The organism is Streptomyces sp. NRRL F-5123 (assembly GCF_000721495.1).
Lineage (GTDB): Bacteria > Actinomycetota > Actinomycetes > Streptomycetales > Streptomycetaceae > Actinacidiphila.
Genome location: NZ_JOHY01000014.1, coordinates 1 through 109,313, shown reverse-complemented (window position 1 = coordinate 109,313; position 109,313 = coordinate 1). Strand labels below are relative to the sequence as shown.

Here is a 109,313-nt window from a genome sequence, read left to right as displayed (position 1 = left end):
CCGTCCGACGACCCGCACGACAAGCGGCTCGCGATGCCGACCGAGGACCACCCGCTGGACTACCGCGGCTTCGAGGGCGCCATCACGGCGGGCGAGTACGGCGCGGGCACGGTCATCGTGTGGGACGAGGGCACGTACGAGAACGCCACCGAGGACCGGCGCGGCCGCCCGGTGCCCCTCGCCGAGGGCGTGGAGCGCGGCCACGTGTCCTTCCGGCTCGCGGGCCACAAGCTGCACGGCGGCTGGTCGCTGACCCGCATCCGGGGTTCCGGCGAGGACGGCGGCCGCGAGGCGTGGCTGCTCGTCAAGCGCGCGGACGCGCGGGCCGGCCGGCACGCCACTCCCGACCCGCGGCGCGCCCGGTCCGCGCTCAGCGGCCGCACGCTCGGCCAGATGCGCGCGGCGGCGGAAGCGGGCGAGGCGGACACCTGGGAGAGCGACAGGTCCGGCCACGGGCAGGGGTCGTGAGCCGGCCGCTGCTGGACCGGCTGAGCGAGCGGGAGCGCGGCATGCTGCGGCCCGCCGGTCCCGACACGGGCGCCCCGATGCTGGCCCAGCTGAGCGATGTCCGGAGCTTCGGCGAGGGCTGGATCTTCGAGCGCAAGCTGGACGGCATCCGCATGCTGGCCTCGCGCGACCGCGAGGGGCGGGTGGAACTGTGGTCCCGCACCGGGCAGCGGCTCAACGCGACCTATCCGGAGGTGGTTTCGGCGCTCGCGGAGCAGGCCTGCCCGGATTTCGTGGTGGACGGCGAGATCGTGGCGCTGCACCGCGGCCGTACCGACTTCGCCCTGCTCCAGCAGCGCAGCGGCCTCACCGACCCGGCTGCCGTGCGGGCCGCCCGCGTCACCGTCACGTACTACCTCTTCGACCTGCTGCGGCTCGGCGGCGTCGACACCACCGGGCTGCCGCAGCGGGCCCGCAAGGCGCTGCTGCGGGACGCGCTGGACTTCCGGGCGCCGCTGCGCTTCACCCCGCACCGCAACCACGGCGGGCAGGAGCTGCTGGACCGGGCGTGCGGCTGGGGCTGGGAGGGGCTGATCGCCAAGCGGGCGTCGGCGCCGTACGCGCACCGCCGCTCGCCGAGCTGGCTCAAGCTCAAATGCGCCGCCGGCCAGGAACTGGTGGTCGGCGGCTTCACCGAGCCGGCCGGCAGCCGGCTCAGCTTCGGCGCCCTGCTGGTCGGCTACCACGAGGAGGGGCGGCTGCGGTACGCGGGCAAGGTCGGCACGGGCTACGACACGCGGACGCTGCGCGCGCTGCGGGAGCGGCTGGACGCGCTGGAAACCGGCCGCTCACCCTTCGCCGACCCCGTCCGCGAGCGCACCGCGCACTGGGTGCGCCCGGAGCTGGTCGCGCAGGTGGCCTTTACCGAGTGGACCCGCGACGGCCGGCTGCGCCACCCGCGCTTCCTCGGCCTGCGCGAGGACAGGCGGCCCGCCGATGTGGTCCGCGAGCAGCCGCCGGGGAGGCGCTGACGATGGCGGGGACGCCGTACGAGACGGTACGGGCCGGCCGCCGCTCGGTGCGGATCGGCCGCCCGGACAAGGTGCTCTTCCCCGCGGACGGCCTGACGAAGGCGGATCTGGCCGCGTACTACAAGGCCGTCGCCCCGCGGATGCTGCCGCACCTGCGCGGGCGCCCGCTCATGCTGGAGCGGCACCCCGGCGGCATCGAGGACCACGGCTTCATGCAGAAGGACACGCCGGACCACGTGCCCGACTGGGTGCGGCGCGCCGAACTGCCCAAGGAGGGCGGCACGGTCACCTACACCGTGTGCGACGACACCGCCACGCTGGTCTACCTCGCCGGCCAGGCGTGCGTGACGCTGCACCGCTTCCTCTCCCGCGCGGACCGCGCCGACCGGCCCGACCGGCTGGTCTTCGACCTCGATCCGCCGGACTCGGACTTCGCTCCGGTCCGCGAGGCCGCGCGGCGGGTGCACGGCCTGCTGGACGAGCTGGAGCTGCCGTCCACGGTGATGACGACCGGTTCGCGCGGGCTGCACGTGCTCGTCGCGCTGGACGCGGGATCCCCCGTGGACGACGTGCGCGCCTTCGCTCGGGACGCGGCGGAGCTGCTGGCCGCACGCCACCCGGACAGCCTCACCGACGCACCCCGCAAGGCCGCCCGCCGCGGCCGCCTCTACCTGGACGTGCAGCGCAACGCCTACGGCCAGACCTCGGTGGCCCCGTACGCGGTCCGCGCGCTCCCCGGCGCCCCCGTCGCGGCACCGCTCGCCTGGGACGACGTGGACGACCCCGAGGTGACGGCCCGCCGCTGGACGCTCGCGGACGCCGCCGCCCTGGCCGAGGCGGACCCCTGGCGCGACGCGCCCCGCCCGCGGGCCCTGGGCCCGGCGCGCCGCCGGCTGGACGCCCTGCGCAAGGACGGTTGACTGCGCCACTGGAGTGCACCCTCAACCTCACCCTACAGTTGAGGTCGAGAGTTTTTCCCGGGCGGTCAGCCCGCCCCACGCGCCCGCCCCGAGGGCAGCAGCTCGCCCAGATCCGCCGAGAAGTCGGCGGCGACCTTGTCCATCAGCTCCGGGGACAGCGCCCCGTCCAGGACCTCCAGCACGGCGGCGCTGTCGCGTACGGCCGCGTCGTCCGGCACCCCGGCGCGGCCGGAGACCCGCCCGGCGAAGGCGGTCAGGTCGAAGCGCTCCCCCGCGGCCCGGCCGCGCCCGTCGCGCCCGGCGTCCTGGGCGGCGGCCCGCAGGTGCGCTCCCAGGTCCGGCGGCAGTTGCGCGGCCATGTGCTCGGCGAGCCCCGGGGCGACGCGCTCGCCGAGGGTGCGCAGCACCGCGCCGGTGGCGCGCTCCGCCGAGCCTCGGTCGGGCAGGCCGGCCAGTTCCTGGACCTTTCCGATCATCTCGTTGTGCTGCATGGCTCACTCCCCGCGCCGCCCGTTCCGTCGTCAGCCGCGGGGCGCGGCTCAGGGCGGCGCACCGGAGCGGGTACCCGTTCGGGCGGGGATTACCGCCCGCGCCGGGCGATCGGCTCGGGGCGGATGGGGCCGCCGCGCGCCGCGCGGGCCGGGAAGCCCGTTCAGGCTTCCCGGCCCGCGCGGCGGCAGGTCCAGGCGGTCAGCGCGTGACCGCGTCCCGGACCCGGTCCACCATGGCCGCGAAGGGGCCGGTCAGGGCCAGCGCGCCCGGTCGGCCCGCGACCGCGGAATGGGGGTGCGTGGGCGCCAGGCGCTCGATCATGAGCAGCCTTTCGCCCATGGCCCGGCGGCGGTCCTCGGTGCAGTCGCGCATCAGCGCCGGGAATTCCTCGGACTCCTCGTGGTCGGCGTGGTCGCCGACCGCCTTCTCGAACTCACCGAGCATCTCGGTGAATCCGGGGCTGTCCGGATCCATCCCTTCCAGCTGTTCGAGCACTTGCGCGGCCTCGGCCTCCTCGTGATCGCGCGCCGCCGCCTCGCGCTCCCCGGCGGAGCGCTTGGCGACCGGCCGCACGACCAGTTCCTCGGCGACCTCGTGGACGGCCAGCAGCGCCCGCAGCTCGTCGAACGCCTCCTTGCGCCCTTCTCCCCTGGCCTCCCGGACGGTGCCGAACAGGTCGCGGATCCGCGCGTGCTGCGTCAGCAGCACCGCGACCACGTCGCCGTCGGGCAGCCGGGCCGCCTGGGTCCGTTCGGCTGTGGCAGAACTCATCGTCGGCTCCTTCTGCGTCGTCTTCGGTCCTTGTGTGCGCGTCCTTCTCCGTGTCGGACGGGCGGTATTCGGGTGCGGGTAACCGCTGCAGGCGCGTTCAAACCGGGCTGCCGCGCAGGCACTTCCGGACATCCTGGCGGACCGTCACGGCCCGCCCCTCGCATCCGCAGGCCGCAGCGGGGTCGCGCAGCGGCCCCTTGCCACGCCGTGCGGGCGGTCCCTCGCGTCGACGACGCCCATGTCCACCACGACCGCGGCCGCGGAGGATCGCCCGGCGCGGCCGCGGTCTGCCGCGGCCGCGGACTTTCCGTGAGGGTGGTCGGCGGTGCTCGTCCTGCGCAGACGGCGGAGCACGCGCGGCGCGCGCGGCGCCGTGCGCTCCGGTGTCACCACCCCCGACCGGTGGCTGCCGGCCAACGAGGCGGTCCGGGCCGTGGCCGGCGCTGTTCTTCGACTCCGGCCCACGCCGGATCCCGTACCCACGGCAGCTACGCACCGCTCGACGGGCTGCCGATGCCCGAGTCGTACGACTCGACGCTGCACATCGGCTTCGACGTCCGCGGCGGGCTGCTGGTCCGCCAGATGCACGCCCCCGGGCCGGGCCACCCCCGACCCGCACGGAGAGGCGGCCCGATGACGACCGAGGCGTGGCTGTCCGGCGGGGTGTCGGGGAGCGCTGCTGGGCCCGGACGGCGCGTACGTGTGGACGTGCGCGCCGCGCTGGGAGTCCGGCGCCGTCTTCTCCGCGCTTGTCGGCGGCCGCGGGCGGGTACGCCCTGACGCCGTACGGCCGGTTCGCGGGCGGCATCCCCTTCCCGGATCTCGAAGACCTGTTCGCCCCGCGCCACTGGGCTCGTCCCCTCCCGTGTGAAGCGCGCCGCCGGTGGTACCCGAGAGGTGGGACCCGGATGTCCAGGGAAGGGAGGCCGTCATGAACGGCCTGTTCACCCCGGCCGGCAAGCAGGGTCTGGCCGGGCTGTCCGCGGTGGTGACCGGCGGGTCGCGCGGGCTGGGACTGCTCGTCGCCGGGCAGCTGCTGGACCGCGGCTGCGCCGTGACGATCGCGGCGCGCGACGGGGAGGAGCTGGAACGGGCGCGCGAGCTGCTGCTGGACGACCGCCCCGGTGCGGACGTGCGGATCGTGCGCTGCGACGTCACCGACCGCGTCCAGGTCGCGGACCTGATGCGGGAGGCGGCGGACGCGCACGGCGGAGTGGACGTGGTCGTGGCCAACGCCGGGATCATCCAGGTCGCGCCGCTGGACGCGCTCGGGACCGCGGACTTCGCATCCGCCTCCGACACGATCTTCATGGGCTCGGTGCACACGGCGCTGGAGGCCCTGCCATGGCTGCGGCGCAGCCCGGCAGGCGGCAGGCTGGCGCTGATCGGCTCGGTCGGCGGGCTGGTGTCCGCCCCGCACCTGCTGCCGTACTCGTGCGCGAAGTCCGCGGTCGCGGCGCTGGCCGAGGGACTGCACGCGGAGCTGGCCGACAGCAGCGTGAGCGTCACGGCGGTGCACCCGGGGCTGATGCGGACCGGATCGCACCTGGCCGCGGAGTTCGGCGGCCAGGCGGAGCGCGAGTTCGGGTGGTTCTCGGCCCTGGCCGGCAGTCCGCTGATGTCGATGGACGCGGGGCGGGCCGCCGACCGCGTGGTCACAGCGCTGGCCCGGCGCCGGACCCGGGTCGTCCTCACCCCCGCCGCGAAGGCCGCCGACCTCGGCCACGGCCTGGCCCCGGCCCTCACAGTGAAGCTCAGCTCGCTCGCCGCCCGCGCCCTGCCCGCGGCACCGCAGGACGACGGGCCGTCGTCGCCGGTGCCCGGCCGGGAGGTCGAGGCGGCCGCGGACCGGGGCCTGCCGCCCGTACTGCGCAGGCTCCGCGCGTGGGGCAGCGCCCTCAACGACCGCGCGGCGGCCGGGCTGAACCAGCGACGCAACCCTCCGCGTCCCGCGCGGTGACGCGGACGGGGCCTGCTCCCGTAGCGGGCACGGGAGCAGGCCCGGGCTGAACAGGACGGCAGGCCCACGGCCGCGGGGCGTCCCGGCCGGGACCCTCGCCGGGCTCAGCAGCGCAGTGCCGAGCGCCCGGAGCGCCGGGCGGCCGGCAGGTCATCCGCGCCGGGGTGCCCGGGCCCGCTCCGGCACCTGCTGCCCGGAGAGCCGGTCGTCGAGCCCGGCGGCCGCGAGGACGCCGGCAGCGAAGACCCCGCCACCCGGCAGCTCGCGCACACGCGGGTCGGCGCCCCGCCCCCTGCTTGTGACCCGGCGGGGTGAAGGGAAGCCGCCCCTCGGCGTGGCAGGCCGCGAGCGCGTCGCGTACGGGTGCCTCGGAATGGTCCGTAGCGGGCAGATGCCCCGGCATGCGGGGGGTACGCGTGCCGTTCCCGGGACGGCGGAGTCCCGGGCCGCGCATGCATGGCGGGACGAGCAGCGGGCAGCCGCAGGCCACAGCGGCTTTGCGGAAGGAGCGCCGCCATGAGCGACGAGACGATGGGTGACGAGGTCTATCAGCCGACCGGCGACGAGGACGAGCAGGCCGACCCGCTGGACATGGAGGACGCGCTCGGCGAGGACGACTACGACGCCGAACTGGACAAGGGCTACTCCCCGCCCGAGCGGCCTTACGCCGTGGACGGCCCCGGTACCACGGCGGAGGAGCAGCGGGACGGCGAGTCCCTCGACCAGCGCCTGGCCCAGGAGACACCGGACGTGCAGCCGGGCGCCGGCGACGGCATCGGTGACGCCTCCGACTCGGAGGGCGAGCCGGTGGACCCGGAGGCGGGTGACGCCCGCGCCGGGCGGCTCGTCGCGGCGGACCAGGGCATGGAGCGGGCCACCCGCGATCCCGTGACGGCCGAGGACGTCGGCGTGGACGGCGCGGCGGCGGGCGCGGAGGAGGCTGCGGTGCACGTGACGGAGGACCCGGAAAGTCCGGGACGCGAGTGAAGGGGCCGAGCTGATGCACTCGGGGCGGCGGGCCGGCGGGCCGGCGCGGGGAGAGGCGGAACAGCCCGCCGGGGAGCGGGCACCCGAAGCGGAAGCGGGGCGGGCAGCCCCGGCCCGGGCCGCGGGCGCCGCACGTCCGGTACCGCACCGGCCGGGAACGGTTCGCGGGGCGACTGCAGCGCACTCGGAAGGCCAGGTATGAGCATCGTCGAACGGTCCGCCCCCGCCTCCGCACCCGACCCCACGGCCCTGGAGTCCGCACTCCGCGAGGAGGCCGGCGGCGAGGTGCGCTTCGGCGCGGGCAGCTGCGGGGCGTCCGCGCAGGCGTACGGCAGGACCGCCGACAGCGTGCGCCGTCCGGATGTCCTCACCGACGACGGGACGCGCTGCCGGGTGGGGCGGACCCCGCCGGAGGAGTTCGACGCGATCGCCGCCCAGGGCGACCGGTGTGCCGGGCTGTACGCGGGCCTGCGCGCGTTCGGCGACCGGTGTCTCCCCGGCATCCGCCGCGGCTGCCCGAAGACCGCGCGCCCGGTGCCCGGCTACGACCTCGACGACCTGCTGCCCGAGAACGGCGTCCACGTCGCCCGCGCCCTGGTCGGCAGCGAGGAGATGCTGCCGGGCCGCCGCCACCGGGCGGACCGTCCCGGAGCCGGGGACGAAGGGTGACCGCCGCCTCCGGTGCCGGTGGCGACCCGCCGCACGTCGAGTCGCTGCGGACCGCCGTCTGGACCGTGCCGGCCGAACGTCCCGAGGCCGACGGCACGCTGACCTGGGACGCCACGACGCTGGTGACGGTCCACGCCGAGGCCGCAGGCGTCACCGGCCTCGGGTGGACGTACGGCTCCCCCGCAGCCGCAACCGTGGTGGACACCCACCTCGCGCCGGCCGTCACCGGCCGTGCGGTGTGGGACGTGCCCGCCGCCAACGAGGCGATGACCCGGGCGGTGCGCAACGCCGCCCGGCCGGGCATCGCGGGGCACGCGGTCTCGGCGGTCGACATCGCCCTGTGGGACCTCAAGGCGCGACTGCTCGGCCTGCCCCTGGTGTCTGTGCTCGGAGCTGCCCGCGACGAGGTCCCGGTCTACGGCAGCGGCGGCTTCACCACCTACGGCGAAGCCGAGCAGGACCGGCAGATTCGCACCTGGACCGAGGAGTCCGATATCCCGCGGGTGAAGATCAAGATCGGCGAGTCCTGGGGCACCGCCGAGGGACGCGACCGGCAGCGGATCAGTGCGGCCCGCCGCTCCGCGGGAGCAGCGGAGCTCTACGTGGACGCCAACGGCGGCTACACCGCCAAGCAGGCCGTCCGCCTCGCCGCCCACCTCGACGCCGAGGACGTCACGTGGTTCGAGGAGCCTGTCTCCTCCGACGACCTCACAGGCCTGGCCCGGGTGCGCGACGCGGTACGTCCCGACGTCGCAGCGGGCGAGTACGGCTACACGCTCGCCTACTTCGAGCAGATGCTCGCGGCGGGCGCGGTCGACTGTCTCCAAGCCGACGTCACCCGCTGCGGGGGCGTCACCGTGTGGCTGCGGGCAGCGGCCCTCGCGGAGGCGCGCGGGCTCCAGGTGTCCGCCCACTGCGCGCCCCACCTGCACGCGCACGCCGCCGCGGCGGTGCCCAACCTCCGCCACATGGAGTGGTTCCACGACCACGTCAGGATCGAACGGGCGCTCTTCAGCGGCTGTCTCGACCCGACGGGCGGCACGGTCCGCCCGGGCGCCGACGGCTCCCCCGGTCACGGGATGGAGCTGCGCGGGCCGGATGCCGAGCCGTACCGCGACGCCTGAACCCCGTCGGGCGCGGACGGCCGGACTGCAAGGGCACGCCCGGCCCCTCTTCCCGCAGCCGGGCGGGGCGGACCCGCAAGCGCTCCCCGGCCGTCCGCGCGCCGGACGTCCGCCGCCCGGGACGCGTCCGGCGGGTGCCCCCAAAGGCGAACGACCGGCCCGCACGGCTCCCGTGCCCGGTGGTGCTCATCCGCGCCTCCGCATCGGCCGGGACCGTCGCCTCCACTCCCCGCCCGCCGAGCCCTTCCGGGACGGGCGGCGCCGCACCGGCTGCCCTCCAGTCCGCAGGGCGCCGACCGGACTTGCTGCCGCTGCTCACGCGCGGAGGCCACCGGCCGGCTCCAGGCGCCCGGCGGTGGTCGTGCCGCTGCTCGCTTCACGTGCCGTCCTGCCCCGGTCCGCCCAGCGGGCGGCCGGACCCGTGGCCCAGGCGGCCCCCGCCATGAGAGCGCCGAGCAGCAGCCAGCCAGGGGTGCCCCAGTCCAGCAGCAGGGTGGTCAGCACCAGGGGGCCCAGCGTGCGGGCGACGGTCACGCCGGTGCCGAAGAAGCCCTGGTACTCGCCCATCCGGTCCGCGGGGGCCAGGTCGAAGGACAGCTGCCAGGAACCCGCGGACTGCTGCATCTCGGCGATGACCTGCAGCACGGCCGCGGCAAGCAGGACGGCCGTCGCGGGCCCCGCGGAGCGCCCCGCCGACAGGGCGAAGACCGCGCAGCAGGCGAGCATCACCACGCCCGACAGCCGCACCGCCCGCAGGGCGCTGTCGAGTCCGGTGACGGCGCGCGCGGTGCGCACCTGGAAGAGCGTGACCGCGAGGGTGTTGAGGACGAACAGGCCGGACGCCAGCCACGCCGGTGCCCCGGTGCGCTCGGTGATCCACAGCGGCAGCGCCAGGCTGAGCAGCGGGAGCCGCAGCATCAGGACCGTGTTGAGCAGCGCCACCAGCGCGTACGGCCGGTCCCGCAGGATCCCCGGCCGCCGGGCCGGTCCCGCGGCCGGAGCCGCACCCGCGGCCCGGACCGCGGGCAGGCGCAGCAGGAGTACCGCGCAGCCGAGGAAGCACAGCGCGTCCAGTCCCAGCGCGGCCCGGTAGGCGAGTGCCGTCCCGACGCCCAGCGCGAGCCCGCCGACGGCGGCGCCCACCGCGAGGCCGCCGTTGAGCGTCGCCTGGAGCCGGGCCAGCAGCCGGGTGCGCTCACCGGCGGGCACCAGGCGGGCCAGCAGCGCCTGCCGGGAGGCCGCCAGGCCCGACTGCGCGGCCGTGTAGGCGCAGGCGACGGCGAGGAACGCGGCGAAGCCCTGCACCACCAGGAAGGAGCCCACCGCCGCCGAGGTGGTCAGCGCCAGCAGCACCGAGGTGCCGCGCGGCCCGCGCCGGTCGGCGATCCGGCCGAGCGGTACGCCGACGAGCGAGCCGGCGGCCCAGGCGAGGGTCAGACCGAGCCCGACGCGCCCGGCGGACACCCCGGCGACCCGGGTGAAGTACAGCGCCGACGTCGTGTAGAAGGCGCCGTCACCGACGGAGTTGGCGAGCTGGGCCAGCGCGAGTCCGCGCTGCGGGTGGGTCGTCACACAGGCGACGCTACGGGGCGGGCGGACCGGTGGTCAGGCCCACTCCGGGCCACTTTTCCTGGCCCACTTCCCTCTCCCCCCACGGCTCAGAGCTGCGCCGCGAGGGCCACCAGGAGCCCGGCCAGGCCCACCATCAGCCAGGCGACGTAGTCGCCGATGTGCCCGGAGTGCAGGCGGCGCAGCGGCACGACCAACCGCCTCTCGGCGGACCGCACCGCCGAACGCAGCGAACGGCCCACGGGGTGCAGCGCCAGCAGCGCGACGGCCCCCGCGGACGCGGCGGAGAGCAGGCCGAGCAGCACGCCGGACAGGGTCCACGCGGCGGCCGGGGCCGCGGGCGGCAGCGGTACGGCGGCCGCGCCACGGACTTGCGCCAGGTAGCCGGCGCGGTCGGTGAAGGCGGCAGCCGCGGTGGCGAGCGACCGCCCTGCGGCCGGCCACAGGCCGACCGCGAGCGCGCCCAGCAGCAGGGCGGCGGGCACTGCGGTCATGGTGCGCGGCACCCTGCGCCGCGGGTCGCGCACCTCGGGCTCCTCGCCCGAACCGCTGGTCTCGACATCGGAGTGGCTCGGTTCGGGCCGCGGCCCGGCGCCGCGGAAGATGCGCAGGCCCGCGCGCAGGACGGCGCCGCCGGTCAGCGCCGACACCAGGACGTAGAGGACGGGCAGCCACGCCAGGTGCTCCCCGGCGGCGTGCTCGGCGACCGCCTTTCCCAGCGCGGTGCCGAACGGCGGCAGCCCGGCGAGTGCGAGTGCCCCGGTGAGGAAGAGCGCACCGGTGTACGGCGAGCCGCGCTCCGTGCCGTACAGGCCGTGCTCGTCGACCGATCCGTGCCGGTCGAGCAGCACGCCGGTCAGGCCGAACAGCGCCGCCTTGACCCCGGCATGTCCGGCGACGTAGAGCGCGGTGCCGGCGGTCGCGGCGGCGCCGTGCAGGCTCAGGGCCAGCAGCCACAGCCCCGAGTGCGCGATGGTGGAGAAGGCCAGCATCCGCTTGAGGTGCCGCTGCTGCCAGCACATCACGGCGCCGGTGAGGGCGGTCAGCGCGCCGAGCGTGCCCAGGGTGCGGGTGACGGCTTCCGCCGGGATGCCGCCGGGGCCCGCGAAGACCGTGAGCTGGACGCGCGCGGCGCCGTACAGGCCCAGCTCGACCATCACACCGGACATCAGCATGCACACCGGCGTGGGCGCCACGGCGTGCGCGTCCGGCAGCCAGAAGTGGAAGGGCACGATCGCGGCCTTCACCAGCAGCCCCACCATGACGAGTACGAAGGCGGTGACGGTGAGCGCGTCGGTGCGGTGGCCGGACAGGGCGGCGCCGATCTGGGCCATGCCCAGCTCGCCGGTGCGGGCGTAGAGCAGCCCGATGCCGAGCAGCGAGCAGTACGCGGCCAGCGAGTTGACGACCCCGAAGGTGAGGGCGCCGTGCAGCGGGCGCGGGTCCTCGATGCGGAAGCCCGTCAGGGCGTAGGCGACGACGCCCATCAGCTCGAAGAAGACGAACGCGTCGAAGAGGTCGCCGGTGAGCGCGAAGCCGCACATGCCCGCCTCGAAGAGCAGCAGCAGCGCGGGGAAGGTGCCGCGGTGCCGGGCGGGCGGCTCGTCGAAGTAGCGCCAGGAGTAGACGAGTACGGCCACGACGAGCAGGGCGACGAGCAGCGCGAGCCCGGCGCCGAGCCGGTCGGCGACCAGGACGATGCCGACGCTGTGTCCCCCTTGCCCGCCTTGCGGAGTCCAGCCCCCGGCCCAGGACACCACGCGCCCGCCTGCGCCCCCGGTCCGCGCCCACAGCACGGCGATCTCGGCGGCGGTACCGGCGGCGAAGGCGGTGGCGAGCACGTCCGTCCCGGTACGCGGCAGTACCCGCCCGGCCAGCACCAGCACCGCGGCGCCCAGCAGCGGGAGCGCCACGGCGAGCGGCAGCAGGTCGGCGGTTCCCCCTCCGGAGGACGGCACGCGAGCGCCTCAGCCCTTCAGGTCGGTGAGCGCTTCCGGGTCCACCGTCCCGGTGCGCTTGCGGATCTGGATGACCAGGCTCAGCAGCAGCGCGGTGACGGTCGCCCCGACGACGACGTCGGTCAGGACCAGGGCCTGCACCACCGGGTCGACGACAGTCGTGCCGACGGGGACGTCCGAGAAGACCGGCGCGGTTCCGCCGCGCCGGTAGCCGATGCCGAGCAGCAGCACGTACGTCGAGGACTGCGCCACCGCCAGGCAGCCGACGGCATGCACCAGGTTGCGGCTGGTCACCATGCCGTACACCCCGACGAGGAAGATCCACCCGGCCGCGAGGAAGGGCAGCAGGTTCACAGGCCGTCACCCCCTGCGCGCCGTCCGGCGTCGCGCGCGGCACGCTCGTCGATCTCCACGGCCTGGTCGAGGAACTGCGCGACCAGCACGATCACCCCGGAGGCGACCTCCACCCCGACGGCGGCGTTCACCAGCGGTACCAGACCGCCGGAGGCCAGCTGGTTGAAGGTGCCCAGCGGCAGCACGTTCTCCAGGAAGGCGCCGCCCGCGATCAGCCCGGCGAAGCCGAGCGCGGTGAAGGCCCCCGCGCCGATCGCGTCCAGCGCGGCGAAGACCGCGAGCGGGCGCACCCGGCGCAGCACCCGGTAGTCGGCCGCGACGTACGCCAGGTGCAGCCCCGTAGCGAGCAGCACACCGCCCTGGAAGCCGCCGCCCGGACTGAGCTGGCCGTGCGCCACGACGTACCCGCCCACCAGCACCGTCACCGGCAGCAGGCCTGCCCCGAGCAGCAGCGTGGACGGCAGGACGGGGCGCGGCGCGGGCTCGGCGCGGTCCTCGTCGCGTGCCCGGCGCAGCAGCACGACGGAGCCGAGGACCGCGCCGAAGAGGATGGACTCCTCGCCGAGGGTGTCCAGGGCGCGCTGGTCGAAGTTGACGGACGAGATCACGTTCGCGGTGTGCTGCCGCACCGCTGCGGCTACTGCCCTGGTGCCGTACGGGTGGTCGGCTGTGCCGAAGTGCGGCAGGCCGGTGCAGGCGAGCGTGAAGAAGACCGCGAAAACGGCGGCGGCGGCCAGGAAGGCGACGCCGCGGGCGCGCCGGTTCACCGCCCGCTCCCCTGCTCGCGCTCCGCCGCACCGCCGCCCTCCCCGGGCCGGCCGCGCGCGCCGCGGCGGACCTTGCGGACCGTCAGCAGGACCAGCAGCGGGGTGATCGCGCTGCCCACCGCGAGCTGGGACAGGGCCACGTCGGGCGCCTGCACCAGGAGGAACAGCAGGGACAGGCACACGCCGAGCGCCGAGAGCAGCACCGACTGGCGCACCGGGTCGCGGGTGAGGGCGGCAGCGGTGGCGGCGGCCACCACCAGGACGAGCGCGGCGCCGACGAGGAAGTCGGCTGCCGCCACCGGGGTGTTCACGTCGGGGGCTCCTCCTCCGTCGCTGTCTCCGCCCGTCCCGCGGGTGCGGGCGCCGCGCCGGTGCGGATCATCGTGCGGCCGATGACGATCGTGACGACCGGCCCGGACACGGCAGTGAGCGCGCCGATGACCAGCAGCTTCGCCGCCGCCCGGCCGGCGCCCGCGTCCACCGCGAGCCCGAGGCACAGCAGCGGGATGCCGAGGCCGGTCGCGGGCGCGAGCGCGTGCAGCCTGCCGTACGCGGTGGGCAGCACCGCGAGCGCCGCGGCGGCCAGCAGCAGGGCGGCGGCGCCGCACCACAGCAGGGCCAGCGCGAGGACGTGGGCCGCGCTCATCGCGCGTCCTCCGTCTCGCCGGAAGGGCGGGCCCCGGCCGAACCGCCCGCCAGGCAGCGGGCGTACACCAGCGTGGACGTCGGCGCGAGCACGGCCGCGACGAGGGCGACGTCCACGTAGGACGTGCGGTGCACACCGCGTGCGGCCAGCAGGAAGACGGCGACCGCCATGGTGCCCGCGAGCGAGGTCGCCGTGAGGCGCTGCGCGGGCGCGCCGCGGCAGGCCCGCCACAGGCACGGGCCGACGCCCGCGGGCAGCAGCACGCAGGCGGCGAGCAGCCAGGCGTTCACGCCGGCCGCCGCACACCGAGGGCCCGCTCGACCGGTGAGGCCTTCCGGGCGGGGCCGCCGAGCAGATGGACGGCCAGCTCCGGGGCGCGGCCGGGGGCGATGTCGACGACGCAGGTGCCGGGCGTCGCGGACAGCAGTACCGCGACGACGGCGGGGTCGCCCCCCGCGGGGAGGCGTAGGACGACCGGACCGTCGTCGGCGGACCCGCCGTCGCGGCGGAACAGGGCGCGCGAGACGGCGGAGGCCAGCTCCGCCGTCTCGCGCAGCAGGGCCGCGGGCAGGGCGGCGAGCGCCGCGGCGGTGCGGCGGTCCGCGCGGACCGCGGGCCGCTCCGCGCGGCGCACGGCGTCCGCGGCGCAGCCGCCCAGGAGGGCGAGGGCGCCGCCGACGGCCCACTCCAGCGGGGTGACGGCCGAGATGAGGACGACGTAGAGGACGAGGAGGAGGGCCGTCCACGCCAGGACGGTGGCGATCGAGGCGGCGAGCGCGCGGTGGGTACTGGACACGTCCCGGCCTCCTCCCGCGCCGTCCGGGCCGACGCCCGGCGGCCACTCCTACGCATGGGCTACGCCATGGCCACCGTCTGTCCCGGGCGCCGCGCCGGAAACCCCGCGCGGGCCGCTCGTGCGGCGTAGGGGTTCCGGGCTGCCTCCCGCTGCGCGGCAGGAGAGGGGCAGGCTGCTGTCCAGGGCCCCCGCCCCGGTGGCTGCCACGTGCGGTGTCCCCTCGCCGGAGCGCGGGCCGTGACCACCCCGAGGAGATGGCTGCCGCGGACTTCCGGGGGTGGCGGGACCGACCGCGCAGTGCCCCGCCGACCCCGCTCGCCCGGCGGTGCGGCGTTTCCGGGAGCACCGCCAGCGCGGGTTCCCAAGGCCCCGAAGAGTTGGTCGCTCGCCCCCGACCCGTCGGCAGGGGCGGGACCGGCCGCGCAGTGCCCCGCCACCCCCGCTCGCCCGGCGGTGCGGCCGTCTCCGGGAGCACCCGGGCCGCGGGGAGCACGGTTGCGGGCGGGGCACCGTCGCCCGCGGGGGGGAAGCGTGCGTCGAACGCGGGGGCCGCGCGGGCAGCCCCGCCCGTGCAGAAGCCGCGACTTCAGGCGGGCGGGTCGGAGTCGTCCTGGGCCGCAGCCGCGCGGTCGAGCGCTCGGCGGTGGGCCGCGGCACGGGCGCGGTCGGCCGTGTCGGCGTCGACGATGTCGAGGAAGATCTCGGTGAAGGCCGGGCAGCGGCGGTGGAGCTCGGCCTTGATGCGCACGCTGACCTCCTCGACCTCCTCGCTGTCGATGCCCGCCCGCAGGTCGACGCGGGCGGCGAGCAACGCGGTGTCGACGCCCAGGCGCATGGTCTGCAGCGCGGTGACCGTGTCGATCTCGGGCTGCTCGGCGAGGATGCCGTACGCCTCCCGCTGCTGATGCGGGTCGGCGGCCTGGCCGACGAGCAGGTCGCGGGTGGCGCGGCCGAGGACGTACGCGACGAGCACCAGCAGGACGGCGATGGCCAGCGCGGCGGCGGCCTCCCAGCGCTGCGAGCCGGTCAGCTGGTGGCCGAGCACACCGGCGGCGGCGAGCAGCACGCCGAGGACCGCGGTGGCGTCCTCGGCGAAGACGGTGCGCACGGTCGGGTCGTCGCTCGCGGCGACCTCCCGGGCGAGGGTGCGGCCGTGGGCCCGCGCCCTCGCCCGCAGCTGGGCGGTGGCGCGCAGCAGCGACGTGCCCTCGGCGGCGAGCGCGACCCCCAGGACCGCGTAGGTGGCCACGAAGCCGGCGGTGGACTGGCGCTCGGGCGTGAACCAGGCGTGGAGGCCCTGGTAGAAGGAGAAGCAGCCGCCGGTGACGAAGATGCCGACCGCCGCGAGCAGCGCCCAGAAGTAGCGCTCCTTGCCGTAGCCGAAGGGGTGGCGGGCGTCGGGGCGGCGCCTGCTGCGGCGGACCGAGGCGAGCAGGAAGACCTCGTTGAGGGTGTCGGCGACGGAGTGCGCGGCCTCCGCGAGCAGGGCCGGGGAGGCGGTGAGCGCCCCGGTCACGGCCTTGGCGAGGGTGATCAGCACGTTGGCCAGCAGCGCGACGATCACGGTGCCGGTGGTACGGCCGTCGTCGTCCGCCCGTCGCGACGGGTGCGTGCCGCCCTCGTCGCCGGGAGTCACGGGCGGCCGGGACGGGCAGGGCGTGCCACGGAGTGGGCGGGGTCGGCGGGGTCGTCCATGGTCACGCCTCCTCGCTCGGACACGGCGGCGGGTATTCCCCTGGCCTGGCGCGTACCCGTCCTCCGCCGCCGCAACCGGCGGGCGCGCCGGACGGCGATGCATACCGGTCTCTCCGTCGGGCACGCGTGGGAGGACGACGCGCGAACACCCGGGAAGGGAGCGAGCCCATGGCCGGCAACGATCTCCAGGGACGCAAGGTCCTCGCAGTGGTCACGAACTACGGGGTCGAGCAGGACGAGCTGGTCGTCCCCGTCGACCATCTGCGCGGCAACGGCGCCGACGTCGACGTGGCGGCGGTGTCCCGGGAGCCGGTGCAGACGCTGGTCGGCGACAAGGAGCCGGGCCGCAGCGTCCCGCCGACGACGACGCTCGACGACGCCGACCCGGCGGACTACGACCTGCTGCTCGTGCCGGGCGGCGCGCTGAACGCCGACCACCTGCGGATGGACCACCGGGCCGTCGAGACGGCCCGGGGCTTCGCCGCCTCGGGGCGGCCCGTCGCGGCGATCTGCCACGGCCCGTGGGCGCTGGTGGAGGCGGACGTGGTGCGCGGCAAGACCCTCACGTCGTACCCGTCGCTGCGCACCGACATCGCCAACGCGGGCGGCCGCTGGGTGGACCGCCCGGTGGTCGCCGACGGCACGGGCGGCTGGACGCTGGTCACCTCGCGCACCCCCGACGACCTGGACGACTTCCTCCGCGAGGTGGAGGCGGCGCTGGTCACGTCGCCCTGAGGGGCGTACGCCATGGCGACCAGGGCCCAGACCCCCGCGACCGGACAGGCCGCGCCCTCCGGCGACCAGGCGCGGCAGGGCGAGGTCCACCGCTGGTGGACGCTGACGGCGGTGTGCGTCGGCACGTTCATGCTGCTGCTGGACATCACCATCGTGAACGTCGCGCTGCCGGATGTGCAGCGCGAGCTGCACAGCAGCTTCTCCGACCTCCAGTGGGTCGTGGACGCCTACGCCCTCACCCTCGCCTCGACGCTGCTGACCTGCGGCTCGCTGGCCGACCTCTTCGGGCGCAGACGCGCGTACCTGGCCGGGCTCGCCGTCTTCACGATCGCCTCGCTCCTGTGCGGGATGGCCACCGGCACGCTCTTCCTGCAGCTCGCGCGCGGGCTGCAGGGCATCGGGGGCGCCGCGATGTTCGCGGTGTCGCTGGCGATCCTCGCCGAGACCTTCCACGGCCGCGAGCGCGGGCTGGCCTTCGGGGTGTGGGGCGCGGTGACGGGCCTGGCCGTGGCGGTCGGTCCGGTCGTCGGCGGCGCGCTGACCTCGGGGATCTCCTGGCGCTGGATCTTCTACGTCAATGTGCCGGTCGGGCTGATGGCCCTGGCGGTGACATGGGCGCGGGTCCGTGAGTCGCGCGACCCGCGCCCGCGGCGGCCGGACTGGTGGGGCTTCGCGACCTTCACCGGCTCGCTCGCCTTCCTGGTCTTCGCGCTGATCAAGTCCGGTGAGCGCGGTTTCACCGACACGCTGGTGCTGGAGTGCTTCGCGGCCGCGGCGGTGCTGCTGTGCGCCTTCCTGGCGATCGAGGTCGCGGGACGGCAGCCCATGTTCGACCTGTCGCTGCTGAAGAAGCCCACCTTCTCGGGAGGGCTGATCGCCTCCTTCAGCATGGCCGCGTCGATCTTCGCGATGTTCCTGTACCTCACCCTCTACATCCAGGACGTGCTGGGCTACTCCGCCTTCGGCACGGGCCTGAGGCTGCTGGTGGCCTCGGGGCCGATCTTCGTCGTGGCCGCGGTCTCCGGGCGGCTGTCGTCGCGCGTGCCGGTGCGGCTGCTCATCGGCCCCGGCGGGATCGTCGTGGGCCTCGGCCTGCTGTGGATGCGCGGGCTGGGTGCGGGCTCCGGCTGGACACACCTGATCCCCGGCCTGCTGCTCGCGGGCGTCGGCATCGGCATGATCAACCCGCCGCTCGCCTCGACGGCGGTGGGCGTCGTGCCGGCCCGGCAGGCGGGCATGGCCTCGGGCGTCAACTCCACCTTCCGGCAGGTCGGCGTCGCGACCGGCATCGCCCTGCTGGGCGCGCTGTTCGCCACCCGGGTGCAGTCGGTGGTGACGGAGCAGCTGAGCCGGATCCCGGGCCTGTCCTCGCAGGCCTCGCAGTTCGCGTCGGCGCTCACCAACGGCCAGTCCTCCGCCGCCGTCGCCCACGTCCCGCCTGCGCAGCGCCCGGCGGCATCCGCCGCGGCCCGCGCCGCCTTCACCGCGGGCCTGGACCACATCCTGCTGGTGGCGGCGGTCATCGCCCTGGTGGGCGGCGTGCTCTCGCTGCTCCTAATCCGCAGCCGGGACTTCGTCTCCGCGACGGAAGAGGGCTGAGCCCGGCGGAAGAGTTCAAAGGGGCTCAGCCCGGCGGAAGAGCGCCGAGCGACCTCAGCCGCCCGCCGGCCGGCCTGCTGCTGCCGCGCCCCCGCCCGCGCACCGGGCCGGACGCGTAGGGTCGCTGCATGCTGGTGTGGATCAACGGGCCCTTCGGGGGTGGCAAGACCGCGACCGCGTACGAGCTGGCCCGGCGGGTCGCGGGGAGCGTGGTGTGCGATCCGGAGCATGTCGGGTTCGGGCTGCACCGGGCGATGCCGCGCGCCCTGCGGGGGGACTTCCAGGACCTGCGGGCGTGGCGGGAGGGGGTCTTCGAGGTGCTGGACATCGCGGCGACCCGGCATCCGGGGGCGGTGATCGTGCCGATGACGGTGGTCGAGCCCGGGTATTTCGCGGAGACGGTCGGGCGGCTGCGCGACCGCGGGCACGACGTACGGCACTTCGCGCTGCTCGCCGAGCGGGAGACCGTTGTGCGGCGGCTGCGGAGCCGCGCCTTCGGGTGGGCGCTCGGGGCGGTCGCCGGGAAGGACGTCCCGCTGCGGCGCGAGAGCTTCGCGCTCGGGAAGCTGGACCTGTGCCTGGAGCGGCTCCAGGGGCCGGATTTCGCCGAGCAGCTGTGGACCGACAGCATCGGCGTCCCGGAGGTGGCCGGGCGGATCGCTGCCTCCGCCGGGCTGGACGCGGCGCCGGACACCGACGGCGCGCTGCGCGGCACGCTGCGGCGGACCTGGGTGAGCGTGAAGCACATCCGCCTCGACTGAGCGGGCAGCTCCGGCGGTCGCGGGCCCGCGGGCCCGGATCCGTCAGCCGACCCGGCGGTCCAGGACCTGCCCGGGCCAGCTGCCGGACAGAAAGCTCTCCGTACGGGTGAAGCCGCAGCGCTCGTAGAAGGCGACGAGTTCGCCCCCGCCGCCCGCCCAGCAGTCGACGCGCAGCAGCGACACGCCCGCCTGCCGGGTCTGCTCGGCCGCGTGCTCCAGCAGCGCCGCGCCGATGCCCTGCCCGGCGAGCCGCCGGTCGGAGATCAGCAGCCGGACGTAGCGCTCGGGTTCGGCGGCGGGCGCGATGGGCATCTGCGGGCTGGGGCCGGTGTCGAGCACGACCGCCCCGGCGGGCACGCCGTCCACCTCGGCGATGAAGGGCATGTTGTCGGTGGTGTAGCGCCGCACCCGCTCCACCCCGCCGGGCTTCTGCGAATACGGGGTGGTCCCCCACTGCTCGGTGTTGCCGCGGCCGTTCATCCACGCCACCGCGCCGTCGAGCATGTCGAGCACGGCGGGAGCGTCGGCGGGGGCGCCGGGCCGGATGCGTATACGGGGCGCGCTGTCGTCCATGGGCGCCAAGCCTAGTGCCGCCCCGCGGGACACCGGCGGGGAATATACGGTGGCGGCGGCGCCGCGGAGGCGGGCAGGCCGGCCCGACGCTGATCAGGGAAGCCACCGACCAGGACCGGCCGGCCGTCTGGCCGTTCTTCCACCGCATCGTCACCGAGGGCGAGACGTTCACCTGCCCGCCGGATCTGACGAGCGAGCGGGCCCGCGAGTGGTGGATGCTCGCGGAGCCGTTCCGCACCGTCGTCGCCGTCGACGACGAGGGCCGGGTGGTGGGCTCGGCGAAGATGAAGAGGAACCGCATGGGCAACGGCTCGCACATCGCGAGCGCCGGCTACATGGTCGACCCGGCCCACCGGGGCAAGGGTGCGGGGCGCGCCCTGTACGCGTACTCGGTGGAGTGGGCGCGGACCGCGGGCCACCGGGCGATGCGGTTCAACGCCGTCGTGGCGTCCGACGATCCTGCCGTGGCGCTCTACCGGTCGCTCGGCTTCGAGGTCGTCGGGACACTCCGGGAGGCTTCCGGCACCCGAAGCCCGGCTACGTCGGGCTGCACATCATGCACCGCGCGCTGTGACGCGCGCCGCCGTGCGGGGCAGGGAACGTGCCCCGCACGGCGGCGGGGCGGTCAGGCCGCGGGCGCGCCCCAGCGGCCGAGCGCGGCGAAGGCCGGCTGCCACTCGGCGGCGAGCTGCGCGCGCACGGGCTCGGGCATCGTCCGCAGCGTCGCCTCGGTGTCGGCGGCGTCCGCGCCCTCCAGCAGCCAGGGCAGCACCTGCGGCGCCTTCGCCCCGAAGCCCTTGCTGTGCGCCACGCCGAACTCCTGCAGGACCTCCGGCGTCGCATGGGCGTCGACGATCGGGAGGCCCTCGTCCTCCTCGTGGGCGAGGTGGGCGGTCAGCCCCGCCGTGAGCAACCCCACGGCGGCGGCCAGCGCGCCGCCGTCCGCGCCTTCGGCGGCGACGGCGGCGTCCACGGCCTCCAGGGCCGGGTCGATGTGCGCGTGCTCGGCCTCCATCGCGTCCAGGACCGCCAGCAGTTCGGGCTTGCCCTCGACGGCGTCGCGTATGCCGGGCCACAGCGCGGCGTCCTCGGCGCTGTGGTGGACGAGCAGGACGTCCTTGAAGAGCTGCCAGCCGGGCGCGCCGCGGAAGACCTCCCGGGGATCGACGTCCGTACGGGCGGCGAGGGCATTCATGTGGCCCAGCTCCCGCCGGAGGGCGTCGTGCATCAGGTACATCATGGTGAAATCGGTCGAAAGCTCGGGATTCCGCATCGGGTCTTCCTCTCACAAGGACGCGCCCCGCGGACGTGCGCGGCGCGTGGACGGTCGTCCCTGTGACGGATCCGGCGCGGGAAATGTGACGCGCCGCGCTCCCCGCGGGGCGGGGAGCGCGGCGCGGTGGTCGGCGGCCGGCTCGGGGCCGGCGCGCCGGCCGGGGTCAGCCGGCGGTGCGGCCGTAGCGGCGGCGGAAGCGCTCGACGCGTCCCGCGGTGTCGAGCTCGCGGGCGCGGCCGGTGTAGAAGGGGTGGCTCGCCGAGGAGATCTCCACGTCGACGACGGGGTAGCTCTGCCCGTCCGTCCAGACGACGCTGCGGTCGGAGGTCGCCGTCGACCTGGTGAGGAAGGCGAGGTCGCCGGCCTTGTCGCGGAAGACCACGGGGCGGGACTCGGGGTGGATGCCGTGCTTCATGGGTGTCCTCTCGCGGTGGGATCGGGGGGCCGGGGTACGTGCTGCCGAGCGCCGGGCGGTCAGCGCTCCTCGCGGAAGAGCACGTGCGCGCGGGCGACGGGGTCGTACTTGACCAGCGTCAGCCGGTCGGGGTCGTTGCGCCGGTTCTTGCGGGTCACGTAGCTGTGCCCGGTCCCGGCGGTGGAGCGCAGGGTGACCACGGGGCGCTGTTCGCTGCGGGCCATGGGACCACTTCCTCTCCGACATGGTTGTCGTTTTCGCCTTGCGCTCGGGTCAACGCACCCGGCACCCCGGGCATTCCCGCCGCCTTCGGGCGACCCGCAGGTGACCGTACGGCGGTGCGCCCGTCCCGCGTACCCTGGGGCGGATCGGAACGGCGACCCGGCGGAGGCTTCGGTGGCGGCCACGGACACGGCGCGGACGGCGCGGGGCGCGGCGGCCCAGCGCGCGGCACGTACGGCGGGCGCGACCCGGACCGCGCGCGGCGGCGTCGACGGCCGCATCGCACGCGGCAACGAGACCCGGCGGCTGGTGCTGGACCACGCCGCCGCCGTGGCGTCCGTCGAGGGCCTGGACGGGCTGACGGTCGGGCGGCTGGCGGGCGACCTGGGGCTCAGCAAGAGCGGGGTCTTCGCACTCTTCGGCTCCAAGGAGGATCTGCAGCTCGCGACGGTGCGCACCGCGATCCGCGTCTTCCTGGAGCAGGTCGTGCACCCGGTGCACGAGCTGCCGCACGGCATCGACCGGCTGTGGCGGCTGTGCACGGGCTGGCTCGCGTACTCGCAGGCCCGGGTCTTCCCCGGCGGCTGCTTCTTCTACGCGGTCACCGCCGAGTACGGCGCCCGGCCGGGGCGGCTGCACGACACGATCGCGGCGGCGCGGCGGAACTGGTTCTCCTTCCTGGAGCAGACGCTGCGCGAGGCGCAGCAGGCGGGACAGGCGCGGGCGGACGTGGACCGGGCGCAGCTCGTCTTCGAGATCTGCGCGCTGATGGAGCTGGCCAACGGGGAGTCGGTGCTGCACGGCGACGACGGGGGCTACCGGATGGCGGCGCGCGGCATCCTCAACCGGCTGCGGGACGCGGCCACCGACCCGGCACTGCTGCCCGCGCAAGCCTGAGCCGGGACTCCGGGCCGCCCGGCGGGGCCACCGAGGCAACTTTTAGCACGACCGTTCGTGTATATTCTCCGGCACACGGGCGGAAGGCGGGGGCATGCAGCAGTGGCAGGAGCACGGGACGGGCGGTCAGGTCGCGCGTCCCAACCAGTGGGTCAAGGACCAGATCGACGCGATGATCGACGCGGCACCGATGCCGCCCGTACCGCCGCAGGGCCCGATGGGGCGCGGCTGCCGGGCACTGCGTTCGGCGCTGCGGCGCGGGCGGGCGGCCCGGGCCGCAGCTGCGGCGGCGCTGCCGGCTACTCCGACGGCTCCGGGTGCGACGAGCGCGCGAACACCGTGAACAGCCCGCCCTCCGGATCGCGGATGTCGGCCCACGGCCCCTCGCCGGTCTCACCGGCGTCGACGACGGTGGCGCCGAGCTCGCGCGCGCGCTCGACGGTGGCCGCGACGTCGTCGACGGCGAAGGCCACGGACCAGTGCGGGCGGGCGAGCGGGTCCGGCGCGGCCTCGACGGCGCCGGAGGAGATACGGGCAACGACGCTGCTGCCGGTGCGCACCACGACTTCGGCCTGGTCGAACTCGTAGCCGACCGTGCAGCAGTCCGCCTCGTCGTCGGCCCACTGGAGGACACCGCCGTAGAAGATCGCCGACTCGAAGGCGTCCCGGGTGTGCAGGCGTACGACGACGGGTCCGCGGTCGTGCCAGGACTGCCAGCCGCCGGGCAGCCGGCCGTCCCAGACGCCGAAGACCGCGCCGTCCCGGTCGGCGGCGAGCGCCGCGCGGCCGGAGGCGAAGGAGACCGGGCCCAGCGCGACGGTCGCGCTGCGCTCGCGGATCCGGGCTGTCGCCTCGTCGACCTGCGGGACGGCGAAGAAGGGCGTCCAGACCACGGCGACCTGCATGTCCCCGGCGACGGCGCCGATCGTGGCGACAGGGCAGCCGTCGCTGAGGGCGACGGCGAACCGGGAGCCGAGCGTGGTCGCGCGGAATTCCCAGCCCAGCACGGTGCCGTAGAACTTCTCCGACGCGGCGAGATCCCGCGCGGACAGGCTGACCCAGCAGGGGGCGCCGCGCGCCACGTCCGTGCCGGGCTTGCCGGCGGGGTGGGCGTGGGTGTGCGACGGCTGTCGCCGGGTCATTGCACCGACTCCGTTCCATTGCTCAGGGACCCCTGGCGCGCAGGGATGTCGGACCTGCGCCTGCCCGCTGTCGCAGCGATCATTCATACGACTTTTCGGCGGGCAGGATTCGGGGGATTCCGGGCGCGGGGCGGCGCACGGTCAGTCCCGTGCACCGCCACGCCAGCTCGTCCGCGCCGGCCTCGGGCGCCAGGTGGCCGTACCGCCCGGCGGCGACGCTCATGCAGACCACGGGCCAGGCGCGCCAGTGCGGGCCGACCCCGCGGTTGTCGGCGTAGAGCAGGCGCTCGTCGGCGTACCACTCGACGCTGCGGGCGCCGAAGACGACGCGCAGCTCGAAGGGGACGCCGGGGGTGACGGCGTCCTCGGCGTAGTGCCCGGCGCAGCGGACGTGGTTGGTCAGCTCCAGCATCCGCGGGTGGTCGGGGTGGTACTCGAACGCGTCGACCTCGCCGTGGCCGGGCTGCGGCCCGTGGCCCGTGTCGCGCCCCCATGTCCACAGCGCGGGCCAGGCGCCCTGGAGGTCGTGGACGACGCAGGTGGCGGTCAGCTCGTCCTCCGGCAGCAGCTCGAAGCCGCCGGGGGCGTACTCGGTGGAGACCAGCGCGCAGTGCCAGCCGCCGTCGGGGGCGCGGCGGGCGGTGAGGACCCCGTCGGCGGTGGGCGCGCAGCCGGGCCCGATGCGGTCGAGCTTGTTGTCGCCGGGGTTGCGCCCGTCGGCGGGGTAGGCGGAGGTGCGGCCGGCCGCCCAGGCCGTCCGGTCGGTGAAGGGCGCGTCGAAGACCACCGCGGCGGCGGTGCGGTCGGTCATCATGCGGGGCTCCCTGCTGCCAGCCTGAATTGCCCCTATTGAATCTGGTTCGACCGGGTGTCCGGCAACGGCGTGCGGAAGTGCGCCCCGGCGCGAACCGGACGGCGTACGCCCCCGGCGCTCCCCTGACCACCGCGCGGCGCACGGTCGCCGCCGGAGCAGGCCCCCGACCGCCCGCGGCACGCGGCCGCCGCCTCCGCAGCAGCCCCGGCCGCGCACGCCCCGGGCCCCGGGCCGCCCTCACCGGAGCGGGCCCACTCCACCGGGCGCTCCCCCGACCCGCCGGCGGCGCGCGGCCGCCCACGCCGGCCCGGGCCCCGGGCCCGCACGGTCCCGGGGCCCGCCCCCCGGCTACGCCGCGGCCGCCGCGCGCGCCGCCTCGACCGCCCGCCGGGTGTCGGCCTCGACGAGGTCGGCGTTGATCGCCGCGCCCGCGCGCACCCCGGCGGCAGCGGCGCCGATGACCTGCTCGACGGGGTTGGCGACGTTGCCCGCGACCCACACGCCGGGCACGGCCGTGGCGCCCGTCGGGTCGGCGGGGATGCGGGTGCCGATGACCGGCCCGCCCATCCGCATCTCCTCCGCGGCCAGGCCGAGGCCTTCCAGGACCGCCGAGTTGGCGGTGAGGCGGGTGGCGACGGCCAGTGCGTCGCATCCGACCCGGCGCCCGCCGGCCAGCTCGGCGGCGGTGAGTCTGCCGTCCTCGGCGACGAGCCGGGTGACCTCGCCGTCGACGACCGCGATGCCGCGCGCGGCCAGCCGCTCGTACGCCTCGTCGTCCGGCTCGGGCGCGGTGTGCAGGAAGAGGGTCACGCGGTCGGTCCACTGCCGCCACAGCAGGGCCTGGTGCACGGCCAGGGCCGAGGTGCCGAGGACTCCCACCGCGCGGTCGCGCACCTCCCAGCCGTGGCAGTAGGGGCAGTGCAGCACGTCGCGCCCCCACAGTTCGGCCAGGCCCGGGACCTCGGGCAGCTCGTCGGTCAGGCCGGTGGTGACCAGCAGCCGGGCGGCGGCCAGCACGGTCCCGTCGTCCAGCGTGACCCGGAAACCGCCGTCACCGGCGCGCTCGGCGGCGGTGGCGGTGCCCTGCCGGATGTCGCCGCCGTATCCGCGGACCTCGGCGCGTCCGGCGGCGAGCAGTTCGGCCGGCGGGGTGCCCTCGCGGGCGAGGTAGGTGTGGACGCCGGACGCGGGCGCGTTGCGCGGCCGGCCGGCGTCGACCACCAGGACGGAGCGGCGGGCGCGGGCGAGCGTCGCGGCCGCGGCAAGGCCCGCGGCGCCGCCGCCGATGACCAGGACCTCGTGCCCGTCGGCGGGGCGTTCGTACGGATGGCTGTTCGTCATGTCGGGTGCCTCCTCGCCGGCGATGGTCGGCGGAGGCGGGGCGGTACGGCAAACACCGGTGCCGTTCCGGCAACAAGGGAGGGTCCGCCGGAAGGGCCGGGCGGGGACCGCGGGCAGAGGCCGCGGAAGCTCTTTTGCCTGTGAGGCAAACTTTTTGCCTCTGCGGCACACGCTGCTGTTCCATGGACGCATGGCAGCCACCGACCACCGGCCCCCCGCACCGCCCGCTTCGGCCGGGCCCGGCGACGACCTGGTGCTGGCCCCGCGGCTGCGGGACCTGCGGCAGGCGGCGGGCCTGACGCTGGAGAGCGCCGCCGCCCGCGCCGGACTGTCCGCCGCGCACCTGTCGCGGCTGGAGTCCGGTCTGCGCCAGCCGTCGCTCCCGGTGCTGCTCGGGCTCGCCCGGATGTACGGCACCACCGTCTCCGACCTGCTCGGCGAGACCGCGGGCGAACCCGACCCCATCGTACGCGGCGCCACCGCCGCCGCGGTGCCCGCAGGGGGCTGGACGTACTGGCGGGCCGGCGGGAACGGGCGGGCCATGCAGGCGCTGCGGCTGCACATCCCGGCCGAGGCGGGAGCGCAGCGCGCGCTGGTGCGCGTGCACCCCGGCGAGGAGTGGCTGTACGTCACCGGCGGCACGCTGGAGCTGACGCTCGGCGAGCGCGTCCACACCCTGGCGCCCGGGGACTCCGCGCACTTCGACTCGCTCGTGCCGCACCGGCTCGCGGCGACCGGCGGGACGGGCGCCGACGTGCTGTTCGTCCACACGCTCATGCAGAGCGAGACGTCCGCGCTGTGCGTGGGCCCCCCGCCGTCCCGTACCTCCGCGGCACACCGCGGACCCACCACCCACTGAGGCACATGACGCCGGGTCACCGCCCGGCACCTTGGAGGACAAGGACATGACCACCACCGGCGGCACCCCGCACGACGTCCGGCCGCTCGCTCCCGCCGTCGTCCCCACCACCAACGGCACCGAGCGCCGCAAGCAGCGCGGCGTCGTCCTGCGCGTGCTGGTCTACGTCGTCGTCGCCCACGGCCTCGCCGCGTACCTCTACTTCCTCTTCACCATCGCCGGCAGGCACTGACCCGCTCCTCTCCCCCGGCGCGGAGCCGCCGGCACGGGGCGGCCGGGGGTGTCCGCCGTTCGGATGGTGGTGGGCGCCCAGGGGGGCGGCGTGGGGAGGGGACGGCCGCGGGGGGCGAGGATGGGCGGATGGAGATCGGTTACAAGCTCGCCGCCGAGGCCTTCGGCCCGCAGGAGCTCGTCCGGCAGGCGGTGCGTGCGGAGGCCGCGGGGTTCGACTTCGTGGAGATGAGCGACCACTTCCACCCGTGGCTCGACGTACAGGGGCACTCGCCTTTCGCGTGGACGGTGCTGGGGGCGATCGCGGTCAGGACCGAGCGGGTCGGGCTCGCGACGGGGGTGACGTGTCCGACGGTGCGCTACCACCCGGCGGTGATCGCGCAGGCGGCCGCCACGCTGGCGCTGCTGTGCGGCGACCGGTTCGTCCTCGGGGTGGGTGCGGGTGAGCGGCTCAACGAGCATGTCGTGGGGCCGGGCTTTCCGGAGTCGGCGCAGGAGCGGCACGAGCGGCTGCGGGAGGCGCTGGAGATCATCCGGCTGCTGTGGCAGGGCGGCTACCGGTCGTACCAGGGGGCTCACCTGCGGCTGGAGGACGCACGGATCTTCGACCTGCCGGACCGGCCGCCGCTGATCGCGGTGGCGGCAGGTGGCCCGGAGGCGGCCCGGCTGGCCGCCGAGCTCGGCGACGGGCTGTTCGCGACCGAGGACAGGCCCTCGCTCGTCGAGCACTACCGCGCCGGGGGCGGGTCGGGGCCGCGGTACGCCGAGGTGCCCGTCGCCTGGGCGGCCGACGAGCAGACCGCGGCGGAGGCAGCCCGGGAGTCGTCGCGGTGGGCGCTCACCGGGTGGAAGGTGATGAGCGAACTGCCCAACCCCGTCAACTTCGAGGCCGCCACCACGACGGTGCGCACCGACGACGTCCGCCAGGCGTTCACCTGCGGTTCCGACCCCGAGCGTTACGCCGGTGCCGTCCAGCGCCACCTCGACGCCGGGTTCGACCGGATCGTGCTGCAGAACGCCGGCCCCGACCCGGACGGCTTCCTCGACTTCTACGCCCGCGAACTCGACCAACCGCTGCGCCGCCTGCGCCCGGCCGGCGCCACCGGCTGACCGCGTGCGACTGGTGCTGACGTCGGACACGCACGTGCCCGCGCGGGCGCGGCAGCTTCCCGCCGCGTTGCTCGCCGCCGTCGACTCGGCCGATGTCGTCGTCCACGCCGGGGACTGGGTGGACGAGGCCACCCTCGACGTGCTGGCGGCGCGGTCGCGGCGGCTGGTGGCCGTGTACGGGAACAACGACGGGCCCGGGCTGCGGGCGCGGCTGCCCGAGGTGGCCCACGCCGAGGTGGGCGGTGTGCGGTTCGCCGTGGTGCACGAGACGGGGGCCGCCCGGGGGCGCGAGCAGCGCTGCGCCCGCCGCTTCCCGGGCGCGGACGTGCTGGTCTTCGGTCACAGCCACATCCCCTGGGACTCCCGCGCGCCCGGCGGCCTGCGGCTGCTCAACCCCGGTTCGCCGACCGACCGGCGGCGGCAGCCGCACCGTACGTACATGACCGCGGTCGCGGCGGACGGCGTGCTGGTGGAGGTGACGCTCCACCGGCTGTGAGCGGGGCCCGGTCGTGGGAATCCGGGCGGGAGGTGTCCTTGCGCAGCGGAAGTCCGCGCGCAGGGTCTCAGCGCCGGCCCGCGAAGGGCCCGTGCAGGGCCGCCCACTGCAGGAGCAGGACCGTCTTGCCGTCCACGACGCGCCCGTCGCCGGTCATGGCGAGGGCCTCGGCGAAGGGGAGTTCGAGGACCTCGATGTCCTCGCCCTCCTCCGCGACCCCGCCGCCGATGCCGGTGCGGTCCGCCGGTGTGTAGGGGGCGGCGAAGAAGTGCAGGCGTTCGGTGACGGAGCCCGGACTCATGTAGGCGTCGAGCACACGGGTGAGCGGGCCGAGGCGTACCCCCAGCTCCTCGGCGCTCTCGCGGCGTATCGCGGTCTCCGGGTCGTCCGCGTCGAGCAGCCCGGCGGCCGCCTCGACGAGCATGCCGTCGGGGTGGTCGTTGACGTAGGCCGGGTAGCGGAACTGCCGGGTGAGCAGGACGCAGCCGCGCCCCGCGTCGTAAGGCAGGACGACGGCCCCGTTGCCGCGGTCGTAGGTCTCGCGCTGCTGGGTCTCCCACCGCCCGTCGCGGCGCCGGTAGTCGAAGGTGGTGCGGCGCAGGACGTGCCAGCCGCGGGAGGTGACCTCGACGTCGCGGATCCGGACGCCGGGGTTGCGGTCGAGGTCGCGTCCGGTGAGGTGGAGGCCGGTGCGTCCGCGGTGGTCGGGCAGGTCGGCACCCGGGCCGCGCGTCACGCGGTCTCCAGCGCGGTGCGACGGGGGATGTCCCCGGCGGCGCCGGGGCCGGGGCGGTACGGGCACGCGGTCGGGACGGGCTCGGGCTTGTCGTACATGCCCGCTACGCTACATGCAGAATCGTGCAAGAACGCGAAGGAACGTGAATGCTGGCCGCTGAACGACGCGCACACCTGCTCGAACTGCTCTCCCGTACGGGAAAGGTCGTGGCCAAGGACGTCGCCGCCGACTTCGGCATCTCCGAGGACAGTGTCCGGCGCGACCTGCGGGACCTGGCCGCCGAGGGACTGTGCCAGCGCGTCTACGGCGGCGCGCTGCCCGTGTCCCCCGCGACGGCGGCCTACGCGGCCCGGCAGGCGGTGGCCCCGGACGGCAAGCGGCGGGTCGCCGCGGCGGCGGCCGGACTGGTGCGGCCGGGCGGCTCGGTCATCCTCGACGGCGGCACCACCGCACTCGCCGTGGCGCGGGCGCTCCCCGAGGGGCTCGACTGCACCGTGATCACCCACAGCCCGACGGTCGCAGCGGCCCTGATCGAACACCCGCGGGCGGAGATCTTCCTGCTCGGGGGCCGGGTCCTCAAGCACTCGGCGGTCACCTGCGGCGCCGCCGCGGTCGAGGCGGCGCAGCAGGTCTCCGCCGAACTCTGCTTGCTCGGCGTCACAGGCGTTCACCCCGAGGCGGGACTGACCACCGGGGACGCCGACGAGGCGGCCATGAAGCGCGCCCTGTCCGCGCGGGCCGCGGAGACCTACGTCCTCGCCTCCCGCGAGAAGATCGGCACGGCCTCGCCCTACCGCGTCCTGCCCTGGGCGGAGATCAGCGGACTGGTCACCGACGCGGAGCCGCGCGACCCGGTCGTCGCGCGGCTCGCCTCGCTCGGTGTGGAGATCCTCGACGCCGGCTGAAGCCCCGCGGCCCCGGCCCGTCACCCGGCCCGTGCCGCGCAGGCCTCCGGTCCGCCCGGCACGGCGAGCACGTCCGGGTGCGCTGTCCCGGAGACGTTCGCCGGGGAGACGGGTAAGGTGCCGCGAACGGGGAGGGGGAGCACGGGGCGGGACGGCAGACCGGTGCCCGAGCAGTTCGCGGTGGCCGCCGCACCTGTGCGGGTCGGTGCCGCGCGACCGGCCCCGTACGTCTTCCGTGGGCTCCCCGGCGGCTGGTGACGGCCGACCAGATCATGGAGGCGCAGACGATGAACGCCGACGACGCGGGGCGCGCGTACCCGGTCCGCTTACCGGGGGAGGGCGAGGGGCACCAGGTGCCCGGCCCCGCCGAACGCGTGGCCGTCGACTTCGAGGGGCCCGGCGCGGGCGTCGAGGAGCTGACCTGGGGGCAGTGGTCGCTGTGGGAGGCGATGACGCGGCACGGCTCGTGGATGCCGCTGGGTGGTGCCAAGCGGCTGGAGGCGGGGGTGTCCGTCCAGGACGTCGCGGAGGAGCTCCGGTACCTGGTGAGCCGGAACCCGTCGATGCGCACGCGGCTGCGCTTCGGCCCCGAGTCGGCTCCCCGCCAGGAGCTCTTCGGGGCGGGCACGGTCTTCCTCGAGGTCCACGACGTCGCCGAGGACGCGGAGCCCGACGGGACCGCCGCGGCCGTCGAGGCGCACTACCGGCACACCCCCTTCGACTTCGCCGACGACTGGCCCGTCCGCATGGGCGTGGTCCGGCGGCACGGCGAACTCACGCACATGGTCGTCGTCATGTGCCATCTGGTGACCGACGCCGCCGGCGCCCGGGTGATGCTGCGCGAGGTGGAGGCCAGGACCACCGCCCCGCCCGAGGGCATGCAGCAGCTGGAACAGGCCCGCTGGCAGCGCTCCGAGGCCGGCCGCCGCCAGGGCGGCAGGGCGCTGCGTTACCACGAGAAGCTGCTGACCGCGCTCGCGCCGCAGAACGCGCCCGGCGCGAGCGACCCGCGCAGCCCGCGGTACTGGACCGCGGAGTTCCGGTCCCGTGCGCTGCGGCCCGCCGCCGGCGCTCTCGCGCGGCGCACCGGCGCCACGGCCTCCACCGTGCTGACGGCCCTCCACGCGATATCGCTCGCACGTGTCACCGGGGCACACCCGGTCGTGATGCGGCCCCTGGTCGGCAACCGCTTCCGCCCCGGCCTGGCAGAGGTGGTGTGCATGCTCACGCAGCCCGGCCTCTGCGTGCTCGACGTGGCGGACACCACCGTGGACGACGCCGTGGGCCGCGTCCGGCGCTCCGTGCTGAGCGCGTACAAGTACGGCTACTACGACCCGCGGCAGCTCGCGGACCTGGTCGACCGGGTCGCCCGGGAACGGGGACCCGGCTTCAGCGTCTCGTGCATGTTCAACGACCGGCGCGACGAGTCCGCCGCGGCACCCGCGGCTGGACCCCTCACCCGGGAGCAGTTGCGCGCCGCGCGCGAGCGCAGCGGATTCCGCTGGGCGGACCGGACCGACAAGCCGTCCGAGCGCATGTTCCTGACCGTCGAGGACGAACCGGACGGCATCCTGCTCCGCTTCGCTGCCGACACCCACCACTTCCCCCCGGCGCTCTTCGAGGCGCTGCTGCGGGGAATCGAGAACCTCGCGGTCCGCGCCGCCCTCGACCCCGCGGCGACCACGGGGGTGACGTCCACCGGGAAGGGACGCTGACGCCGCGTCACTGCGGCCAGTCGATGGCCCGGATCGTCCGGACGACGTCCTTGCCGCGGAAGGACGGGTCGAGTTGGGCCAGGACATCGTCGTTCGTCGTGCCGAAGGTGGTGTCGGGGCGGCCGGCCGTGCCGGGTGGGTCCCGCGCCCGGCCGGGCGCCGTACGCGTCAGCCGGGCGGCCACCGTCCGGCGGCTCACCGTCCGGCGGCTCACCCCCCGGGGGCGGGAGCGGGAGGCGGCGCAGGGCGAAGCGGGCGCCGGCCTGGAAGCGGGTGGCAGCCGTCCGCGCTGACGGTGGAGGTGCCCGGGGTGACGGTGCAGGTGTCCGGGGTGTCGGTGCAGCGGTAGCCCTGCCGCATCGGCGTCTTCGGGTCGGTCTCGCAGCAGCCGGTGCCGACCGCGAGGGAGCCTTGCGCTCGCCGGGATCCGGACGCCGAAGTACCTGACGCCGGCGGGCGCGTAGCCCGAACCGTCGCGGTGCAACCAGCCGCACCACGGGCGTGGAGGCGCCGGCGGTGGCGGCCCTCGGCGGGCTGGGCGAGCGGGCCCTGTCCTGACGGCGGCTCAGCGCGGGTTGCCGGCGCGGAGCCAGTCCAGGTAGTCGGCCATCGCGCCCGCCGTGTCGTACGCAGGCGCGTAACCGGTGTCCTCGCGCAGCCGGGTGACGTCCAGCCGGACGTCGGGGCCTGCCGCCGGATCGCGCCCCGGCGGCAGGCCGAGCGGCGCTTCGGGGGCGAGCCGGGCCAGCGTGTCCAGGACCTCGGCGTAGGTGGTGATCCGGCCCGAACCGACGTTGTACGTGCGGTGGCCGAGCCGCGGCGCCCGCTGGAGCAGGGCGAGCGCGCGGCCGCAGTCCCTGGCGTAGATCAGGTCGGCGCCCTGCCCGGCGCGGGGCGGGGCGTGCAGCGCGGAGAGGTCGGGCGTACCGCCCCGGGCGGCGGCGTGCACGAGCTGCGGCAGGGCGAAGAAGGGCGACGCCGCCCGCCCGAGCGGCCCCCAGACACCGGCGATCCGCGCGCTGACGACATCGACGCCGGCGGCTTCGCCGAGGTGGCCGGCGAGCAGCTCGGCGATCTTCTTGAAGGTCGGTATGACGTGCCCGGCCCCCATCGCCAGCGGCTGGTCCTCACGGAGCGGCCCGGCGGTGCCGGTGGTGGCGCCGGTGGCTTCCGCGTAGACGCCGATCGTGCTCGCGAGGACCACCCGGGAGACCTGCCACCCGGCTGCCGCCTGGAGGACGTTGAGCAGGCCGGTGAGCGCGTCGCGGGCCGCCGCGACGGGAGCGGGGGCACCGGGGGGCCAGGGGGCGGAGGGGGCGAGGTGGATGACGCCGGTGACGCGGTGGCGGGCGCCGATCCGGCCGAGCGCCTCGGCGTCGGCGAGGTCGGCCTGCTCGACGTTGACGCGGGCGGCGCCGCGGCCGCCCGTGAGAAGGGCCGGAAGCGGGCCGGGCGGGCGGCGCTGGACCAGCACGCAGGATTCGCCGAGGTCGAGCAGGGCGCGGGCGGTGTGCGAGCCGACGAAGCCGAGCCCGCCCGTGACGAGGATCATCCGTGGCGCTCCGTTCCGGAGGGGTGGGTGGGAGGTGGTGGGGCGGGGGGCGCGCGTCACGCGCGCCGACAGCGCGCAGCATCAACTGACGATCAGAGCAGATGATCGTCAGCGCCACTGACGATCACGCTAGCTGTAAGGTTCGGGGATGTCCACCACAGCGGCCGAGCTGCACGGCAGGCTCGGCCACCTCCTGAAGCACGCTCAGGCCCGGCTCGCCGCCCTCAACGCGGAGGCGCTCGCCCCCTTCGGCATCAGCGGCCGCGAGCTGGCCGTGCTCCTGGTGCTCGCCGGCCAGGAGGCCCCCTCCTCCCAGCAGCGGGCGGCCGCCCGCCTCGGCGTCGACCGCACGACGATGGTCACCTTCCTCGACACCCTGGAGGGCAAGGGCCTGCTGGCCCGCCGCCCCGACCCGGCCGACCGGCGCCGCAACGTCGTCGTCCTGACCGAGCAGGGCACCGACACCCTGCGCCGCGCCACCGCCGCGAGCGACGAGGCCGAGCGCCGCTTCCTGGCCCCCCTCACCGCCGCGGACGCGACCGGCTTCCGCACCGCGCTCAAGGACGTCGCCCTCTACGACGGCCCCGCCTGACCGGCCCGCGGCGCCCCTCCCCGCGTCCCCGGCGGCCCGCCGGGGACGCGGGCACCGGCTCACCCCGCGCGTTCCGCCCCGGCGTCCTCCCACAGCTCGGCGGTGCGGGCCCGGACCAGGGCGGCGACACGGGCCACCGCGTCCCCGGCCGGAAGCGCGGCGGGCCGGCGGCCGTCGCGCAGCCGCAGCGCCAGGGTGCCGTCGGCGGCTTCCCGCGGGCCGAGGACGGCCTGCCACGGGACGAGGCGCCCGGCCCGCACCCGGGCGGCGAGGGTGCCCTGCGCCGGATGGGCGACCTCGGCGCGCAGCCCCTGCGCGAGGCAGCGGTCCAGCAGCCGCTCGGCGTACGGCACTTCGTCGCCGGTCAGCGGCAGCAGCACCAGCTGGACGGGGGCGAGCCAGCCGGGGAAGGCGCCGCCGTGGCGCTCGACGAGATGGGCGACGGCGCGTTCGACACTGCCGATCACGCTGCGGTGGACCATGACGGGGCGGTGCTTCCGGCCGTCCGGGCCCACGTACTCCAGGCCGAAGCGCTCCGGCTGGTGGAAGTCGATCTGGACGGTGGACAGGGTGCTCTCCCGCCCGGCGGGGTCGGCGACCTGGACGTCGATCTTCGGCCCGTAGAACGCGGCCTCGCCCCGCGCCGCCTCGTACTCCAGCCCGGCGGCGTCGAGCGCGTCGGTGAGCAGCGCCTCGGCCCGCCGCCACATACCGGCGTCGCCGACGTACTTGCCGCCGGGGCCGGCGAGCGAGAGCCGGTGGCGCACGGGCTCGATGCCCAGCACCCGGTAGGCGCGGGCGATCATCCGCAGGGCGTCGCGGGCCTCGGCGGCGGCCTGGCCGAGGGTGCAGAAGATGTGCGCGTCGTTGAGCTGGATGGCCCGCACGCGGGTCAGGCCGCCGAGGACGCCGGAGAGCTCCGAGCGGTACATGCCGCCCAGTTCGGCGATGCGCAGCGGGAGTTCGCGGTGGCTGCGGGCTCGGTGGCGGTAGATCAGCGCGTGGTGCGGGCACAGGCTGGGGCGCAGCACGAACTGCTCGCCGCCGAGGTCCATGGGCGGGAACATGTCGTCGCTGTAGTGCGACCAGTGCCCGGACACCTCGTACAGCTCGCGCTTGCCGAGCACGGGCGAGTAGACGTGCCGGTAGCCCGCGCGGCGCTCCTCCTCGCGGACGTAGGTCTCCAGCTCGTGCCGGACGGCGGCGCCGGCCGGCAGCCAGTACGGCAGTCCGGCGCCGACGAGCGGATCGGTGTCGAACAGGGCGAGTTCGCGGCCGAGCTTGCGGTGGTCGTGCATCGCGGGTCTCCTCGCGGACGGCGAGGCGGGTGACGGCGCGGCGAAGCCCCGGGGCACCCGCCCCGGGGCTTCGCTTTTCGGACAACGGTCAGCGCGCCGGGACGTACTCCGGCGTCGTCGTGCGACCGTGGCTTCTCATACGGCGGACGCTAGCGCGTACGCACCGGCGGCCGCATCCGGTTTTTCCCCGCCGCTCCCCCGCCCCGGGATCAGTCCTCCTCGGGGCTGTAGTAGCTCAGGGTCGCGTTGAACTGCACGATCCAGGCCTCCAGCTCGGCGGGCCTGCGGGTGGTGACCGCGCACGAGAAGACGGTGCCGTCGCGCAGCGACACCCCCACCAGGAGGGTGTGGCCGCGCCCGGCGGCGCGCTCGCACCACGCGAAGTCGACGGCGTGCCAGGGCACTTCGGCGACCTGTCCGTCGGTGCCCAGCGACACGCCCGCGTGGTCGAGGACGACGGCGTTCTTGCGGTCCATGGCCAGGAATTCCGGCATCCCCTGCCCCGCGGCCGCGCCCGGCGGCGGTATCGGCGCCCCGGGGCCGTACGGCGACGGCGGCAGCGCGCCACCGCCCGGCCCCGCACCCGGTGCGTACGGCGGCCCGGCGGCGTACGGCGGCGCCGGCGCGGCGGACACGGATCCGGCCCCGTACGCCGACGGCGGGTACGCGGGCGGCGGCGGAACGGGCACCGGGACCTGCGGCGCAAGGCCCGGCGCCCCCTGCGGCGGTACGTCCCCCGCTCCCGGCGGCCCGGGCGTGTCGCGCTCCCCCGTCCCCGGCGGCACCGGCGTGTCGCGCTCCCGCGGCGGAGCGAGCGCGTACGACGTCGGTGCGGCGGACGCCGCGGGCGGGCCGTCCAGCGGACTGAGCCGGTCCAGCAGCTCCTCCGTGGTGGGCCGCCACTCCGGCGCCTTCGCCAGGCACGCGGCGACCAGCGCGCGCAGCGCGTCCGGCACCGCGGACAGGTCGGGATCGCCGTGCACGGAGCGGTAGATCTGCGCGACCGGGGTGCCGCCGCCGAAGGCGCTGCCGCCCGCGGCAGCGACGAGCACCGCGCCGAAGGCGAAGACGTCGGCGGCCGGGCCGACGTCGTGGCCCTCGGCCTGCTCGGGCGCGAGGAAGCCGGGCGTGCCGAAGGCCGTGCCGGTCGTGGTGAGGCGCGCGTCGTCCATCGCGCGGGCGATGCCGAAGTCCAGCACGCGGGGTCCGTCGCCGGCCATGACGATGTTCCCGGGCTTCAGGTCCCGGTGCACCAGCCCGCAGCGGTGGATCGCCTGCAGCGCCTCGGCGAGCGCGGCGCCCAGCTCGCGCAGCCGGGGCTCGTCCATCGGCCCTTCGGCGGCGAGGAGTTGACTCAGCGTCGGCCCGGGGACGTAGGCGGTGGCGAGCCAGGGCTCGGCGGCCTCCGGGTCGGCGTCGACGACCGGCGCGGTGTGGAAGCCGCCGACGCTGCGGGCGGCGGCCACCTCGGCGCGGAAGCGGGCCCGGAAGGCGGGGTCGCCGGCCAGTTCGGGCCGGACGAGTTTCACCGCCACCAGCCGCCCGCCGCGGGACTTCGCCAGCCACACCGTGCCCATGCCGCCTTCGCCGAGCTTGCGCACGACCCCGTATGTGCCGATCCGTTCCACGCACCCCTCCCGCGTCGGCCCCAGACTACGGGTCGGCGGGCGGGCGTACGGCGTTCGCACAGTGGTGCGCCCGCGCCCGGGGCGGGATCATGCGGTTCTGCCGTGCCGCGTCCTGCGCTGCGTGCCCGGCCGGAATCGGCACGCGGCGCGTGCCGGGCCCGAACCGCGGCTGCTTTCCGGGTAGTCCCGGGCAGTCACCGCCTCAGCCGAGGTGGAACGCCGACCAGAGAGGACCCAGTGTGAGTCAGCAAGGTCAACGAGTGGGCGTCGTGTCCGAAGCGCGCGACGGGGAGACACGGGTGGCGGCCACCGCGCTGACGGTCGCGCAACTGCGGGGCCTCGGCTACGAGGTGGTGGTGGAGTCCGGCGCGGGGCTCGCCGCCAGCATCGGCGACGAGGCGTACCGGGAGGCCGGGGCCTCGATCGGGAGCCGTACGGAAGTGTGGGGCGCCGACGTCGTCCTGGCGGTCGACGCGCCGGTGGAGGAGGAGATCGCCCTGCTGCGGGAGGGCGCGGTGCTCGTCTCGCTGCTCGCCCCCGGGCAGCGTCCGGAGCTGCTGGAGGCGCTGGCACGGGCCTCGGTGACGGCGCTCGCGATGGACGCGGTGCCGCGCATCTCGCGCGCCCAGTCGATGGACGTGCTCAGCTCCATGGCCAACATCGCGGGTTACCGCGCGGTGGTCGAGGCCGCTCACGCCTTCGGGCGATTCTTCACCGGCCAGGTCACCGCAGCCGGCAAGGTGCCGCCCGCGAAGGTGCTGGTGGCCGGAGCGGGCGTGGCGGGCCTCGCGGCGATCGGCGCGGCGGGCAGCCTGGGCGCGGTGGTGCGGGCCACCGACCCGCGCCCGGAGGTCGCCGACCAGGTCAGGTCGCTGGGCGGCGAGTACCTCGCGGTGGAGTCGGCGGACGTCGAGGTCAGCGCGACCGGTTATGCCAAGGAGATGTCGGACGACTACAACTCCCGTGCCGCCGCGCTCTACGCGAAGACCCTGCCGGACACCGACATCCTCATCACCACCGCCCTCGTCCCGGGCCGCCCGGCGCCGCGGCTGGTCACCGCGGAGATGGTGGCGGCCATGCGGCCCGGCAGCGTGATCGTGGACATGGCCGCGGCCCAGGGCGGCAACGTCGCCGGGTCGGTCGCGGGCGAGACGGTCGTCACCGACAACCAGGTCACCGTCATCGGGTTCACCGACCTGGCCGCGCGGCTGCCCGCGCAGGCCTCGCAGCTGTACGGCACCAACCTGGTCAACCTGCTGAAGCTGCTGACGCCCGGCAAGGACGGGCAGCTGGTGCTGGACTTCGACGACGTCGTGCAGCGCTCGGTCACCGTGACGCGCGAGGGCACGACGACCTGGCCGCCACCGCCCGTGCAGGTCTCAGCCGCACCGCAGCCCGCGGCCGCGCCGCCCCCCGCACCACCCGCCGCGCCGGTGCGCAGCCGCGCCGCGACGACCGCGCGCCGGTACGCCGTGGTGGGCCTGGGGGCGGCGCTGCTGTTCCTCGCCACGGCCTTCGCCCCGCAGCAGCTGATCGGCAACCTCACGGTCTTCGTGCTGGCCATCGTGATCGGCTACTACGTCATCGGGCACGTGCACCACGCGCTGCACACCCCGCTGATGTCGGTGACGAACGCGATCTCCGGGATCATCGTGGTCGGCGCGATGCTGCAGATCGGGCACGCGCACACCGCGGTCACCGTGCTCGCCTTCGCGGCGGTCCTCCTGGCGTCGATCAACATCTTCGGCGGCTTCGCGGTGACGCGGCGCATGCTGTCGATGTTCGCGAAGGACTGATGCGCCGTGACCGCATCGACCGCCGCGCAGGCTGCCTACGTCGTCGCCGCGCTGCTCTTCATCCTCTCCCTCGCCGGGCTGTCCCGGCACGAGACGTCCCGCTCCGGCGTGGTCTACGGCATCGCCGGCATGGCCATCGCGCTGGCCGCGACCATCGGGCTGGCCTCGCGCAGCATCGCGGCCACCGGCATGGGGCTGCTCGTCGCGGCCATGGTCGTCGGCGCGGGCATCGGCCTGTGGCGGGCGCGCCGGGTCGAGATGACCGGCATGCCGGAACTCATCGCGATACTGCACAGCTTCGTCGGCCTCGCCGCCGTGCTGGTCGGCTGGAACGGCTACCTGGACGTCGAGGCCAAGGGCGCCGGGCAGCACGAGATCGCGTCCGACCTGCTGCGCATCCACCACGCCGAGGTCTTCGTCGGCGTCTTCATCGGCGCGGTGACCTTCACCGGCTCGATCATCGCCTTCCTCAAGCTGTCGGCGCGCATCAGGTCCAGCCCGCTGATGCTGCCCGGCCGCAACCTGCTCAACCTGGGCGCGCTCGCGGCCTTCGCGGGACTCACGGTGGCCTTCGTGGTCTCGCCGAACGTGGGCCTGCTGGTCGCCGTGACCGCGGTGGCGCTGGCGCTCGGCCTGCACCTGGTGGCGTCGATCGGCGGCGGCGACATGCCGGTCGTCGTGTCGATGCTGAACAGCTACTCGGGCTGGGCGGCCGCCGCGTCCGGATTCCTGCTCGACAACAACCTGCTGATCGTGACGGGCGCGCTGGTCGGCTCGTCCGGTGCGTACCTGTCGTACATCATGTGCACGGCGATGAACCGCTCGTTCCTCTCGGTCATCGCGGGCGGTTTCGGCGTCGAGACGGGCCCGGCCGACACCACCGACTACGGCGAGCACCGCGAGATCGACGCATCCGGCACGGCGAAGCTGCTCAAGGACGCCCGGTCGGTCGTCATCACCCCCGGCTACGGCATGGCGGTGGCACAGGCGCAGTACCCGGTGGCCGATCTGACGCGCAGGCTGCGGGACATGGGCGTCGAGGTGCGGTTCGGCATCCACCCGGTCGCCGGCCGGCTGCCGGGGCACATGAACGTGCTGCTGGCCGAGGCGAAGGTGCCGTACGACATCGTGCTGGAGATGGACGAGATCAACGACGACCTGGCCGCGACCACGGTGGTCCTGGTCATCGGCGCGAACGACACCGTCAACCCCGCGGCGGTCGACGACCCCGGCAGCCCGATCGCCGGCATGCCCGTGCTGCGGGTGTGGGAGGCGGAGAACGTCGTCGTCTTCAAGCGGTCGATGAACCCCGGCTACGCGGGGGTGCAGAACCCGCTGTTCTTCCGGGACAACAGCCAGATGCTGTTCGGCGACGCGAAGGAGCGGGTCGAGGACATCCTGCGGGCGCTGTGAGCCTGCCGCGGCGGGGGCGGGGGGCGGCGGACCGGTGCGGCCCGCCGCCCCGCGTGCTACTGCAGCGGGCCGAGGTCGCCGTGCAGGACCTCGTCGGTGATCTGCGGGCGGCCCGACAGCGCGAGCAGCTCGTTGGAGAGCGCGACCGTCTCCCCCAGCTCGCAGCCGTACGCGACGATCGCGGCCGCAGCCAGGCCGCACGGCACCGCGCCGGCGTCCAGCAGCACCCGCCACTCCTCCGGCCCCAGCTCCAGGAACTCCAGGCCCTTCAGCCCGGATATCTCCAGCGGGTCCGCGAGCGTGCCCGGATACGCCGTCAGCGTCCGCAGCTTCGGCAGCCCGACGGCGGGGGCGAGGCTCAGCGGCGGGCCCTCCAGCACGCCGATGCTCAGCACTTCCAGGTCGGGGTGGGCGGCGGCCGCGACATCGGGCAGGTCCACGCGGTTGACACGGGCGACGGCCGGCGTCCGGTCCGCGCGCACCCGCGCGGCGGTGTGCGCGCTGGGGCGCCGGTGCACGACGAAGTCGGTGAGCGAGTCCGCGACGAGGTCCGCGCCGGTACTCTCCTCGTGGCCGATGAAGACGATCTGCCCGGTGCGGCCGCGGGGCCCGGGGGTGAGGTCGACGGCGTAGACGTCGCCGCCGCCGTTGCCGCCGAAGGCGATCCAGCCGGGCGAGCCCACGAGGCCCTGCACGGCCGCGTCCGGCGCGGTCACGACCGCCTGGGTCGCCGCGTGCTGCCACTGCCAGTGCCGCGACGCGGCGTCGGCGACGTACAGCTCCTCCGGCGGCAGCAGTTCGACGCCGACCGCCTCGTAGACCCGCTCGGCGGCGTCGTGGTCGGGGAAGTCCGTCCACCGGCCGCGCACCACCCGGTAGACCGCGCGCAGTTCGGCGGGCAGCGTGACGCCGAGCCGCCGCTCCGCCCCGACGATCTCCTCCTCGGTGGCGGGCACGGCGTCCGGCAGCCGCTCCCGCAGCGTGCGCTCGACCAGTTCCGCGTCCGCGGAGGCGGCTGGCCGCGCGTCGGGCGCCGGTTCCGGCAGCCGCCGCCACGGCTCGGGGACCGCCCCCTCGACGAACAGCAGCGCGCCCGGCGCAGCGGTGCCCGTCCCCGCCGTGGCGGCCGGGCTCGGCGCGAAGACCCGTATCGACGCGGGTCCGGCGAGCGTCAGTTCCGCGGTGAGGGCGACGTGCTGCCACCCCTCCTCGCGCAGCGCCTGCTGAATGCGCTCCACGGCGGAGAACGCGTCCGCCATGTCCTCTACCTGGGCGGCGCGTCCCGGCGTCGGCCTGGCCATGCGCACCGGCAGGCTCCAGCCCCTGGGGCCGATCTGGCCGCTCACCACCCCTGCGGAGCCGCCCCACTGCTCGTGGCAGTCGGTCCGCAGGACCCGCAGCAGCGGCTCCCAGGTGGCGAATTCGTGCAGTGAGGGCATCCCCGGCCTCCGCGATGTGCAGGAACGGCAGGCGGCCCGCCACCGTTCACCTGGTCCGGCCGGACGTGGCGACCGGCTGTCCGCCATTGTCACAGCCGCCACTGACACTCCCCCGCCGGTCCCGGCCCGGCCTGGTGCTGTGACCGGGAGGGTTTGCCGGTCACGTCACTAGGCTGGCCCGCATGACGGACCACCCTGAATCCCGGCTCCTGCGGGAGCGGCTGCTGTCGGCCGGATTCGACGTCGAGGAGGTGCGCGCCGCGCCGGGCGGGGCCGTCGCGCAGGCCGGTGTCGCCACGCTCGCCGGGGGCGGACAGGTCTTCGCGAAGACGGTGACCGAGGCGATACCCGACCTCTTCCGGATCGAGGCGGCGGGCCTGCGCGTGTTGCGCGAGGCGGGCCTGCGCACGCCCGACGTGCTGCTGGCGTCGTCCGAGCTGCTGGTGCTCGCCCTCTTCCCGGCCTTCCCGGACACCGGCGAGGCGTGGGAGGAACTGGGCCGGGCGGTCGCGCGGCTGCACGCCTCGACGGTCCACGACCGGTTCGGCTGGCACCGCGACGGCCGGCTGGGGCGGCTGCCGCAGATCAACACCTGGACGGCCGACGGCCACGCGTTCTTCGCCGAGCACCGCGTCCTGCACTGGCTGGCGTTCGTCGACGGCCGGCTGGACGCGGACGACCGGCGGGCCCTGGAGCGGCTCTGCGAGCGGCTGCCCGAGCTGGTCCCCGAGCAGCCGGCCTGCCTCAACCACGGTGACCTGTGGTCGGGCAACGTCCTGGGCGCGCCGGACGTCGGCGTCGCGGTCGTCGACCCCGCCGTGTCGTACACCTGGGCCGAGTCCGAGCTGAGCATGCTGTGGTGCTCGCCGCGGCCGCCCGCCTCGGAGCGCTTCTTCTCGGCTTACGCCGAGGTGGCGCCGCTCGCGAGCGGGTGGCGGGAGCGCATGCCCGTACTGCACCTGCGCGAGGTCCTGAGCGCACTGGCGCACGGCGTCGACGACTGGGACGCCGTCGGCTACGTGCGCGACGTCGTCGCGCCCTTCCGCGCCCGACGCCCGGCCGGCACCGGGTCGCCGTCCGCCGGGGGGCGGACGGCGACCCGGCCCTGAGGGCCGCGCGGCGTCAGGCGGACGCCTCGGTCAGCGCCTCGACCTCCGCGGCGGTCAGCCGCAGCTCCGGGAAGGCGACCAGCGGGGGCAGCTGGCCGGGGACGCGGGCGCTGGCAATGGGCGCGACGACGCCGGGCTGGGCGGCGAGCCAGGCGAGCGCCACGGAGGCCACGTGCGCGCCGTGCGCGGCGGCGGTGCGCTCCAGCGCGGCCAGCACACGGTTGCCGCGCTCGCTGCCGACGTAGCCCTCGACACGCTGCGACCGGGCGCTGTCCACGGTCTCCCCGGCGCGGTGCTTGCCGGTCAGGAAGCCCGCGGCCAGCGCGAAGTACGGCACGACCGCGAGGCCGTGGCGAACGGCGACGTCCTGGAGCGGGCCCTCGTAGGTGTCGCGGGACATCAGGTTGTAGTGCGGCTGGAGGGCCACGTAAGCCGCCTTGCCCTCGCGCGCGGAGAACTCCAGCGACTCCGTCAGCCGCTCGGCGCTGATGTTGGACGCGGCGACGGCCCGGACCTTGCCCTCGCGCACCAGGTCGTCCAGAGCGGTGACGATGTCCCCGACCGGCACCTCGGGGTCGTCGAAGTGCGTGTAGTACAGGTCGATGCGGTCGGTGCCGAGGCGGCGCAGCGAGGCCTCCGCTGCGGCCTTGATGTTGTCCGGGCGCAGCCCGAGGAATTCGGGGTGCCGGCTCACCTTGGTCGCGACGACGACGCTGTCGCGGTTGCCGCGGGCCGCCAGCCACTCCCCGATGATGCGTTCCGACTCGCCGCCCTCGTTGCCCGGTACCCAGGCGGAGTAGGCGTCGGCGGTGTCGACGAAGTTGCCGCCCGCCTCGGTGTAGGCGTCGAGGACGGCGAAGGAGGTGGCCTTGTCCGAGGACCAGCCGAAGACGTTCCCGCCGAGGCTGAGCGGGAAGACCTCGATGTCCGACGACCCGAGTTTGCGCAGTGCAGTCATGACCGTGTGCAGCAACGTGGCGGGTACAGGTTATTCCGCCTGCCCGTCCCCGGTGCGGTGGCGGGGACGAGCAGACGGCGGGCCGGGTCAGCGGGTGGTCGCGGCGCGCGCCGGGGTGAGGCGGACGAGGGCGTTGACGACGTGGTCGACGGCGTCGCGCGAGGGGTCGTCGGTGAGGTTGGTCAGCAGCCGGGCCATGCCGTCGACCAGGGCGGGCCGGTCGATGATGCGGGCGAGCAGCGGCTCGAAGCCGGAGCGGCTGAGCACGTACGTCGCCGCCGCGTTGCCGAGCCGGTAGTAGCGGCCCCAGCGGCGGTCGAGCACCGCGGGGTAGCTCTGCAGGACGCGCTCGCGGCCGGGGCCCGCCGGGCGGGTCAGCGCGAGGGCGGCGACCTCGGCCGCGGCCTCGCCGGACTCCATGGCCTGGCAGATGCCCTCGCCGTTCCACGGGCTGATCGTGCCCGCGCTGTCTCCGACGAGCATCAGCCCGCGGCCGTACTGCGGGCGGCGGTTCAGGCCCATCGGCAGGGCGGCGCTGCGCAGCGGGCCGTCGGCGCCCGCCTCGTCCAGGCCCCACTCCGGCGGGGTCCGCTCCAGCCACGCGGCGAGCGCGGCGCGCAGGTCGGGGGTGCGCCGCCCGCGGCGGCCCAGCACGCCCACCCCGACGTTCACCCGCCCGTCGCCCAGCGGGAAGATCCAGCCGTAGCCGGGCAGCCAGGCGTCGCTCTGCGGCAGCCGCAGATCCGCCCACAGCTCCAGGTACTCCTCGCCGGAGCGGGTGGGGCTGCGGAAGTAGCGGCGTACGGCGGTGGCCATCGGCCGGGCCTTGTCGCGGTGCGCGCCCAGCGCGACGGCGAGCCGCGCGGAGGCGCCGTCGGCCGCGACGACCAGCGGCGCGCGGTGCTCGACCGGTTCGCCGTCGGGACCGGCCGCGGCGCGGACGCCGACGACCCGGCCGGTGCGGTCGGTGAGCGGCGCGGTGACCTTCACCCCGGTGTGCAGCCGGGCGCCGGCCGCCTGGGCGTGGCGGGCCAGGATCTCGTCGAAGTCGTGCCGGGTGCGGGTCAGTCCGAAGTCCGGGAAGCGCGCGAGGTTCGGCCAGTCGATCAGCACCTGGCGCTCGCCGCAGACCCAGCGCATGCCGCGCGAGCGGTGCCAGCCCTCGCCGGTGACGTCGACGCCCATGCGCACGAGCTGGTGGACGCCGCGCGGGGTCAGCCCGTCCCCGCACACCTTCTCGCGCGGGAAGTCGTCCTTCTCCAGCATCAGGACGTCCACCCCGGCCCGCGCGAGGTGGAAGGCCGCGCTGGAGCCGGCCGGGCCCGCGCCGACCACGATGACCTGGGCGTCCTGCGCGGTGCGGGTGTCCTGGGCGGACGGTTCGGTCCGGGCGGGGCGGTGCGGCCCACTCGTGTCACCGGGGTGCCGCACGTCGTCGTCACGGTGCTCGTCGTTCACGTCGCTCACGTCGCTCGCGTCGGTGGCGCTGATATCTCTGATATCGCCGTTCTCGCTGGTATCGCCGCTCTCGTCCTTCACATCACGTATGGCTACCCGCCGACCGGCCGCTCGATGCGGACGGCCCCGCCCGCGGGGCCGAACGGCGTATCCCGCGAGGCACCGGCGGCCGTACCCCCGTACGGGTGACGGCGGGTGCGTGGCGGTGTGTCAACTCGCCCGTGCGGGGCGCCCGGTGACCACGATGACACCATGATCATCAACGGTTTCTCCCCCGCCCGCCGGGCCCGGCGGCTGGCGGCTGCCGGCCTCGGCGCGCTCGCGGTGGTGTGCACGCTGGCCGCACCCGCGCCCGCGGCCCCGCCGCCGGCTGCGCGGCCGGTCACGGCGTCAGGTACGGCCTCCCGTACCGCCTCGGCGGCTGCCCGGCCGGTGACACCCGCCGAGGCGCTCACCGACGCGTACCTGCGCTCCGTCCGCGGCAACCCGGCGCGGCTGCGCGACTTCTTCGTGGCGATGCCCAAGGGCGGCGACCTGCACAACCACCTCTCCGGCGCGGTCTCGACCGAATACCTGGTCAACCGGGCCGCCGAGGACGGGCTGTGCATCGACACCCGGACCGTGACCGCGGTCGAGCCGCCCTGCGGGCCAGGCACCCGGCCCGCGGCGGACGCGCGCACCGACGCCGCCTTCCACGGCACGATCGTGCGCGCCTGGTCCATGCAGGACTTCCCGCCGGACGGCGACGGGCACGACCACTTCTTCACCGCCTTCGACAAGTTCGGCGAGGTGACCTGGCGGCACCGAGGCGACATGCTCGCCGAGGTCGCGGACACGGCGGTGGCGCAGAACCAGTTCTACCTGGAAACGATGGTCACCCCCGCCTCCGGGGAGGCCAAGCGGCTGGCCGCGCAGGTGGGCTGGGACCCCGACCTCGCCGCACTGCACGCGAAGCTGACCGCGGACGGCAAGCTCGACGCGGTCGTGGCTGCGGCCCGCAAGGAGGCCGACGACGCCGACACCGAGTTCCGTACCGCAGAGCGCTGCGGCACGGCCGCCGCCCGGCCCGGCTGCGGGCTCACCGTGCGGTGGATCTCCCAGGTCTCCCGCGGAACCGCGCCCGAACGCGTCTTCACGCAGATGGAAGCCGGCATGCGGCTGGCCGAGGCCGATCCGCGGTTCGTCGCCGTCAACCTGGTGATGCCGGAGGACGGCGAGATCGCGCTGCGCGACTACAGCCTCCAGATGCGCATGCTCCAGTACCTGCGCGGGATCTACCCGAAAGCCCATGTGACCCTGCACGCCGGTGAGTTGTGGCCCGGTCTGGTCAAGCCGGCCGATCTGGCCTTCCACATCGGGGAGGCCGTACAGGTGGCCGGCGCCGAGCGCATCGGGCACGGCGTCGACCTGGTCCACGAGGACGGCTGGCAGGCCACCGCCCGCACGATGGCGGCCCGCCAGGTCGCCGTCGAGGTGCCCTTCAGCAGCAACGCTCAGATCCTCGGGGTCAAGGGCACCGAGCACCCCTTCGAGACCTACCGGGCGTACGGCGTGCCCGTCGTCCTCGCGACCGACGACCCGGGCATCTCCCGCATCGACATCAGCCACGAGTACGAGTACGCCGCCGCGACCTACGCGCTGGCGTACCCGGCACTGAAGGACCTGGCCCGCGCGTCCCTGCAGTACGCCTTCCTGCCCGGCGCCTCCCTCTGGCAGGGCAACCCCACCGCCCTGGGCTACCTCCCGCAGCCGGCCTGCCGCGGCGGGCTCCCCGGCACCGGCCGCCCGGTCTCCGCGGCCTGCCGCCGCCTGCTCGCCGCCAGTCCCCGGGCCGCTCTCGAATGGCGCCAGGAGGCGGCGTTCGCGGCCTTCGAACAGGCCGTCGCAGCGCGCTGACGCCCGCCCCGCCCCGCGCCGCCCGCCCCCAGTTACGGAAGAGGGGCGGGCGGCGCGGGGGCCGTGTCACCCGCCGCCCAGCACCGCCCGGATGACGTGGCGGGCGTTGCGGGCCATCGCGGGGTTGGACTCCCGGTAGTACGGCAGGGCGACGAGCGCCTGCGAGAGGGTGCGGCCGCGGCCGCGGGACCAGGTCGCGTCGTCGGTGCCGAGCGCGGCCCGGAAGGCGGCGCGGGCGTCCGGCGGCAGCAGGTTCCAGGCCGGGAGGAGGTCGCAGGCCGGGTCGCCGACGCCGGTGCAGCCGAAGTCGATGACCGCGGCCAGACGGCCGCCCCGGACGAGCAGGTTGCCCGGCATCAGGTCGGCGTGCAGCCACACCGGCGGGCCGTCCCAGGCCGGCGCCCGCAGCGCCTCCTCCCACACGGCCAGGGCCGCGTCGCAGTCGACGCCCTCCTGCGGGATGCCCCGCAGCTCCTCGATCGCCTCGCGCGTCCCGGCGTCGAGCCCGGTGAGCGGTCCGCCGCGGTGGGCGCGCGGCGCGTCCGGCAGGGTGACGGCGCGCATCGCGCTGACGAAGCCCGCCAGATCGGCGGCCAGCCCCGCGGGGTCGGCGAGCGCCCCCGCCTCGGGCGGCGCGCCGGGCAGCCACCGCAGCACGGACCAGGCCCACGGATACCCCTCACCCGGCTCCCCCGCGCCCACCACCTCGGGTACGGGCACCGGCAGGAGGCCCGCGAGCCGCGGCAGCCACCGGCCCTCCCGCTCGACGTCCGCCGCCCCGCCGGCCACCAGCGGCAGCCGTACGAGCAGGTCCTCACCGAGCCGGAACACGGCGTTCACCGTCCCGCCGGACGCCAGCCGCCGCACCGGCAGCCCCGCCCACCGCGGGAACCGGCCCGCGACCAGCTTCGCCACCAGGTCCTCGTCGACGGGGAATTCATCGGGGTGCATCGGCTCTCCGCAAGTCGTCGGGCGGCCCTTCCGGCATCCGCGGAGGGTAACCGCGGGAGTGCCGTGCCGCCCACCGGATATCGGGTCCGGTGCGCGGGCACGCGGTGACCGGAGGAGAATGGCGGGCATGTCCTCACGCTGGTCGGTCGGTTCCCGCAATTCGCTGCTGTCCATCGGCTCGACCGAGTCGGTGCTGTCCATCGGGTCGGCGGGCTCGGCCCTGTCGATCGGGTCCGTGGGATCCTTCGCGTCCTTCGGGTCGCTCGGCTCGGCGATGTCCGCGCTGTCGATCGGGTCCTTCCAGTCGTTCGGTTCGTGGCTCTCGGGCCAGTCGAACCACTCGGCGCTGAGCTGGCAGTCGCACGGGGCGGTGCGCGCCCGCCGCGCGTACGGCGACGCGGGCGCCGCCCGGCTGCCGCGCGCCGCGGTCACGCTGACGGCGACCGCGGTCGTGGGGCTCGCGTGGTGGCAGGTGCGCCGGCTGGGCAGGTGAGCCGCCCACGCCGGGCCCGACGGCGGAAGGCCCGCCGCGCGCCGGGCCGGTGACGGGCACGCGGTACGGCCCACGCACACGGCACACGGCACACGGCACACGGCACACGGCACACGGCACACGGCAGGATGGGGCTACCCGCCGGATGCGGGGCCTTCGAGGTCGCGCCGCCAGATCCGGTCGTCGTCGGTGCGGTCGCCGAGGGTGAACGTGCAGCGGCCGGCCTCCGCGAAGCCGTACCGCCGGTAGAAGCGCTTGGCCCGCTCGTTGTGGTCGAAGACCGTCAAGTAGATCTCGGGGGCCCCGTCGGCGGCGGCCGTGGCCAGAGCCCAGGCCATGAGGCGGGCGGCGACGCCGCGGCCGTGCCACTCGGCGAGGACGTAGATCTGCTGCAGTTCGACCGCGCCGGGGGCCGGGGCGAGGGCGGGGGCCCGAAGCGGTGTCAGCTTGGCGTAGCCGACGGGGGCGGCGGCCCGGAAGGCGACCAGCCAGCGGACCGCCGGATCGCCGAGGTCGCGCGCCATGGTGCCGCCGGGCCCGTAGGCGCCGTCGAGGAACGCACCGAAAGGGCCGGGGTCGTACAGGTGCCCGAAGGTCTCCGCGAACGCGCGGCGGGCCATGGCCCGCAGGGCGCGGTCGTCGCCGGCCTCCGGAATCTTGTAGCTGACCAGGCCGTTTCCGTCATGACGCATGGACGCCCCCCCGGCGCGCGCAGACGCCCTTCCTGCACGGAGGGAGTCCGAGCGTGGCGGGCGCGCGGGGCCCGTTGCAGCGTCTCTCGGACTCGTCCCCGACGATACCCGTGCCGCCCGGCGGGCGGACGGCTTCCCCCATGGCGACGGTCCGTGCCCACACCGGTCGGTCCCCGGCGGCGTGGGCACGCGCCCATGGTCCCGGGTGGTGTGGGTACCTGTCCTGCACCGGCCGCGCGGGGCGGCCGCGGGGACGGAAGGGCGGACGGCGGATGAACGGGCAGCGGGACAGCGGGCAGCAGGCGCGGCGGGCCTACGAGGACAGCCGCGTGGACGTCGACGGCGGGCAGCTGTCGGTGCGGCGCTGGCCCGGGCGGCCCGGCGCCGGCACGGTGCTGGCCGTGCACGGCATCACCGGCAACGGGCTGGCGTGGTCGCGGGTCGCCGAGGAGCTGGACGGCGTGCAGGTGCTCGCCCCCGACCTGCGCGGGCGCGGCCTGAGCCGGGACGTCACCGGGACCAGCACCATGGCCGCCCACGCCGACGACCTGCGGGCGGTGCTCGACCGCTTCGGTGTGGCGCGGGCGGTGCTCGCCGGTCATTCGATGGGCGGCTTCGCGGCGTGCGTCGCGGCCCGCCGCGATCCGCAGCGTTATTCCGCGGCGGTGCTCGTCGACGGCGGGCTGGGCTTCCCCGTGCCGCAGGACGTGGACATCGAGACGGTGCTGCACGCCGTGATCGGGCCGGCCGTGCAGAGGCTGGACATGACCTTCCCGGACCGCGCGGCCTACCACGCGTTCTGGGCGCGGCACCCGGCGTTCGCCGACCTCGGCGGGCCGGACGTCGCCGCCTGTCTCGACCGCGACCTCGTCGGGACGGAGCCGGAGCTGCGGTCCGCCTGCCGGGGCGCGGCCGTCCGCGAGGACGCGGAGGACGAGCTCCGCAACCCCGAGGTCTTCGCCGCCATCCACGAACTGCCCCTGCCCGCACGGCTGCTGTGGGCGGAACGGGGCTTGCAGGACGAGCCGGTGGGGCTGTACGCGCCGGAGGTGATCGCCGGCAGCGGCCTGGCGGAGGCAGGGGTGGCGGCGTACTTCGTCCCCGGTGTGAACCACTACTCGACGGTGCTGGGCCGGGCCGGGGCGCGCGTCGTGGCCGCCCACGTCCGGGAGGCGCTGGGCGGCTGACCGCGAGGCGACAGCGGGCCCGTGCCCACGGGTGAGCCCCGGGCACGGGCGCGTTCTCCGTCGGTGCCCGCCCTGGTCCCTGCCGACACCGGCGGCCCGCACGGAACGTGTGCCGCCCACACGTCCGGTTCACCCGGTCGCTTCTACGGTTCGCCCAACCACCCACCTCTCCGGGAGCCGGTCGCCATGCTCGTACCCCCACGTCCACCACGCCGGGGCCCTCGGCCCCGCGCGGAAGCAGATCCCTCACCGTGCCGGCCGGCTGCGGCAAGACCGGTCAGGCCGGCAGCACCCCGCAAGAGGCGGCGGCAACGCGTCCGCGCGTGCCGCCCGGTCCACCACGTCCACGGCCGCGCCGGCCTCGGCGAAAGCCGTCGCACAGGCCTTGCCGCTACCGCCGGCGGCCCCGGTGACAGGGCATTGTGCCCGGCGAGGAAGCCCGCGCCGCCGGGGCCGTCCGGGGCCGCCCCGCGGGGACCGCGGCTGTGAGTGCCCTCCGTGGCCGTCACGCCAGGAACGCTGCGGGGAGCGCGCACGTGGGCGGCGGGCGCGCGGCGTGAACGAAACGGCCTCCGTGACTTGCGAAAACGCGCACGCGCGGGCGGCGGGCGTACTTCCCGCCACGGGCACGGTGGCCGGGCCCGTGCCGCGCAGGCCCGGCACGCGACGGCCGGTGGCGCCGTCTCAGGTCCAGGTGAGCGCGAGGAGTGCCGCGTCGTCGTGGGTGAGGCCGCCGGCGTGGGCGCGCGCGTCCTCCTGGAGCCAGTCGAGGAGGTCGGCCGGGGCGGGGCGCCCCGGGTGCGCGCGCAGCCGCTCGGCGAGCGGGTAGAAGGCGCCGGCGGCGTCCCGGGCCTCGGTGATCCCGTCGGTGTAGAGCAGGACGGTGTCGCCCTGCCGCAGCCGGACGTCGACGGGCGCCGGGGAGGGGCCGGCGGCGGGCGGCAGGTTGCCCAGGCCCAGCGGCAGCCCCGGTGCCACCGGGACGTCGAGCGCGTCCGCACCGCGCAGCAGGAGCGGCGGCGGGTGCCCGCAGGACAGCGCGCGCAGGCGGCCGTCGGGGGCGATGTCGACCAGCAGCGCGGTGACGAAGCCCTCGGCGTCGTCGAGGTAGCGGCGCAGGCTGAGCTCCAAGCGGCCGGCGAGGCCTTCCAGGGTGGGATGGTCGAAGGCGGTCTCGTGGAAGCAGCCGAGGACGACCGCCCCGGTGGCCACCGCTTCGAGCCCCTTGCCGCGGACGTCGCCGATGAGCACCCGCAGGCCGAACCCGGTGTCGGCGACGGCGTAGACGTCGCCGCCGATGCGGGCGAACTGCGCGGCCGCCCGGTAGCTCGCGGCGATACGGATCGGGCCGACGGCGTCGGGCGGCGGGCGCAGCAGCGCGCGCTGCGCCGTCTCTGCGACGGAGGTGACCTCCACCAGCCGCGCGGCGGCGCGCCGCCTGCGGCTCACCGCGAAGCACGCCACGGCCGCGACGGCGAGCGCGGCCGCGCTGGTCCCCGCGGCGGCGCCGAAGCGCCCCGGCTCCACGGCCAGGAACGCCCAGCGGGTCGCGGCCACCACCACGGCCGCGCCGATGATCGCCGGCGGCCCGAAGGCCAGGGCGACGAGGGCGGGGATCGCCACCAGCACGGACGGTACGTGCGAGGGCTGGGAGGTGCCGAGCTCCAGGCCGGTCACGAGGACGTAGAGCAGGACCGCGGCCGCCAGGACCACGGCCCGGACGAACCGCGGCGCGCCCGCCCCGTCCTCCGGGGTCCGTCCCGGCATCCGCCGCCCTCCTCGCGTCACCCGCCCGCTCCAGGAGTGAACGGTCCGTGACCGATGGTGCCTCATGAGGCCGCGGCTGCAGGGCCGGACGCTCCGGGCGGGCCCACATCGCCCGGCCGGGGCCGCATCGCCCGGTCGGCAGCCCGGTCTCAGGCCTGGCCGCCAGGTCCTGCTCCAGCCGGTGGGACCGGTGGCCTCCAGCGCCGCGACGAGGGACTGGAGGCGGTGGGGGGCGTAGCGGGCGCACCGGGCGCTGCGGGCGTCGCGGCGGGCGTCACGCGCGCCCGCGCCGGTGGGCCGCGACCCGCTCCCTGGTGGCGCAGCGCCGCGAGCAGTAGCGGCGCTCCAGGCCCCGGCTCCGGCTGACGAAGACATTGCGGCAGGCGGGCGAGGCGCACACCGCGCCGGGCGGCGCCTGCCGCTCCCAGAGCAGGACGGTCAGCGCCATGCAGGAGGAGGCGAGGAACCACTCGTCCCAGGGCGCCTCGTCGTCGCTGTCGAGGTGCGGGTGCCAGGGCGACGCGCCGCCGTGCGCGGTCAGCCGGAGCGGTCCGGTGTGCTCGCGCAGCAGCCGGTTGAGGACGGTCGCGGCGGCGTCGGTGCGCCCGGCGGCGAAGACCTCGCGGAGCAGCGCCGCGGCCTCGCGCATGGCGGCGACGTCGGCGGCACTGAGCCCGTCCGCGGGCTCTCCGTACGCGGCGAGCACCGCGGCGACCTCGGCGGGGGCGGGGCAGCCGGCGTCGAGGGCGTTGACGAGGGCGGCGGCACGGTCGGCCATCTCCTGGACGGAATGCCGCGCGGAGCGGTCGTCGGCGGGGAGCATCCGGGCACTGTAACGCATATTGCAGCGTTGTGAGTTACCTCCGTAACGTCTTCGGGATGACGAGGCGTTACGGGCTGGGCAGGTATCTCGCCGGGGCGGTCGCGGCGCGTGCGGGCGACGAGATGTCGGGGCCCGCGCTGATGCTGGCGGGGTTCGCGCTCACCGGCTCGGCCGCCTCGGCGTCGGCGCTGCTCGCGGGGCTCACCGTCGCCGCGGCGGCGGGCGGCCCGGTGCTCGGGGCGCTGCTGGACCGCCGGGAGCGGCCGGGGCGGCTGCTGGCCGCGGCGCTGGCGGCGTACGCGGCGGGCCTGACGGCCCTTCTGGCGGGCCTTGCCAGGCTGCCGTTCGCGATATGCGTGGCGCTCGCGGTGCTCACCGGCCTCGCGGGCCCGGCCCTGTCCGGCGGCTGGACGGCTCAACTCCCCCGGGTCGCGGCGGCGTCCCGGCTCCCGAGGGCGAGCGCCCTCGACGCGCTGACCTTCACCCTGGCGGGCCTCACCGGCCCGGCCCTCGCCGGAGCCACCGCCGAGGCCGCGAACGCCCCGGCTGCAGTGGCCGTCTCGGCCGCCCTGATCGCCGCGGCGATCCCCGCGGCCTGGACGCTCCCGCCCCGTACCCCGCGATCGGCCCCGGCGCCCCTCACCCGGGCGCCCGGCCCCCCGCAGATACGGGCCGGGTCCGCACCGCACGTACGGAGGAGCCCTGAGGCCGTGCGCGGCGGGCAGGCGTCGGCGGCCGGCGTACGGCCCGGATCACCGCCCGCCCCGCCGGACGCACCACCAGGTCGCACTCCCGGGTCCCGACGACCGGGCCCCCCACCGGACGTACGCGCCGGGTCACCACCCCACCCGCCGGACGACCCCGCACCGGACGCACCGCCAGGACGCGCACCGGGCCTTGCGGCGGAGCCGTCGACGGGCGGGCGGGCGCGGCCTCCGGCGGGCGCGCCGCCGTCACCCGCGGCCGGCTCCGTGTGGAGGGAGCTCGGGGACGGGGTGCGGCTCATGGTGCGGCGGCCACGGCTGGGGCGGGCGACGGTCACGTCGGTGGGGTGCTCCGCGGCGCAGGGGATGCTCGCCGCGTGCCTTCCACTGCTCGGGGCGCGGGAGTTCGGGGGCGCTGGGCGCGGCATGCTGCTGCTCTCGGGTGCCGCGCTCTCGTCGCTCGCGGCGGGCGGCGTGCTCGCGCGGTTCCCGCGCGCCGCCCCACCGGACACGGTCGTGTGGGTGGCCGCGCTGGTCCAGGCGGCCGCGCTGGCGCTGGCCGCCGGGTGCCGCCCGGGCCTGCTGGTCGCGGCGCTGCTGCTCGCGGGGGCAGGGGAAGGGCCGCAGCTCACAGCCTTGTTCGCGGTGCGGCACCGGGAGGCGCCGGACGCGCTGCGGGCGCGGGTGTTCACCACCGGGGCGAGCCTGAAGATCACCGGTTACGCGCTGGGCGCGGCGGCCGCCGGACCGGTCGCGGCCCGCTCCGTGCCGGCCGCCCTCGCGGCGGCGGCGGGCGTGGCCGCGCTCTCGGCGGCGGCGTACCGGGGCGGGCGGTCCCGCACCGGCGGGGCGGACCCGGCGCGCGCCGCTAAACGTCCCCGGGCGCGGCGCCGGGCCGGTGGAACAGGTCGGACGACGCCGGGTCGTCGAGCGACGCGGGCACGCCGGTGCACTCGTCGGGCTGCACGGTGAGGTGTGCCGGCCCGGCGTGCGCGAAGAGGACCACCACGCGGTCGTCGAAGTCGCACACCGGGCACCGGGCCGGTGTTGTCGTGGAGGGTGCGGTCCCCGAGCCAGGGGATGCTCCGCCGGCGCGCCTCACGGGGGCCGGGCCCGTTGGGGTCTGGCTCCGCTGCGGGCACGCCCTGCCGAGCCCGCGGGCCCCGGGGCCACCACCGGCGACGACGTCCATGGTGCCGGTTGCCCGGCGGGGGCGGGAGCGGCGGGGGCTCCGAGCGCGGGCAGGGCCTGCCCGCCGACCGGCCCCGCCGGCAGGATCGCGCCCGCCGATCGGCCCCGCCGACAGGACCTGCCCGCCGACCGGCCCCGCCGACAGGACCTGCCCGCCGACCGGCCCCGCCGGCAGGACCGCGCCCGCCGATCGGCCCCGCCCCCGCGACCGGCACCCCCGGCAGGACGCGACGCCCGCCGAGAAGGCCCGCACAGCCAGGGTCACGGCTCCGGGGCGGTGAGGTCCTGCTCGGTCCAGATGATCTTTCCGGTGCCGGTCTGCCGGGTCCCCCAGCGGTCGGTGAGCTGTGCGACCAGCAGCAGGCCGCGGCCGCCCTCGTCCCACACCCGGGCGCGGCGCAGGTGCGGCGCGGCGCTGCTGCCGTCGTAGACCTCGCAGAAGAGCGACGCGTCGTCCCGGATGAGCCGCAGCCGGACCGGCTGGCGACCGTGCCGGATGGCGTTGGTGACCAGCTCGCTGATGACCAGCTCCATGGTGAAGCCGGCCTCTTCGAGCCCCCACGCGTCGAGCTGCTCGACGGCGTTCTTGCGGACCGTGGCGACCTCCGCCGGGTCGTCGAAGACGTCCCAGGAGGCGACCCGGTCGGCGCTCAGCGCGCGGGTGCGGACCAGCAGCAGGGCGACGTCGTCGGCGGGCGGGGAGGGCAGCAGGGTGCGCAGCAGCAGGTCGCACGTCTCCTCCAGAGGGCGCTCGACCGTGGTGAGCAGCGCGCGCATGGTCTCCATCGCCGAGTCCACGTCGGCACCCGGCGCCTTGACCAGCCCGTCGGTGTAGAAGGCCAGCACGCTGCCCTCGGCGAGCCGCAGGTCGGCCGCCTCGAAGGGGAGCCCGCCGATGCCCAGCGGCGGGCCCACGGGGAGGTCGGCGAAGACCGCCTCGCCCTCAGGGGTGACGACCACGGGCGGCGGGTGACCGGCCGAGGCCGTCCAGCAGTTGCGCGACACGGGGTCGTAGACGGCGTAGAGGCAGGTGGCGCTCATCTCACCGAAGCCCTGCTGCTCGGGGTCGACGCTGTCGGACACGGCGGCCTCGCGGCCGAGCCGGGTGATGACGTCGTCGAGCCGGGTGAGCACCTCGTCCGGCGGCAGGTCGATGTCGGCGAGGGTGCGGACGGCCGCGCGCAGCCGCCCCATCGCCGCCGCGGCACGCAGCCCGTGGCCGACCACGTCGCCGACCACGAGCGCGACCCGCGCGCCGGACAGCGGGATCACGTCGTACCAGTCGCCGCCCGCGCCGCTGCGGGAACCCGCCGGGCGGTAGCGGGCGGCGGCCTCGACGGCGGTCGGCGCGGCCAGGGTGCCGGGCAGCAGGCTGCGCTGCAGCATGACGGCGGTGGCGCGCTCGCGGGTGTACCGGCGGGCGTTGTCGACGCAGACGGCGGCGCGCCGGGCCAGCTCCTCGGCCACCCCGAGGTCGTCGGCCTCGTACGGGGCCGCGGTGCGGTGCCGGCAGAACATGGCCAGGCCCAGTGTGACCCCCCTCGCGCGCAGCGGCACGACCAGCGCGCTGTGGATGCCGTACTCCCGCACCACGGCCTGCCGCTCGGGCGAGGCGGACCACCAGTCCAGCGTGGCCTCGTTCACCTGCTGCAGGAAGCCGTGCCCCGTCGCGAGGGTGCGGCCGGGGGGCGAGCCGGTGGGGTAGGTGTGCTTGTCGCCGAGCGCGACGACGGCTTCGGGGCAGCCGTCGAGCACCGAGCGCTGGGCGGTGCGGCGCAGCACCACGCTGCCGGCCGGCGCGGGGTCGAGCACGTCCTCGTCGCCGCTGAGCAGCTGCTCCAGCAGGTCGACGATCACGTAGTCGGCGAACTCCTCGGTGCTCATCAGGGCGAGCTCGTCGGCGGTGTGGAAGACGTCGAGGGTGTTGCCGATCCGCAGCGAGGCCTCGTAGACCATCGCGAGCCGGCGCCGGCTGCCGTGGTCCTGCTCGGGCGGCACGGCGCCGGCGTCGGAGAGCTGCGCGGCCGCCCCCTGCGGGACGAGGCGGACCGCCCAGCAGTGGGCGGCCGGGCCCGGGGCGGAGGCGGAGGCCGTCGGAAGTTCGCCGGTGTCCGCGCCGGTCCCGCCCCGGGGCGCCTCCGCCTCCGCCTCCGTCGCCAGCGGCTCGGCGCACCACAGGGCGTCGAGGCGCTCGCCGGTGCGGTCGCGGACCGGCGCGAAGGTCGTCCAGCCGGTGTCCGCGCCCCACGGCAGCAGGTCGGCCCGCACCCCGAGCAGCTCCTGGACCGGGCGGCCGACCGCCTCGGCGGGCCCGAAGCCCAGCAGCTTCTGTGCGTCGCCGCCCCACGCGGTGATCCGGCCCCGGCCGTCGACGGTGCACGAGGCCGAGCCGCCCGGGGGAAGACCGGCGGGGACACCGCCGGGGGCGGGGGGCGTGCCGGGTCGCGCCTCGGGATCCCGGGACCGGGCTCGCGAGGCGTGCGGACGCGGTCCGGCGGCGCGCCGCCCGCGGTCACCGCCCAGCGTCGATCTCCGGCGGCGTGTCGTCGCCGCGGGAGCCTCCCACGGCCGGGGGTTCCTCCACCGGATCGACCCGCGGGAGCGGGGCGTCCCGGTCCGGTGGGCGGCCGCTCTCCTCGGTGACGAACCGGCCGACGGCCCTGGCGCTGTCCAGGAGCTGCGCGGGGAAGACGACGGTGCTGTTCTTCTCGGCCGCGATCTCGGCGAGGACCTGGAGATTCCGCAGCTGCAGGGCCAACGGGTGGTCGGCGATGACGTCGGCGGCCTCGGCGAGCCGGCCGGCGCTCAGTGCCTCGCCCTCGGCCGCGATGATCTTGGCACGCTTCTCCCGCTCGGCCTCCGCCTGGCGGGCCATGGCGCGCTGCATGGTGACCGGCAGCTCGATGTCCTTGAGCTCCACGAGGAAGACCTGGACACCCCACTGCTCGGTGATGCCGTCCAGGATCTCGCGGATGGCGAGGTTGAGGGTCTGGGTGTCGGTGAGGACCTGGTCCAGCATCGAGCGGCCGACGATGTTCCGGACCGTGGTCTGGGCGATCTGCCCGACGGCCTGGGCCACGTCCTCGATCTCCACGATCGCCTTCACCGCGTCCACCCGGCGGAAGTAGGCGACGGCCGCGACTCCGATCGACACGTTGTCCTGCGTGATGACCTGCTGCGACGGCACGGGCATCGTGACCGTCCGCAGGCTGACCTTCCACATGCGGTCGGAGAGCGGAATCATGAAATGGAAGCCGGGCTTGCGCACTCCGCGCAACTGCCCGAGCCGGAAAACCACTCCCCGCTCGTACTGCCGCACGATGGCGATTCCGAGGTTCGGCATGGCGCAGCCTCCCGCTGTCGGCTCCCTTCCAGCATCCCTCGCATCGGGCCGGGACGCCGCGCGAGGATCACGTGAACGTGTGAAAGGCCCGCGCGCACGGCGGGCGGAAGGGGGTCAGCGGCCGTTTCCCGCCGCGTCCGCCTCCACCTGGACGACGAGCGCCGCGATGTCGTCGTCGAGGCCGTCGCCGAAGCTGATCAGCCGGTCGTGCAGCTGGTCGAGCAGGCCGCGCGGCGGCGCCGGGTCCATGCTGCCGAGCCAGTCGAGCAGCGGGAAGAAGCGGCCCTGGCGGTCGCGGGTCTCGGTGACGCCGTCGGTGTAGAGCAGCAGCTGGTCGCCGGGGGCCAGCGCGACGGTGTCGACCGCGTAGTCGGCGCCGAGCAGCCCCGCCATGTTCAGCGGCGGCGAGGCGGCGGCGGGCTCCAGGGCACGCACCTCCCGGCCGCGGATCAGGACCGGCGGGGGATGGCCGCAGTTGAGCACGGACGTGTCACCCCCGCCGTGCGGGATCTGGGCCAGCACCGCGGTCGCGAAGCGCTCGGCGGACTCGTCGGACGGGAAGGACTCGCCGTAGCGGACGAGGCTGGTGTCCAGCCGCCGGGCCAGCGCGGCGAGGTCCGGCTCGTCGTAGGCGGCCTCCCGGAAGGAGTTGACCACCGCCCCCGCCACCCCCACCGCGGACAGCCCCTTGCCGCGCACGTCCCCGATGAGCAGCCGTACGCCGTACGGGGTGTCGGCCACCTCGTAGAGGTCGCCACCGATCCTGGCCTCGGCCGCGGCGGCGACGTACAGCGTCTGGACGGCCATGCCCCCGATCCGCGGCGGCACGGGCCGCAGCACGACCGACTGGGCGGCCTCGGCGACCGACCGGACCTGGAGGAGGGCGCGCTCGCGCTCCAGCCGGACGTGGCAGGCGTAACCCGCGGCGGCGGTGACGGCGGCGATGGCGGCCCCGGTGAAGAGCACGGTGTGGTGGTGGTAGGTGAGGTCGACGATCACCACCACGACCAGCGCCACCAGGCCGAGGCCGACGGTCGCGGCCACCGACCAGCTGGAGGCGGCGAGGGCGGGCGCGGCGGGCAGCATCCGGCTGATGGCGACGTCACGCGGCGTGACGAGGGCGGCCACGCCGATGGCCAGGGTCAGCAGGATCGGCGCCAGCAGGGCGGGGCGGGACCGCCCTGGTGCCGCACGTCGTGGGCCGGACCGCTGCGTCGTCGTCACACCGGCGAGCCTAACGGGACGAACCGGAATTTCCGTGCTGCCCGGCGGCCGTACGGGGCGCGCCAGCGCCACCGTCCGACACAGGATCAACTCCCGGCGCCGTCGCATCGTTCCCCTGCCGGCTGTGACTTTTCCCCTCCCTGCCGGGCATTACGGACACGGTCCCCGGCGGGTCATACTCCGGGTCGCTCCGCGGGGACCTCCCCCGCGGGATTCCGGGAGAAACGGGAGTCCATGACTTCTCCGACCTCACATTCGGTCACCGCCGGCGCGGCGGGCACCTGGCGGCTCGGCGACATGACGGTGCGCCGGATCGGGCTGGGCGCGATGCGCCTGACCGGCAGCGCCGCCTTCCACAACGGGGTGCCGCGCGACCGCGGGCAGGCGCTCGCGGTGCTGCGCCGGGCGGTCGAACTGGGCGTCGACCACATCGACACCGCGGCCTTCTACTTCTCCTCACTGCGCTCGGCGAACGAACTGATCAACCGCGCGCTCGCGCCGTACCCGGACGACCTGGTGATCGCCACCAAGGTCGGCCCGGGCCGGGACCCCTCGGGCGCCTGGCTGCCGGCCGCCCGGCCGGACCAGCTGCGCGGCCAGGTGGAGGAGAACCTCCGCCAGCTCGGCCGCGACCACCTGGACCTGGTCAACCTGCGCGTCATGCCGTCCGTGCCGGCGGGCGGCGTGGCCGAGCGCATGGGCGCGCTGGAGGAGCTGCGCGCCGCCGGGCTGATCCGCTGTCTGGGGGTGTCGAACGTGACGTCCGCCCAGCTCGCCGAGGCCCGCACCGTCGCGCCGGTGGTGTGCGTGCAGAACATGTTCGGGCTCGGCGACCGGCGCAGCGCCCCGCTGGTGCGCGAGTGCGGCGAACTGGGCATCGCCTTCGTGCCGTTCTACTCGATCGCCGGCGAGGGCCGGGAGCTGGGCGCGGGCACGGCCCCCGGGGACACCGACGAGGCCGTGGCGGCCGTCGCGGCAGCGCACGGCGTGTCGGCGGCGCAGGTGCGGCTGGCCTGGACGCTACGGCAGGGCCCGCACGTGCTGGCGATCCCGGGCACCGGCGACCCGGACCACCTGGCGGACAACCTGGCCGCGGGCGCACTGCGGCTCACGGACGAGGACATGGCCCTGCTGGGCGCGTCCGGGCCGGCCGGACCCGACGCATGAAGGCGGGCAGGGCCGCACCGTCCGACAAGTCCTGAATCACCTCATCCGACCTTTCGTGGCGCACCTCCCCCACCGCGGGTCAGCCCGAATCCAGCGGACTCCAGCACGGCCGTGGCCTGGTCAGGCCACGGCCGTGCCCGGGGCCTGAGCTCATCCGTTGAAGTTGAAGCAGCAACAGCAAGTGATGCGCGCCCAGTCCACCGCCGCGCCCGGCCGGAACTTTCTCCAGCATGTGCCGCGCCGGCGTGCGGCGGTGAGCCTGCGGGCGCGCGCCGGCGGGAATTGCGTCACGGCGGAGAACGGCGGGGCGGACGCCCTGGTCGCCAGTCGCACGGGCATCGGCGGCTGGGAGCAGTTCGACCTCGTCACCGGCTGACGCACCTCGCCGGCCACTGGCCCCCCGCGCGGGCACTCGGGGCTTCGGGAGGGCGGGCGGGCCACCCCCGGACGGCCATCCGGGTGACCCGCCCGCCCGTCGACCGGTGCGCTGCGGGCTGCAACCGGGCTCCGGGAGGAGCATCCGGACGACCCGCCGCAGGTGACACCGGGCCGCTCGTGAGGCCCCGGTCTAGACTCTTCTGGCACCGGCCTGTCCGAAACCGACCGGAGGCAGGCCGTCCATGCCCGATCCCGAGGGGTATTCGGCACTTTGATACAGATAGAGTCAGTTACCAAGCGATACCCCGACGGCACCACGGCGGTCGACGGCCTGTCGCTGGAGATCCCGGACGGGTCGATCACCGTCCTGGTGGGCCCGTCGGGATGCGGGAAGACCACCACCCTGCGAATGATCAACCGGATGGTCGAGCCGACCTCCGGGCGGATCCTGCTGGACGGCGCGGACGTACGCGAGCAGCCGGTCAACACGCTGCGCCGGTCCATGGGCTACGTCATCCAGAACGCCGGGCTCTTCCCGCACCGGACCATCGTCGACAACATCGCGACCGTCCCCCGCATGCTCGGCTGGGACCGCGGCCGGGCCCGGGATCGGGCCCGCGAACTCATGGAGCGGGTCGGCCTCGACGCAGGGCTCGCCAAGCGCTACCCGTACCAGCTGTCCGGCGGCCAGCAGCAGCGCGTCGGCGTGGCCCGGGCGCTCGCCGCCGACCCGCCCGTGCTGCTGATGGACGAGCCCTTCTCCGCGGTCGACCCGATCGTCCGCAAGAGCCTGCAGGGGGAACTGCTGCGGATCCAGGAGGAACTGGGCAAGACCATCGTCTTCGTCACCCACGACATCGACGAGGCCATCCGGATCGGCGACATGATCGCGGTGCTGCGGACCGGCGGCCTGCTGGCCCAGTTCGCGCCGCCCCACGAACTGCTCAGCTCCCCCGCCGACGCCTTCGTCGAGGACTTCCTCGGCACCGACCGCGGCATCCGGCGGCTGTCGTTCTTCTCCTCCCAGGGCCTGGAGCTGCTGACCGAGCCCGTGCTGCCGGCCGGTGCGGACGCCGAGCGCGCCGCGCGGGCAGCCGCGGCCGGAGCGCCGTACGTCCTGCTCACCGGCACCGGGGGCCGGCCGCTGGGCTGGGCGCCCGCGGCCGACGCCGCCGCAGCCGCCGCGACGGCCGGCAGCACGGGCGCGGACGGGCTGCTGCCGCACGGCAGACCCTTCGTGGCCGGGCGCGAGTCGCTACGGGACGCGCTGGACTGCGCGGTGCTCTCGCCGACCGGCTGGGCGGTCGCCGTGGACGGCGACGGCGCGGTCGCCGGGGTGGTCTCGCAGGAGGCCATCGGCGCCGCGATCCGCAGCGCGCACGCCACCGGGACGGACGGCGGCGGCGCCGGCCGGGCCGCCGTCTCCAAGGCCGGGGCGGCCACATGAGCGGCGCGGGGTTCTTCGACATCCCCAGCGACCTCCAGCACTCCTACCTCGGCCTGGTGGGGCTGCACATCCAGGAGGCGATGATCCCGGTCGGGATCGGCCTGGCCGTCGCGCTGCCGCTGGGGCAGCTGTGCGTGCGCTTCCGCTGGATCTACCCGCCTCTGCTGTGGGTCACCACGGTGCTGTACGCGATCCCTTCGCTGGCCTTCTTCGTCTTCCTGATCGACTACACCGGCGCGACCAGGACCACGGTGATGATCCCGCTGACGGTCTACACGCTGGTGATCCTCGTCCCGGCGATCGTCGACGGCGTCAGATCGGTGCCCCAGGAAACGATGTCGGCGGCCACCGCGATGGGGCTCGGACCCGTCCAGCGCTATCTCAAGGTGCAGCTGCCGCTCGCCGTCCCGGCGATCTTCGCCGGGCTGCGGGTCGCGACCGCGTCCAGCATCAGCCTGGTGAGCGTCGGCGCGATCATCGGCAACCAGGGCGCGCTGGGCAACCTGCTGCAGGACGCGATCCTCTACCACCGCTCCAACCTGGCGCTGAACTCGGTGCTGTCCATCGCGGTGCTGTCGGTGCTGATGGACATCGTGCTCGTGCTGCTGCGCACCGCGCTGACCCCGTGGCTGCCGCGCGGCGCCCGGGCCGCGGGCCGGGCTGCCCGCGCCGCCGCCGTCGAGAAGGCCGAGCCGGCGCCTGCGGAGGCCGCGTCATGAGCCTCTTCCACTTCATCGGCGACTTCTTCCGGGACGGCGCCAACTGGCACGGCGCGTACGGCATCCCGCACCGGCTGCTGGAGCACCTCCAGTACACCTTCACCGCGCTGGGCATCGCCGCCGCACTCGCGCTGCCCGTCGGGCTGGTGACCGGCCACACCGGGCGCGGCGGCAACGCGCTGGCGCTCATCGCCACCGCGGCCCGGGCGCTGCCCAGTTACGGCCTGCTGGTGCTGATGTTCTTCTGGCTGGGCCTGGGCCTCACCCCGGTGATGATCCCGCTGGTGGCGCTGGCCGTGCCGCCGATCCTGGTGACGACCTACGAGGCGATGCGCACCGTCGACCCCGCGCCGGTGGACGCGGCGCGCGGAATGGGCCTGGGGCCGGCCGCGGTGCTCCTCCAGGTCGAACTGCCCATGGCGCTGCCGCTGGTGCTCAGCGGGCTGCGCTCGGCGGCGATCCAGGTGGTCTCGACCACCGCGATCGCGGCGACGGTCTCGCTCGGCGGTCTCGGCCGCTTCGTCGTCGACGGCCTCTACCAGTACAACTACCGGATCGTGGTGGGCGGGGCGACGCTCATCGCAGCCCTCGCACTCGCCATGATCGGGCTGTTCTGGCTGGTCGGACGGTTGGTCGTGTCCCCCGGCGTACGGCGCGGCCGGTGACCGGGCCGGGCACCGGGGACACGCGCCGATAGCACATCTGACGTCCCGTCGGGCGCGGACGGCGCGTTTCGCGCCCGGCGGGCATCGATGCCAATCGGTGACCCTGGCGGCCTTGACGCCCTTTGCGGCCGCTGGATTGGATCATTCGGTGCAGGAACCGACGTTTCGACGACAATTGAACGCCATCCGAACCCTCACCCCCCGGAAGCGGGAATCGTGACTTCACCTTCGCAGAGCAGCAGCACAGGCCCTCGACACCTCCGAGTGACGGCGATCCTCATCGCCGCGACCACGGCCGCGGCGCTCCTCGCGGGCTGTAGCGACTCCTCCTCGTCCGACTCCGACCCGCTGAAGCCCGCGGCGCCGGCCGCGTCCGGCACCGGCAAGGGCAAGGACCCGCAGAGCGGCACCGTGGTCGTCGGGTCCAACAACTTCGCGGAGAGCGTCCTGCTCATGGACCTGTACGGCGAGGCGCTCAAGGCCAAGGGCGTCACCGTCCAGTACAAGCCCAACATCGGCACCCGCGAGATCACCTACGGGCTCGTCAAGAACGGCAGTGTGACCGTGCTGCCGGAGTTCAACGGCTCGCTGCTGTCCTACCTGGACAAGAGCGCCACGCCCACCACGCCGGAGGCGGCGACCGCGGCGATAGAGGCCAAGCTCGACCCGTCGCTGACGATGCTGGACCCGGCGCCGGCCGAGGACAAGGACTCGCTCACGGTCAACAAGGAGACCGCGGCGAAATACCACCTGACGTCGCAGTCCACGATCGCCGACCTGGCCAAGTACGGCTCGGACATCGTGGTGGGCGGCTCACCGGAGTTCCAGACCCGGCAGCAGGGCCTGGTGGGCCTGAAGTCGCAGTACGGGCTGAACCCGAAGTCCTTCAAGCCGCTGGACGCGGGCGGCCCGCTCACCGTGCAGGCGCTGAAGGCGAACAGCGTGCAGGCCGCCGACGTCTTCACCACGGACGCGTCGATCACCCGCGAGCACTTCGTGACGCTCCAGGACCCGAAGAAGCTCTTCGGGATCGCGAACGTCCAGCCCATGGTGTCCAAGACCGCCCTGTCGCCGGAGGCCGTCGCGGCGCTCAACGCGGTGTCGGCCAAGCTCGACACGAAGTCGCTGCTCGACATGGACGCCCAGGTGCAGAACGACAAGAAGGACCCGCTCGACGTGGCCAAGGCCTGGCTGAAGTCGGTCGGCCTGGGCTGAGGCGTGGGCTGAGCCCCGATGCGTACGCGCCCGGTCCGCACACGGCGGTCCGGGCGCGTACGCGCGTGGCGTCACGAACGGCGGCGGGGCTTGCCGCGGCGCGCCGCGGCGGCCGTCCGGGCGCCCTTGCCCGCGGGCGTGCGGGCCGCGCCCGGCTTCTTCCGGCCCGCGGCGGCCTTGCCGGCCGCCGCACCGTCCTTGGCGGGCCCGGCGTCCGCGGCGGCGCGGCGGCCGCGGGTGCTGTTGACGGTGCGGCCGCGGACGATGCCGATGAAGTCGTCGACCAGGTCGGTCGTCGCGTCCTCGCGCCAGGACAGCGCGACCTGGGACTGCGGTGCGTCGGCGACCGTGCGGTAGGTGAGGTCCCGGCGGTGGTGCAGCCGGGCCAGCGACTGCGGGACGACCAGCACGCCCACCCCGGCCGCGACCAGTTCGACGGCGTCCGCGGTGGTCGCCGGGCGCTCCAGCGCGGGGCGGCCGGGCGGGCGCTCCCAGCCGAGGGTGTCGTCGAGGGGGTGCAGCACCAGCTCGTCGGCGAGGTCGGCGAGCGTGACCTCCTCGGCGGCGGCCACGAAGTGGTCCTTGGGGACGACCACCACGGTCGCCTCGGTGTAGAGCGGGATCGCGCTGAGGTCGGTGCGGTCGACCGGCAGCCGCAGCAGCCCGGCGTCGGCGCCGCGGCCCCGCAGCAGCCCCGCCGCCTCCGCGGGGGCCACCGCGACCAGCTCCAGCGGGACGTCCGGCAGCCGCTCGCCCCAGATCCGCACCCACTTGGACGGGGTCACGCCGGGGACGTACGCGAGCCGGAAGACCGGCCCCCCGGGCGCGGTGGGCGGCGCGGGGGCCACAGAGCCCTCGGGAGCGTCGGGGGTGTCGGGGGTCGGGTGCGTCTCGTGCGTGCCGGTCACCCCGCAAGGCTATCGGCGATGGTCGGGGGCGGCACACGCGCTCGTTACCCTTGTGGGCATGACGTCGCAGAAATCCGTCCAGACGATGAAGCCCGCCACGGCGGCCAAGAAGCTGGGCGTGTACCTTCCGGCCACCCCCGCGCAGTTCCAGGAGGGTGTCGTCTCCCGGACGGAGCTGGACGCGCTCCAGGCCGACCCGCCGCAGTGGCTGCGCGACCTGCGCCGCGACGGGCCGCACCCGCGCCCGGTCGTGGCGGCGAAGCTGGGCGTGTCGATCGCGGGCCTGGCGCGCGGCGGTGTCACCGAGGCACTCACCACCGAGCAGGTCGAGGCACTCAAGCAGGAGAGCCCGCAGTGGCTGGAGAAGGAGCGCGCCACGCAGGCCGAGGTGCGCAAGGAGGCGGTCCGCCTCAAGGAGAAGCGCACGGCGGAGGACCATCAGGCCCGCTGACGGCGGCCCGCGGTCGCGGGGCCCGTCCCTCCGGGGGCGGGCCCTCGCGCATGCCCGGCGGTCCTGCGTACGCCGGGGGCCGGCGCCCGCCCTCGGCGGGACACCGGCCCTCCGGGGCGCGGGGCGGGTCAGCCCCACTGGCCGGGCTGGTAGTCGCCGGCCGGCTGGCGGGTCAGGACGTTCAGCCGGTTGTAGACGTTGATCACGCCGATCAGGCACACAAGCGCCGTCAGCTGCTCCTCGTCGTAGTGCCGGGCGGCCTCCGCCCACACGTCGTCGGCCACCCCGGCGCCGTCGGCGAGACGGGTGCCGGCCTCGGTCAGCGCGAGGGCGGCGCGCTCGGCCTCGGTGAAGACCGTGGCCTCCCGCCAGGCGCCGATCAGGTTCAGCCGCAGCGCGGTCTCCCCCGCGGCCGCGGCGTCCTTGGTGTGCATGTCCAGGCAGGCGCCGCAGCCGTTGATCTGGCTGGCGCGGATCTTGACCAGCTCCTGCGTGGCGGCGGGCAGCGACGAGTCGGTGACGGCCTTGCCGGCGGAGTTGACGTACTTCGCGACCTTGGCGCCGACGGGGTTGGTGTAGTAGCTCAGACGGGCGTCCATGACGGTCTCCTTGCGGTGGTCGGCCTCGCGGCGGGTTACACAGCACTGACTCCCGGGCCGGGCCGGATGTGACCGCCGCGGGCGCCCCGCGGAGTGATCCGCGTCACCCGGCCGCCGAGGCGCGCGCGGCGGCGCGGGAGGTCCGCAGGCGCTGGGCGACGAGCGCGAGGAGGCCGAAGGCGATCACGGCGGAGCTGTAGACGACCGCGGTGCGGTGCAGCCCGACGTCGGTGGTGGCGAAGCCCGCGATGACGGCGGGGATGCTGAAGGCCAGGTAGGAGATGACGAAGGCGACCGCGAACAGCTCTCCGCGCTCGGCCGGTCCGGCGATGCGCGCCAGCGTGCCGAAGCTCGCCAGGCCCGCGGCCCCGAAGCCGACGCCGGCCAGCGCGGTGCCGAGCGCCGCCGCGGTGACCGAGTCCGCCTCCACGCCGGCCAGGCCCACGCCCGTGCCGAGCGCGAGCATGCTCGCGCCCAGGGCGAGGGTCCGCTCGGTCGGCCAGGGCCGCAGCGCGAAGGCCGTCACGGACGCGGGCGCGCACAGCAGCGTGACGACCAGGCCGCCGATGACGTGGCTCGACAGCCCGAACAGCCCCGCGGCCACCGAGGGCCCGAGCGCGAGGTAGAGCCCGCCGAGCGCCCAGCTGGCGACCAGGATCGGCACCAGGGCGAGCAGGTCGGCCCGCAGTCGGGGTGCGACGCCGAGCCGCGGCTGGAGCGACCGTACGGCGCCGGGGCGGCGCTGCGAGGTCTCCGGCAGCAGCGCGGCGACGATCCCCGCGGCGACCAGCCCGGCGAGCAGCAGCACGTACACCAGCCGCGTCGGGTGCGGCCCGTACTGCACCAGGAAGCCGCAGCCCAGCGAGCCCACCGCGAGTCCGAAGGCGGGGGCGGCGCCGCTGACCACGCCGGCGCGGTGCGGTGCGTACGGCGGGTTGAGGTCGACCAGGGCCGCCCCGAGCGTCGTCATGGCGCCGCCCGTGGCGACGCCCTGCACGAAGCGGGCGGTGAGCAGGACGGAGACGTCGCCCGCGGTGATGAAGAGCACCATGGCCACCGCTTCCAGGGCGATGGCGGACAGCAGGACGGGACGGCGTCCGACGTGGTCGGACAGCGCGCCCAGGACGAGCAGCGCGCCGATCATGCCCGCCACGTACACCGCGAAGACGGTGGTCAGCATGGTCGCGGAGAAGCCCCACGCGTGCTGGTAGACGACGTAGAGGGGGGAGGGCGCGCTGGAGGCGGCCATGAAGAGGACGAAGATCGCGGCTATGACGGCGAAGGCGGGGCCGCGGCCGAGGCCGCGCCGGGGGACGCCGGCACGCGGGAGAAGAGGGGCGGGCGGTGCGGCGGGTCCGGGCTCCTGGGAGTTCGGCGCGACGGTCATGGATCTCTCCGAATGCAGTGATCATTGCGTTAGCGGCTCCTAGGCTAACGCAGTGACCAGTGCGATAATTTCCGTATGACCGAAGCAGCCCAGCGGCGCCCCGGCGGCCGGTCGGCCCGGGTGCGGGCCGCCGTCCACCGCGCCGTCGCCGAACTGGTCGCCGCCGAACCGGCCGAACCGCTCACCATCCCGGTGGTCGCCGCACGGGCGGGCGTCCACCCGACCACCGTCTACCGGCGCTGGGGCTCGGTGGCCCAACTGCTGGCCGATGTCGCCACCAGCCGCTTCAGCGGTGACGTGGTGGTGCCCGACACCGGCGCACTGGACGCCGACCTGGAGCGGTGGATGGGCGACGTCGCCACCGACCTCGCCGACCCCGACGTCCTGGCCCTGATGCGCGCCACCATCGGCTCCGGCCCCGAGGGCGGCTGCGCGTGCGCCGCCGACCGGCACGAGCAGCTCGCGGCGATCATCGGCCGCGAGCGCGCCCGCGGCGGGGCCGTCCCCGACGTGGAGCGGGCCGTCGACATGCTGCTCGGCCCGCTCTACTACCGGGCCGTCTTCAGCAATCAGCCCGCCTCCGGCGACTGGGCCCGGGGCCTGGTCGGGGCCCTGCTCGCGAGCCGCGATGCGGACCCGGCGCCCGCGGCCTGACGGACTCCGCACCCCGGCCCGCCGCCGGAGGTCCGCTCAGACCCCGGCGCCCGCCGCGCGGAAGTAGTGGCCCTCGTCCAGGTCGGCCAGCAGGCCCGGCCCGGTCGGCCGCCAGCCGAGCAGTTCCTGGGTGAGGTCGCTGGAGGACGGGGCGTCCAGGCCGACGAAGCCGCTCATCCAGCCGAAGTACCCGCCCGCCTCCTCGGGCGCGACCGAGGCGACCGGCAACCCGAGGTGGCGGCCGATCCGCTCGGCGAGCTCGCGGAAGGGCACGCCCTGCTCGCCGACGGCGTGCAGCACCGAACCGGCCGGGGCCTTGTCCGCCGCGAGGGCGAACAGCTTCGCCGCGTCGGAGCGGTGGACGGCGGGCCAGCGGTTGGCGCCGTCGCCGATGTAGCCGGCCGAGCCCTTGTCGCGGGCGAAGGAGATCAGGCTCGCGACGAAGCCGTGGTCGCCGTCGCCGTGGGCGGTCGGCGCGATCCGGACGACCGACGAGCGCACGCCGCGCGGGGCCAGCGCGAGCACGGCCTCCGCGGTCGTCCCGCGGATGGACAGCGGGGAGCCGTCGATCTGCGGCATGTCCCGCTCGGTCGCGAGCCGGCCCGGCTTGAGGCCCGCCACGCCGGAGGCGAGCACCAGCGGGCGGTCGCTGCCGGCGAGCGCCTCACCGAACGCGTCGACGGCGCGGCGGTCGGCCTCGGCGGCCTCCTGGAAGCCGCCGGAGAAGGCGGTGTCGTGCTTGAAGGCGAGGTGGATCACCCCGTCGGAGGCGGCGGCCGCCTCCCGCAGGACGTCGAGGTCGTCGATCGTGCCGCGGACGGCGTCCGCGCCCGCCGCGGCGAGCGAGGCGGCGGAGGCGTCGGAACGTGCCAGACCGCTGACCTGGTGGCCGGCGGCGATCAGCTCGGCCACGGTGGCGGAACCGATCCAGCCGGACGCACCGGTGACGAAATAACGCATGGCGAGAACCCCAGAAAATCGGTGTCAGGTGATGTCAGTTGCTGTCATCGACACTAACACCTGATGTCAGTCCCTGTCGTCAGAGTAAAATCCAGCCATGGGCAGATGGGAGCCGGACACACCCGGCCGGCTGGCGAGGGCCGCGCTGGACCTCTACCGCGAGCGCGGCTACGAGCAGACGACCGTCGCGGAGATCGCCGGCCGCGCCGGGCTGACCGAGCGGACGTTCTTCCGGCACTACGCCGACAAGCGCGAGGTGCTGTTCGCGGGCAGCGCCACGCTCCAGGAGACGTTCGTGACGGCGGTCGCGGGCGCCCCCGCCGACGCCGGACCGCTCCGGGCGGTGGCTGCCGGGCTGGACGCGGCGGCCGAACTGTTCACCGACCGCCGGGACTTCGCGCGCAAGCGGCAGGCGGTGATCATGGCCAACGCCAACCTGTTGGAGCGCGAGCTGATCAAACTCGCGGCGCTGTCGGCCGCGGTCTCCGCCGCCCTGCGCGACCGCGGGGTGCCCGAGCCCGCGGCGACGGTGACCGCGGAGGCGGGCATCGCCGTCTTCAAGGTCGGCTTCGAGCGCTGGGTCGCGGCCGAGGAGACCCGCGGCCTGCCCGAGCTGATGCGCGGGACGCTGGACGCGCTGGGCGACGTCGTCACGGGCGGATCGTAGGCCCCGGTCGTGCGGCCTGGCCGTGCACGCGTACGGTCAGGCCGTCGCACGGTCAGGCGTCTGCGGTGTCCGCACCGCCCGCGAGGGCGAGCCGGAGGGCCCGCAGACCGAGGTGGGTGTCGCCCAGCGAGCAGAGCAGCGGGCCGCCGCGGACGTGCAGTTCGAGCCGCCACACGCGCTGGACGGAGCCGCCCTGGCCGATGGTGGAGGTGTGGACCCGCTCGACGACCCGGACGTCGGACCACGGCAGGACGGCGAAGCCCTCCGGGCGGGTCGGACCGGACGAGCGCGACGGCGGGTAGCCGATGACGAGCCCGCCGTCGAAGAGGTGCAGCCGCGGAATACGGGCGTCGCGCCGCCGCTCGTAGCCGAAGGCCAGGACGGGGACCGCGAGCCCCGCCATGATCAGCGTGGCGCCGACGGACGCCGCGACCGGCCCGAAGGGCCCGGCGAGCAGGCCGATCCCCGGGGGCAGCAGCGCCACCGCCAGCGCGACGGCCGCGCAGCCGGCGTCACCGCCGCCGAGGGCGACGCTCCCGTGGGCGGCACCGAAGCCGTGCTGCTCGGCGAGCCGGACGACCTCGCGCCGGGTGACCGGGGCGTCCGTACCGTCGAATGCGCTCTCGTCCGCGGTGTCCGTCACCACCCCGCCCCTCCGCCGATGCCAGGTGCCCGCTGCCCGCTGCCCGCTGCCCGCTGCCCGCTGCCCGCTGCCAGGTGCCCGCTGCCAGGTGCCAGGTGCCAGGTGCCCGCTGAGACGGCGCCCGCCGCTCCCGCGGTTCCCGCCGTCCGCCCGGTGACCGCCCGCGCGCCGCCGCCCCGGCCGGTCGGACCGGGGCAGTGGCGCGCGCGAGCAGTGGCGTGAAATGGCCACACCTGACCGCGGCATAGTCAACACTGTGACTAGTCACCTTCATGACTATCGCGAAGAGGCCCCCAGCCAGGGCTTCACAGGGGAGGTACGCCCGTGGCCACCGCAGAGCGCTTTCGCGCCGCCGTCGAGAACCGGGATCTGTCGGCGCTCGACGACCTCTTCACCGACGACATCCGTTTCTACAGCCCCGTCAAATTCCGGCCGTTCGAGGGCAGGCGACTGGTGACCGGGCTCTTCGGGGTGCTCTACCGCACCTTCGAGGACGTCCAGTACGGCGGCCGGCTCGACGGCGCCGCGGAGCGCGGCGCGGACGGGGCGCGGGCCACCGCCACCGCACTGCCCTTCCAGGCGACCGTCAAGGGCCGGCAGATCCACGGCATCGACCTGCTGCATTTCGACGGCGCCCGGCGGATCACCGAGATCACGGTGCTGATCCGCCCGCAGTCCGCGGTGCAGATCGTCGCCGTGGCGATCCACGCCGGGCTCCTCGCCGACGGACTGCTGCCGGCCCCGGTCCCCGCCGAGCGCTGACGCCCGGGCGCGCGGACGTCCCGGCCCGAGCCCCGCCGGTTCAGCGGGCCGGCGGCTCGTGGGAGGCGGACTTCTCGTTGGCCGCGGCGTCCACCGTGGCCATCCGGAGCAGCTGCCTGCCCAGGTCCAGCAGCGCGCGCCCGGCCGCGTACTCGTCGCCGATCTCGGGGGCGGGCGGGTCGCCGGGGTTCCGCTGCGCGGTGGCCTGCGTGCGCAGGGTGCGTTCGCCGGTGTCGAGCGCGGCCTCGACGGTGGTCGCGTCCTTGCTCTCCTCGGCGATCTCCAGGTTGAGGGTCCAGGACTTGGTGCGCGCCTTCGGCGCTGTCTGCTGCTGCATCACGAGACCGTCCCATCCGTGCGCGATTGCGTGCCGGACCCCGCCCCGTACCGCACGTGCCGACGGTCGGTCGCCGCGCGTGCCGCGTCCGGCCCCCTTGTGTCCGCTCGCCTGCCCGGTCCTTCCCCCGGCAAACGCTCCTGGCCTCGCCCGACGTCGTCGCCGCGGGACGTGGTTGACTGCGCGCGTGACCGAATACGACGTCCTTCGCGTCTTCTGCGGAGCCGACGGGCGGCACGGCAACGAGCTCGCCGTCGTCCGCGACGGCTCCGCCGTGCCCGATGCCCTCGACCGGCAGCGGCTCGCCGGGAAGTTGGGCTTCAGCGAGACCGTCTTCGTCGACGACCCCGAGCGCGGCGCCGTCGACATCTACACCCCCTCCCTGCGGCTGCCCTTCGCCGGGCACCCTTGCGTCGGCACGGGCTGGCTGCTCGACCTGCCGGAGCTGGTGACGCCCGCGGGCGTGGTGGGCGTCCGGCTGGACGGGGAGTTCTGCTGGATCGAGGCGATGGCGGCCTGGGCGCCGCCGCGCACCCTGCTCCAGTACGGCTCGGCGGCGGAGGTGGACGCGCTGGAGGTGCCGCCGCCCGGCGAGTGGATCTACGCGTGGGCCTGGCTGGACAAGGCCGCGGGCCGGGTCAGGGCGCGGGCCTTCCCGGGCCGCGGCGACGGGATCGACGAGGACGAGGCGACCGGCGCCGCCGCCCTGCTGCTCACCGAGCGGCTGGGACGGGCGCTGAACATCGCGCAGGGCCGCGGCTCGCAGATCATGACCGCGCCGCGCCCGGACGGCGTCATCGAGGTCGGCGGGCGGGTGCGACTGGACGGCCAGGAGTCCCTCTGACATCCAGAGAAGCATCCCGTGCGACGCGAGGGCCCCCGGCGGTGCGCCGGGGGCCCTCGCGGTTGCCCCGCCGAGCGGCGGGGGCGTGGTCGAAGTCGGTCAGTCGACGATGCCGGACTCGGTGATGACGACCTTCGCGGACGGCGTGCCGCTGCGCGAGCCCTTGCCCTCGATCGTCTTGACGAGCTCCTGGCCCTCGACGACCTCACCGAAGACGACGTGCTTGCCGTCCAGCCAGTCGGTCACCACGGTGGTGACGAAGAACTGCGAGCCGTTGGTGTTCGGCCCGGCGTTCGCCATCGAGAGCAGGAACGGGCGGTCGTGCTTGAGCTGGAAGTTCTCGTCCTGGAACTTCTCGCCGTAGATGCTCTTGCCGCCGCGGCCGTCACCGGAGGTGAAGTCGCCGCCCTGGAGCATGAAGGCCGGGATGATCCGGTGGAAGGCGGAGCCCGCGTACCCGAAGCCGTGCACGCCCGTGGCCAGCTCGCGGAAGTTCTTGGCGGTGTTGGGCACCACGTCGTCGAAGAGCCGGAAGACGATGCGCCCGGCGGGCTTCCCGTCGATCGAGATGTCGAAGTACACATTGTTCATGGGGCCCATCCTCGCATCCCCGGCCGCGCCGTCCGCGCGCCGGGGGCGGCGCGGCCGGTGTCCGGAATTCCGACATGGCGGCAGATGCCCTGATCTCCCGCCCGTCTGCCGACGTGACCCCACGAATACGGTTTTCGGCGGGACCGCACATCACGGGTGCAGACTCTGCACACACACCCGGCGAACCGTCCACCCGCGCTTCCGGCAGGGACGTTTGTGCGCAGAGGTGTTCGACGGAAAGAGTGGATCCTCCGGTGCCCCCGCACGGTGTGCGAATTCCCAGGGGAAAGCCGTGTGAAGAATTCGTCGGCATCCGGTGCGGGGATCCGTCACACCCCGCCCACCTGCCCTGACCGGCCCGCGACCGCGGGTGGCCCGGTCGGCGGGGACGTGGTTGCATCGTTCGCCATGCGGCGGTCGAACCGATCCGCCGCGTAATTCCCTGGCACCGGACGGGCGTGGTGATCGTCCTGCCCTGATTACGGCGTCCACCCGGTCGGCAGGGTTTTCGGAACAATCGGCTGAGCGAAGGGAACAACCAGCCATGCGCAAGGACACCACCCCGCAGGTCGAGACCCGAGAGATTGCCGACAGCGAGCTGGACAGCGTCTCCGGCGGCATTCTCGGCCCGGTTCTCGACACGGTCTGGACGGTCGACTCGATGCTTCCGACCGTCTCCGACGTCGCGGGTCTCGCCACCTCGGCGACCGGTCTGGACATCGCGCCGCTGACCGGGCTCACCGCCGGTCTGTGACCGGGCACGCGTGACCGGCCGGCGCTGACCCGCCGGGCACGGCCGTCGGACGGGCGCAGCAGCGCGCGGACGGCGGACAGGGATCGACCGTGGACCCCGGGGCCTGACAGCCCGGGGTCCACGGGGCTGTCAGGGGGCTCCCCGGGATCGCCGGGGACGCGAGGGAAAGGGAGGGAGGGGCGGGTGGAATTCCGGCAGAAGGCGCTGGCCAGGCTGCGCTCCCCGGAGGAGCTGGACCTGCCGGTGCGGCTCGCCCGGCCGCAGGGGCTGCCGGCGCTGGCGGTCGCCCTGGTGGTGCTGGCCGCGGCGGCGGTGTGGGCGGTGGGCGGCTCGGTGGCCTCCCGCACGACGCTGCCGGGCGCGCTGACCCGCGGCCGCGGCGGCTACGTGCTGCAGAGCCCGCTCGCGGGCCAGGTGGTGGACGTACGGGCCCGGGTCGGCGACCTGCTGGCGGCCGGCGCCCCGCTGCTGGACGTGCGGACGGCGCAGGGGACGCAAGCGGTGCGGATGGTCGCGGGCGGGCGGCTGACCGCGCTGCCCGCCGGGATCGGCACGGTGGTGGCGGCGGGCACGCAGGTCGCGGGCGTGGAGCTGGCCACGTCGCCGGACGACCCGCTGGAGGCCGTGCTCTACGCGACGGGCGGCGCGGCGGTGCCGGTGGGGTCGCGGGTGGAGCTGACGGTGGAGTCGGTGCCCGCGGAACGGTACGGCGTGCTGCGCGGCACGGTCGCGGCGGTGGGGCGCGAGCCGCAGAGCGCCGCGCAGATCGCCGGCTTCCTCGGCGACACCCGCCTCGGTGCGGCCCTCGCCCCGCACGGCACGGCGGTGGCCGTCACCGTGCGCCTGGACCGCGCCGCGGGCAGCGCGAGCGGCTACCGCTGGTCGCGCGGCGGCCCCCCCTTCCGCCCGGCCTCGCTCACGCCGGTCAGCGGTTCGGTGCTGCTGCCCGCGCAGCGCCCGGTCGACTGGCTGCTGCCGTGAGCGCCCGGCACACCGGCCGCGGGCGCTCCGCGTCCCCGGCGGCCGAGAGCGGCCGGCACCGGCCCCGGGCCGCCGCGCGGGGCAGCCGGGACCGGCACAGCGGGCGCGCCGGGCGACGGGTGCGCACCCCGGTGGTGCTCCAGATGGAGGCCGTCGAGTGCGGGGCCGCCGCGCTGGCGACGGTTCTGGCCCACCACGGGCGGCACGTGCCGCTGGAGGAGCTGCGGGTGGCCTGCGGGGTGTCCCGGGACGGCTCGCGGGCGAGCAACCTGCTCAAGGCCGCCCGCGGCCACGGACTCACCGCGAGGGGCATGCAGATGGAGCCCGCCGCGCTGGCCAGGACCCGCCCGCCGGCCGTGCTCTTCTGGGAGTTCAACCACTACGTCGTCTACGAGGGCGCGGGGCGGCGCCTCGGGCGGCGCGGGGTGCACCTCAACGACCCGGCGCGCGGGCGCCGCTTCGTCTCCGCCGAGGAGTTCGACGCCGCCTTCACCGGGGTGGTGCTGACCTTCGAGCCCGGCGACGGTTTCACCCGCACCGGTCGCCCGCCGGGCTTCGTCCGCGGGCTCCCGGCGCGGCTGCGCGGTGCCTCGGCGACGACGGCGGCCGCGGTGCTCGCCGGATTCCTGCTGGTGCTGACGGGGGCGGCCGCGCCCGCGCTGAGCCGTACGTACATCGACACCTTCCTGCTCGGCGGGCAGACCTCGCTGCTGGGCACGCTCTTCGCCGCCATGGGCACCCTGGTGGGGCTGACGGCGCTGCTGACATGGGTGCAGCAGGCGAACCTGCTGCGCGGGCGGATCGCGTCCGCGACGCTCGGCAGCGCGCGCTTCATGCGGCACCTGCTGCGGCTCCCGGTGCGCTTCTTCGCCCAGCGCAGCCCTGCCGACCTCGTGCAGCGCCTCCAGTCGCACGACACCGTCGCCGAGACACTGGCCCGCGACCTCGCCGCGGCCGGGGTGGACGCGGTGGTGGTGCTGCTCTACGCGGCGCTGCTGTGGACGTACGACCCGCAACTGACCGCCCTCGGTGTGCTGGTGGCGCTGGCGAACGTGGCGGCGATGCGGACGGTGGTGCGGATGCGCGCCACCGGCACCCGCAAACTGCGTGCCGACACCGCCCGGTTGACCAACACCGCCTACAGCGGGCTCCAGTTGATCGAGACGATGAAGGCCACCGGCGGCGAGGACGGCTACTTCCGGCGCTGGGCGGGCCAGCACGCCGCAACGCTGGAGGGGCGCCAGCGGCTCGGCGTGCCCGGCGCGGTGCTCGCCGTCGTCGCGCCCACGCTGGCGGCGCTCAACAGCGCGCTCATCCTGCTGGTCGGCGGCCGGCGGGCGGTCGAGGGCGGGATCTCGGTCGGCCTGCTGGTGGCCTTCCAGGCACTGGTGACCGGGTTCACCGCGCCCGTCACCCGGCTCAGCGCGGTCGCCGGACGGGCGCAGGACCTCGCGGCGGACGTGGCGCGGCTCAAGGACGTGGAGAACTTCCCGGTCGACCCGGTCCACTCCCCCGCCCGCGCCGCCGCCCGCCCGGCGGACACGCGACGGCTCACCGGCCATGTCGCCCTGGACGGCGTCACGTTCGGCTACAGCCCGCTCGACCCGCCGCTGCTCACCGGCTTCTCGCTGGCGGTCGGCCCGGGCCGCCAGGTGGCGCTGGTCGGCGGCTCGGGCAGCGGCAAGTCCACGGTCGCCCGGCTGGTCGCGGGCCTGTACGAGCCGTCGTCCGGTGAGGTGCGGGTCGACGGGCGGCGGCTCGCCGACCTGCCGCGCGCGGTGCTCGCGGCGTCGGTGGCCTTCGTCGACCAGGACGTCTTCCTCTTCGAGGGCACCGTGCGCGACAACGTGGCGCTGTGGGATCCGTCGATCCCCGACGAGGCGGTACGCGCCGCGCTCTCCGACGCCGCGCTGCTGGACGTCGTCACCCGGCGCCCCGGCGGCATCCACGGCCGGGTGGAGCAGGACGGCCGCAACTTCTCCGGCGGTCAGCGGCAGCGCCTGGAACTCGCCCGCGCCCTGGTCCGCGACCCCGCGGTGCTGGTGCTGGACGAGGTCACCAGCGCGCTGGACGCCGAGACGGAGCGCCAGGTCATCGACAACCTGCGGCGGCGCGGCTGCGCCCGGGTGGTGGTCGCGCACCGGCTCAGCACCGTGCGGGACAGCGACGAGATCGTGGTGCTGGAGCAGGGCCGGATCGTCGAGCGCGGCCGCCACGAGGGCCTGGCGGCGGCGGGCGGGCCGTACGCCGCGCTGGTCCGGGAGCGCTGACATGGCCCAGCACACGGCGGGCCCCTTCCCCCCGGCGCCCGGGGGCGGGCCGGCGGGGTACGGGCCGCACGCGGCGGACCCGGGGGTGCCGGACGGCCGGACCGGGCCCTTCCCCGGTCAGCTCGCGTACGGGCAGGGGCCCTTCGGGGCTGCCGCCGGGCACCCGGACCCGGTCGTGCGGGCCCTGGGCGGGCTCGGCGAGGCGGTGGACTGCGGCGGGACGAGCAGCATCGGGCTCGCCGGGCCGGAGGCGCTGTGGCTGGTGACCGCCGGGGCCATGGACCTCTTCGCGGTCGACGGCGACGGCGGCGGGCGGTGGCATTTCCTGGGGCGGCTCGAACCCGGCACCGCGCTGCTCGGCCCGCCGCAGGGTCCCCACCACACGCTGGTGGGGCGCCCGTTGCCGGGGTGCGGGCTGCAACGCATCTGGCTGCGGGAGCTGTTCGCGCAGCCGGACCCGTACCAGGAGGCCGCGCACGGCCCGTTGGAGGAGGCCTTCGCGCTGGGCGTGGGGCGCGGACTGCGGCTGGTGTTCGAGGCCCGGGTGGACGGGCGGCCCCCCGCCGACCCCGCGGCGGCCGCGCCCGAGGACGACGTCCAGTGGATGCCGGTGGAGCCCGGCAGCGTCCGCTACGGCGACGACTTCGGCCCGGACGCCGCCGGGCAGCTGCTGGTCGGCGGCGCGCTGTGGGAGCGCATGGTGCGCCAGCAGTCGCGGCTGCTGGTCGCGCTGGGCCGCTGGATCGCGCAGCTGGAGCACGCGCACGAGGAGCGCGCGGCGGCCGGGTCGCGGGCCGGCGCGGCCGCGGGGGCCGAGGCCGACCGGCTGCTGCTGGCGGCCGTCGAGGGTGCGGCCGGCGCCCCGGACGGGGGCGCGGGGGACGCGCTGCTCGCCGTGAGCCGGCTGGTCGGCGCGGCGGCGGGGGTCGAGGTCGCGGAGCCCGCCGCCGGAGTGGCCGAGGCCCGGCTCGGACCGCTGGACCGGATCGCGGTGGCGTCCGGCTTCCGCACCCGGGAGGTCGCGCTGGGCGCGCGCTGGTGGCGCACGGACGCCGGGCCGCTCGTGGGCCGCACCACCAGCGGCACGCCGGTCGCGCTGCTGTGGCGGCGCGGTGGTTACGTCGCCGTTGACCCGGTGGCCGGGCGGACGGTCCGGGTCCGCGCGGGGAGCGCGGCGGGCTGGGCTGACCGGGCGGTGATGTTCTACCGCCCGCTCCCCGAGTCGGCGGTGTCCACGCGGCGGCTGCTGCGCTTCGGGCTGCGCGGGACCGCCGCCGACCTCGGCCGGCTGCTGGCCGGGAGCCTGGTCGCGGTGGGGCTCGGCGCGCTGGTGCCGCTGGCCACCGGGCGCGTCCTCGGCTCGTACGTGCCGCGCGGCGAGAACGGGCTCATCGTGCAGGCCGCGCTCGCGGTGATCGCGGCGACCGTGGTGTCCGCGGCCTTCATGCTGGTGCAGAACGTCGCGGTGCTGCGGCTGGAGGGCCGGATCGAGGCGGCCCTGCAACCGGCCGTCTGGGACCGGCTGCTGCGGCTTCCGGCCGGCTTCTTCGCCCGCCGCTCCACCGGCGAGCTGGCGAGCGCGGCGATGGGTGTCAGCTCGATCCGCCGGGTGCTGTCCGGGACGACCGCGGCGGCCGTGCAGTCCGGTACGGTCGCGGCGGTCAACCTGGCGCTGCTGCTCTGGTACAGCGTGCCGCTGGCGCTCGCCGCGCTCGGCATGCTGGCCGCTGTACTGGCCGTGCTGGTGGCCGCGGGGACGGCCCAACTGCGCTGGCAGCGGCAGCTGGTGGAACTCACCAACCGGCTGAACAACCAGGCCTTCCAGACCCTGCGCGGCTTGCCGAAGCTGCGGGTCGCGGCGGCCGAGAGCTTCGCGTACGCCGCGTGGGCCGCGGACTTCGCCCGCAGCCGCGAACTCCAGCGCAGGGCGGGCCGGGTGGGCAACGCCGCCACCGTCGTCAACGCCGTCTACCTGCCGCTGTGCACGCTCGCGGTCTTCGCCCTGCTCGCGGGCCCGGCCCGCGGCAGCCTGTCCCCCGCCGCCTTCCTGACCTTCAACTCGGCCGCCACGATGATGCTCTCCTCGGTGGGCCAGCTCACCGGCGCGCTGCTGTCGGCGGTCGCGGTGCTGCCGATGGTGGAGCAGTTGCGGCCGGTGCTGGACGCGGCCCCCGACGTGCCCGCGGGCAGCACCCGGCCCGGCGAGCTGACCGGGGACGTCGAGGCCGCCGCGGTGTCGTACCGCTACCCCGGCGAGGGGCCGCTCGTCCTGGACGACGTCTCGCTGCGGGTCGCGCCCGGCGAGTTCGTGGCGATCGTCGGGCCCAGCGGGTGCGGCAAGTCCACGCTGCTGCGGCTGCTGATCGGCTTCGACGCGCCGCTCACCGGCAGCGTCCGCTACGACGGGCAGGACCTCGCCGCGCTCGACCGCGCGGCGGTGCGCCGCCAGTGCGGGGTGGTGCTCCAGCACGCGCAGCCCTTCAGCGGCTCGGTCTTCGACTGCATCCGCGGGGCGGGCGAGCACACCGTGGACGAGGCGTGGCAGGCCGCGGCCATGGCGGGGCTCGCGGCGGACATCAAGGCGATGCCGATGGGTATGCACACCGTCCTGCCGGACGGCGGGGGCGCCGTGTCCGGCGGCCAGCGGCAGCGCCTGATGCTCGCGCAGGCGCTCATCCGCCGCCCGCGGATCCTCTTCCTCGACGAGGCGACCAGCGCGCTGGACAACGCCACGCAGCGCGCCGTGATCGCGAGCACGCGCGCCCTGCGCGCCACCCGGGTGGTCGTCGCGCACCGCCTGTCCACCGTGCTGGACGCCGACCGGGTCGTGGTGATGGACGCGGGCCGCATCGTCCAGCAGGGCCCGCCCGCGGAGCTGCTGGCCGACACCGGCGGCCCCTTCCACGCGCTCGTCCGCCGCCAAACGTTGTGAGGACGGCGACCGCGGCCGCGCGGGGGGGCCACGGGCCGCGGGACCGCATCTGCGCCGCCGTCACAGGCCGCACGGCAGGGCCGCCGGGCCGCCGACGCGTCCGGCGGAACCCGCCCTCCCCGACTGCCGAACGCCACCGCAGACCCCTTCCACGCGCTCGTCCGCCGCCAGACCCCGCGAACGCGGCCGCGCGGGGGCGGCCGCGGGCCGCGGGGCCGGACGCGGACGGGCTTGCGGGAAGCCACGGGCGCACCGTACGGCCGAGGGTCGCGCGGGGTGGGGGAAGATGAGCGGATGACCGACTTCCTGGCCGTCGGCGAGAGCGTCGCCGACGTCGTCCGCACGCCCGGCGCCCCCGACGTGACGCACCCCGGCGGCAGTTCCGCCAACGTCGCCTACGGGCTGGCCCGGCTCGGGCGGAGCGCGGCCCTGCTCACCCAGCTCGGGGAGGATCCGGCCGGGAAACTCGTCAGGGAGCATGTGGAGGGCGCCGGGGTACGGGTGCTGACGGACGGGCAGCCGGGGCAGGCCACGCCCACCGCCGTCGTCACGCTCGACGCGCGCGGCGCGGCGACGTACGACTTCGCGATCGGCTGGACGCTGCGACCGGTGGACCTCCCCGCGGACGGCGTACGGCACGTGCACCTGGGGTCGATCGGCGCGGTGGTGGCGCCGGGCGCGGCGGCGGCGCAGGAGGTGACCGCGCGGCTGCGGACGGCGGCGACCGTGAGCTACGACCCCAACGTGCGCCCCGCGCTGATGGGAGAGCGGGCGGCGGCCGCCGCCGCGGCCGAGCGGTGCGTGGCGCTCAGCGACGTCGTCAAGGCCAGCGACGAGGACCTGACCTGGCTCTATCCGGGCGAGCAGCCGGGCGAGGTCGCCGCGCGCTGGCTGCGGCTCGGGCCCGCAGCGGTCTTCGTGACCCTCGGCGCGCAGGGCGCGCACGCCTTCACGGCGGCGGGCCGGGTGGCCGGAGCGCCCGTCCCCGTCGAGGTCGTCGACACCGTGGGGGCCGGTGACGCCTTCACGTCCGCGGCCCTCGACACCCTCCACTCGCTGGGCCTCACCGGCGCCGCCGCCCGCCCCCGGCTGCCCGCCGCTCTCGACGGCGCCGTGCTCGCCCGCGTCCTGCACCGGGCCGGGGCCGCGGCGGCCCTGACCGTCTCCCGTGCGGGGGCCCGGCCGCCGGACGCGGCGGAGCTGTCCGCGGCGCTCGCGCCGCCGGCGCGCTGACGGCACGCCGCCGTGCGTGCGGATGCGGGCGGGCCGCGCCGCCACACCACCCGCACCCCGGCGGCGCGGCCTGGTAATCGCAGATGCGGACGGACCGTCCGCCACCGCACCGGCACGCAAACAACGCCCCGCCGTACACGCGGATACCGGCGGACCGCGCCGTCACAGGACCCGCACCCTCGCGGCGCGCGCACGCAAACGCGCGCGCGGACCGACCGCCGCCACGGCACCGGCACGCGACAGCGCCCCGCCGGGCATGCGCGTACCACCGGGCCGCGCCGTCACAGGACCCGCGCCCTTGACGGCGCGCCCCCGCAAACGCCGATGCAGGCGGACCACCCGCCACCGCCGCACCGGCACGTAGACCGCGTGGACAACGCCCAGCCGACAAACGCGGATGCGGCCGGGCCGGGCCGGGGGCCAGACTCGCGGCATGACGCAGAGGATCACCCGCATCAACCCCGCGCGGCTGCACCCCACGCCCGGCTACCACCACGTCACCGTCGTGGAGGCCGGGCGCACCGCCCACCTGGCCGGCCAGTGCCCGCTGGACGCGGACGGCAACCTCGTCGGGCCCGGCTCGCTGGAGGCCCAGGTCGACCGGATCGTCGAGAACGCCCTGATCGCGTTGGCGGCGGTGGACGCCGGGCCGCAGGACGTGATCCGCTCCGTGGTCTACGTCCGCAGCGACGACCGGGACGACCTCGGCGCCGTCTGGCAGCGCCTCACCTCCTCCGCGCTCGCCCCGGCGTTCACCTCGGCGAGCACCCTGCTGGGCGTCACCCGGCTCGGCTTCGCCGGCCAGCTCGCCGAGGTCGACCTCACCGCGGCCCTGCCCGGCTGACGCCCGCCGGTCATCCCCCGCCGGAAGCCGCGCACGCGGCGCACGCGGCGCCGCCCGTGGGCAGTGGCCCGCGGCACACCGGGCAGGGGAAGACCGGCGGTCCGGCGGTCGGAACGGTGGGCGGCGGGCCTGTCGGCCACCCCTCGCGGCGCCGGGCAGCCGCCCGCGCGCGGAGGCCCTGCACGGCGGCCGGGAGTCCGGCCCGGCGGCCGGGCAGGCCCGCGGCCGGGGCCGCCGACAGCAGCGTCGGGACAGCCGCCGCCACGAAGCACAGCCACAGCGGGAGGGCGCCGAGGGCCAGTCCGGTGGCGGCGGTACCGGCGGTGTGGCCGGCGTTGAACGCGCTGTTGACCCAGGTGCCGGCCCTGGTGCGGGCCCCTTCCGCGGCCTCCTCGTCCGCGAGCAGGTAGGCGGTCGACAGGGCCGGGGCGACGAAGGCGCCCGTGCAGCCGAGCACCGCAGCGAGCACGTACACGCCGTTCGCCAGCCCTGCGAGGGCGAGCGGCACCGGGAGGGCGGCCGCCAGCAGCGCCAGGCGGCGGCGCGCAGGCATGCGCCAGCTGCGGGCGCCGTACGCGGTGCCGCCGAGCACGCTGCCCGCCGAGACCGCGGCCTGGATCCAGGCCACCGCCACGAGGTCGTCCCGCCCGCGGGCGAACGCGACGACCAGCAGTTCCTGCGCGCCCAGGGACACCCCGAGGGCTCCCGCCACGACTGCGGGCACGAGCCAGGCCGGGCGGCCCGGTCGCGGCGGGGCCGCTTCCGCGGCCGGGCGGTGGGGCGTCGCCGCGGCGTCGCGCATCGCGGGCGACGCGCACATCGCCAGCGTGCCCGCGACGACCAGCACGGCGCTGGCGCCCACCCCGGCGGCAGGATTGCCGGCCGCGATGACCACGCCGGCCAGCAGCGGGCCGGCGACGTACAGCACTTCCTCGGCGACCGCGTCCAGCGAGAAGGCCCGCCGGCGCAGTTCGGGGTCGGGCACGAGGTCGCTCCACAGCGTGCGCATCACCGGCCCGAGCGGCGGCGAGCACACGCCCGCCGCGAGGGTGAGGGCCGCGAGCAGCGGGCGCGGCGTGCCGGGCGACCAGGTCGCGGCGGTCAGCGCCAGCAGCACCGCCCCGTACGCCACGGCCAGGACCGGCAGGACGCGGCGCGGGCCCCGCCGGTCGATGAGGCGGGCGCGCAGCGGCGCAAGCGCGGAGGTGCCGAGCCCGAAGCAGGCGACGGCGGCGCCCGCCCAGGCGTAGGAGCCGGTCGTGCGGGTGAGCGCGACGGCCAGCGGGACGAAGACCGTTCCGTAGGAGAGGCGGCCCAGCAGCGCAGGGCCGAAGGTCCGCAGGACGTGGGGCCTGCGGAGGACGGCGGAGTACGACGGCCGTACGGGTGGCGAAGACATGGGTGTTCCTCGACGTCGCGGCGCCGGACGGGCCGGCGTGCCGGTGGGTGGGCGCGAGAGGGCCGCCGCCCGCGGTGTCGCGGGGCGGCCGGCTCGGCCTACACACGGTGGAGGAACATGCCCCGCACGGTAGCAGCAGGCGGGGCCGCCGGGTGGGGCGACGGCGGAATCCGCGGGGGGCGTGCGATGCCCGGTGCCGGGACGGGCCCGACAGCGGCGGGGGCCCTGCCCGCCCCTCCCGCGGGCGTCCCCCGCGGGGTGCGGGGGGCACGGCGTGTGCCGCCTCGCAGCGGGACGCGCCCGGCGGACTCCGCGCGGACGTTCCCGGCGGTGTGCGCACCGCATCCCCGCGGGCACGTGGCCCCGGGTCGGCGCCCGGCCCGCGTGGGGGCCGGGCACCGGGCCGGTCAGGACGCCGGGACGGGCGCGGGGTGGCGCAGGTGGCGGGTGAAGAAGGCGACCGCGCTGTCCGCCTCGAAGCGCGGAACCTCCTTGTGGCGGCCCGCGTTGGCGTGCAGCGTCTTCTCCTGCGAGCCGAAGGCGTCGAAGAGCGCGAGGCCGGCGGCGCGCGGGATGTGCTCGTCGTCCCACTGGAGCGCGTACTGCACCGGGACGGTGATCCGCGCGGCCGGGCCGGCGACCGTGTCGGGCCAGAACATGCCGAGCACTGCGGCGGTGATCCGCGGCTCGGCCGCGATCAGCGGGATGCCGATCGCGGTGCCCATGTTGAGGCCGAAGTAGCCGACGGGCCCGTCCGGGCCGATCTCCGGGAGCTGCTGGAGGGCGTCCAGCGTGGCCCGCCACTCCGGCACGGCGCGCTCGGCGATGCGGGCGTTGTGCCGTACGACGATCGGGCCGACGGGCTCGCCCGCCGCCATGGCCTGTTGCAGCGCGGCGACCTCCCGCTCGTCGTCTGCGCTGAGCGGACGGCCGTTGTGCCCGGGGGCGTCGATGACGGCGACGTGGAAGCCCCCGGCGCGGACGAGGCGCTCGGCGCGGCCGGTCATTCCCGGCCACTTCTTGTGGGTGCCGCCGCCGTGGCCCATGAGGACCAGGGGTTCGCGGCCGGTGGCGCCGGCGGGCGACCAGAGCACGCCGGGGACTCCGGCGACGGTGAAGTCGCGTTCGCGCAGACCGTCCGCCGGGGTCGTCTCGGCGGTGAACTGTACAGAATGCATGAGGTGTTGCCTTTCGGGAGTGCCGTGGTGTGAGGGCGCTCCCGGGGGGACGTGTACTCAGTCGCCCGCAGCCGTGCGGCAGGACGGGAGCACCCATGTGCGTACTGCGTTCACGGGTCTCACCTCCTCCGGGCGATGCAACGGCCGAGCAGAAAACTACACCGCCCCCGTTCCCGGCCGCTCCCCCTTTTTTCTGCTCCTGGCGCGCAAGGACCCGCACGGGCACGGCGGTGCCCCGCCGCAATGGGGAGCAGCGGCGGGGCACCTCGGGGGTGGGGCAAGCATGCGCCAGCGCACATGCCACGGCCATACGTCACTCGTCGTATCCCCCAGCCTGCGCCGGACGCCACCGCCCGTCGCGAGCGGTACGCGGCGGTGCTCGTGCCCGGTTGGAGTCCGGAGCAGGCGACGGAGTTCAACGGGGCCGTGTGGCCGTGCCTCGGCTCGGCGGTCCGGGCCGTGCGGACCACGGGTGGCTACGAGGAAGCGGTGCGGGCCGCGGTCGATCTCGGGGGCGACACCGACACCGTCGCGGCGGTCACCGGTGGGCTGGCCGGGGCGTGGTACGGCGCGGGGGCGGTACCGGAGCGGTGGACGCGGGGGCTGCACGTGCCGTTGCCGGGCTTCGCGGGGCGGGTGCTGGGCGCGGGTGACCTCGCCACGCCGGCCCGGCGGCTCGCGGGCAGGGGGTGACGTGGCGTCAGGGGGCGGTGAGCTTGGCGGGGTCGGGGGCGTAGACGGTCATCCAGTGGGGGTCGAGACGGTAGTAGATGACGTCGCGGTCCCAGTCGAAGGCGTCGGCGCCGTAGAAGTCCTTGAGGTAGGCGAGCAGGTCGGGCCATTCGGGGGCGGCGGCGGCATTCGGGGGGTTGAGGGGGACGGCGTCGCCGTGGGTGAAGACGCCCAGGTCCTCGCCGCGCATGTGGGCGGCGCTGGCGGCCGGGCGCGCGGCGAGGTGGCGGGCCTTGGCGGCGGTGCGGGCGGTGCCGAAATACCAGCGGCCGTGCAGGAAGTGGCCGTCCGCGCCGCTGATCCGCGGCTCGCCCTTGGCCGTGACGGTGGACAGCGCGAGCGTGCACATGCCGGTCAGTACGGCGGTGAGCTGCTCGGCGGTCATGGTGCGGCCGGTGAAGACGGAGCGCAGGTGGGAGGTGGATTCCGACAGCGAGGCGTCGAGCAGGGCCTGGAGCGCGGCGGTTTCCTCGGGGGTTTCACGCATCGGCTCACTGTACCCACCGGCGTCCCGTGCGGCGGGGAGCGCCGGCCGGACGGCCTACTCCGTACCGAAGCTCGTGAAGTGGTGGTCCCGGGCGCGGCTCACCGGGCGGCCGAGGCGCACGTCGGTGAGCACCCGAAGCAGGAACTCGCCCGCGCCGCAGGCGTGCTGCTCGTCCTCACGGCCCTCCGCGCGGGCGACGACCGGCCACGCGTCGGGGTCGCCGGTCGTCGCCCGCCAGCAGAAGGCGAGGCCCTGCTCGGACGACGCCCAGGTCAGCAGGCCGTCCGACGCCGGTCCTGCGAGGTCGGAGGGTGTCCACGGCGTGAGGTCGGGGGCGGGCACGACGAGGTCCACGTAGTCGTCGAAGCTGCCCTCGCCGAAGACGTCGGCGATCTCCTTGTAGTCGGCGGGCAGGCGGGCGCCGAGGGCGGCCTCGATCGCGGGCCATTGCACCCGCGGGCCGGGTATCGGCTCCCAGCCGGTGACGGCGCGCAGTTTGCCGGCCCACGTCGTGCCCGGCGGGAAGCCGGCGACGGCCGGGTCCGCGCGGTGGGCGGCGACGGCGACGGTGCGCGGGCCCCGCGCGGTGGCGGCCAGGCCGCAGCCCAGCCAGCGGTCGCGCAACGGCCAGCCGCGCAGTTCCAGCAGCTCGCCCGCGGCGAAGGCCTCGGTCAGCGGGAGGCCGGTGCGCTCGGTCAGCGTCGGGTCGACGAGTCCGCCCGCGGCCAGGTTGCGGTGCCGGCCCGCGAGCCGGGTCATCTCCGCAACAAGGCCGCGCAGGTCCGCGTCCTGAGGAGCCGTCAGGACGACGGGCTCGCCGGGCCTCGGCGGCTCGCCGTCGGTGAGCCGCCGGATCGCGGCGGCGAAGGGGTTGCTGCTGTCCATGCCCCCAGTGAACACCCCGCCGCCGACAGCCGGGCCGGACCGGGAGGTCCCCCGCACCGTTCGGATCGGGGGCCCCGAAGCGGTGGCGCCGACCGCCGAGGACCCGTCACGGGCGCATCGGACGGGCCCGGAGGCGCCCCGCCGCGGTGGCGTCCTTCCGTGGCAGGGCCGCACCGTACGGCCGCGGGCGCCCCGGCCCGGGGGCGCCGTCCGCCGAGAACCCGTCACCGGCGGCCGTACGCGCCCGGGGGCGCCCCCTCCGTGCAGGAGGGGACGCCCCCGGGTGTGCTGTCGCGGCCGGGCGGCCGCCCGCCGTCAGGAGGTGTACGGCGGCGGCTCGTGCGGGCGCGCCGGCTCCGGGCGACCCCGGTACGGTAGGCCGATCGGGCCGCGGGCCAGCCGGTGCGCGCCGAGCGCGGCGGCCACGGCGAGCAGCCCGCCGCCGGCCGTCCACAGCCAGCGCGGCGACCACCACGTGCCGGCCCAGCCGCCGCCGGGCGAGACGTCCGGGGCGCTCGCGGAGACCACCGGCGCCACCGAGCCGTCGACCGCGTCGCGGCCCGCGGTGCCGTCCGAGGTCACCTCGACGGCCGCGCGGAAGGGCTGCCCGAGGTCGGCCTCGGGGACGTCGAGGGCGGTCAGCCGCAGGTAGTACGCGCCGCGCAGCGGGTCGTTGGACCAGGTCTCGGCCCAGGCCCGCACGGTGCGCAGGTGGCAGACCAGCTCGACGCTCGCGGCGTCCGCCGCGGCCGTACGGGTCTGCGCGCCGTAGCGGCAGGCCTGGCGGCGGCGCAGGCCGTCGTAGACGTCGATCTGCCAGGTGGAGGCGCCGTGCGCGGCGGCGGTCCCGGAGCCGGAGCCGAACGTCACGGTGGCCTTCACGGTGACGTGCTGCCCGGCGTCGGCCGGTACCACCCAGTACAGGTAGTCGCCCGCCGACGCACCGGCGGTGGCCTGCTCGCCCTGCTTGACGGCCACCGCGGTGCGGAAGTTGGTGCCGGCCTCGGTGGGCGGCCCGTCGTCGCCCGCGTCGGCCGAGCCGTCGGTCGCGGTCGCCGTCGCCGTGGCAGCCGGGGTGTCGTCGGCCAGGGCGTGCCCCGCGGGCAGGGCGACCACGGCGGCCGTGAGGAGCAGCGCGGCGGCCAGTCGTCGAAGGTTGCGCATCAGGAGGCCCTTCCGGTGTTCAGCCGCCAGCGGGAGACCCAGCCGGTCAGCAGGCCGGCGACACCGCCGGTGAGGGTCAGCAGGCCGAGCAGCCACCAGCCGCGGCCGAGGCCGAAGAAGGCGACGTCGGAGGGCTGGTCGGGGCTCGGCACCAGGTCGATGGCGAGCTCGACGGGCAGGCCCGGGGTGGTCTTGACGGCGGGCGGCGCGGAGAAGGAGTTGCCGACCTGGAGGCACACGGTCTCCGGCGGCGTGTCGTCGTCGGCCTTCGGTTTGGGGTAGCGGATGCCCGCGGAGACGGCGTCGGTGCGGCCGGTGCCGCCCTCGTCGTCGCGGACGATCTCCCGGCCGTGCAGGGTGACCCCGCGCAGCAGCACGCCGTAGTCCGCGTTGACGGTGCGGTCGTCGCCGATCGTCGCGGACGCCCGCAGCTCCTTGCCCGGCGGCACCTCGACGCGGTACCAGCGGTTCTCGGAGAAGGTCTCGCGGTCGGAGTACAGGCCCGCCTTGAGCAGGGGCGCGTCCGCGCAGCTCGCGGCGCCCTGGGTGGAGACGGGCGTGACGACCTTGTCGGTGCTGCGCCTGACGAGCTGCTTGACCTTGCTGGTCAGCTGGTTCTTGTGCTGGACGGTGGTGTACGTGCCGCCGGTGGCCTCGGCGATGCAGCTGAGCTGGCTGCGGGTCTTGGTGTCGGGGATCAGGCCGAGCGTGTCGATGACCAGGTGGATGCCCTGGGAGGCGATGTCGCGGGCGACGTCGCAGGGGTCGGCGTTGCAGGTGTCCTCGCCGTCGGTGATGAGCACCATGCGGCGGGTGCCGTCGCCGCCCGCCTTGAGGTCGTCGGCGGCGGCGAGCAGCGCGGGCCCGATCGGCGTCCAGCCGGTGGGGGCGAGCGTCGCCACGGCGGTCTTGGCCTCGGTGCGGTCCAGCGGTCCGACCGGGTAGAGCTGCCGGGTGTCCTTGCAGCCGGTCTTGCGATCGTTGCCGGGGTAGTCCGCACCGAGGACGCGTATGCCCAGCTGGACGTTCGGCGGCGTCGAGTCGAGGACGTCGTCGAAGGCCTGCTTCGCGGCGGACATCCGGCTCTGCCCGTCAATGTCGTTGGCGCGCATGGAGCCGCTGACGTCGAGGACGAGTTCGACTTTCGGTGCGGGCTGTGCCGCCGGTTCGCCGTCGTCGGCGGCGGCGCCGGCGGGCAGCAGCCCGCAGACGAGGGTGGCCAGTAGGCCACCGGCCATTCCCATGGCCAGCAGTCTTCTCGTGATCATCGGAGGATCGTAGTGAAGGTCCGCGACAATCATGAAGTCGGCTGGTCAGCGCGGTGCCCTGACGGACCGCCGGTTCACCTTCCGGCCAACTGCCCTGTTCCGTCCGCCGCGTGGGCGGCCGCCGCGCGGGCCAGCGCCCGGATGAAGGCGTGCGGGCGGGTTCCGTCCCCGGACAGTTCGGGCTGGAAGAGGGCGGCCAGGAAGAAGGGGTGGCCGGGGAGTTCGGCGATGCGGACGTCGCCGGCGTCGTCGACGCCGCTGAAGCGCAGGCCGTGCGCGCGCAGGGTGTCGAGGTGGCCACGCGCCAGGCCGTACGAGCAGTGGTAGCGCTCGACCGACCGCTCGGCGCCGAGCACGTCGCGGGCGAGCGATCCGACGGCCACCTCGACCGCGCCCTCGTGGCCGACGAGGGAGCAGGCGAGCGGGACGACGAGGAGGTCGGCCTCCTCCGCGCCGGGCGGCGGCTCCTCGGCGTGGGAGGCGCCCGCCAGACCGCACACGGTGCGGGCGAACTCCAGGACCGCGTACTGGAAGCCTCCGCAGCTGCCCAGGAAGGGGATGCCCCGCTCGCGGGCCGTGCGCACGGCGGTGAGTGCGCCGCGCTCGCTGCGGTAGGGGCTGCCGGGGAGCAGCCAGACGGCGTCGAAGGCGGCGAGGGCGGCGGCGTCCTCGGCGTCGGCGGTGGGGATCCAGTAGGCGTCGAGGACGAGGCCGTCGCGGGCGGCCAGCGCGTCGAGGATGCCGGGGACGCGGACGTGAGCCCGGACGCCGGGCGAGCGGTCACCGACCAGGGCGACGCGCGGGGCGGGGACGCGGGGTACGGGGACGTGCGGTGCGGCGGCTGCGGCCGTCCTGGGTGTGGACATGCGGACATCCTGGCCGAGCGGCCGAGTGAAGCGCCAACGATGATGTGTGACCTCTCCATCAGCGATACTGATGGGCGTGGATCCGCATCTGCTCCGCACGTTCGTCGCCGTCGCACGCCTCGGCTCCTTCTCCGCGGCCGCGCGCGAGCTGGGCTACACGCAGTCGGCGGTGTCGCAGCACATCGCCGCGCTGGAGAGCGACCTCGGGGCCGTACTGCTCGGCCGGCGGCCGGTCGCGCCGACGCCCCCCGGGGCGCGGCTGCTGGAGCACGCGGAACCGCTGCTGCTGCGGCTGGACGCCGCCCGCGCCGACATCGCCCGGCTGACCGCGGCGCCCGCGGCCCGGGTGGTCGTCGGGGCGGCCCCGACCGCCGTGACCGGCCCGCTCGCCGCGGCCCTCGCCGGGCTGCGCCGCGGCCGGCCGCAGCTGGACGTGACGGTACGGGTCCTGGACCGCGCGGCCGTGGTGGGCGGCGTCACCGCGGGGGGACTCGACGCGGGCCTCGTCGACGGGGCGGCCGCGCCCGGCGACCCGCTCACCCTCGCCGACACCGCGCCGCTGGCGGCACTCGCCGTCTCCGAGGAGCCGCTCGCCGTCGCACTGCCCGCCGGGCACCCGCTGGCGGGCCGCGCGGGGGTGGACCTCGCCGGCCTGTCCGAGGCCCGCTGGATCGACGCGCCCGGCACCGCGCTGCCGCTCGCCCGCCTGCGGACGGTGAGCGGTACGGAGGGCTTCCGTGCGGCCCTGCGCTACGAGGGCGCGGACGTGCGGGGGCTGCTCGCGCTGTGCGCCGCGGGACACGGCCTCGCGGTGCTGCCCGCCGCGGCGCTCTCCGGGGCACCCGGCGTGCACGCCGTCCCCGTCGCCGCGCCGCGGCTGGTGCACCGCACGGAGATCCTGCACGCGAAGTCCCCCGCGGAGCAGGTGGCGCTGCTCGCGGCCGCGCTGCGGGCCTCGCCGCCGGACGGGCAGGAGCAGGTCCCCCGGCCGCCGGAGGCCGGTGACGACACGCGGGCAGGCTCCGGCCGCCTGCGGGACGCGGACCCGCCCCGCTGAAAACGCCCGCCCTCCCCCGCCCGGTTCGCGCGGTCCGCGGTGTCTACCCCAGCGGTTGCCGACACCGGCGACCGGCAATCGGCCAGCGGCCAGCGGAGCAAGGGAGCCCGTCATGGGAAGAATCGTCGTGCACGAGAACGTCTCGGTCGACGGCGTGATGCAGGATCCGTCCGGGGAGGAGGGATACGCGAGCGGCGGGTGGTTCACCCGGATGCCGCAGGAGGTGTTCGCGGCGTGGGGCGAGGTCGAGTTCCAGGAGGCGCAGGAGTTCGCGGCGTGGTTCATCGGGCGGGGGACCTACCAGTGGTTCGCCGAGCGGTGGTCGGCGCGCGAGGGCGCGTGGGGGGACCGGCTGCGCGAGGTGCCGAAGTACGTGCTGTCCGCCACCCTGGCGGACGCCCCGGAGTGGGCCAACTCCTTCGTGGTGAAGGGCGATCCGGTCGCGGAGGCGAAGCGGCTGCGCGACGAGGTCGACGGCGACATCGTGGTCTACGGCAGCCGTCCGCTCGCGCAGGCGCTGCTGGAGCACGGCATGGTCGACGAACTGCGGCTCATGACGCACCCGTACCTCCTCGGCGCCGGCGGTGAGCGGCTCTTCCCGGACCAGGGCGGGATGCACGAGCTGCGGCTGGCCGGTGTGCGGGAGATCGGCGGCCACCTCGCGCTGCTGACCTACCGCCCGCTCTGAGCCGGCTCCGAGCCGACACGGGCCCCGGGAGCCGGACTTGACCAAGTCTTTACAACCCGGGGCCCGCCCGTGTCGTCTCTGCCCGCGAATCCCGGTACGGCCCGGGTCCGCGCGATGTGACGCGCGGCCGGCCGCCGGAGAAACGAGGGACGGGACATGCGCAGTACCTCACTCGCCGCCGGCACGGCGGCGGTCCTCGCGGTGGCGGTCGCGGGGGCCGTCCCCGCCGTCGCCTCGGCCCCGGTGGGCCGGGCGCCCGGCACCCCGATGTGCGCCACCTCGCAGCTGACCGCGTCGCTCGGCGGCGGGGACGCCGGCGCGGGCCACCTCTACCGCTATCTCGTGCTCACCAACCACAGCGCCACGGCCTGCCACCTCACCGGCTACCCGGGCGTGTCGGTGCTGGACGCGAGCGGCAAGCAGATCGGCACCCCGGCCGACCGCCAGCCGAGCCGCTACTCGCCGGTCGTGCTGAAGCCCGGCGGGTCGGCGAGCGACACCGTCCACACGATCAACCGCATGGGGACGTGCCTCCCGACGTCGGCGAAGGTGCGGATATACCCCCCGGGCAACACGGCGTCGCTGGTGATCCCCGGTGAACTGACCATCTGCGACAAGGTCTTCACGATCACCCCGATGGCCGCGGGCAAGGACGGCAGCGACCCGGTGGGCACGCCCGCCCCGACGCACAGCGCCAAGCCCACGCCGACGAACCCCGGCCAGGTCACCAAGATCCCGAAGGGCGCGCCGGACACCGGTCTCGCCGCGACGGGCGGCGGCGGCAGCGGCGAGCTGACGGCCGGTCTGGCGGCGGGCGCCGGGGCGCTCCTGCTCGGCGGCCTGGGCGTCGCGGCCTCCCGCCGCCGCTCCCGGGGCTGAGCGTTGGCCGGCTCGCGTCGCGAACCCCGGCGCGGGGAGGCAGCCCTTCGCCTCCCCGCGCCCCCGGCGCGTCCTCCCGCCGCCGCCCGGCCTTCCGGCGGCGGGAGGACGCGCGTCCCCCGACGGGCCCGCGGTTTCCCCTGGGCCGCCGCGGTGCTCGCCGCGCTCGCCGTCGGCGTGTCGGCCTGCAACGGGACCGGCACGGGTCCCGCGCCCGCGGGCTCCGGCACGCCCGGCGGCGTGGCGCCGCCCACCGCTTCGGCGACGGCCACGCCCACCACGCCCCGGGCCGTGCCCGGCGCGGCGATGGCGCGGTCCTCGCCGGAGCGGCTGCGGATCCCCTCGCTCGGCGTGGACACCCCGGTCATGGCGCTGGGCCTGGCGCCCGACGGGTCGGTGAAGGTGCCGCCGATCGAGGCCCACTCCCCCGCCGGGTGGTACGACGGCTCGCCCACGCCGGGCCAGACCGGCCCTTCGGTGCTGCTCGGGCACGTCACGGTCGGCGCGTACGGCGACGGGGTCTTCCGTCACCTGGACCGGATGCGCCCGGGCGACCGGGTGCAGGTCGAGCGGGCCGACGGCAGCGTGGCGACGTTCTCCGTCGAGCGGGTGCAGACGGTGCCCAAGGCGCACTTCCCCACGCAGCAGGTGTACGGGAACGTGGACCACCCCGCCTTGCGTCTCATCACCTGCGGGGGCACGAAGCTGACGGGCGGCGGCGGTTACCCGGACAACGTGATCGTCTACGCCTCGCTGGTCGCCGGCTCGTGAACGACTGGCCCGCCGCGGTCGGCGGCCCGGCGGCGGAGGTGAGGAGGGGCGTCATCCGGCAGTACGAAGAGCGCGCCGCCGCCGAGCTGTTCGAGGCCGTCTACCCGCGGCTGGCGGGCTGGTGCCGCCGGCTGGTGGACGACGACGGCACCGCCCACGAGGTGGCCGCCGAGGCGTTCACCCGTCTGTGGGCCCGCTGGACACGGGTCGAGGAGCCGACCGGCTTCCTGTACGTGACCGCGGCCAACCTGGTCCGCGACCACTGGCGCAGAATGGAGCGCGAGCGGCGCGCGCTGCGCCGGGTGTCGGCCGAGCAGTCCCTGCACGCGCAAGGGGAGCCCGACGACCCGTCGGTGCGGATGCTGGTCCAGTCGCTGCCGGAGCGGCTGCGCAACCCGGTGCTGCTGTACTACTACGCGGACCTGCCGGTCCGTGAGGTGGCCGCGCTGCTGGGCCGCCGGGAGGGCACCGTCAAGGCCGACCTGCACGCCGCACGCGAACTGCTCCGCGCCCGACTCGAAGGACACCATGACCGGATTTCCTGACGACCTGGGGGGCGCCCCCGAGGGCCCCGGCCCGGAGGAGCCGCTGCTGCGGCAGCCGCCCGGGTACCTGGCGCCGCCGCCCGGCTCGTTCGGGCAGATCCGGCGGCGGGCCGCGCGCCGGCGCCGGCTGCGCACGGCGGGCGGCGGGGTCGCGGCGGCCGCGGTGCTCGCCGGGTCGGTGTACCTGGTGGGCGCCCTCACCCCGCGGGGCACCGACGACCGTGGGAGCCCGGCCGCGACCGGCTCGCCGACCAGCCCGGCACCGCGCACCCCCCGGCCCGCGCCGCCGGTGACGACCGAGTCTCGGGCCACCCCCGGCACGCACGGCGCGCCCCCGCCGTCCGTCCCGTCCGCGGCCGCCTCCTCCCCGGCGCGGGACACCCCGACCCCGTCCGGCACCCCGACGTCCACCGGCCAGGGCTCCGCGACGCCGATGTGCACCGCCTCCCAGCTGACCGCGTCGCTCGGCGGCTCGGACGGCGCGGCGGGCAGCGTCTACCGCTACCTGCTGCTCACCAACCGCGGCGCGACGGCCTGCCACCTCACCGGCTACCCCGGCGTGTCGGTGCTGGACGCGGACGGCAGGCAGATCGGCGCGCCCGCCGACCGCAGCCCGATGGACTACACGGCGGTGGTGCTGGGGCCGGGCGAGGCGGCGAGCGACACCATCCGCACCGCCAACCACCTGGGCACCTGCCGCCCGGCGTCGGCGAAGGTGCGGGTCTACCCGCCGGGCAGCCGCGCGTCGCTGGTGATCCCCGGTGAACTGACCGTCTGCGACGAGCTGTTCACCATCACGCCGCTGGCCGCGGGCCGCACCGGCAACCCGCCCGCCTGAGCGCCCGTGGCCGGTCACCCGGGCACGGACGTCCGTCGGTCGTCGTCGAGCCCGTCGAAGAGGGCCACGTCGGGCGGTACGAGGGTGGTGGGGAGCGGCAGTTCGCGCAGCAGACGGTCGTCGAAGGTGTTGCCGGCGGCCGGCCCCGACCGGCACCGGCCGCTCCTGCTCGCTGAGCAGGACGGTGCGCGCCGGCAGCGTGACGTCCCCGGGCAGCGGGGGTGGGCGCGGCGCCGCCGGTCGCGCACGCTGAGGCCTGCCGTCCGCCCCTGCCCCGGGCGGACGGCAGGCCTCGCGGGGTTCAGAGCCGGCCGGCTCCGGCGCCGCGGTCGACGATCTGCGGGACGGCCCGCGGGTCGTCGACGCGGGTGCGCGCGGTCGGCGTCCAGCCCGAGCCCTGCGCGATCGGGGTCGCGGGGTTGGCCGCGTCGAACGCGCCGAGCAGGTCGGCCGCTCGCCCGTTGACGTAGTTGTGGTCCTCCGTCATCGCGGTGCCCTTCCAGTACGCGATGGTGCGGGCCGCGGTGACATCGGCGGGCAGCGTGAACGCGTTGTACTGCGCGACGAGTTGCGACTCCTTGCCCACGCCGAGGCTGTAGACGTAAGTGGCCGCGTCGGTGACGTCGTAGTGGTTGTTGTAGGCGTCGACCTGCCCGAAGCGGACGCGCGGCGCGCGCTCGCCGATGTCCTGGAAGAGGTTGTGGTGGAGGGTCACCCGCAGCTTGCCGGCGTCGGTGGCGGCGGCACCGTCGCTGTTGCCGAACAGCAGCGTCTTGTCGTGGTCGAGGAAGGCGTTCCAGGAGGCGGTGACGTGGTCGGCGCCCTTGACGACGTCCATCTCGCCGTCGTGCTGCTGGTAGATGCGGCCGAAGTAGTACGGCTGGCCGGCGTCGGGGCGGCGGCCGTCGGTGAAGGTGTTGTGGTCGACCCACACATGGGTGGCGCCGGTGAGCACGAGGTTGTCGTACTCGGAGTTCCAGTTGCCGTCGGCGGTGTCGGTCGGGTCCCACTGCGGGAAGCAGTCGAAGGCGTCCTCGAAGGTGAGGTTGCGGACGATGACGTTGTCCACGTTCGCCACCTGGAGGTCGAGGCCGAGCAGCCTCGGCTCGTGCCCGACACCGACGATGGTGGTGTTGGGCCCGACCTTCAGCTCGACCTGGAGGGCCTGCTTCGCGGCGGACGCGGCGCGCGCGTCCTCCAGCGGCCCGGACGGCACCTCGTCCCGGCCCCAGACGGCCGGGTCGTACGCGGCGAGGTAGGCGTCCAGGCTGTAGCCGCCGGTGGCGTAGTCGTCGCAGGACAGCGGGTCTCCGGCGGCGTCGGCGTTGCCGTCGACGGTCCCGGAGACCTGGATGATCTTCGGGACGGCGCTGCCGCCGTCGAGGGCGGCGGCCAGTTCCGCGCGGTCGGTGACGGTGTAGACGTGCGCGGCGTCGGCGGCCGCGCCGCCGGTGGTACCGCCGTCCTGGGAGGCCCAGCCGTCGTGGGCGGGCAGCGCCTGGCGGGCGTAGCGCGGCACGCCGGCGCTGTGCCCGCCGGGCGCGCAGTGCGCGGGGGCGGCGGCCAGCACCAGGGGGGCGGCGGAGACGAGCATGGCGATCAGCGGGACATGGCTCTTGCGCACGTGCGGCTCCCGGTGGGGGTGAAGGAGAAGGCGTGACGGCGGAAGGAGGGGCGTGGGGGGTGGGTGCGGGCGGGGCCGGGGCGCGTGGACCGGCCCCGCCGCGGGCTCACTTCTTCTTGTTGTGCGCGAGGAAGTCGGTCTGGGCGTCGTTGATCTTGCCGGCCAGCTCGTCGGCGAAGTCCTTCGCGCTGATCTTGCCGAGCAGGAGCTTCTGGAACTCCGGCTCGGTGTCGGCCTTGGTGATGTTGTTCCAGTCCGGCAGGTAGTACGGGAACTGGACGATCTTGGTCCCGGGGTCGTTGAGCGACTCCATCGCCGTCTTGGTGGGCTTGGCGTCGTTGATCCACGCGTCCTGCGCGGCACCGGTGTTGGCCGGGATGGCGCCCGCGGACCGGTTCCAGAGGCTGTTCATCTTCGCGGAGGCGGCGAACTCGATGAACTTCCACGCCGCCGCCTTGTTCTTGCTGCTCTTGAACAGGCCCAGCCCGTCGACCGGGTTGGAGACGATGGTGCGCACCCCGCCGTCCTGCGACGGGGGCAGGGTGACGCCCTCGATCCTGTCCTTGCCGAAGGCCTTCACGTGGTCGTTGTACGAGCCGAGGTTGTGCTGCAGCATGCCGACGGTGCCGTGGTCGAACTCGGCGACCATGTTGACGAAGTCGTTGTTAAGGTCGGCCTCGGGGGTGTCCTTCTTGTACAGGCCGACGTACTTCTCCAGCGCGGCGATGTTCCTCGGGTCGTTGACAGTGGTCTTGTCGCCGTTCCAGAAGGTGTCGATGCCGGACTGGGCGTACATCATCTCCAGCGCCTGGGCGACGGATCCGGCGCCGCCGCGCAGTGTGAAGCCGAACTTGTTCTTCCCGGCGTCGGTGAGCTCGTCGGCGGCGGCGTAGAAGGCCGACCAGGTGGTGGGCGGCTGCAGGCCCGCGGCGGTGAAGAGGTCCGGGCGGTACCACAGGGTGCCCATGTTGGCGGAGGTCGGGACCTCGTACATCTCCTTGCCCTGGCCGCCGGCCGCCTGGACGCTGGAGACCATACCGGTGACCAGCTTGCCCTTCAGCCCGCTGTCGTCGATCCGGCCGCCGAGCGGTTCCAGTGCGTTCTGCGCGACCATGTTGGCGAGGTAGGCGGTGCCGACGCCGCCGACGTCCGGCAGGCCGCCGCCGGCGATCGCGGTGTCGTACTTCTTCTGCACGTCGGCGATCGGTATGCCGACGTACTCGACGTGGATGTCGGGGTTCTGCTTCTCGAACGCGGCGATGATCTGCTTCCAGACGTCGGTGCGCACACCGCCGTTGTTGTCCCAGAAGACGATCTTCCCCTTTCCACTGCCCTCCCCTCCCGAGCTGCCGCTGCCGTCGTCACCGCAGGCGGTGACGGTGAGGGCGAGCGCTGCGGCGAGGGCGGTGCCGGCGGTCAGCCGGGCTCTGCGGTGTCTGTGCTGCGGGTGCGGCATGGCGGCTCTTTCGGTTGTCGGGACGGGTGTCGCGGCCGGACGCCCGGGTCGGGACGGCCGGCGGGTGGGTGCTGCTGCCGAGCCGGGGACGCCGGTCAGCGGGTGGTGCGGGCGGCCAGCGCGGCGGCCTCGTCAGGGCCGAGCCGGCCGTCGGCCACGGCGGTGACGACCCGCCGGGCGACGCTGCCGCCGGCGGGTACGGTCAGCGGGCTGCGCCAGGCCAGGGCGGAGCCGACGCCGGGGTATTCGCGGGTTCGGACGAACCAGGGGTCGGCGCCGCACAGCACGAGGGTCCAGTGCTCCGCGGCGAGCACCAGCCAGCCGGCGGTACTGCCGTGCACGGCGTCCTCGCCGGCGGCGTCGGAGGTGAAGACCTGCGGGGGTGTGCCGGTGCGCGGGGCGCGCCAGAAGAAGCCGCCGTATCCGGCGCCGGGACGGCCGTTGGTGGCGGGGCTGCCGATGCGCAGCGAGGCGCCGGTGGTGTTGGTCAGGGTGAAGGAGAAGTCCAGCTCCCAGGCCCGCGCGGCCAGTTGACGAGCAGTGACCGTCCTTTCCTCGTGCAGGAGTTCGCGCCCCGCGGCGGTCCAGGACAGCTCCTCGGTGAAGCCGTCCGGGCGCCGCGCGGTCCACCCCAGATGGCGCTGCTCGCCGTGGTTGTCCAGCTCGGTGGGCCCCCGGTCGCGGACGAAGGTGCGGCCGCCCCAGAAGTTGTGCCCGGCCACGTCCGGGACCGCGACGCCCGCGCCGAGGTGGTGCAGGTGGTCGGCGGGCATCAGCTCGGTGACGGGTGTGCCGCCCAGGGTGGTCAGCGGGTGCAGGTAGGGGCGCGGGGACAACCGGGAGGCCAGCCGCGGCGCGGGGACGTACGCCCCGACGGTCGTGGAGCCGCAGCGCAGCGGCAGGGCGCCGGTCACCGGCGGGCCGCCGGGCGCAGCGGGGCGGCCCAGGGCGCGCCGAGTTCGGCGAAGGTCGCGAGCTTCTCGGCGGCGCCGTCGACCAGCTCGTCCGCCCCGTCCACGATCCGCCGGTGGGAGCGCTCCCCCGGTGCGGTACGCCAGCGGGACGGCGGGACCGGCTGCGGGTCCTCCGCGGTGCGCACGGCCTCCACGACCCGCATGAACGCGCCGGTCGCGGCGGGCGGCACCAGCAGCGGCGTGCCGCCCGCGCGGTGCGCGAGCAGGTTCTCCAGCAGGTCGGTACGTCCGTACGCCCGCTCGTCGGGGCCGTGCCCGGCGCGCTGCAGCAGCACCCGGTCCTGCTTGTACCAGAAGGTGATCCGGCCCCTGCTGCCGTGCACCACGACGTACGGCTCGGCGGCGCGGGCCGCACACAAGGTGGCCGCGACGACGATCCGGGTGCCGCGGGCGGTGCGGATGTCGACGCACGAGGTGTCGTCGGACTCGATCTCGTGCGCCCGGTACAGCTCGGTGCGCACCTCCTCGACGTCCTCCTCGGCGGTGCTGCCGTCCAGGTGCAGCGCGGTGGCGACGGCGTGCGCGAGCGGGTTGGTCAGGACGCCGTCGACGACGTCGGTGCCGTCCAGCCGGCGCCGTCCCGACCAGGCGGCGCGGCGGAAGTAGTGCTCCTCGCGTACCCAGTTGCCGGCCGCGCCGATGCCGCGCAGCTCGCCCACCGCGCCGTCCGCGACCAGCTCGCGCACCGCTTGCAGGGCGTGCGAGCCGAGCGACTGGAAGCCGATCTGGCAGGCCCGGCCGCGGCCGGCCAGCCCCCGGGTGAGTCTGCGGAATTCGCCGAGCGAGGGCGCGGGCGGCTTCTCCAGCAGGACGTCGGCGCCGTGCGCCGCGGCGGTCAGCGCGAGGGAGGTGTGGGTGTGGATGGGGGTGCACACGATCGCCGCGGTCGCGCCGGTGGCGTCGATCAGGGCGCCGAGGTCGGGTCCCTGCGCGGGCCTGCCGAGCCGGGTCAGCGCTGCGGGCTCCAGCGGGGTGACGTCGCAGACGCCGGCGAGCCTGACCAGGCCGCGGGCGCTGAGCCGGCGCAGGTTGTCCAGGTGCCAGTGGCCGTGGCCGCGGCCGCCGGCCAGTACGACACGTGTCGCGCCCATGCCCCTCACCCCTTCACCGCGCCGGCGCTGAAGCCGGTGATCAGCCACTTCTGGATGAAGGCGAAGACGATCACCACAGGCACGGCGGCGATGACACCGCCCGCGGCCAGCGCTCCGAGGTCGACGCTGTCGGCGCCGATGAGGGTGTTGAGGCCGACCGGGATCGTCTGCTTGTCCTGCTCGCTGAGGAACATCAGCGCGAAGAGGAAGTGGTTCCAGCTGTGCACGAAGGCGAACGAGCCCACGGCGACGAGCCCGGGGCGCAGCATCGGCAGCACCACCGCCCGGAAGGCCCGCAAGCGGGTGCAGCCGTCGACCCACGCGGCCTCCTCCAGCGCCTCGGGTATGCCCTTGATGAAGCCGCTGAGCAGGATCACCGACAGCGGCAGCTGGAAGACGGTCTCCGAGATGACCACGCTCCACAGCGAGTTGATCAGCTGCAGGTGCCGGAAGATCTGGAAGAGCGGTACGAGCATGAGCGCGCCCGGGATGAACTGCGAGCACAGCAGGGCGATCAGGAAGGCGGTGCGGCCCTTGAAGCGGAAGCGGGCCAGTGCGTAGCCGCCGCTGAGCGCGACCACGGTGGTGAAGACCAGGGTGCCGGCGCCGACCAGCATGCTGTTGACGAAGAAGGTGCCGAAGGAGCGGTCGTTCCAGACCTTGTCGAAGTGCGCGCCGGTGACCGGCCACGGCACCAGCGAGGTGGAGCCGTCGGGGCGCAACGCGAAGAGCAGCATCCAGTAGAAGGGCACGAGCGTGAACAGCAGGTACAGGCCCAGCGGCAGGTAGATCTGCCAGCGCGGCGGGCCGTCGGTGGGTCCGCGCCCGCGGCGCCGGCCCCTGCGGGTCTGCGGGAGGGCCGCGGGCGGCAGGGCCACGCCCTCGGCGAGTGCCGTGGTCATGCGCGTTCGCCTCCGAACTTGCTCAGACGCAGGTAGACGAGGGAGAAGAAGAGCAGGATGACGAAGGCGACGGTGGTCAGCGCCGAGGCGTAGCCGAAGTCGTGCCCGTCCAGGCCGGTGTTGGCGACGTACAGCGGCAGCGTGGTGGTCTGCCCCGCCGGGCCGCCGCCGGTCAGGGTGTAGAGCAGGTCGACGTTGTTGAACTCCCACACCGCGCGCAGCAGCGTGGACAGCACGATCGCGTCCTTCAGGTGCGGCAGCGTGATGTGGAAGAACTGCCGCAGCCGGTTGGCGCCGTCGACGGAGGCGGCCTCGTAGAGGTCCTGCGGGATCGACTGGAGGTCGGCGAGCAGCAGGATCGCGAAGAAGGGCACCCCGCGCCACAGTTCGGCGAGCACCGCGGCCCAGAAGACGGTGTGCGGGTCGGACAGCACCGAGTGGCCGTAGGAGCCGATGCCGGCGTCGGCGAGGTAGCGGCTCATGCCCGTCGAGGGGTTGTAGAGCAGCATCCAGATGGTGGTGGTCAGCACCCCGGACACCGCCCAGGGCGAGAAGACCAGCGCGCGCGACAGTCCGCGGCCGACGAAGGTCTGGTTGACCAGCAGCGCGAGCGCGAGCCCGATGACCAGCTGGAGGCCGATCTGCACCACGACCCAGCGCAGGCTGAAGCCGAGGCTCTGCCAGAACTGCGGGTCGTCGGTGAAGATGCGGTGGAAGTTGCCGAGGCCCGCGTAGCCGTTCCGCCAGGGCTTGGTGACGTTGTAGTCCTGGAGGCTGTAGTAGAGGACGCTGCCCATCGGGTAGGCGATGAAGCCCAGCATCAGCACGGCGGCCGGGGCTATCAGCAGGTACGGCAGGCGCCGGGCGCGCCGGCTGCGGTTCTTCACGCGGTTCTTGACCGGTTTCTTCGCCACGGCGATGGCCATGACCTCAGGGCTCCTTCGCTATGACACGTGGGGTTCCGGGACGTCGCCGGGCGCGGCGAGGAAGCGGAAGTCGCAGCCCGTGTCGGCCTGGGTGATCTGGTCCTGGTAGAGGGCGCCGTAGCCGCGCCCGTAGCGGGCCGGCGGCGGCTTCAGCTCGGCGCGGCGCCGGTCGAGTTCGGCGTCGTCGACGTCCAGGTGCAGGGTGCGGCCCGGCACGTCGAGGGTGATCAGGTCGTGGTCGCGCACCAGCGCGAGCGGGCCGCCGACGTACGACTCGGGGGCGACGTGCAGCACGCAGGCGCCGTAACTGGTGCCGCTCATCCGGGCGTCGGAGATCCTGACCATGTCGCGCACGCCCTGCTTGAGCAGGTGGTCGGGGATCGGGAGCATGCCGTACTCGGGCATGCCGGGCCCGCCGAGCGGCCCCGAATTGCGCAGCACCAGCACGCTGTCGGCGGTGATGCCGAGCCCGGGGTCGTTCACGGTCGCCTGGAGGGTGCGGTAGTCGTCGAAGACGACGGCAGGACCGGTGTGGGTGAGCAGCCGCGGCTCGGCGGCTATGTGCTTGATGACCGCGCCGTCCGGGCAGAGGTTGCCGCGCAGCACCGCGATGCCGCCCTCGGCGGCGAGCGCGTGCGCCGGGTCGCGGATCACGTCGTCGTCGTGGACCAGCGCGCCGGCCAGCTGCTCGCGCAGGCTGTCGTGGGCGACGGTGGGGCGGTCCAGGTGCAGCAGCCCGGTGATCCGGGACAGCAGTCCGGGCAGGCCGCCGGCGAAGTGGAAGTCCTCCATCAGGTACCGGCCGCCCGGGCGGACGTTGGCGAGCACGGGCACGTCGCGGGCGAGCCGGTCGAAGTCGTCCAGCGCGAGCGGCACCCGGGAGCGGCCGGCCATCGCGACGAGGTGGATCACCGCGTTGGTGGAACCGCCGAGCGCGAGCACGGTGGTGACGGCGTCCTCGTACGCCTCGCGGGTCAGGATCGCCGACGGCCGGACGTCCCGGCGGACCAGCTCGACGATGCGGGCGCCGCTCGCCGCGGCCATCCGCTCGTGCCCGGAGTCGACCGCGGGGATCGAGGACGCGCCGGGCATCGTCATACCGAGCGCCTCGGCGGCGGCGGTCAGCGTGGAGGCGGTGCCCATCGTCATGCAGTGGCCGGGCGAACGGGCGAGCCCGCTCTCCAGTTCGGCCATCTCGCAGTCGCCGATCAGGCCGGCGCGCTTGTCGTCCCAGTACTTCCACATGTCCGTGCCCGAGCCGAGCACGACGTCGCGCCAGTGGCCGGGGAGCATGGGTCCGGCAGGGACGAAGAGGGCGGGCAGGTCGGCGCTGGCCGCGCCCATCAGCAGCGCGGGCGTGGTCTTGTCGCAGCCGCCGAGCAGCACCGCGCCGTCGACCGGGTAGGAGCGCAGCAGCTCCTCGGTCTCCATCGCGAGCAGGTTGCGGTAGAGCATCGGGGTCGGCTTCTGGAAGGTCTCCGACAGTGTGGCGACGGGGAATTCCAGCGGGAAGCCGCCGGCCTGCCACACCCCGCGCTTGACGGCCTGGGCGCGCTCGCGCAGGTGGCTGTGGCAGGGGTTGATGTCCGACCAGGTGTTCAGCACGGCGATCACCGGCTTGCCCAGGTGCTCCTCGGGCAGGTAGCCGAGCTGCCGGGTCCTGGCCCGGTGGCTGAAGGCCCGCAGGCCGTCGCCGTCGTACCACGCGCTGCTGCGCAGCGGCGGCCGGGTGCTCTCGGCTCCGGTCACAGCCCCCAGCCCTCCACCGCGGCGGCGACCTCGGCGCGCCGCTCCTGGGGCAGCGCGCTGCTGGGCGGGCGGACCTCGCGGCGGCACAGGCCGAGTGAGGCGAGCGCCTCCTTGACCACCGTGACGTTGTCGGCGGACTGCCGGGCGGCCCGCAGGTCCTCGAAGGCGCGGATCTGCTCCCACACCTTCATCGCGGCCGGGTAGTCGCCGCCGCGCAGGGCGGCGAGCATCTCCAGCGAGATCCGCGGCGCCACGTTGGCCAGACCCGAGGTGAAGCCGGTCGCGCCGGCCGCGAAGTACGCGGGCGCGTACAGCTCGGCCAGGCCCGCGAGCCACACGTAGCGATCCAGCCCGGCGTCCCGCGCGAAGGCGGCGAAGCGGGCGGCGTCCGGCACCGCGTACTTCACGCCGATCACGTTGGGGCAGCGCCCGCCCAGCTCTGCCAGCCACTCGCCGTCCAGCAGCGGGTTGCGGATGTACGGCACGACGCCCAGCTCCGGCACCGCCTCGGCGATGGCGCGGTGGTAGGCGACCCAGCCGTCCTGCGAGACGTACGGGTGCACGGGCTGGTGCACCATCACCATCGCGGCCCCGCAGTCCCGGGCGTGCTCGGCGGCTCCGATCGCGGTCGGCAGATCGTGGCCGACGCCGACGACCACGGTGGCGTCGGGCCGGTCCGCGGTCTCGGCGAGCGTGTCGAGGACGACGGCCTGCCGCTCCTGCGGGGTCAGGGCGTAGAACTCGCCGGTGTTGCCGTTCGGCGTGACGGTGGAGATGCCGCCGTCCAGCAGCCGCCGCAGCAGCACCCGGTAGGCGTCCCGGTCGATGCCGCCGTCGGTGCCGAAGGGGATCACCGGGATCGCCACCACACCTGCGAGCGCGGCCGTGAGCGCGGAACGGTCCATCAGACACCCTCCTCGTCGTCGGGGAACGCACGGCGGAAGAAGACCGCGATGTGCGTGTGCAACAGCCGCGTCGCCTCGTCCGCGTCACCGGCCAGGGCCAGCCGGAGGATCTCCTCGTGCTCGCTCGCCTCCCGCTCCCACGACGGGTCGGCGGCCCAGGCGACGGTGGACACCAGCGCGGCCTGGTCGCGCAGTTCGTCGAGCATCCGGGCCAGCAGCGGGTTGCCGCACGGCAGGTAGAGGGCGCGGTGGAAGTCGCGGTTGGCGAGGCTGCGGTCGGCCCGGTCCTCCGCCCGGGCCGCGCGCTCCAGCGCCTCCTGCGCCTCGGCGAGCGAGGCCTGGCGGGCGATGGTGCGGCGCAGCGCCTCGGGTTCGAGCAGCAGGCGCACGTCGTAGACCTCGCGGGCCATGTCCGCGTCCACGGTGCGCACGGTGACGCCCTTGTACTGGCTCATGACCACCAGGCCCGTGCCGGCGAGCGTCTTGAGCGCCTCGCGCACCGGGGTCTTGGACACCCCGAACTGCGCCGCCAGGTCCGCCTCGACCAGGGCCTGCCCCGGGCTGAGCTGCCCGGTGAGGATGCGGTGCTTGATCGCTTCGAGGACGTACTGGGTCCGGGACGGGATCGGCGTGGGAGCGAAGGTCATGGGCTCTCAGATCTCACATATCAGGTCTCATATATGACGTACGAAGTACGACGCGGATGACCGTAGGGCCGCCGGGTGCGGGCGTCAATGCCCTGCGCACGAACGGGCGCGGGCTTTTTCTCACGGCGGGCGGGTGCCGGGGCGCGGGCCCGGACATGCGCGAGCCCCCGCCGCCGCGCGGGGAGCGCGGGGACGGGGGCGGTGGCGGTGCGGCCGCGGCGGGCCGCGGACCGGCAGGTCAGGAGGTCAGGAGGTCGGAGTCAGGGGGCAGTGGGCCAGGCGGCCGGCAGGTCGGGAGGCCGCCGGGAAGGTCGCGGCGGCGGGTCAGCGGCAGTCGGGGTGGCCCCAGCCGTCGGCGTTCTTGGCGATCAGCTCACCGGGCGCGTATCCCCGCCCGCAGCGGCAGCGGCCGGGGTATTTGGCCTTCAGGGTACGGGCCGGGCCGCCTCCGGACGCGCCGCCCGTACCGCCGGAGCCGCCGGAGCCGCCGGAGCGCGCCGGGCGCGGCGCCTTGCGCACCGTGTCGGGCGTGCGCGGGGGCGGCGGCGAGCCGAGGGCGCTGCCGGCCGGCTCCTGGACCACCGCGGCGTTGCTCGCGGCGCGGTCGGCGAAGTCGTTGAGCCGGTCGCCGTCCACCTGGTGCGCGGGCACGTAGCGGAAGTCCACCGCGCGCCCGGCCAGCAACGCGTCGATGCGCACCACCAGCTCCTGGTTGGCGACGGGCTTGCCCGCCGCGGTCTTCCAGCCCTTGCGCTTCCAGCCGGGAAGCCAGGTCGTGACCGCCTTCATCGCGTACTGGGAGTCCATCCGGACCTCCAGCGCGACGTCCGGGTCGACCGCCTCCAGCAGCCGTTCCAGCGCGGTCAGCTCGGCCACGTTGTTGGTGGTGCTGCCCAGCGGACCGGCCTCCCAGCGGACCGGTTCGCCCCGGTCGTCGGCGATGACCCAGGCCCAGGCGGCAGGTCCAGGATTGCCCTTCGATGCCCCGTCACACGCGGCGATGATGCGTTCACCCACGTGTCCGAGCATGCCAGCTCCCCCGGCGCGAAAGCACATCGCCCCCGGCCGCCGCCCGCGGTGCCCGGGCGGGCGCGCTCCGCATGCGGGCGCCGCCGCCGTCGCCCAGCATGGGTACGGACAGGACCACCGCTGCGGCGAGAGGGCGCCGGGATGGGCAACGGAGCGGGCCGTCCGGCGCCGCGCGAGCCGTCGGAGGCCGACACGCAGGCCGGGTCCGGCGAGCCCGCGGACGCGCGGGACGGGGCTCCCGCGGGGGCCCGGACCGGCGCCGTCGCGGACCCGGAGGGCGGTCGCGAGCAGTCCGGGACGGCCGCGGAGCCCGATCTCGCGGGGCAGCGGCAGATCGACACCATGAACCGCTTCACCGACCACCCGGGTGCCCCTCCCCCGGACCCCGGGCCCGATTCCGCTCCGGGTTCCGGCGGTGCGCCCGCCGAGGGCCGGCTGCGGGACGCCGTGCTGCTGGAGGCCGGCCACGACCTCGCCGAGGCCGAGTCGCTGTCCGCCGCCCTCAAGACCGTGACCAGGCTCTTCGCCCCCGACTTCCCGCTGGACGGGCTGGTCGTCTTCGGCCTCACCGACAAGTTCCTGAAGGTGCTGGCCCAGTACGGATACCGCCGCCGGGAGGGTGAAGAGGCCTTCCGGATGCCGGCCGGGTCGGCCTTCCCGGCCACCGAGGTGATCGACACCGGCCGCCCGGTCTACCTGGCGTCGGCCGCCGAGTACCGCGAGCGCTTCCCCGCCACCTGGCCGGCCGCGGCGCGGCACGGGCGCAAGTCCTGGGCGTTCCTGCCGCTCGTCACGAAGGGCAGCGTCAGCGCGGTGTGCCTGATGGCCTTCCGCGAGCCGGTCGCCTTCACCGACGACGAGCGGGCGCTGCTGGTGCTGGCCTCCCGACTGGTCGCGCAGGCCCTGGAGCGCACCCGGACCGGCACCGCGGAGCTGGCCCTCTCCCGCGGGCTGCGGCGCAGCATGGGCTCGACGCCGCCCGCGGTCCCGGGGCTGACCCTCGCCACCCGCTACATCCCGACCGGCGGCGGGCTGGTGGTCGGCGGCGACTGGTACGACGTGATCAACCTGCCCGGCGGCCGGCTCGCCGTCGTCATCGGCGACGTCCAGGGCCACGACGTGCACGCCGCCGCCCTGATGGCGCAGCTGCGCACCGCCGTGCACGCCTACGCGGCCGAGGGCCACGGCCCGGACGCGGTGCTGGCCCGCGCCTCGCGCTTCCTGGCCGCCCTCGACGACGACCGCTTCGCGACCTGCCTGTACATCGAGGCCGAGCCCGCGTCGGGCATGCTGCACATCGCCCGCGCCGGCCACCCGCACCCGGTGCTGCGGCTCGCGGACGGCACGTGCCTGCTCAAGCACGTCAACGGCGGGCTGCCGCTGGGGCTGATGCCCGGGACCGAGGACTTCCCGATCACCGACATGGAGCTGCGGCCCGACGAGATCCTGCTGCTGTGCACCGACGGCCTGATCGAGACCGGCGGGCACGACATGTACAGCGGCTGGGTGCGGGTCAGGGACGCCTTCTCGCCGGGGCCCGCCGAGGATCTGGAGGGCATCGCGGACACCCTCATCCGCGCGGTGCACCACCCGCTGGCCCAGTCGGCGCGGCGCGGCCCCGAGGGCAGCGACGAGCGTGCGGCGGCGGGCGCCCGGCACGACCTGGCGCCGCGCAACGAGGACGACATCGCGCTGGTGCTGCTGCGCCGCGACACCGGGGTCGCCCAGCGGACGGTGCCCGAGCGCAAGCTCGTGCTGACCATCGAGCAGGACCAGGCGCAGGGCCTGTCGGAGGCCCGCGCCGAGCTGCAGGCGCTGCTGCACGACTGGGCGCAGCCGGACCAGGTGGACACCGCGGTGCTGCTGACGTCGGAGCTGGTCGGCAACGTGCTCATGCACACCGACCAGTCGGCGTCGCTGACCGCGTCGCTGACGGGCGAGCCGGGCCGCCGGGTGCTGCGGGTGGAGGTGTCCGACAACGGCGACGAGCTGCCGCACCAGCGCAGCCCGGGCGAGCTGGCGTCGTCGGGCCGCGGGCTGATGCTGCTGGACATCCTGTCCGGCCAGTGGAGCGTGCGGCCGGAGTCGGAGGGCAAGACGGTGTGGTTCTCGCTGTGGGAGGACGAAGAAGAAGGCGTGGAAGGCGTGGGAAGGGCAGAAGGTGGGGACGGCGCGGGGGAGCCGGCCGGGGAGGACGCGGCGGCCGTGCTGGACCGGATGGACGATTCCGAGGACTTCTGACGGCGCGGGGGGCGCGGCACGCGGTGCACCGCCTGTCTCTTATACACATCTCCGAGCCCACGAGACAGGCAGAAATC

General features: G+C 75.5%; 108 protein-coding genes and 2 pseudogenes (1 of these 110 running past the window's edge). 53 read left to right on the top strand and 57 right to left on the bottom strand.

The genetic code is table 11. The features are described 5' to 3' along the window. The 3 genes in view from IH54_RS0116160 to ligD (IH54_RS0116150) are tightly spaced (at most 41 nt apart) and all read left to right on the top strand, a layout consistent with a single transcriptional unit that may run on beyond the window. Positions 1-468 carry the 3' portion of a DNA polymerase ligase N-terminal domain-containing protein gene (locus IH54_RS0116160; protein WP_052397508.1) on the top strand. Its footprint begins 204 nt before the window's first position, so only the last 468 of its 672 coding nucleotides appear in the window; the start codon falls outside the window, past its left edge; it ends in the stop codon at positions 466-468. A gap of 41 nt (positions 469-509) precedes the next feature. Beyond that, positions 510-1,478 carry a non-homologous end-joining DNA ligase gene (gene ligD / locus IH54_RS0116155; RefSeq protein ID WP_052397518.1) on the top strand — a complete coding sequence of 323 codons (969 nt, stop codon included), beginning with the start codon at positions 510-512 and terminating at the stop codon, positions 1,476-1,478. A 2-nt stretch (positions 1,479-1,480) separates the two neighbouring features. Beyond that, the gene (gene ligD / locus IH54_RS0116150; protein WP_031517317.1) at positions 1,481-2,398 is read left to right on the top strand and encodes a non-homologous end-joining DNA ligase; all 918 of its coding nucleotides are present in this window, start codon (positions 1,481-1,483) and stop codon (positions 2,396-2,398) included. Positions 2,399-2,463: 65 nt separating this feature from the next. Here ligD (IH54_RS0116150) and IH54_RS0116145 read toward each other — a convergent pair whose 3' ends face one another. Both IH54_RS0116145 and IH54_RS0116140 read right to left on the bottom strand, forming a co-directional pair. Next, on the bottom strand, positions 2,464-2,889 hold the full coding sequence (locus IH54_RS0116145; RefSeq protein WP_031517315.1) for a DUF2267 domain-containing protein: 426 nt from the start codon (positions 2,887-2,889) through the stop codon (positions 2,464-2,466). 199 nt (positions 2,890-3,088) lie between these two features. Continuing rightward, positions 3,089-3,661 (bottom strand): hemerythrin domain-containing protein, encoded by a 573-nt coding sequence (locus tag IH54_RS0116140; protein ID WP_031517313.1) that lies wholly within the window; start codon positions 3,659-3,661, stop codon positions 3,089-3,091. A 700-nt stretch (positions 3,662-4,361) separates the two neighbouring features. Here IH54_RS0116140 and IH54_RS46855 point away from each other — a divergent pair. From IH54_RS46855 to IH54_RS0116115, 5 genes are all read left to right on the top strand, one after another. Then, positions 4,362-4,532 (top strand): hypothetical protein, encoded by a 171-nt coding sequence (locus tag IH54_RS46855; RefSeq protein ID WP_234343547.1) that lies wholly within the window; start codon positions 4,362-4,364, stop codon positions 4,530-4,532. Positions 4,533-4,592: 60 nt separating this feature from the next. Further along, positions 4,593-5,621, top strand: coding sequence for an SDR family NAD(P)-dependent oxidoreductase (locus IH54_RS0116135; protein ID WP_052397507.1), 1,029 nt, complete (start codon positions 4,593-4,595; stop codon positions 5,619-5,621). A gap of 516 nt (positions 5,622-6,137) precedes the next feature. Beyond that, the gene (locus IH54_RS0116125; protein ID WP_031517309.1) at positions 6,138-6,608 is read left to right on the top strand and encodes a DUF5709 domain-containing protein; all 471 of its coding nucleotides are present in this window, start codon (positions 6,138-6,140) and stop codon (positions 6,606-6,608) included. Positions 6,609-6,806: 198 nt separating this feature from the next. After that, positions 6,807-7,277, top strand: a complete 471-nt coding sequence (locus tag IH54_RS0116120) for a hypothetical protein (protein ID WP_031517308.1) — start codon at positions 6,807-6,809, stop codon at positions 7,275-7,277. Continuing rightward, positions 7,274-8,401 carry an enolase C-terminal domain-like protein gene (locus IH54_RS0116115; RefSeq protein WP_031517307.1) on the top strand — a complete coding sequence of 376 codons (1,128 nt, stop codon included), beginning with the start codon at positions 7,274-7,276 and terminating at the stop codon, positions 8,399-8,401. Before IH54_RS0116120 ends, IH54_RS0116115 begins: the two co-directional genes overlap by 4 nt. 315 nt (positions 8,402-8,716) lie before the next feature. Here the strand turns inward: IH54_RS0116115 and IH54_RS0116110 are convergent, their stop codons facing one another. From IH54_RS0116110 to IH54_RS0116070, 9 genes are all read right to left on the bottom strand, one after another. Further along, a complete protein-coding gene (locus tag IH54_RS0116110) occupies positions 8,717-9,973 on the bottom strand; it encodes an MFS transporter (protein ID WP_052397506.1) in 1,257 nt (418 codons plus the stop codon). Positions 9,974-10,059: 86 nt separating this feature from the next. Then, positions 10,060-11,928 (bottom strand): complex I subunit 5 family protein, encoded by a 1,869-nt coding sequence (locus IH54_RS0116105; RefSeq protein ID WP_031517304.1) that lies wholly within the window; start codon positions 11,926-11,928, stop codon positions 10,060-10,062. A 9-nt stretch (positions 11,929-11,937) separates the two neighbouring features. Next, positions 11,938-12,282 (bottom strand): sodium:proton antiporter, encoded by a 345-nt coding sequence (locus IH54_RS0116100; protein WP_031517302.1) that lies wholly within the window; start codon positions 12,280-12,282, stop codon positions 11,938-11,940. Next, entirely contained in the window at positions 12,279-13,049 is a 771-nt protein-coding gene (locus IH54_RS0116095) for an MnhB domain-containing protein (protein ID WP_052397505.1), read from the bottom strand. The genes IH54_RS0116100 and IH54_RS0116095 overlap by 4 nt, the downstream gene beginning before the upstream one ends. Continuing rightward, complete coding sequence (locus IH54_RS46845) at positions 13,046-13,360, bottom strand: Na(+)/H(+) antiporter subunit B (protein WP_234343545.1); 315 nt, start codon at positions 13,358-13,360, stop codon at positions 13,046-13,048. The genes IH54_RS0116095 and IH54_RS46845 overlap by 4 nt, the downstream gene beginning before the upstream one ends. Then, positions 13,357-13,695: a monovalent cation/H(+) antiporter subunit G gene (locus IH54_RS46840; RefSeq protein WP_052397504.1), complete on the bottom strand. Its 339-nt coding sequence runs from the start codon at positions 13,693-13,695 to the stop codon at positions 13,357-13,359. The genes IH54_RS46845 and IH54_RS46840 overlap by 4 nt, the downstream gene beginning before the upstream one ends. Next, complete coding sequence (locus IH54_RS0116080; protein WP_052397503.1) at positions 13,692-13,985, bottom strand: monovalent cation/H+ antiporter complex subunit F; 294 nt, start codon at positions 13,983-13,985, stop codon at positions 13,692-13,694. The genes IH54_RS46840 and IH54_RS0116080 overlap by 4 nt, the downstream gene beginning before the upstream one ends. After that, positions 13,982-14,491 carry a Na+/H+ antiporter subunit E gene (locus IH54_RS39815; protein WP_043181110.1) on the bottom strand — a complete coding sequence of 170 codons (510 nt, stop codon included), beginning with the start codon at positions 14,489-14,491 and terminating at the stop codon, positions 13,982-13,984. Before IH54_RS39815 ends, IH54_RS0116080 begins: the two co-directional genes overlap by 4 nt. Positions 14,492-15,077: 586 nt before the next feature. Further along, positions 15,078-16,127, bottom strand: coding sequence for a cation diffusion facilitator family transporter (locus tag IH54_RS0116070; RefSeq protein ID WP_052397502.1), 1,050 nt, complete (start codon positions 16,125-16,127; stop codon positions 15,078-15,080). Positions 16,128-16,354: 227 nt separating this feature from the next. Here IH54_RS0116070 and IH54_RS0116065 point away from each other — a divergent pair, with 227 nt between their 5' ends. From IH54_RS0116065 to IH54_RS0116055, 3 genes are all read left to right on the top strand, one after another. Further along, positions 16,355-16,921, top strand: a complete 567-nt coding sequence (locus IH54_RS0116065) for a type 1 glutamine amidotransferase domain-containing protein (RefSeq protein ID WP_031517290.1) — start codon at positions 16,355-16,357, stop codon at positions 16,919-16,921. 12 nt (positions 16,922-16,933) lie between these two features. After that, positions 16,934-18,520, top strand: a complete 1,587-nt coding sequence (locus IH54_RS0116060; protein WP_063762313.1) for an MFS transporter — start codon at positions 16,934-16,936, stop codon at positions 18,518-18,520. Positions 18,521-18,648: 128 nt separating this feature from the next. Continuing rightward, positions 18,649-19,281 (top strand): AAA family ATPase, encoded by a 633-nt coding sequence (locus IH54_RS0116055; RefSeq protein WP_031517286.1) that lies wholly within the window; start codon positions 18,649-18,651, stop codon positions 19,279-19,281. A gap of 42 nt (positions 19,282-19,323) precedes the next feature. Here IH54_RS0116055 and IH54_RS0116050 read toward each other — a convergent pair whose 3' ends face one another. Beyond that, a complete protein-coding gene (locus tag IH54_RS0116050; protein WP_031517284.1) occupies positions 19,324-19,854 on the bottom strand; it encodes a GNAT family N-acetyltransferase in 531 nt (176 codons plus the stop codon). Between the two features lie 89 nt (positions 19,855-19,943). Between IH54_RS0116050 and IH54_RS43165 the strand changes: the two are divergent. Continuing rightward, positions 19,944-20,428 (top strand): annotated as a pseudogene (locus IH54_RS43165) (GNAT family N-acetyltransferase). 51 nt (positions 20,429-20,479) lie between these two features. On the opposite strand, the gene IH54_RS0116045 reads toward IH54_RS43165, so the two are convergent. The 3 genes from IH54_RS0116045 to rpmG all read right to left on the bottom strand — a co-directional run bounded on the left by IH54_RS0116045 (position 20,480) and on the right by rpmG (position 21,769). After that, entirely contained in the window at positions 20,480-21,127 is a 648-nt protein-coding gene (locus IH54_RS0116045) for a hemerythrin domain-containing protein (protein WP_031517281.1), read from the bottom strand. Between the two features lie 166 nt (positions 21,128-21,293). Continuing rightward, positions 21,294-21,545, bottom strand: coding sequence for a type B 50S ribosomal protein L31 (locus IH54_RS0116040; RefSeq protein WP_031517279.1), 252 nt, complete (start codon positions 21,543-21,545; stop codon positions 21,294-21,296). Positions 21,546-21,604: 59 nt separating this feature from the next. Next, positions 21,605-21,769 (bottom strand): 50S ribosomal protein L33, encoded by a 165-nt coding sequence (rpmG, locus tag IH54_RS41665; protein ID WP_052397501.1) that lies wholly within the window; start codon positions 21,767-21,769, stop codon positions 21,605-21,607. Positions 21,770-22,046: 277 nt separating this feature from the next. Here rpmG and IH54_RS0116030 point away from each other — a divergent pair, with 277 nt between their 5' ends. Together IH54_RS0116030 and IH54_RS45550 are read left to right on the top strand one after the other, a co-directional pair. Then, a complete protein-coding gene (locus IH54_RS0116030) occupies positions 22,047-22,664 on the top strand; it encodes a TetR/AcrR family transcriptional regulator (protein WP_031517277.1) in 618 nt (205 codons plus the stop codon). A 94-nt stretch (positions 22,665-22,758) separates the two neighbouring features. Then, entirely contained in the window at positions 22,759-23,007 is a 249-nt protein-coding gene (locus IH54_RS45550) for a hypothetical protein (protein ID WP_159011869.1), read from the top strand. Here IH54_RS45550 and IH54_RS0116025 read toward each other — a convergent pair. From IH54_RS0116025 to IH54_RS0116015, 3 genes are all read right to left on the bottom strand, one after another. Continuing rightward, the gene (locus tag IH54_RS0116025) at positions 22,964-23,806 is read right to left on the bottom strand and encodes a VOC family protein (RefSeq protein ID WP_159011867.1); all 843 of its coding nucleotides are present in this window, start codon (positions 23,804-23,806) and stop codon (positions 22,964-22,966) included. The two genes, IH54_RS45550 and IH54_RS0116025, sit on opposite strands and share 44 nt — an antisense overlap. Before the next feature lie 79 nt (positions 23,807-23,885). After that, entirely contained in the window at positions 23,886-24,620 is a 735-nt protein-coding gene (locus IH54_RS0116020) for a hypothetical protein (RefSeq protein WP_052397500.1), read from the bottom strand. A gap of 348 nt (positions 24,621-24,968) precedes the next feature. Continuing rightward, positions 24,969-25,961: an NAD(P)/FAD-dependent oxidoreductase gene (locus IH54_RS0116015; protein WP_052397499.1), complete on the bottom strand. Its 993-nt coding sequence runs from the start codon at positions 25,959-25,961 to the stop codon at positions 24,969-24,971. A gap of 190 nt (positions 25,962-26,151) precedes the next feature. Between IH54_RS0116015 and IH54_RS0116010 the strand changes: the two genes are divergently transcribed. From IH54_RS0116010 to IH54_RS0115995, 4 genes are all read left to right on the top strand, one after another. Continuing rightward, positions 26,152-26,820 (top strand): helix-turn-helix domain-containing protein, encoded by a 669-nt coding sequence (locus IH54_RS0116010; RefSeq protein WP_052397498.1) that lies wholly within the window; start codon positions 26,152-26,154, stop codon positions 26,818-26,820. Positions 26,821-26,866: 46 nt separating this feature from the next. Continuing rightward, positions 26,867-27,052, top strand: a complete 186-nt coding sequence (locus tag IH54_RS47695) for a DUF6126 family protein (RefSeq protein WP_031517268.1) — start codon at positions 26,867-26,869, stop codon at positions 27,050-27,052. A gap of 128 nt (positions 27,053-27,180) precedes the next feature. Continuing rightward, positions 27,181-28,161 carry a TIGR03557 family F420-dependent LLM class oxidoreductase gene (locus tag IH54_RS0116000; protein WP_031517266.1) on the top strand — a complete coding sequence of 327 codons (981 nt, stop codon included), beginning with the start codon at positions 27,181-27,183 and terminating at the stop codon, positions 28,159-28,161. Positions 28,162-28,165: 4 nt separating this feature from the next. Next, positions 28,166-28,657 (top strand): metallophosphoesterase family protein, encoded by a 492-nt coding sequence (locus tag IH54_RS0115995; RefSeq protein ID WP_031517264.1) that lies wholly within the window; start codon positions 28,166-28,168, stop codon positions 28,655-28,657. Positions 28,658-28,724: 67 nt separating this feature from the next. Here the strand turns inward: IH54_RS0115995 and IH54_RS0115990 are convergent, their stop codons facing one another. Then, the gene (locus IH54_RS0115990) at positions 28,725-29,393 is read right to left on the bottom strand and encodes an NUDIX domain-containing protein (RefSeq protein WP_031517263.1); all 669 of its coding nucleotides are present in this window, start codon (positions 29,391-29,393) and stop codon (positions 28,725-28,727) included. A gap of 146 nt (positions 29,394-29,539) precedes the next feature. Between IH54_RS0115990 and IH54_RS0115980 the strand changes: the two genes are divergently transcribed. Together IH54_RS0115980 and IH54_RS0115975 are read left to right on the top strand one after the other, a co-directional pair. Beyond that, positions 29,540-30,298, top strand: coding sequence for a DeoR/GlpR family DNA-binding transcription regulator (locus IH54_RS0115980; protein ID WP_031517262.1), 759 nt, complete (start codon positions 29,540-29,542; stop codon positions 30,296-30,298). A 254-nt stretch (positions 30,299-30,552) separates the two neighbouring features. Beyond that, positions 30,553-32,013 (top strand): condensation domain-containing protein, encoded by a 1,461-nt coding sequence (locus IH54_RS0115975; protein ID WP_031517260.1) that lies wholly within the window; start codon positions 30,553-30,555, stop codon positions 32,011-32,013. A 7-nt stretch (positions 32,014-32,020) separates the two neighbouring features. Here IH54_RS0115975 and IH54_RS0115970 read toward each other — a convergent pair whose 3' ends face one another. Both IH54_RS0115970 and IH54_RS0115965 read right to left on the bottom strand, forming a co-directional pair. Next, positions 32,021-32,212, bottom strand: coding sequence for a hypothetical protein (locus IH54_RS0115970; protein WP_031517258.1), 192 nt, complete (start codon positions 32,210-32,212; stop codon positions 32,021-32,023). Between the two features lie 366 nt (positions 32,213-32,578). Beyond that, positions 32,579-33,565 carry an NAD-dependent epimerase/dehydratase family protein gene (locus IH54_RS0115965; RefSeq protein WP_031517256.1) on the bottom strand — a complete coding sequence of 329 codons (987 nt, stop codon included), beginning with the start codon at positions 33,563-33,565 and terminating at the stop codon, positions 32,579-32,581. Between the two features lie 148 nt (positions 33,566-33,713). Here IH54_RS0115965 and IH54_RS0115960 point away from each other — a divergent pair, with 148 nt between their 5' ends. After that, the gene (locus IH54_RS0115960; RefSeq protein WP_031517254.1) at positions 33,714-34,157 is read left to right on the top strand and encodes a MarR family winged helix-turn-helix transcriptional regulator; all 444 of its coding nucleotides are present in this window, start codon (positions 33,714-33,716) and stop codon (positions 34,155-34,157) included. Positions 34,158-34,216: 59 nt separating this feature from the next. On the opposite strand, the gene thrS is transcribed toward IH54_RS0115960, so the two are convergent. Both thrS and IH54_RS0115950 read right to left on the bottom strand, forming a co-directional pair. Beyond that, the gene (gene thrS / locus IH54_RS0115955; protein WP_031517252.1) at positions 34,217-35,455 is read right to left on the bottom strand and encodes a threonine--tRNA ligase; all 1,239 of its coding nucleotides are present in this window, start codon (positions 35,453-35,455) and stop codon (positions 34,217-34,219) included. A 209-nt stretch (positions 35,456-35,664) separates the two neighbouring features. Further along, the gene (locus IH54_RS0115950) at positions 35,665-37,032 is read right to left on the bottom strand and encodes a serine/threonine-protein kinase (RefSeq protein ID WP_234343554.1); all 1,368 of its coding nucleotides are present in this window, start codon (positions 37,030-37,032) and stop codon (positions 35,665-35,667) included. A gap of 320 nt (positions 37,033-37,352) precedes the next feature. On the opposite strand from IH54_RS0115950, the gene IH54_RS0115945 reads away from it, so the two are divergent. Next, positions 37,353-38,879, top strand: a complete 1,527-nt coding sequence (locus tag IH54_RS0115945) for a Re/Si-specific NAD(P)(+) transhydrogenase subunit alpha (protein ID WP_324607799.1) — start codon at positions 37,353-37,355, stop codon at positions 38,877-38,879. A 6-nt stretch (positions 38,880-38,885) separates the two neighbouring features. Next, complete coding sequence (gene pntB, locus IH54_RS0115940; RefSeq protein WP_031517246.1) at positions 38,886-40,292, top strand: Re/Si-specific NAD(P)(+) transhydrogenase subunit beta; 1,407 nt, start codon at positions 38,886-38,888, stop codon at positions 40,290-40,292. Positions 40,293-40,348: 56 nt separating this feature from the next. Here the strand turns inward: pntB and IH54_RS0115935 are convergent, their stop codons facing one another. Further along, complete coding sequence (locus tag IH54_RS0115935; RefSeq protein WP_031517244.1) at positions 40,349-41,731, bottom strand: SMI1/KNR4 family protein; 1,383 nt, start codon at positions 41,729-41,731, stop codon at positions 40,349-40,351. A 182-nt stretch (positions 41,732-41,913) separates the two neighbouring features. On the opposite strand from IH54_RS0115935, the gene IH54_RS0115930 reads away from it, so the two are divergent. Further along, entirely contained in the window at positions 41,914-42,840 is a 927-nt protein-coding gene (locus IH54_RS0115930) for a fructosamine kinase family protein (protein ID WP_052397497.1), read from the top strand. Between the two features lie 13 nt (positions 42,841-42,853). On the opposite strand, the gene IH54_RS0115925 is transcribed toward IH54_RS0115930, so the two are convergent. Continuing rightward, on the bottom strand, positions 42,854-43,798 hold the full coding sequence (locus tag IH54_RS0115925) for an aldo/keto reductase (RefSeq protein ID WP_031517241.1): 945 nt from the start codon (positions 43,796-43,798) through the stop codon (positions 42,854-42,856). A gap of 87 nt (positions 43,799-43,885) precedes the next feature. Next, positions 43,886-45,136, bottom strand: coding sequence for a geranylgeranyl reductase family protein (locus IH54_RS0115920; protein ID WP_420711763.1), 1,251 nt, complete (start codon positions 45,134-45,136; stop codon positions 43,886-43,888). Positions 45,137-45,508: 372 nt separating this feature from the next. On the opposite strand from IH54_RS0115920, the gene IH54_RS0115915 reads away from it, so the two are divergent. After that, positions 45,509-47,152, top strand: coding sequence for an adenosine deaminase family protein (locus tag IH54_RS0115915; RefSeq protein WP_031517237.1), 1,644 nt, complete (start codon positions 45,509-45,511; stop codon positions 47,150-47,152). A 66-nt stretch (positions 47,153-47,218) separates the two neighbouring features. Here IH54_RS0115915 and IH54_RS0115910 read toward each other — a convergent pair whose 3' ends face one another. Then, a complete protein-coding gene (locus IH54_RS0115910) occupies positions 47,219-48,103 on the bottom strand; it encodes an aminoglycoside phosphotransferase family protein (RefSeq protein WP_031517235.1) in 885 nt (294 codons plus the stop codon). A gap of 127 nt (positions 48,104-48,230) precedes the next feature. Between IH54_RS0115910 and IH54_RS0115905 the strand changes: the two genes are divergently transcribed. Continuing rightward, entirely contained in the window at positions 48,231-48,596 is a 366-nt protein-coding gene (locus tag IH54_RS0115905; protein ID WP_063762315.1) for a hypothetical protein, read from the top strand. A 134-nt stretch (positions 48,597-48,730) separates the two neighbouring features. Here the strand turns inward: IH54_RS0115905 and IH54_RS0115900 are convergent, their stop codons facing one another. Next, positions 48,731-49,288 (bottom strand): GNAT family N-acetyltransferase, encoded by a 558-nt coding sequence (locus tag IH54_RS0115900; RefSeq protein WP_031517230.1) that lies wholly within the window; start codon positions 49,286-49,288, stop codon positions 48,731-48,733. Between the two features lie 272 nt (positions 49,289-49,560). Here IH54_RS0115900 and IH54_RS0115895 point away from each other — a divergent pair, with 272 nt between their 5' ends. Then, positions 49,561-50,475 carry an alpha/beta fold hydrolase gene (locus IH54_RS0115895; RefSeq protein WP_052397495.1) on the top strand — a complete coding sequence of 305 codons (915 nt, stop codon included), beginning with the start codon at positions 49,561-49,563 and terminating at the stop codon, positions 50,473-50,475. 684 nt (positions 50,476-51,159) lie between these two features. Here IH54_RS0115895 and IH54_RS0115890 read toward each other — a convergent pair. After that, positions 51,160-52,242: a PP2C family protein-serine/threonine phosphatase gene (locus IH54_RS0115890; RefSeq protein WP_031517227.1), complete on the bottom strand. Its 1,083-nt coding sequence runs from the start codon at positions 52,240-52,242 to the stop codon at positions 51,160-51,162. A 274-nt stretch (positions 52,243-52,516) separates the two neighbouring features. Next, the gene (locus IH54_RS0115885) at positions 52,517-53,065 is read right to left on the bottom strand and encodes a CGNR zinc finger domain-containing protein (protein ID WP_234343542.1); all 549 of its coding nucleotides are present in this window, start codon (positions 53,063-53,065) and stop codon (positions 52,517-52,519) included. Between the two features lie 56 nt (positions 53,066-53,121). Between IH54_RS0115885 and IH54_RS39810 the strand changes: the two genes are divergently transcribed. Next, positions 53,122-54,741, top strand: a complete 1,620-nt coding sequence (locus tag IH54_RS39810; RefSeq protein WP_063762312.1) for an MFS transporter — start codon at positions 53,122-53,124, stop codon at positions 54,739-54,741. A gap of 480 nt (positions 54,742-55,221) precedes the next feature. Here the strand turns inward: IH54_RS39810 and IH54_RS0115875 are convergent, their stop codons facing one another. The 3 genes from IH54_RS0115875 to IH54_RS0115865 form a co-directional block, all read right to left on the bottom strand. Beyond that, complete coding sequence (locus IH54_RS0115875; protein WP_324607797.1) at positions 55,222-57,228, bottom strand: ATP-binding SpoIIE family protein phosphatase; 2,007 nt, start codon at positions 57,226-57,228, stop codon at positions 55,222-55,224. A gap of 244 nt (positions 57,229-57,472) precedes the next feature. Next, positions 57,473-58,303: a slipin family protein gene (locus tag IH54_RS0115870; RefSeq protein WP_078862245.1), complete on the bottom strand. Its 831-nt coding sequence runs from the start codon at positions 58,301-58,303 to the stop codon at positions 57,473-57,475. A gap of 114 nt (positions 58,304-58,417) precedes the next feature. Beyond that, positions 58,418-59,527 carry a PP2C family protein-serine/threonine phosphatase gene (locus IH54_RS0115865; protein WP_031517220.1) on the bottom strand — a complete coding sequence of 370 codons (1,110 nt, stop codon included), beginning with the start codon at positions 59,525-59,527 and terminating at the stop codon, positions 58,418-58,420. 234 nt (positions 59,528-59,761) lie between these two features. Between IH54_RS0115865 and IH54_RS0115860 the strand changes: the two genes are divergently transcribed. The 6 genes from IH54_RS0115860 (at position 59,762) to IH54_RS0115835 (ending at position 65,118) form a co-directional block, all read left to right on the top strand. Further along, on the top strand, positions 59,762-60,694 hold the full coding sequence (locus tag IH54_RS0115860) for an aldo/keto reductase (protein WP_031517218.1): 933 nt from the start codon (positions 59,762-59,764) through the stop codon (positions 60,692-60,694). 157 nt (positions 60,695-60,851) lie between these two features. After that, positions 60,852-61,070, top strand: coding sequence for a fascin domain-containing protein (locus tag IH54_RS0115855; protein ID WP_159011865.1), 219 nt, complete (start codon positions 60,852-60,854; stop codon positions 61,068-61,070). A gap of 273 nt (positions 61,071-61,343) precedes the next feature. After that, positions 61,344-62,519, top strand: coding sequence for an ABC transporter ATP-binding protein (locus IH54_RS0115850; protein ID WP_031517214.1), 1,176 nt, complete (start codon positions 61,344-61,346; stop codon positions 62,517-62,519). Continuing rightward, positions 62,516-63,238 carry an ABC transporter permease gene (locus IH54_RS0115845; protein WP_031517213.1) on the top strand — a complete coding sequence of 241 codons (723 nt, stop codon included), beginning with the start codon at positions 62,516-62,518 and terminating at the stop codon, positions 63,236-63,238. Before IH54_RS0115850 ends, IH54_RS0115845 begins: the two co-directional genes overlap by 4 nt. Continuing rightward, positions 63,235-63,903 carry an ABC transporter permease gene (locus IH54_RS0115840; RefSeq protein ID WP_031517211.1) on the top strand — a complete coding sequence of 223 codons (669 nt, stop codon included), beginning with the start codon at positions 63,235-63,237 and terminating at the stop codon, positions 63,901-63,903. The genes IH54_RS0115845 and IH54_RS0115840 overlap by 4 nt, the downstream gene beginning before the upstream one ends. A 264-nt stretch (positions 63,904-64,167) precedes the next feature. Next, complete coding sequence (locus IH54_RS0115835; RefSeq protein ID WP_234343540.1) at positions 64,168-65,118, top strand: ABC transporter substrate-binding protein; 951 nt, start codon at positions 64,168-64,170, stop codon at positions 65,116-65,118. A gap of 71 nt (positions 65,119-65,189) precedes the next feature. Here the strand turns inward: IH54_RS0115835 and IH54_RS0115830 are convergent, their stop codons facing one another. Further along, positions 65,190-65,966, bottom strand: coding sequence for a LysR substrate-binding domain-containing protein (locus IH54_RS0115830; protein ID WP_043181129.1), 777 nt, complete (start codon positions 65,964-65,966; stop codon positions 65,190-65,192). Positions 65,967-66,084: 118 nt separating this feature from the next. Here IH54_RS0115830 and IH54_RS0115825 point away from each other — a divergent pair, with 118 nt between their 5' ends. After that, positions 66,085-66,477: a DUF5997 family protein gene (locus IH54_RS0115825; RefSeq protein WP_031517204.1), complete on the top strand. Its 393-nt coding sequence runs from the start codon at positions 66,085-66,087 to the stop codon at positions 66,475-66,477. A gap of 128 nt (positions 66,478-66,605) precedes the next feature. Here IH54_RS0115825 and IH54_RS0115820 read toward each other — a convergent pair whose 3' ends face one another. Together IH54_RS0115820 and IH54_RS0115815 are read right to left on the bottom strand one after the other, a co-directional pair. Beyond that, positions 66,606-67,076: a carboxymuconolactone decarboxylase family protein gene (locus tag IH54_RS0115820; protein ID WP_031517202.1), complete on the bottom strand. Its 471-nt coding sequence runs from the start codon at positions 67,074-67,076 to the stop codon at positions 66,606-66,608. Positions 67,077-67,179: 103 nt separating this feature from the next. Further along, positions 67,180-68,463, bottom strand: coding sequence for an MFS transporter (locus tag IH54_RS0115815; protein ID WP_031517200.1), 1,284 nt, complete (start codon positions 68,461-68,463; stop codon positions 67,180-67,182). A 75-nt stretch (positions 68,464-68,538) separates the two neighbouring features. Between IH54_RS0115815 and IH54_RS0115810 the strand changes: the two genes are divergently transcribed. After that, entirely contained in the window at positions 68,539-69,117 is a 579-nt protein-coding gene (locus IH54_RS0115810; protein WP_031517198.1) for a TetR-like C-terminal domain-containing protein, read from the top strand. A gap of 36 nt (positions 69,118-69,153) precedes the next feature. Here the strand turns inward: IH54_RS0115810 and IH54_RS0115805 are convergent, their stop codons facing one another. After that, positions 69,154-70,077, bottom strand: a complete 924-nt coding sequence (locus IH54_RS0115805) for an SDR family oxidoreductase (protein ID WP_031517196.1) — start codon at positions 70,075-70,077, stop codon at positions 69,154-69,156. Positions 70,078-70,174: 97 nt separating this feature from the next. Between IH54_RS0115805 and IH54_RS0115800 the strand changes: the two genes are divergently transcribed. Continuing rightward, positions 70,175-70,744, top strand: a complete 570-nt coding sequence (locus IH54_RS0115800) for a TetR/AcrR family transcriptional regulator (protein WP_031517194.1) — start codon at positions 70,175-70,177, stop codon at positions 70,742-70,744. 52 nt (positions 70,745-70,796) lie between these two features. Here IH54_RS0115800 and IH54_RS0115795 read toward each other — a convergent pair whose 3' ends face one another. After that, positions 70,797-71,387 carry a hypothetical protein gene (locus IH54_RS0115795; RefSeq protein WP_159011863.1) on the bottom strand — a complete coding sequence of 197 codons (591 nt, stop codon included), beginning with the start codon at positions 71,385-71,387 and terminating at the stop codon, positions 70,797-70,799. Between the two features lie 324 nt (positions 71,388-71,711). Between IH54_RS0115795 and IH54_RS0115790 the strand changes: the two genes are divergently transcribed. Next, positions 71,712-72,149: a nuclear transport factor 2 family protein gene (locus tag IH54_RS0115790; protein ID WP_031517190.1), complete on the top strand. Its 438-nt coding sequence runs from the start codon at positions 71,712-71,714 to the stop codon at positions 72,147-72,149. 40 nt (positions 72,150-72,189) lie between these two features. Here IH54_RS0115790 and IH54_RS0115785 read toward each other — a convergent pair whose 3' ends face one another. After that, positions 72,190-72,486, bottom strand: coding sequence for a dsRBD fold-containing protein (locus IH54_RS0115785; RefSeq protein ID WP_052397515.1), 297 nt, complete (start codon positions 72,484-72,486; stop codon positions 72,190-72,192). 187 nt (positions 72,487-72,673) lie between these two features. Here IH54_RS0115785 and IH54_RS0115780 point away from each other — a divergent pair, with 187 nt between their 5' ends. Continuing rightward, positions 72,674-73,330, top strand: coding sequence for a PhzF family phenazine biosynthesis protein (locus IH54_RS0115780; protein WP_031517185.1), 657 nt, complete (start codon positions 72,674-72,676; stop codon positions 73,328-73,330). Positions 73,331-73,429: 99 nt separating this feature from the next. Here IH54_RS0115780 and IH54_RS0115775 read toward each other — a convergent pair whose 3' ends face one another. After that, complete coding sequence (locus IH54_RS0115775) at positions 73,430-73,921, bottom strand: peptidylprolyl isomerase (RefSeq protein WP_043181101.1); 492 nt, start codon at positions 73,919-73,921, stop codon at positions 73,430-73,432. Between the two features lie 544 nt (positions 73,922-74,465). On the opposite strand from IH54_RS0115775, the gene IH54_RS0115770 reads away from it, so the two are divergent. The 6 genes from IH54_RS0115770 (at position 74,466) to IH54_RS0115745 (ending at position 82,935) form a co-directional block, all read left to right on the top strand. Beyond that, on the top strand, positions 74,466-74,675 hold the full coding sequence (locus IH54_RS0115770; RefSeq protein ID WP_031517181.1) for a hypothetical protein: 210 nt from the start codon (positions 74,466-74,468) through the stop codon (positions 74,673-74,675). Positions 74,676-74,858: 183 nt separating this feature from the next. Further along, the gene (locus tag IH54_RS0115765; protein WP_031517179.1) at positions 74,859-75,656 is read left to right on the top strand and encodes a hypothetical protein; all 798 of its coding nucleotides are present in this window, start codon (positions 74,859-74,861) and stop codon (positions 75,654-75,656) included. Positions 75,657-75,799: 143 nt separating this feature from the next. Beyond that, positions 75,800-77,926 carry an NHLP family bacteriocin export ABC transporter peptidase/permease/ATPase subunit gene (locus tag IH54_RS0115760; protein ID WP_234343551.1) on the top strand — a complete coding sequence of 709 codons (2,127 nt, stop codon included), beginning with the start codon at positions 75,800-75,802 and terminating at the stop codon, positions 77,924-77,926. Position 77,927: 1 nt separating this feature from the next. Continuing rightward, a complete protein-coding gene (locus IH54_RS0115755) occupies positions 77,928-80,858 on the top strand; it encodes an NHLP bacteriocin export ABC transporter permease/ATPase subunit (protein WP_078862242.1) in 2,931 nt (976 codons plus the stop codon). A 294-nt stretch (positions 80,859-81,152) separates the two neighbouring features. Then, complete coding sequence (locus tag IH54_RS0115750) at positions 81,153-82,091, top strand: carbohydrate kinase family protein (RefSeq protein ID WP_031517172.1); 939 nt, start codon at positions 81,153-81,155, stop codon at positions 82,089-82,091. Positions 82,092-82,524: 433 nt separating this feature from the next. Continuing rightward, positions 82,525-82,935 carry a RidA family protein gene (locus IH54_RS0115745; protein WP_031517170.1) on the top strand — a complete coding sequence of 137 codons (411 nt, stop codon included), beginning with the start codon at positions 82,525-82,527 and terminating at the stop codon, positions 82,933-82,935. A gap of 10 nt (positions 82,936-82,945) precedes the next feature. Here the strand turns inward: IH54_RS0115745 and IH54_RS0115740 are convergent, their stop codons facing one another. After that, positions 82,946-84,334: an MFS transporter gene (locus IH54_RS0115740; RefSeq protein ID WP_063762311.1), complete on the bottom strand. Its 1,389-nt coding sequence runs from the start codon at positions 84,332-84,334 to the stop codon at positions 82,946-82,948. A 407-nt stretch (positions 84,335-84,741) separates the two neighbouring features. Beyond that, positions 84,742-85,512: a dienelactone hydrolase family protein gene (locus IH54_RS0115735; protein WP_031517165.1), complete on the bottom strand. Its 771-nt coding sequence runs from the start codon at positions 85,510-85,512 to the stop codon at positions 84,742-84,744. Between the two features lie 189 nt (positions 85,513-85,701). Between IH54_RS0115735 and IH54_RS47690 the strand changes: the two are divergent. After that, positions 85,702-86,205 (top strand): annotated as a pseudogene (locus tag IH54_RS47690) (ADP-ribosylglycohydrolase family protein); the annotation flags it as partial. 7 nt (positions 86,206-86,212) lie between these two features. On the opposite strand, the gene IH54_RS0115725 reads toward IH54_RS47690, so the two are convergent. The 5 genes from IH54_RS0115725 to IH54_RS0115705 all read right to left on the bottom strand — a co-directional run bounded on the left by IH54_RS0115725 (position 86,213) and on the right by IH54_RS0115705 (position 90,914). Further along, the gene (locus IH54_RS0115725) at positions 86,213-86,731 is read right to left on the bottom strand and encodes a pyridoxamine 5'-phosphate oxidase family protein (RefSeq protein WP_031517161.1); all 519 of its coding nucleotides are present in this window, start codon (positions 86,729-86,731) and stop codon (positions 86,213-86,215) included. Between the two features lie 54 nt (positions 86,732-86,785). Then, positions 86,786-87,616 (bottom strand): hypothetical protein, encoded by an 831-nt coding sequence (locus tag IH54_RS0115720; RefSeq protein WP_052397491.1) that lies wholly within the window; start codon positions 87,614-87,616, stop codon positions 86,786-86,788. A gap of 315 nt (positions 87,617-87,931) precedes the next feature. Then, complete coding sequence (locus IH54_RS0115715) at positions 87,932-88,780, bottom strand: hypothetical protein (protein WP_052397490.1); 849 nt, start codon at positions 88,778-88,780, stop codon at positions 87,932-87,934. Beyond that, a complete protein-coding gene (locus IH54_RS0115710; protein ID WP_052397489.1) occupies positions 88,780-90,048 on the bottom strand; it encodes a VWA domain-containing protein in 1,269 nt (422 codons plus the stop codon). Before IH54_RS0115710 ends, IH54_RS0115715 begins: the two co-directional genes overlap by 1 nt. A 74-nt stretch (positions 90,049-90,122) precedes the next feature. Then, positions 90,123-90,914 carry a glutamine amidotransferase-related protein gene (locus IH54_RS0115705; RefSeq protein WP_078862240.1) on the bottom strand — a complete coding sequence of 264 codons (792 nt, stop codon included), beginning with the start codon at positions 90,912-90,914 and terminating at the stop codon, positions 90,123-90,125. Positions 90,915-90,990: 76 nt separating this feature from the next. Here IH54_RS0115705 and IH54_RS0115700 point away from each other — a divergent pair, with 76 nt between their 5' ends. From IH54_RS0115700 to IH54_RS41655, 6 genes are all read left to right on the top strand, one after another. Beyond that, the gene (locus IH54_RS0115700; protein ID WP_078862257.1) at positions 90,991-91,971 is read left to right on the top strand and encodes a LysR family transcriptional regulator; all 981 of its coding nucleotides are present in this window, start codon (positions 90,991-90,993) and stop codon (positions 91,969-91,971) included. Positions 91,972-92,083: 112 nt separating this feature from the next. Continuing rightward, complete coding sequence (locus IH54_RS0115695; RefSeq protein WP_031517148.1) at positions 92,084-92,659, top strand: dihydrofolate reductase family protein; 576 nt, start codon at positions 92,084-92,086, stop codon at positions 92,657-92,659. A gap of 156 nt (positions 92,660-92,815) precedes the next feature. Next, positions 92,816-93,538 (top strand): DUF4232 domain-containing protein, encoded by a 723-nt coding sequence (locus IH54_RS41660; RefSeq protein WP_052397488.1) that lies wholly within the window; start codon positions 92,816-92,818, stop codon positions 93,536-93,538. Between the two features lie 153 nt (positions 93,539-93,691). Continuing rightward, positions 93,692-94,309 (top strand): class F sortase, encoded by a 618-nt coding sequence (locus tag IH54_RS0115685; protein WP_043181097.1) that lies wholly within the window; start codon positions 93,692-93,694, stop codon positions 94,307-94,309. Between the two features lie 53 nt (positions 94,310-94,362). Further along, positions 94,363-94,854, top strand: coding sequence for an RNA polymerase sigma factor (locus IH54_RS0115680; protein WP_031517144.1), 492 nt, complete (start codon positions 94,363-94,365; stop codon positions 94,852-94,854). Then, positions 94,838-95,692 (top strand): DUF4232 domain-containing protein, encoded by an 855-nt coding sequence (locus tag IH54_RS41655; RefSeq protein ID WP_052397487.1) that lies wholly within the window; start codon positions 94,838-94,840, stop codon positions 95,690-95,692. Before IH54_RS0115680 ends, IH54_RS41655 begins: the two co-directional genes overlap by 17 nt. A gap of 301 nt (positions 95,693-95,993) precedes the next feature. Here IH54_RS41655 and IH54_RS0115665 read toward each other — a convergent pair whose 3' ends face one another. The 10 genes from IH54_RS0115665 to IH54_RS0115620 all read right to left on the bottom strand — a co-directional run bounded on the left by IH54_RS0115665 (position 95,994) and on the right by IH54_RS0115620 (position 106,995). After that, entirely contained in the window at positions 95,994-97,286 is a 1,293-nt protein-coding gene (locus tag IH54_RS0115665; protein WP_052397513.1) for a pectate lyase family protein, read from the bottom strand. Between the two features lie 136 nt (positions 97,287-97,422). Then, positions 97,423-98,772, bottom strand: coding sequence for an ABC transporter substrate-binding protein (locus IH54_RS0115660; protein ID WP_031517137.1), 1,350 nt, complete (start codon positions 98,770-98,772; stop codon positions 97,423-97,425). Between the two features lie 95 nt (positions 98,773-98,867). Continuing rightward, positions 98,868-99,686: a PmoA family protein gene (locus IH54_RS0115655; RefSeq protein WP_031517135.1), complete on the bottom strand. Its 819-nt coding sequence runs from the start codon at positions 99,684-99,686 to the stop codon at positions 98,868-98,870. Continuing rightward, a complete protein-coding gene (locus tag IH54_RS0115650) occupies positions 99,683-100,837 on the bottom strand; it encodes a Gfo/Idh/MocA family protein (RefSeq protein WP_031517133.1) in 1,155 nt (384 codons plus the stop codon). Before IH54_RS0115650 ends, IH54_RS0115655 begins: the two co-directional genes overlap by 4 nt. Before the next feature lie 5 nt (positions 100,838-100,842). Beyond that, positions 100,843-101,739 carry a carbohydrate ABC transporter permease gene (locus IH54_RS0115645; protein ID WP_031517131.1) on the bottom strand — a complete coding sequence of 299 codons (897 nt, stop codon included), beginning with the start codon at positions 101,737-101,739 and terminating at the stop codon, positions 100,843-100,845. Next, complete coding sequence (locus IH54_RS0115640; protein ID WP_031517129.1) at positions 101,736-102,665, bottom strand: carbohydrate ABC transporter permease; 930 nt, start codon at positions 102,663-102,665, stop codon at positions 101,736-101,738. The genes IH54_RS0115645 and IH54_RS0115640 overlap by 4 nt, the downstream gene beginning before the upstream one ends. An 18-nt stretch (positions 102,666-102,683) precedes the next feature. Next, entirely contained in the window at positions 102,684-104,414 is a 1,731-nt protein-coding gene (araD, locus tag IH54_RS0115635; RefSeq protein ID WP_031517127.1) for an L-arabinonate dehydratase, read from the bottom strand. Continuing rightward, a complete protein-coding gene (locus IH54_RS0115630) occupies positions 104,411-105,319 on the bottom strand; it encodes a dihydrodipicolinate synthase family protein (RefSeq protein WP_031517125.1) in 909 nt (302 codons plus the stop codon). The genes araD and IH54_RS0115630 overlap by 4 nt, the downstream gene beginning before the upstream one ends. Then, positions 105,319-105,966, bottom strand: coding sequence for a GntR family transcriptional regulator (locus IH54_RS0115625; protein WP_031517123.1), 648 nt, complete (start codon positions 105,964-105,966; stop codon positions 105,319-105,321). The genes IH54_RS0115630 and IH54_RS0115625 overlap by 1 nt, the downstream gene beginning before the upstream one ends. A 324-nt stretch (positions 105,967-106,290) precedes the next feature. After that, on the bottom strand, positions 106,291-106,995 hold the full coding sequence (locus IH54_RS0115620) for a ribonuclease H family protein (protein WP_031517121.1): 705 nt from the start codon (positions 106,993-106,995) through the stop codon (positions 106,291-106,293). 141 nt (positions 106,996-107,136) lie between these two features. Here IH54_RS0115620 and IH54_RS0115615 point away from each other — a divergent pair, with 141 nt between their 5' ends. Beyond that, on the top strand, positions 107,137-109,236 hold the full coding sequence (locus IH54_RS0115615) for an ATP-binding SpoIIE family protein phosphatase (RefSeq protein ID WP_063762309.1): 2,100 nt from the start codon (positions 107,137-107,139) through the stop codon (positions 109,234-109,236). The last annotated feature ends 77 nt before the right edge of the window (positions 109,237-109,313 follow it).

What these genes read in the sequence shown, in the direction of transcription:
- IH54_RS0116000 (WP_031517266.1), top strand. Translation starts at nt 27,181, where the DNA reads ATGGAGATCGGTTACAAGCTCGCCGCCGAGGCCTTCGGCCCGCAGGAG.
- IH54_RS0116060 (WP_063762313.1), top strand. Translation starts at nt 16,934, where the DNA reads ATGGCGACCAGGGCCCAGACCCCCGCGACCGGACAGGCCGCGCCCTCC.
- IH54_RS0115810 (WP_031517198.1), top strand. Translation starts at nt 68,539, where the DNA reads ATGACCGAAGCAGCCCAGCGGCGCCCCGGCGGCCGGTCGGCCCGGGTG.
- IH54_RS0115725 (WP_031517161.1), bottom strand. Translation starts at nt 86,731, where the DNA reads ATGCGTGAAACCCCCGAGGAAACCGCCGCGCTCCAGGCCCTGCTCGAC.
- IH54_RS0115665 (WP_052397513.1), bottom strand. Translation starts at nt 97,286, where the DNA reads ATGCTCGTCTCCGCCGCCCCCCTGGTGCTGGCCGCCGCCCCCGCGCAC.
- IH54_RS0115805 (WP_031517196.1), bottom strand. Translation starts at nt 70,077, where the DNA reads ATGCGTTATTTCGTCACCGGTGCGTCCGGCTGGATCGGTTCCGCCACC.
- IH54_RS0115930 (WP_052397497.1), top strand. Translation starts at nt 41,914, where the DNA reads ATGACGGACCACCCTGAATCCCGGCTCCTGCGGGAGCGGCTGCTGTCG.
- IH54_RS0115800 (WP_031517194.1), top strand. Translation starts at nt 70,175, where the DNA reads ATGGGCAGATGGGAGCCGGACACACCCGGCCGGCTGGCGAGGGCCGCG.
- IH54_RS0116140 (WP_031517313.1), bottom strand. Translation starts at nt 3,661, where the DNA reads ATGAGTTCTGCCACAGCCGAACGGACCCAGGCGGCCCGGCTGCCCGAC.
- IH54_RS0115660 (WP_031517137.1), bottom strand. Translation starts at nt 98,772, where the DNA reads ATGCCGCACCCGCAGCACAGACACCGCAGAGCCCGGCTGACCGCCGGC.
- IH54_RS0116045 (WP_031517281.1), bottom strand. Translation starts at nt 21,127, where the DNA reads ATGCGGAATCCCGAGCTTTCGACCGATTTCACCATGATGTACCTGATG.
- IH54_RS0116055 (WP_031517286.1), top strand. Translation starts at nt 18,649, where the DNA reads ATGCTGGTGTGGATCAACGGGCCCTTCGGGGGTGGCAAGACCGCGACC.
- IH54_RS47695 (WP_031517268.1), top strand. Translation starts at nt 26,867, where the DNA reads ATGACCACCACCGGCGGCACCCCGCACGACGTCCGGCCGCTCGCTCCC.
- IH54_RS0116050 (WP_031517284.1), bottom strand. Translation starts at nt 19,854, where the DNA reads ATGGACGACAGCGCGCCCCGTATACGCATCCGGCCCGGCGCCCCCGCC.
- IH54_RS0115760 (WP_234343551.1), top strand. Translation starts at nt 75,800, where the DNA reads ATGGAGGCCGTCGAGTGCGGGGCCGCCGCGCTGGCGACGGTTCTGGCC.
- IH54_RS0116065 (WP_031517290.1), top strand. Translation starts at nt 16,355, where the DNA reads ATGGCCGGCAACGATCTCCAGGGACGCAAGGTCCTCGCAGTGGTCACG.
- IH54_RS0115620 (WP_031517121.1), bottom strand. Translation starts at nt 106,995, where the DNA reads ATGCTCGGACACGTGGGTGAACGCATCATCGCCGCGTGTGACGGGGCA.
- IH54_RS0115885 (WP_234343542.1), bottom strand. Translation starts at nt 53,065, where the DNA reads ATGCTCCCCGCCGACGACCGCTCCGCGCGGCATTCCGTCCAGGAGATG.
- IH54_RS0115740 (WP_063762311.1), bottom strand. Translation starts at nt 84,334, where the DNA reads ATGTCTTCGCCACCCGTACGGCCGTCGTACTCCGCCGTCCTCCGCAGG.
- IH54_RS0116010 (WP_052397498.1), top strand. Translation starts at nt 26,152, where the DNA reads ATGGCAGCCACCGACCACCGGCCCCCCGCACCGCCCGCTTCGGCCGGG.
- IH54_RS0115720 (WP_052397491.1), bottom strand. Translation starts at nt 87,616, where the DNA reads ATGGACAGCAGCAACCCCTTCGCCGCCGCGATCCGGCGGCTCACCGAC.
- IH54_RS0116145 (WP_031517315.1), bottom strand. Translation starts at nt 2,889, where the DNA reads ATGCAGCACAACGAGATGATCGGAAAGGTCCAGGAACTGGCCGGCCTG.
- IH54_RS0115950 (WP_234343554.1), bottom strand. Translation starts at nt 37,032, where the DNA reads ATGGGCACGGTGTGGCTGGCGAAGTCCCGCGGCGGGCGGCTGGTGGCG.
- IH54_RS0115890 (WP_031517227.1), bottom strand. Translation starts at nt 52,242, where the DNA reads ATGCCGGGACGGACCCCGGAGGACGGGGCGGGCGCGCCGCGGTTCGTC.
- IH54_RS45550 (WP_159011869.1), top strand. Translation starts at nt 22,759, where the DNA reads ATGCAGCAGTGGCAGGAGCACGGGACGGGCGGTCAGGTCGCGCGTCCC.
- IH54_RS0115925 (WP_031517241.1), bottom strand. Translation starts at nt 43,798, where the DNA reads ATGACTGCACTGCGCAAACTCGGGTCGTCGGACATCGAGGTCTTCCCG.
- IH54_RS46840 (WP_052397504.1), bottom strand. Translation starts at nt 13,695, where the DNA reads ATGAGCGCGGCCCACGTCCTCGCGCTGGCCCTGCTGTGGTGCGGCGCC.
- IH54_RS0115935 (WP_031517244.1), bottom strand. Translation starts at nt 41,731, where the DNA reads ATGCCCTCACTGCACGAATTCGCCACCTGGGAGCCGCTGCTGCGGGTC.
- IH54_RS0115705 (WP_078862240.1), bottom strand. Translation starts at nt 90,914, where the DNA reads ATGTCCACACCCAGGACGGCCGCAGCCGCCGCACCGCACGTCCCCGTA.
- IH54_RS0116120 (WP_031517308.1), top strand. Translation starts at nt 6,807, where the DNA reads ATGAGCATCGTCGAACGGTCCGCCCCCGCCTCCGCACCCGACCCCACG.
- IH54_RS0115785 (WP_052397515.1), bottom strand. Translation starts at nt 72,486, where the DNA reads ATGCAGCAGCAGACAGCGCCGAAGGCGCGCACCAAGTCCTGGACCCTC.
- ligD (WP_052397518.1), top strand. Translation starts at nt 510, where the DNA reads ATGCTGCGGCCCGCCGGTCCCGACACGGGCGCCCCGATGCTGGCCCAG.
- IH54_RS0115650 (WP_031517133.1), bottom strand. Translation starts at nt 100,837, where the DNA reads ATGGGCGCGACACGTGTCGTACTGGCCGGCGGCCGCGGCCACGGCCAC.
- IH54_RS0115820 (WP_031517202.1), bottom strand. Translation starts at nt 67,076, where the DNA reads ATGGACGCCCGTCTGAGCTACTACACCAACCCCGTCGGCGCCAAGGTC.
- rpmG (WP_052397501.1), bottom strand. Translation starts at nt 21,769, where the DNA reads ATGGCCCGCAGCGAACAGCGCCCCGTGGTCACCCTGCGCTCCACCGCC.
- IH54_RS41655 (WP_052397487.1), top strand. Translation starts at nt 94,838, where the DNA reads ATGACCGGATTTCCTGACGACCTGGGGGGCGCCCCCGAGGGCCCCGGC.
- IH54_RS0115695 (WP_031517148.1), top strand. Translation starts at nt 92,084, where the DNA reads ATGGGAAGAATCGTCGTGCACGAGAACGTCTCGGTCGACGGCGTGATG.
- IH54_RS0115845 (WP_031517213.1), top strand. Translation starts at nt 62,516, where the DNA reads ATGAGCGGCGCGGGGTTCTTCGACATCCCCAGCGACCTCCAGCACTCC.
- IH54_RS0115640 (WP_031517129.1), bottom strand. Translation starts at nt 102,665, where the DNA reads ATGGCCATCGCCGTGGCGAAGAAACCGGTCAAGAACCGCGTGAAGAAC.
- IH54_RS0116020 (WP_052397500.1), bottom strand. Translation starts at nt 24,620, where the DNA reads ATGATGACCGACCGCACCGCCGCCGCGGTGGTCTTCGACGCGCCCTTC.
- IH54_RS0115965 (WP_031517256.1), bottom strand. Translation starts at nt 33,565, where the DNA reads ATGATCCTCGTCACGGGCGGGCTCGGCTTCGTCGGCTCGCACACCGCC.
- IH54_RS0115840 (WP_031517211.1), top strand. Translation starts at nt 63,235, where the DNA reads ATGAGCCTCTTCCACTTCATCGGCGACTTCTTCCGGGACGGCGCCAAC.
- IH54_RS0115900 (WP_031517230.1), bottom strand. Translation starts at nt 49,288, where the DNA reads ATGCGTCATGACGGAAACGGCCTGGTCAGCTACAAGATTCCGGAGGCC.
- IH54_RS0115715 (WP_052397490.1), bottom strand. Translation starts at nt 88,780, where the DNA reads ATGCGCAACCTTCGACGACTGGCCGCCGCGCTGCTCCTCACGGCCGCC.
- IH54_RS0115755 (WP_078862242.1), top strand. Translation starts at nt 77,928, where the DNA reads ATGGCCCAGCACACGGCGGGCCCCTTCCCCCCGGCGCCCGGGGGCGGG.
- IH54_RS0115825 (WP_031517204.1), top strand. Translation starts at nt 66,085, where the DNA reads ATGACGTCGCAGAAATCCGTCCAGACGATGAAGCCCGCCACGGCGGCC.
- IH54_RS0116015 (WP_052397499.1), bottom strand. Translation starts at nt 25,961, where the DNA reads ATGACGAACAGCCATCCGTACGAACGCCCCGCCGACGGGCACGAGGTC.
- IH54_RS0115770 (WP_031517181.1), top strand. Translation starts at nt 74,466, where the DNA reads ATGCGCAAGGACACCACCCCGCAGGTCGAGACCCGAGAGATTGCCGAC.
- IH54_RS0115860 (WP_031517218.1), top strand. Translation starts at nt 59,762, where the DNA reads ATGACTTCTCCGACCTCACATTCGGTCACCGCCGGCGCGGCGGGCACC.
- IH54_RS0116025 (WP_159011867.1), bottom strand. Translation starts at nt 23,806, where the DNA reads ATGACCCGGCGACAGCCGTCGCACACCCACGCCCACCCCGCCGGCAAG.
- IH54_RS0116135 (WP_052397507.1), top strand. Translation starts at nt 4,593, where the DNA reads ATGAACGGCCTGTTCACCCCGGCCGGCAAGCAGGGTCTGGCCGGGCTG.
- IH54_RS0115625 (WP_031517123.1), bottom strand. Translation starts at nt 105,966, where the DNA reads ATGACCTTCGCTCCCACGCCGATCCCGTCCCGGACCCAGTACGTCCTC.
- IH54_RS0116040 (WP_031517279.1), bottom strand. Translation starts at nt 21,545, where the DNA reads ATGAAGCACGGCATCCACCCCGAGTCCCGCCCCGTGGTCTTCCGCGAC.
- thrS (WP_031517252.1), bottom strand. Translation starts at nt 35,455, where the DNA reads ATGCACGACCACCGCAAGCTCGGCCGCGAACTCGCCCTGTTCGACACC.
- IH54_RS0115735 (WP_031517165.1), bottom strand. Translation starts at nt 85,512, where the DNA reads ATGCATTCTGTACAGTTCACCGCCGAGACGACCCCGGCGGACGGTCTG.
- IH54_RS0115905 (WP_063762315.1), top strand. Translation starts at nt 48,231, where the DNA reads ATGTCCTCACGCTGGTCGGTCGGTTCCCGCAATTCGCTGCTGTCCATC.
- IH54_RS0115775 (WP_043181101.1), bottom strand. Translation starts at nt 73,921, where the DNA reads ATGAACAATGTGTACTTCGACATCTCGATCGACGGGAAGCCCGCCGGG.
- ligD (WP_031517317.1), top strand. Translation starts at nt 1,481, where the DNA reads ATGGCGGGGACGCCGTACGAGACGGTACGGGCCGGCCGCCGCTCGGTG.
- IH54_RS0115745 (WP_031517170.1), top strand. Translation starts at nt 82,525, where the DNA reads ATGACGCAGAGGATCACCCGCATCAACCCCGCGCGGCTGCACCCCACG.
- IH54_RS0115615 (WP_063762309.1), top strand. Translation starts at nt 107,137, where the DNA reads ATGGGCAACGGAGCGGGCCGTCCGGCGCCGCGCGAGCCGTCGGAGGCC.
- IH54_RS0115750 (WP_031517172.1), top strand. Translation starts at nt 81,153, where the DNA reads ATGACCGACTTCCTGGCCGTCGGCGAGAGCGTCGCCGACGTCGTCCGC.
- IH54_RS41660 (WP_052397488.1), top strand. Translation starts at nt 92,816, where the DNA reads ATGCGCAGTACCTCACTCGCCGCCGGCACGGCGGCGGTCCTCGCGGTG.
- IH54_RS0115870 (WP_078862245.1), bottom strand. Translation starts at nt 58,303, where the DNA reads ATGCCGAACCTCGGAATCGCCATCGTGCGGCAGTACGAGCGGGGAGTG.
- IH54_RS0115960 (WP_031517254.1), top strand. Translation starts at nt 33,714, where the DNA reads ATGTCCACCACAGCGGCCGAGCTGCACGGCAGGCTCGGCCACCTCCTG.
- IH54_RS39810 (WP_063762312.1), top strand. Translation starts at nt 53,122, where the DNA reads ATGACGAGGCGTTACGGGCTGGGCAGGTATCTCGCCGGGGCGGTCGCG.
- IH54_RS0115980 (WP_031517262.1), top strand. Translation starts at nt 29,540, where the DNA reads ATGCTGGCCGCTGAACGACGCGCACACCTGCTCGAACTGCTCTCCCGT.
- IH54_RS0115645 (WP_031517131.1), bottom strand. Translation starts at nt 101,739, where the DNA reads ATGACCACGGCACTCGCCGAGGGCGTGGCCCTGCCGCCCGCGGCCCTC.
- IH54_RS0115915 (WP_031517237.1), top strand. Translation starts at nt 45,509, where the DNA reads ATGATCATCAACGGTTTCTCCCCCGCCCGCCGGGCCCGGCGGCTGGCG.
- IH54_RS0115630 (WP_031517125.1), bottom strand. Translation starts at nt 105,319, where the DNA reads ATGGACCGTTCCGCGCTCACGGCCGCGCTCGCAGGTGTGGTGGCGATC.
- IH54_RS0116125 (WP_031517309.1), top strand. Translation starts at nt 6,138, where the DNA reads ATGAGCGACGAGACGATGGGTGACGAGGTCTATCAGCCGACCGGCGAC.
- IH54_RS0115895 (WP_052397495.1), top strand. Translation starts at nt 49,561, where the DNA reads ATGAACGGGCAGCGGGACAGCGGGCAGCAGGCGCGGCGGGCCTACGAG.
- IH54_RS0115910 (WP_031517235.1), bottom strand. Translation starts at nt 48,103, where the DNA reads ATGCACCCCGATGAATTCCCCGTCGACGAGGACCTGGTGGCGAAGCTG.
- IH54_RS0115710 (WP_052397489.1), bottom strand. Translation starts at nt 90,048, where the DNA reads ATGATCACGAGAAGACTGCTGGCCATGGGAATGGCCGGTGGCCTACTG.
- IH54_RS0115815 (WP_031517200.1), bottom strand. Translation starts at nt 68,463, where the DNA reads ATGACCGTCGCGCCGAACTCCCAGGAGCCCGGACCCGCCGCACCGCCC.